This window comes from Pseudomonas sp. RC3H12 (assembly GCF_018596375.1).
Classification (GTDB): domain Bacteria; phylum Pseudomonadota; class Gammaproteobacteria; order Pseudomonadales; family Pseudomonadaceae; genus Aquipseudomonas.
In genome coordinates this window covers 4,877,041-4,991,061 of record NZ_CP075595.1, presented here as the reverse complement: position 1 = coordinate 4,991,061, position 114,021 = coordinate 4,877,041, and the positions used below count along the sequence as shown (strand labels likewise).

General features: G+C 63.4%; 104 protein-coding genes and 1 pseudogene (1 of these 105 only partly in view). 48 read left to right on the top strand and 57 right to left on the bottom strand.

All coding sequences use genetic code 11. The annotated features are described in order from the left end of the window. Positions 1-65: 65 nt before the first annotated feature. Together rpmG and rpmB are read right to left on the bottom strand one after the other, a co-directional pair. Positions 66-221 carry a 50S ribosomal protein L33 gene (gene rpmG / locus KHO27_RS22860; RefSeq protein ID WP_003253507.1) on the bottom strand — a complete coding sequence of 52 codons (156 nt, stop codon included), beginning with the start codon at positions 219-221 and terminating at the stop codon, positions 66-68. An 11-nt stretch (positions 222-232) separates the two neighbouring features. After that, positions 233-469: a 50S ribosomal protein L28 gene (gene rpmB / locus KHO27_RS22855; protein WP_023629974.1), complete on the bottom strand. Its 237-nt coding sequence runs from the start codon at positions 467-469 to the stop codon at positions 233-235. 372 nt (positions 470-841) lie between these two features. On the opposite strand from rpmB, the gene KHO27_RS22850 reads away from it, so the two are divergent. Continuing rightward, a complete protein-coding gene (locus KHO27_RS22850) occupies positions 842-2,431 on the top strand; it encodes an ABC transporter substrate-binding protein (protein WP_102684799.1) in 1,590 nt (529 codons plus the stop codon). 57 nt (positions 2,432-2,488) lie between these two features. Here the strand turns inward: KHO27_RS22850 and radC are convergent, their stop codons facing one another. Beyond that, positions 2,489-3,169: a RadC family protein gene (gene radC / locus KHO27_RS22845; protein ID WP_102684800.1), complete on the bottom strand. Its 681-nt coding sequence runs from the start codon at positions 3,167-3,169 to the stop codon at positions 2,489-2,491. 127 nt (positions 3,170-3,296) lie between these two features. On the opposite strand from radC, the gene coaBC reads away from it, so the two are divergent. The 8 genes and pseudogenes from coaBC (at position 3,297) to KHO27_RS22805 (ending at position 9,700) form a co-directional block, all read left to right on the top strand. Beyond that, entirely contained in the window at positions 3,297-4,508 is a 1,212-nt protein-coding gene (coaBC, locus tag KHO27_RS22840) for a bifunctional phosphopantothenoylcysteine decarboxylase/phosphopantothenate--cysteine ligase CoaBC (protein ID WP_110696767.1), read from the top strand. 5 nt (positions 4,509-4,513) lie between these two features. Further along, positions 4,514-4,969 (top strand): dUTP diphosphatase, encoded by a 456-nt coding sequence (gene dut, locus KHO27_RS22835; RefSeq protein WP_102684802.1) that lies wholly within the window; start codon positions 4,514-4,516, stop codon positions 4,967-4,969. A 135-nt stretch (positions 4,970-5,104) separates the two neighbouring features. Then, a pseudogene (locus tag KHO27_RS22830) lies at positions 5,105-6,478 on the top strand (phosphomannomutase/phosphoglucomutase); the annotation flags it as partial. Between the two features lie 30 nt (positions 6,479-6,508). After that, positions 6,509-7,414 (top strand): acetylglutamate kinase, encoded by a 906-nt coding sequence (gene argB / locus KHO27_RS22825; RefSeq protein WP_214500810.1) that lies wholly within the window; start codon positions 6,509-6,511, stop codon positions 7,412-7,414. A gap of 206 nt (positions 7,415-7,620) precedes the next feature. Then, on the top strand, positions 7,621-8,301 hold the full coding sequence (locus KHO27_RS22820) for a CsgG/HfaB family protein (RefSeq protein ID WP_214500809.1): 681 nt from the start codon (positions 7,621-7,623) through the stop codon (positions 8,299-8,301). A 30-nt stretch (positions 8,302-8,331) separates the two neighbouring features. Continuing rightward, positions 8,332-8,700, top strand: coding sequence for a DUF4810 domain-containing protein (locus tag KHO27_RS22815; protein ID WP_102684805.1), 369 nt, complete (start codon positions 8,332-8,334; stop codon positions 8,698-8,700). After that, positions 8,697-9,356 (top strand): DUF799 domain-containing protein, encoded by a 660-nt coding sequence (locus KHO27_RS22810; protein ID WP_028689941.1) that lies wholly within the window; start codon positions 8,697-8,699, stop codon positions 9,354-9,356. Before KHO27_RS22815 ends, KHO27_RS22810 begins: the two co-directional genes overlap by 4 nt. A gap of 137 nt (positions 9,357-9,493) precedes the next feature. Next, positions 9,494-9,700, top strand: a complete 207-nt coding sequence (locus KHO27_RS22805) for a hypothetical protein (RefSeq protein WP_110696773.1) — start codon at positions 9,494-9,496, stop codon at positions 9,698-9,700. Between the two features lie 56 nt (positions 9,701-9,756). Here the strand turns inward: KHO27_RS22805 and pyrE are convergent, their stop codons facing one another. Beyond that, positions 9,757-10,398 carry an orotate phosphoribosyltransferase gene (gene pyrE / locus KHO27_RS22800; RefSeq protein WP_102684575.1) on the bottom strand — a complete coding sequence of 214 codons (642 nt, stop codon included), beginning with the start codon at positions 10,396-10,398 and terminating at the stop codon, positions 9,757-9,759. 80 nt (positions 10,399-10,478) lie between these two features. Here pyrE and crc point away from each other — a divergent pair, with 80 nt between their 5' ends. Further along, positions 10,479-11,258 (top strand): catabolite repression control protein Crc, encoded by a 780-nt coding sequence (gene crc, locus KHO27_RS22795; RefSeq protein ID WP_023629898.1) that lies wholly within the window; start codon positions 10,479-10,481, stop codon positions 11,256-11,258. A 47-nt stretch (positions 11,259-11,305) separates the two neighbouring features. Here the strand turns inward: crc and KHO27_RS22790 are convergent, their stop codons facing one another. Together KHO27_RS22790 and rph are read right to left on the bottom strand one after the other, a co-directional pair. Further along, on the bottom strand, positions 11,306-11,674 hold the full coding sequence (locus tag KHO27_RS22790; protein WP_214500808.1) for a DUF4870 domain-containing protein: 369 nt from the start codon (positions 11,672-11,674) through the stop codon (positions 11,306-11,308). A 24-nt stretch (positions 11,675-11,698) separates the two neighbouring features. After that, positions 11,699-12,421, bottom strand: coding sequence for a ribonuclease PH (gene rph / locus KHO27_RS22785; RefSeq protein ID WP_046857587.1), 723 nt, complete (start codon positions 12,419-12,421; stop codon positions 11,699-11,701). 225 nt (positions 12,422-12,646) lie between these two features. Here rph and KHO27_RS22780 point away from each other — a divergent pair, with 225 nt between their 5' ends. Continuing rightward, positions 12,647-13,510 (top strand): YicC/YloC family endoribonuclease, encoded by an 864-nt coding sequence (locus tag KHO27_RS22780; RefSeq protein ID WP_110696777.1) that lies wholly within the window; start codon positions 12,647-12,649, stop codon positions 13,508-13,510. 13 nt (positions 13,511-13,523) lie between these two features. After that, positions 13,524-14,144 (top strand): guanylate kinase, encoded by a 621-nt coding sequence (gene gmk / locus KHO27_RS22775; RefSeq protein WP_102684578.1) that lies wholly within the window; start codon positions 13,524-13,526, stop codon positions 14,142-14,144. Between the two features lie 132 nt (positions 14,145-14,276). Here the strand turns inward: gmk and KHO27_RS22770 are convergent, their stop codons facing one another. From KHO27_RS22770 to KHO27_RS22760, 3 genes are all read right to left on the bottom strand, one after another. Next, positions 14,277-15,818, bottom strand: a complete 1,542-nt coding sequence (locus tag KHO27_RS22770) for an APC family permease (RefSeq protein WP_046857590.1) — start codon at positions 15,816-15,818, stop codon at positions 14,277-14,279. Between the two features lie 112 nt (positions 15,819-15,930). Then, on the bottom strand, positions 15,931-16,704 hold the full coding sequence (locus KHO27_RS22765; RefSeq protein WP_110696779.1) for a gamma-glutamyl-gamma-aminobutyrate hydrolase family protein: 774 nt from the start codon (positions 16,702-16,704) through the stop codon (positions 15,931-15,933). Between the two features lie 4 nt (positions 16,705-16,708). Continuing rightward, the gene (locus KHO27_RS22760; protein WP_102684581.1) at positions 16,709-18,091 is read right to left on the bottom strand and encodes a glutamine synthetase family protein; all 1,383 of its coding nucleotides are present in this window, start codon (positions 18,089-18,091) and stop codon (positions 16,709-16,711) included. A 207-nt stretch (positions 18,092-18,298) separates the two neighbouring features. Between KHO27_RS22760 and KHO27_RS22755 the strand changes: the two genes are divergently transcribed. The 5 genes from KHO27_RS22755 (at position 18,299) to KHO27_RS22735 (ending at position 23,024) form a co-directional block, all read left to right on the top strand. Next, positions 18,299-19,174 carry a LysR family transcriptional regulator gene (locus tag KHO27_RS22755; RefSeq protein WP_102684582.1) on the top strand — a complete coding sequence of 292 codons (876 nt, stop codon included), beginning with the start codon at positions 18,299-18,301 and terminating at the stop codon, positions 19,172-19,174. Positions 19,175-19,409: 235 nt separating this feature from the next. Beyond that, a complete protein-coding gene (rpoZ, locus tag KHO27_RS22750) occupies positions 19,410-19,673 on the top strand; it encodes a DNA-directed RNA polymerase subunit omega (protein ID WP_008091595.1) in 264 nt (87 codons plus the stop codon). A 59-nt stretch (positions 19,674-19,732) separates the two neighbouring features. Next, the gene (spoT, locus tag KHO27_RS22745; protein WP_102684583.1) at positions 19,733-21,841 is read left to right on the top strand and encodes a bifunctional GTP diphosphokinase/guanosine-3',5'-bis pyrophosphate 3'-pyrophosphohydrolase; all 2,109 of its coding nucleotides are present in this window, start codon (positions 19,733-19,735) and stop codon (positions 21,839-21,841) included. Positions 21,842-21,864: 23 nt separating this feature from the next. Continuing rightward, on the top strand, positions 21,865-22,245 hold the full coding sequence (gene ridA, locus KHO27_RS22740) for a deaminase RidA (RefSeq protein ID WP_028689951.1): 381 nt from the start codon (positions 21,865-21,867) through the stop codon (positions 22,243-22,245). A gap of 53 nt (positions 22,246-22,298) precedes the next feature. Further along, on the top strand, positions 22,299-23,024 hold the full coding sequence (locus KHO27_RS22735; protein ID WP_214500807.1) for a putative periplasmic lipoprotein: 726 nt from the start codon (positions 22,299-22,301) through the stop codon (positions 23,022-23,024). A 46-nt stretch (positions 23,025-23,070) separates the two neighbouring features. Here the strand turns inward: KHO27_RS22735 and KHO27_RS22730 are convergent, their stop codons facing one another. Then, a complete protein-coding gene (locus KHO27_RS22730; protein WP_110696785.1) occupies positions 23,071-23,928 on the bottom strand; it encodes an SDR family oxidoreductase in 858 nt (285 codons plus the stop codon). 191 nt (positions 23,929-24,119) lie between these two features. Between KHO27_RS22730 and exbB the strand changes: the two genes are divergently transcribed. The 6 genes from exbB (at position 24,120) to KHO27_RS22700 (ending at position 30,870) form a co-directional block, all read left to right on the top strand. Continuing rightward, positions 24,120-25,115, top strand: a complete 996-nt coding sequence (exbB, locus tag KHO27_RS22725) for a tonB-system energizer ExbB (protein ID WP_214500806.1) — start codon at positions 24,120-24,122, stop codon at positions 25,113-25,115. A gap of 3 nt (positions 25,116-25,118) precedes the next feature. Beyond that, positions 25,119-25,547, top strand: coding sequence for a TonB system transport protein ExbD (exbD, locus tag KHO27_RS22720; RefSeq protein WP_023632733.1), 429 nt, complete (start codon positions 25,119-25,121; stop codon positions 25,545-25,547). Then, positions 25,544-26,278, top strand: coding sequence for an energy transducer TonB (locus KHO27_RS22715; protein ID WP_046857596.1), 735 nt, complete (start codon positions 25,544-25,546; stop codon positions 26,276-26,278). The genes exbD and KHO27_RS22715 overlap by 4 nt, the downstream gene beginning before the upstream one ends. Positions 26,279-26,372: 94 nt before the next feature. Beyond that, complete coding sequence (locus KHO27_RS22710) at positions 26,373-27,299, top strand: hydrogen peroxide-inducible genes activator (protein WP_102684588.1); 927 nt, start codon at positions 26,373-26,375, stop codon at positions 27,297-27,299. 4 nt (positions 27,300-27,303) lie between these two features. Beyond that, positions 27,304-29,382 (top strand): ATP-dependent DNA helicase RecG, encoded by a 2,079-nt coding sequence (gene recG, locus KHO27_RS22705; RefSeq protein WP_214500805.1) that lies wholly within the window; start codon positions 27,304-27,306, stop codon positions 29,380-29,382. 78 nt (positions 29,383-29,460) lie between these two features. Further along, positions 29,461-30,870, top strand: coding sequence for an aminoacyl-tRNA deacylase and HDOD domain-containing protein (locus KHO27_RS22700; protein ID WP_214500804.1), 1,410 nt, complete (start codon positions 29,461-29,463; stop codon positions 30,868-30,870). An 88-nt stretch (positions 30,871-30,958) separates the two neighbouring features. Here KHO27_RS22700 and KHO27_RS22695 read toward each other — a convergent pair whose 3' ends face one another. The 4 genes from KHO27_RS22695 to KHO27_RS22680 all read right to left on the bottom strand — a co-directional run bounded on the left by KHO27_RS22695 (position 30,959) and on the right by KHO27_RS22680 (position 33,301). Further along, entirely contained in the window at positions 30,959-31,333 is a 375-nt protein-coding gene (locus KHO27_RS22695) for a helicase (protein ID WP_110696794.1), read from the bottom strand. Between the two features lie 133 nt (positions 31,334-31,466). Beyond that, positions 31,467-31,763, bottom strand: a complete 297-nt coding sequence (locus KHO27_RS22690) for an HU family DNA-binding protein (protein ID WP_110696796.1) — start codon at positions 31,761-31,763, stop codon at positions 31,467-31,469. A gap of 188 nt (positions 31,764-31,951) precedes the next feature. Beyond that, complete coding sequence (locus tag KHO27_RS22685) at positions 31,952-33,100, bottom strand: NAD(P)/FAD-dependent oxidoreductase (protein WP_110696799.1); 1,149 nt, start codon at positions 33,098-33,100, stop codon at positions 31,952-31,954. A 33-nt stretch (positions 33,101-33,133) separates the two neighbouring features. After that, the gene (locus tag KHO27_RS22680) at positions 33,134-33,301 is read right to left on the bottom strand and encodes a rubredoxin (protein WP_023532601.1); all 168 of its coding nucleotides are present in this window, start codon (positions 33,299-33,301) and stop codon (positions 33,134-33,136) included. A gap of 193 nt (positions 33,302-33,494) precedes the next feature. Here KHO27_RS22680 and KHO27_RS22675 point away from each other — a divergent pair, with 193 nt between their 5' ends. Both KHO27_RS22675 and ubiA read left to right on the top strand, forming a co-directional pair. After that, the gene (locus tag KHO27_RS22675) at positions 33,495-34,052 is read left to right on the top strand and encodes a chorismate--pyruvate lyase family protein (RefSeq protein WP_110697526.1); all 558 of its coding nucleotides are present in this window, start codon (positions 33,495-33,497) and stop codon (positions 34,050-34,052) included. Continuing rightward, positions 34,052-34,942, top strand: a complete 891-nt coding sequence (gene ubiA, locus KHO27_RS22670) for a 4-hydroxybenzoate octaprenyltransferase (RefSeq protein WP_046857602.1) — start codon at positions 34,052-34,054, stop codon at positions 34,940-34,942. Before KHO27_RS22675 ends, ubiA begins: the two co-directional genes overlap by 1 nt. 54 nt (positions 34,943-34,996) lie before the next feature. Here ubiA and KHO27_RS22665 read toward each other — a convergent pair whose 3' ends face one another. Further along, entirely contained in the window at positions 34,997-35,365 is a 369-nt protein-coding gene (locus tag KHO27_RS22665) for a COG4315 family predicted lipoprotein (RefSeq protein WP_110696802.1), read from the bottom strand. Positions 35,366-35,540: 175 nt separating this feature from the next. Here KHO27_RS22665 and phoB point away from each other — a divergent pair, with 175 nt between their 5' ends. From phoB to KHO27_RS22650, 3 genes are all read left to right on the top strand, one after another. After that, a complete protein-coding gene (gene phoB, locus KHO27_RS22660) occupies positions 35,541-36,230 on the top strand; it encodes a phosphate regulon transcriptional regulator PhoB (RefSeq protein WP_003253341.1) in 690 nt (229 codons plus the stop codon). A 72-nt stretch (positions 36,231-36,302) separates the two neighbouring features. Next, a complete protein-coding gene (gene phoR, locus KHO27_RS22655) occupies positions 36,303-37,574 on the top strand; it encodes a phosphate regulon sensor histidine kinase PhoR (RefSeq protein ID WP_250888473.1) in 1,272 nt (423 codons plus the stop codon). Positions 37,575-37,781: 207 nt separating this feature from the next. Continuing rightward, positions 37,782-39,122 (top strand): hemolysin family protein, encoded by a 1,341-nt coding sequence (locus KHO27_RS22650; protein WP_214500802.1) that lies wholly within the window; start codon positions 37,782-37,784, stop codon positions 39,120-39,122. 50 nt (positions 39,123-39,172) lie between these two features. Here KHO27_RS22650 and KHO27_RS22645 read toward each other — a convergent pair whose 3' ends face one another. The 8 genes from KHO27_RS22645 to KHO27_RS22610 all read right to left on the bottom strand — a co-directional run bounded on the left by KHO27_RS22645 (position 39,173) and on the right by KHO27_RS22610 (position 49,624). Continuing rightward, positions 39,173-40,072, bottom strand: coding sequence for a peptidoglycan DD-metalloendopeptidase family protein (locus tag KHO27_RS22645; RefSeq protein ID WP_023630538.1), 900 nt, complete (start codon positions 40,070-40,072; stop codon positions 39,173-39,175). Positions 40,073-40,223: 151 nt separating this feature from the next. Then, entirely contained in the window at positions 40,224-41,135 is a 912-nt protein-coding gene (locus tag KHO27_RS22640; protein ID WP_028689969.1) for a response regulator, read from the bottom strand. A 162-nt stretch (positions 41,136-41,297) separates the two neighbouring features. Then, positions 41,298-42,068 (bottom strand): phosphate signaling complex protein PhoU, encoded by a 771-nt coding sequence (gene phoU, locus KHO27_RS22635; protein ID WP_023630537.1) that lies wholly within the window; start codon positions 42,066-42,068, stop codon positions 41,298-41,300. Positions 42,069-42,141: 73 nt separating this feature from the next. Next, entirely contained in the window at positions 42,142-42,975 is an 834-nt protein-coding gene (pstB, locus tag KHO27_RS22630) for a phosphate ABC transporter ATP-binding protein PstB (protein WP_031315066.1), read from the bottom strand. A gap of 72 nt (positions 42,976-43,047) precedes the next feature. Next, positions 43,048-44,718 carry a phosphate ABC transporter permease PstA gene (gene pstA, locus KHO27_RS22625; RefSeq protein ID WP_214500801.1) on the bottom strand — a complete coding sequence of 557 codons (1,671 nt, stop codon included), beginning with the start codon at positions 44,716-44,718 and terminating at the stop codon, positions 43,048-43,050. Positions 44,719-44,735: 17 nt separating this feature from the next. Beyond that, the gene (locus KHO27_RS22620; protein ID WP_111531901.1) at positions 44,736-47,024 is read right to left on the bottom strand and encodes an ABC transporter permease subunit; all 2,289 of its coding nucleotides are present in this window, start codon (positions 47,022-47,024) and stop codon (positions 44,736-44,738) included. 143 nt (positions 47,025-47,167) lie between these two features. After that, positions 47,168-48,166 (bottom strand): phosphate ABC transporter substrate-binding protein PstS, encoded by a 999-nt coding sequence (locus KHO27_RS22615; RefSeq protein ID WP_102684600.1) that lies wholly within the window; start codon positions 48,164-48,166, stop codon positions 47,168-47,170. A 168-nt stretch (positions 48,167-48,334) separates the two neighbouring features. Next, positions 48,335-49,624, bottom strand: coding sequence for an MFS transporter (locus KHO27_RS22610; protein ID WP_102684601.1), 1,290 nt, complete (start codon positions 49,622-49,624; stop codon positions 48,335-48,337). 362 nt (positions 49,625-49,986) lie between these two features. Between KHO27_RS22610 and KHO27_RS22605 the strand changes: the two genes are divergently transcribed. Both KHO27_RS22605 and KHO27_RS22600 read left to right on the top strand, forming a co-directional pair. Then, positions 49,987-50,385 carry an acyl-CoA thioesterase gene (locus tag KHO27_RS22605; RefSeq protein WP_003253317.1) on the top strand — a complete coding sequence of 133 codons (399 nt, stop codon included), beginning with the start codon at positions 49,987-49,989 and terminating at the stop codon, positions 50,383-50,385. 73 nt (positions 50,386-50,458) lie between these two features. Next, a complete protein-coding gene (locus KHO27_RS22600; protein ID WP_214500800.1) occupies positions 50,459-51,355 on the top strand; it encodes a D-hexose-6-phosphate mutarotase in 897 nt (298 codons plus the stop codon). Between the two features lie 195 nt (positions 51,356-51,550). Here the strand turns inward: KHO27_RS22600 and KHO27_RS22595 are convergent, their stop codons facing one another. From KHO27_RS22595 to KHO27_RS22570, 6 genes are all read right to left on the bottom strand, one after another. Further along, positions 51,551-52,501 carry an IS110 family transposase gene (locus KHO27_RS22595; protein WP_111533460.1) on the bottom strand — a complete coding sequence of 317 codons (951 nt, stop codon included), beginning with the start codon at positions 52,499-52,501 and terminating at the stop codon, positions 51,551-51,553. A 252-nt stretch (positions 52,502-52,753) separates the two neighbouring features. Beyond that, entirely contained in the window at positions 52,754-53,287 is a 534-nt protein-coding gene (locus tag KHO27_RS22590; RefSeq protein ID WP_173862461.1) for a DUF3299 domain-containing protein, read from the bottom strand. Between the two features lie 49 nt (positions 53,288-53,336). Continuing rightward, entirely contained in the window at positions 53,337-53,582 is a 246-nt protein-coding gene (locus tag KHO27_RS22585; protein ID WP_023629866.1) for a GlsB/YeaQ/YmgE family stress response membrane protein, read from the bottom strand. Positions 53,583-53,678: 96 nt separating this feature from the next. Then, positions 53,679-54,761: a 5-(carboxyamino)imidazole ribonucleotide synthase gene (locus KHO27_RS22580; RefSeq protein WP_046857612.1), complete on the bottom strand. Its 1,083-nt coding sequence runs from the start codon at positions 54,759-54,761 to the stop codon at positions 53,679-53,681. 11 nt (positions 54,762-54,772) lie between these two features. Next, complete coding sequence (gene purE, locus KHO27_RS22575) at positions 54,773-55,264, bottom strand: 5-(carboxyamino)imidazole ribonucleotide mutase (RefSeq protein ID WP_031314848.1); 492 nt, start codon at positions 55,262-55,264, stop codon at positions 54,773-54,775. Between the two features lie 172 nt (positions 55,265-55,436). Further along, a complete protein-coding gene (locus tag KHO27_RS22570; RefSeq protein ID WP_023629864.1) occupies positions 55,437-56,366 on the bottom strand; it encodes a LysR substrate-binding domain-containing protein in 930 nt (309 codons plus the stop codon). A 181-nt stretch (positions 56,367-56,547) separates the two neighbouring features. Between KHO27_RS22570 and aspA the strand changes: the two genes are divergently transcribed. From aspA to KHO27_RS22550, 4 genes are all read left to right on the top strand, one after another. Further along, positions 56,548-57,972, top strand: a complete 1,425-nt coding sequence (gene aspA, locus KHO27_RS22565) for an aspartate ammonia-lyase (protein ID WP_031314847.1) — start codon at positions 56,548-56,550, stop codon at positions 57,970-57,972. Positions 57,973-58,139: 167 nt separating this feature from the next. Next, positions 58,140-59,132 (top strand): AraC family transcriptional regulator, encoded by a 993-nt coding sequence (locus tag KHO27_RS22560; protein ID WP_110696814.1) that lies wholly within the window; start codon positions 58,140-58,142, stop codon positions 59,130-59,132. Between the two features lie 159 nt (positions 59,133-59,291). Further along, positions 59,292-60,332, top strand: coding sequence for a histone deacetylase family protein (locus KHO27_RS22555; protein ID WP_111531903.1), 1,041 nt, complete (start codon positions 59,292-59,294; stop codon positions 60,330-60,332). A 2-nt stretch (positions 60,333-60,334) separates the two neighbouring features. Then, on the top strand, positions 60,335-61,438 hold the full coding sequence (locus KHO27_RS22550; RefSeq protein ID WP_102684605.1) for an extracellular solute-binding protein: 1,104 nt from the start codon (positions 60,335-60,337) through the stop codon (positions 61,436-61,438). Positions 61,439-61,548: 110 nt separating this feature from the next. Here KHO27_RS22550 and pdxR read toward each other — a convergent pair whose 3' ends face one another. After that, positions 61,549-63,078, bottom strand: a complete 1,530-nt coding sequence (gene pdxR, locus KHO27_RS22545) for a MocR-like pyridoxine biosynthesis transcription factor PdxR (RefSeq protein ID WP_214500799.1) — start codon at positions 63,076-63,078, stop codon at positions 61,549-61,551. Between the two features lie 90 nt (positions 63,079-63,168). On the opposite strand from pdxR, the gene KHO27_RS22540 reads away from it, so the two are divergent. From KHO27_RS22540 to KHO27_RS22530, 3 genes are read left to right on the top strand one after another with little or no spacing between them, the layout of a single operon-like run. Next, entirely contained in the window at positions 63,169-63,798 is a 630-nt protein-coding gene (locus KHO27_RS22540) for an FMN-binding negative transcriptional regulator (RefSeq protein ID WP_110696821.1), read from the top strand. A gap of 12 nt (positions 63,799-63,810) precedes the next feature. Further along, positions 63,811-64,257, top strand: coding sequence for a GNAT family N-acetyltransferase (locus tag KHO27_RS22535; RefSeq protein WP_110696823.1), 447 nt, complete (start codon positions 63,811-63,813; stop codon positions 64,255-64,257). A gap of 7 nt (positions 64,258-64,264) precedes the next feature. Beyond that, positions 64,265-64,936, top strand: a complete 672-nt coding sequence (locus KHO27_RS22530) for a GNAT family N-acetyltransferase (protein WP_111531906.1) — start codon at positions 64,265-64,267, stop codon at positions 64,934-64,936. Positions 64,937-65,004: 68 nt separating this feature from the next. On the opposite strand, the gene oadA is transcribed toward KHO27_RS22530, so the two are convergent. Both oadA and KHO27_RS22520 read right to left on the bottom strand, forming a co-directional pair. Beyond that, positions 65,005-66,813, bottom strand: coding sequence for a sodium-extruding oxaloacetate decarboxylase subunit alpha (oadA, locus tag KHO27_RS22525; protein ID WP_102685427.1), 1,809 nt, complete (start codon positions 66,811-66,813; stop codon positions 65,005-65,007). Positions 66,814-66,824: 11 nt separating this feature from the next. Further along, positions 66,825-68,240: an acetyl-CoA carboxylase biotin carboxylase subunit gene (locus KHO27_RS22520; RefSeq protein ID WP_023630199.1), complete on the bottom strand. Its 1,416-nt coding sequence runs from the start codon at positions 68,238-68,240 to the stop codon at positions 66,825-66,827. A gap of 189 nt (positions 68,241-68,429) precedes the next feature. Here KHO27_RS22520 and KHO27_RS22515 point away from each other — a divergent pair, with 189 nt between their 5' ends. Continuing rightward, positions 68,430-69,392, top strand: a complete 963-nt coding sequence (locus KHO27_RS22515; RefSeq protein WP_046857620.1) for a LysR family transcriptional regulator — start codon at positions 68,430-68,432, stop codon at positions 69,390-69,392. On the opposite strand, the gene KHO27_RS22510 is transcribed toward KHO27_RS22515, so the two are convergent. After that, positions 69,334-69,552 carry a PA3496 family putative envelope integrity protein gene (locus KHO27_RS22510; protein ID WP_110696827.1) on the bottom strand — a complete coding sequence of 73 codons (219 nt, stop codon included), beginning with the start codon at positions 69,550-69,552 and terminating at the stop codon, positions 69,334-69,336. The genes KHO27_RS22515 and KHO27_RS22510 overlap by 59 nt on opposite strands. A gap of 188 nt (positions 69,553-69,740) precedes the next feature. Next, positions 69,741-70,607, bottom strand: coding sequence for a transcriptional regulator HexR (hexR, locus tag KHO27_RS22505; RefSeq protein ID WP_023630201.1), 867 nt, complete (start codon positions 70,605-70,607; stop codon positions 69,741-69,743). Positions 70,608-70,710: 103 nt separating this feature from the next. On the opposite strand from hexR, the gene zwf reads away from it, so the two are divergent. Continuing rightward, positions 70,711-72,153 carry a glucose-6-phosphate dehydrogenase gene (gene zwf, locus KHO27_RS22500; protein ID WP_102683416.1) on the top strand — a complete coding sequence of 481 codons (1,443 nt, stop codon included), beginning with the start codon at positions 70,711-70,713 and terminating at the stop codon, positions 72,151-72,153. Here zwf and KHO27_RS22495 read toward each other — a convergent pair. Next, positions 72,150-75,008, bottom strand: coding sequence for an EAL domain-containing protein (locus KHO27_RS22495; protein WP_110697528.1), 2,859 nt, complete (start codon positions 75,006-75,008; stop codon positions 72,150-72,152). The two genes, zwf and KHO27_RS22495, sit on opposite strands and share 4 nt — an antisense overlap. A 253-nt stretch (positions 75,009-75,261) precedes the next feature. Between KHO27_RS22495 and uvrD the strand changes: the two genes are divergently transcribed. The 3 genes from uvrD to KHO27_RS22480 all read left to right on the top strand — a co-directional run bounded on the left by uvrD (position 75,262) and on the right by KHO27_RS22480 (position 78,976). Further along, positions 75,262-77,445 (top strand): DNA helicase II, encoded by a 2,184-nt coding sequence (gene uvrD / locus KHO27_RS22490; RefSeq protein ID WP_102683415.1) that lies wholly within the window; start codon positions 75,262-75,264, stop codon positions 77,443-77,445. A 161-nt stretch (positions 77,446-77,606) separates the two neighbouring features. After that, positions 77,607-78,455: a Tim44 domain-containing protein gene (locus KHO27_RS22485; protein WP_102683414.1), complete on the top strand. Its 849-nt coding sequence runs from the start codon at positions 77,607-77,609 to the stop codon at positions 78,453-78,455. Between the two features lie 113 nt (positions 78,456-78,568). Then, positions 78,569-78,976, top strand: a complete 408-nt coding sequence (locus tag KHO27_RS22480; RefSeq protein ID WP_023629684.1) for an SMI1/KNR4 family protein — start codon at positions 78,569-78,571, stop codon at positions 78,974-78,976. Between the two features lie 143 nt (positions 78,977-79,119). On the opposite strand, the gene KHO27_RS22475 is transcribed toward KHO27_RS22480, so the two are convergent. Next, positions 79,120-80,880, bottom strand: a complete 1,761-nt coding sequence (locus KHO27_RS22475) for a cation:proton antiporter (protein WP_102683413.1) — start codon at positions 80,878-80,880, stop codon at positions 79,120-79,122. 325 nt (positions 80,881-81,205) lie between these two features. On the opposite strand from KHO27_RS22475, the gene KHO27_RS22470 reads away from it, so the two are divergent. Continuing rightward, the gene (locus KHO27_RS22470; protein ID WP_102683412.1) at positions 81,206-81,691 is read left to right on the top strand and encodes an acyl-CoA thioesterase; all 486 of its coding nucleotides are present in this window, start codon (positions 81,206-81,208) and stop codon (positions 81,689-81,691) included. Here KHO27_RS22470 and pdxY read toward each other — a convergent pair. Beyond that, a complete protein-coding gene (gene pdxY, locus KHO27_RS22465; protein ID WP_214500798.1) occupies positions 81,688-82,560 on the bottom strand; it encodes a pyridoxal kinase PdxY in 873 nt (290 codons plus the stop codon). The genes KHO27_RS22470 and pdxY overlap by 4 nt on opposite strands. A 120-nt stretch (positions 82,561-82,680) precedes the next feature. Here pdxY and KHO27_RS22460 point away from each other — a divergent pair, with 120 nt between their 5' ends. Next, positions 82,681-83,073 (top strand): DUF3301 domain-containing protein, encoded by a 393-nt coding sequence (locus tag KHO27_RS22460; RefSeq protein WP_102683410.1) that lies wholly within the window; start codon positions 82,681-82,683, stop codon positions 83,071-83,073. Here KHO27_RS22460 and KHO27_RS22455 read toward each other — a convergent pair whose 3' ends face one another. From KHO27_RS22455 to zigA, 3 genes are read right to left on the bottom strand one after another with little or no spacing between them, the layout of a single operon-like run. Beyond that, complete coding sequence (locus tag KHO27_RS22455) at positions 83,074-84,048, bottom strand: CobW family GTP-binding protein (protein ID WP_214500797.1); 975 nt, start codon at positions 84,046-84,048, stop codon at positions 83,074-83,076. 52 nt (positions 84,049-84,100) lie between these two features. Then, complete coding sequence (locus KHO27_RS22450) at positions 84,101-84,718, bottom strand: DUF1826 domain-containing protein (protein ID WP_214500796.1); 618 nt, start codon at positions 84,716-84,718, stop codon at positions 84,101-84,103. Then, a complete protein-coding gene (gene zigA / locus KHO27_RS22445) occupies positions 84,715-85,923 on the bottom strand; it encodes a zinc metallochaperone GTPase ZigA (RefSeq protein WP_214500795.1) in 1,209 nt (402 codons plus the stop codon). The genes KHO27_RS22450 and zigA overlap by 4 nt, the downstream gene beginning before the upstream one ends. A gap of 109 nt (positions 85,924-86,032) precedes the next feature. Here zigA and KHO27_RS22440 point away from each other — a divergent pair, with 109 nt between their 5' ends. Next, complete coding sequence (locus KHO27_RS22440; protein ID WP_110696835.1) at positions 86,033-86,410, top strand: glutamine synthetase; 378 nt, start codon at positions 86,033-86,035, stop codon at positions 86,408-86,410. 25 nt (positions 86,411-86,435) lie between these two features. Further along, positions 86,436-87,317: a GTP cyclohydrolase FolE2 gene (gene folE2, locus KHO27_RS22435; protein ID WP_110696838.1), complete on the top strand. Its 882-nt coding sequence runs from the start codon at positions 86,436-86,438 to the stop codon at positions 87,315-87,317. Positions 87,318-87,325: 8 nt separating this feature from the next. Here folE2 and KHO27_RS22430 read toward each other — a convergent pair whose 3' ends face one another. Further along, positions 87,326-87,853, bottom strand: coding sequence for a DUF3617 domain-containing protein (locus KHO27_RS22430; protein WP_110696840.1), 528 nt, complete (start codon positions 87,851-87,853; stop codon positions 87,326-87,328). Between the two features lie 129 nt (positions 87,854-87,982). On the opposite strand from KHO27_RS22430, the gene cls reads away from it, so the two are divergent. Continuing rightward, on the top strand, positions 87,983-89,422 hold the full coding sequence (gene cls, locus KHO27_RS22425; RefSeq protein ID WP_214500794.1) for a cardiolipin synthase: 1,440 nt from the start codon (positions 87,983-87,985) through the stop codon (positions 89,420-89,422). 39 nt (positions 89,423-89,461) lie between these two features. On the opposite strand, the gene cfaB is transcribed toward cls, so the two are convergent. After that, positions 89,462-90,646 (bottom strand): C17 cyclopropane fatty acid synthase CfaB, encoded by a 1,185-nt coding sequence (cfaB, locus tag KHO27_RS22420; protein WP_102683403.1) that lies wholly within the window; start codon positions 90,644-90,646, stop codon positions 89,462-89,464. A gap of 215 nt (positions 90,647-90,861) precedes the next feature. On the opposite strand from cfaB, the gene lpdA reads away from it, so the two are divergent. Next, positions 90,862-92,262 (top strand): dihydrolipoyl dehydrogenase, encoded by a 1,401-nt coding sequence (gene lpdA / locus KHO27_RS22415; RefSeq protein WP_214500793.1) that lies wholly within the window; start codon positions 90,862-90,864, stop codon positions 92,260-92,262. An 85-nt stretch (positions 92,263-92,347) separates the two neighbouring features. On the opposite strand, the gene hcnC is transcribed toward lpdA, so the two are convergent. From hcnC to KHO27_RS22340, 15 genes are all read right to left on the bottom strand, one after another. Next, positions 92,348-93,598 carry a cyanide-forming glycine dehydrogenase subunit HcnC gene (gene hcnC / locus KHO27_RS22410; protein ID WP_110696848.1) on the bottom strand — a complete coding sequence of 417 codons (1,251 nt, stop codon included), beginning with the start codon at positions 93,596-93,598 and terminating at the stop codon, positions 92,348-92,350. Positions 93,599-93,600: 2 nt separating this feature from the next. Further along, the gene (gene hcnB / locus KHO27_RS22405; protein ID WP_214500792.1) at positions 93,601-94,995 is read right to left on the bottom strand and encodes a cyanide-forming glycine dehydrogenase subunit HcnB; all 1,395 of its coding nucleotides are present in this window, start codon (positions 94,993-94,995) and stop codon (positions 93,601-93,603) included. Continuing rightward, positions 94,992-95,300, bottom strand: a complete 309-nt coding sequence (gene hcnA, locus KHO27_RS22400; protein ID WP_110696852.1) for a cyanide-forming glycine dehydrogenase subunit HcnA — start codon at positions 95,298-95,300, stop codon at positions 94,992-94,994. Before hcnA ends, hcnB begins: the two co-directional genes overlap by 4 nt. A 172-nt stretch (positions 95,301-95,472) precedes the next feature. Beyond that, the gene (gene gntB, locus KHO27_RS22395) at positions 95,473-96,561 is read right to left on the bottom strand and encodes a guanitoxin biosynthesis L-arginine gamma (S) hydroxylase (protein ID WP_250888389.1); all 1,089 of its coding nucleotides are present in this window, start codon (positions 96,559-96,561) and stop codon (positions 95,473-95,475) included. A gap of 29 nt (positions 96,562-96,590) precedes the next feature. After that, a complete protein-coding gene (locus tag KHO27_RS22390) occupies positions 96,591-97,712 on the bottom strand; it encodes an aminotransferase class V-fold PLP-dependent enzyme (protein WP_214500791.1) in 1,122 nt (373 codons plus the stop codon). Further along, on the bottom strand, positions 97,699-98,922 hold the full coding sequence (locus tag KHO27_RS22385) for an MFS transporter (RefSeq protein ID WP_214500790.1): 1,224 nt from the start codon (positions 98,920-98,922) through the stop codon (positions 97,699-97,701). The genes KHO27_RS22390 and KHO27_RS22385 overlap by 14 nt, the downstream gene beginning before the upstream one ends. Beyond that, positions 98,919-100,223, bottom strand: a complete 1,305-nt coding sequence (locus KHO27_RS22380) for an ATP-grasp domain-containing protein (RefSeq protein WP_214500789.1) — start codon at positions 100,221-100,223, stop codon at positions 98,919-98,921. Before KHO27_RS22380 ends, KHO27_RS22385 begins: the two co-directional genes overlap by 4 nt. After that, positions 100,220-101,281, bottom strand: a complete 1,062-nt coding sequence (locus KHO27_RS22375) for a threonine aldolase family protein (RefSeq protein WP_111531915.1) — start codon at positions 101,279-101,281, stop codon at positions 100,220-100,222. The genes KHO27_RS22380 and KHO27_RS22375 overlap by 4 nt, the downstream gene beginning before the upstream one ends. 175 nt (positions 101,282-101,456) lie before the next feature. Continuing rightward, positions 101,457-102,419: a proline dehydrogenase family protein gene (locus KHO27_RS22370; protein WP_111531916.1), complete on the bottom strand. Its 963-nt coding sequence runs from the start codon at positions 102,417-102,419 to the stop codon at positions 101,457-101,459. Between the two features lie 757 nt (positions 102,420-103,176). Continuing rightward, entirely contained in the window at positions 103,177-106,158 is a 2,982-nt protein-coding gene (locus KHO27_RS22365) for an autotransporter domain-containing protein (protein ID WP_250888472.1), read from the bottom strand. 167 nt (positions 106,159-106,325) lie between these two features. Next, positions 106,326-109,325 carry an autotransporter serine peptidase EprS gene (gene eprS / locus KHO27_RS22360; RefSeq protein WP_214500787.1) on the bottom strand — a complete coding sequence of 1,000 codons (3,000 nt, stop codon included), beginning with the start codon at positions 109,323-109,325 and terminating at the stop codon, positions 106,326-106,328. A gap of 262 nt (positions 109,326-109,587) precedes the next feature. Next, entirely contained in the window at positions 109,588-111,423 is a 1,836-nt protein-coding gene (glmS, locus tag KHO27_RS22355; RefSeq protein ID WP_110696872.1) for a glutamine--fructose-6-phosphate transaminase (isomerizing), read from the bottom strand. A 12-nt stretch (positions 111,424-111,435) separates the two neighbouring features. Beyond that, positions 111,436-112,203 (bottom strand): DeoR/GlpR family DNA-binding transcription regulator, encoded by a 768-nt coding sequence (locus KHO27_RS22350; protein ID WP_111531919.1) that lies wholly within the window; start codon positions 112,201-112,203, stop codon positions 111,436-111,438. Between the two features lie 140 nt (positions 112,204-112,343). Next, positions 112,344-113,711: a bifunctional UDP-N-acetylglucosamine diphosphorylase/glucosamine-1-phosphate N-acetyltransferase GlmU gene (gene glmU / locus KHO27_RS22345; RefSeq protein ID WP_214500786.1), complete on the bottom strand. Its 1,368-nt coding sequence runs from the start codon at positions 113,709-113,711 to the stop codon at positions 112,344-112,346. Between the two features lie 121 nt (positions 113,712-113,832). Further along, positions 113,833-114,021: the final stretch of a F0F1 ATP synthase subunit epsilon gene (locus KHO27_RS22340; protein ID WP_011536500.1), read on the bottom strand. It continues 231 nt past the right edge of the window; only the last 189 of its 420 coding nucleotides appear in the window; the start codon falls outside the window, past its right edge; its stop codon occupies positions 113,833-113,835.

Genomic DNA, 114,021 nt, shown 5'->3' with positions numbered 1-114,021 from the left:
CTTTGCTGGAGACATAAAAAAACCCGCCACCTTGCGGTTGCGGGTTTTTTCAGGTTGCCGATCAATTACTTGATCTTGGCTTCCTTGTACACCACGTGCTTGCGGACGACCGGATCGTACTTCTTGATCTCGATCTTGTCCGGAGTGGTGCGCTTGTTCTTGTCGGTGGTGTAGAAGTGGCCGGTACCGGCACTCGAAACCAGACGGATCAATTCACGCATGATGTTCTCCTTTAAACCTTGGCGCCAGCGCGACGGATGTCGACCAGAACGGCATCGATGCCGCGCTTGTCGATGATACGCATGCCTTTGGCGGAAACGCGCAGACGCACGAAGCGCTTCTCGGATTCAACCCAGAAACGGTGGTGCTGCAGGTTCGGCAGGAAACGACGACGGGTTTTGTTGTTTGCGTGGGAAATATTGTTCCCAGTTACCGGACCCTTACCGGTAACTTGACAGACTCTCGACATGCCTCAGCCCTCTAAAACCACATGCCCAACCCGGCATGGGTTGGCCGCTTAATCTCTCAGTCAATGGCGCCAAGGCGCCGTGTTCCCGGGGGTCTTATCGGCCGGGTGCGCTTACGCGACAGACCGAGCCCCTAGAAAAGAGCGCTGCTTTATACCAGAAAGACTCCGCCACAACAACAGAATATGAGAGTTCCGGTCGGGCCGAGCGCGCCTGGGCAGCATAACGACTGGGGCGGCAAGCTGTCGACCGCCCGTCGCCGAATTAATGCGAAAGGGTGTGGTCATTTGCCCATGCCCGCACTAGGGTAGGACATTTCCTCAATTTTCCAGACTGCACCGGCAGATGGGCCACCGACCAGCCAAGGAGTCACCATGCGTGCCGCCGCCCTTTCCCTCCTGTTCACCACCCTGTGCGCTGCGGGCTTTGCCCAGGCCGCAGCGCTGTCGGTGTGCACCGAAGCCAGCCCCGAAGGCTTCGACGTGGTGCAGTACAACTCGCTGACCACCACCAACGCCTCGGCCGACGTGCTGATGAACCGCCTGGTCGAGTTCGACGCCGCCGAGGGCAAGGTGGTGCCGAGCCTGGCGCAAAGCTGGACGGTGTCGCCTGACGGCCTGGTCTACGACTTCAAGCTGCGCCCGGACGTGAAGTTTCACACCACCGCTTACTTCAAGCCGACCCGCGAACTGGACGCCGACGACGTGCTGTTCAGCTTCCAACGCATGCTCTACCCGGCCCACGCCTGGCACAAGACCGCCCCGGGCGGCTACCCGCATGCCCAATCTCTGCAACTGGGCAGCCTGATCAAGGCCATCGACGCACCCGAGCCGCACACCGTGCGCTTCACCCTGACCCACGCCGACGCCACTTTCCTGGCCACCCTGAGCATGGGCTTTGCCTCGATCTACTCCGCCGAGTATGCCGACAAGCTGCTCAAGGCCGGCACCCCCGAGAAACTCAACAACCAGCCAGTGGGCACCGGCCCGTTCGTCTTCCAGCGTTTCCAGAAAGACGCCGTGGTGCGCTACCGCGCCAATCCTGACTATTTCGCCGGCAAGCCGTCGATCGACCCGCTGATCTACGCCATCACCCCGGACGCCAACGTCCGCCTGCAAAAGATCAGGCGCGGCGAATGCCAGGTGGCCCTGTCGCCCAAGCCGCTGGACATCGCCGAGGCCGGCAAGGACGGCAACCTCAAGGTCGCCACCACCCCGGCATTCATGACCGCCTTCGTCGCCATCAACAGCCAGCACCCGCCACTGGACAAACCTGAAGTGCGCCAGGCCATCAACCTGGCCTTCGACAAGCCGGCCTACCTTAAGGCCGTGTTCGAAGATACCGCCACTGCCGCCAACGGTCCCTATCCGCCGAATACCTGGAGCTATGCCAAGGACTTGTCCGGCTACACGCTCGATCACAAGAAAGCCAAGGCACTGCTGGCCAAGGCCGGCCTGGCCAAGGGTTTCGAGACCACTATCTGGACCCGCCCGTCGGGCAGCCTGCTCAACCCCAACCCCAGCCTGGGCGCACAGATGCTGCAGGCCGACCTTGCGAAAATCGGCATCAAGGCCGAGATCCGCACCATCGAGTGGGGCGAGCTGATCCGCCGCGCCAAGGCCGGCGAGCACGACCTGCTGTTCATGGGCTGGGCGGGTGACAACGGCGATCCGGACAACTTCCTCAGCCCGCAGTTTGCCTGCGCCGCGGTCAAGTCCGGGACCAACTTCGCCCGGTTCTGCGACAACCGCCTGGACCAGCTGATCAACGCCGGACGCACCACCAACGACCAGAGCGTGCGCAGCCGGCTGTACCAGCAGGCTCAGACGCTGATTCAGCAGCAGGCGCTGTGGCTGCCGCTGGCGCATCCTACTGCGGCCGCGCTGCTGCGCCAGGACGTACAGGGTTACCAGGTGAGCCCGTTCGGGCGGCAGGATTTCAGCAAGGTCTCAGTCAACCGCTGACGCCCAATCGCGAGGCAAGCCCACAGTCATTGTGAACGCGAGCTTGCCCCGCGCAGCCTAACCGGCCAGCCATCCATGCTCGACCATCGACAACGGCTCGCCATCACCCACGATGACGTGGTCCAGCACCCGCACATCGATCAATGCCAGTGATCGTTTCAAAACAAGCGTCAGGTGCACATCATCCTGACTTGGCTCGCAATTGCCCGACGGATGGTTGTGACAGAGGATCAAGGCCGCAGCGTTGTGCAGCAAAGCCCGTCGCACCACTTCGCGCGGATAGATGCTCGCCCGGTCGATCGTGCCGCGGAACAGGATCTCGAACGCCAGCGGCCTGTGCTTGGTGTCCAGGAACAGACAACCGAACACCTCGCTGGCCTCATGCCGCAGCATCGCCTTCAGGTAACGCCGCACAGCCAGCGGGCTGTCCATGACCGACTCGCGTTCGATGGACGTCGCCAGGTTCCTGCGCCCGATTTCAAGCAAGGCCTGCAACTGGCTGTACCTCACTGGCCCCAGCCCCAGTTCGCCTAGAAACGCCTGTCGATCAGCCTCGAGCACCTGACGCAAGCCGCCGAATTTCAGCAAGAGCCCGCGCGCCAGCTCCAGCACGTTGCGCCCTTTCACGCCGGAGCCGAGAAATACTGCCAGCAGTTCTGCATCGGAAAGGCTGCCAGACCCGCGCTGCAACAACTTCTCCCTCGGCCGTTCTTCAGCCGGCCACTCCCTGATGTTCATTTCCCCTCCTCGCCTGCCACTACGGCCCCTTTGGGCGCTGTGTTAATCTAGTTCGCTTCGAAAATGCGACGATCTGCCGCAGGCAGCTGTCGTCGCCACCCGCTTTCACTGGAATAAGGCAAGGCCTATGCAGCGGTTGTATCGCAAGCGCATCGTTCTCGGCGTGGGTGGCGGCATCGCCGCCTACAAGAGCGCCGAGCTGATTCGCCGACTCCTGGAACACGGCGCGCAGGTGCGCGTGGTCATGACCCGTGGTGGCGCCGAGTTCATCACCCCGCTCACGCTGCAGGCGCTGTCCGGCCACCCGGTCCATCTGGACCTGCTCGACCCCGCGGCCGAAGCGGCCATGGGCCATATCGAGCTGGCCAAATGGGCCGACCTGGTGCTGATCGCCCCGGCCACTGCCGACCTGATGGCGCGCATGGCCCAGGGCATGGCCGACGACCTGCTGACCACCCTGGTACTGGCTACCGACGCCACCGTCGCCGTCGCCCCGGCGATGAACCAGGCCATGTGGCGCGACCCGGCGACCCAGGCCAACCTCGAGCTGCTGAAAAGCCGCAGCATCCAGGTATTCGGCCCGGCCTCCGGCAGCCAGGCCTGTGGCGACGTGGGCCTGGGCCGCATGCTCGAAGCCACCGACCTGGCCTGGTGCGCCGCCGAAAGCTTCAAGCGCCAGGCCCTGACCGGCAAGCACGTGCTGATCACCGCCGGCCCTACGCAAGAGAACATCGACCCGGTGCGTTACATCACCAACCATAGTTCAGGGAAGATGGGCTTCGCCCTGGCCGAGGCTGCCGCCGAAGCCGGGGCCCGGGTGACCCTCGTCACCGGACCTGTGCACCTGCAGACCCCCGACCGGGTCAGCCGTATCGACGTGGTGAGCGCGCGGGACATGCTCGCGGCCTGCGAAGCAGCCATGCCTTGCGACCTGTTCATCGCCTCGGCTGCGGTCGCGGACTACCGCCCTGAGGTCGTCGCCTCACAGAAGCTTAAGAAAGATCCCACTACCGGCGACGGCATGCTGCTGCAGATGGTGCGCAATCCCGATATCCTTGCGACCATTGCCGGCCGCGCCGATCGCCCGTTCAGCGTCGGTTTCGCCGCCGAGACCGAGCACCTGCTCGACTACGCCACGCGCAAGCTCAAGGACAAGAACCTCGACCTGATCGTCGCCAATGATGTGGCCAACCCCAGCATCGGCTTCAACAGCGAGGAAAACGCCCTGACCGTGATAGACCGGCAGCAGCATCAAACCCTCTTCGCGCAGACCAGCAAAGGCAAGATTGCCCGTCAGCTGGTCGCCTTCATCGCCGAACGGCTCAACCAGGTTCAATAAGTTACATGCACGCTCTTCAAGCCAAGATCCTCGACCCTCGCCTGGGCACCGAATTCCCCCTGCCGCAGTACGCCACTCCAGGCTCGGCAGGCCTCGACCTGCGCGCCCTGCTCAAAGAAGACACCGTCCTCGAGCCAGGCCAGACCCTGCTGATCCCCACCGGCCTGTCGGTGTACATCGGCGACCCGGGCCTGGCGGCCATGATCCTGCCGCGCTCGGGCCTGGGCCATAAGCATGGCATCGTACTGGGCAACCTGGTCGGCCTGATCGACTCCGACTACCAGGGCGAGCTGATGGTGTCCTGCTGGAACCGCGGCAGCACGCCGTTCACCATCACCGTCGGCGAGCGCATCGCGCAGCTGATCCTGGTGCCGGTGGTGCAGGCGCACTTCGATATCGTCGAGCAGTTCGACGAAACCCAGCGTGGCGCCGGCGGCTTCGGCCATTCGGGCACCCGCTGAGCCGACGACAGACCGTTCGGGCCATGGATGGCGAACTCTGCGGCGAAACCACCGTCCAAGCGTTCAGTTTGTGCCTGCCCAGAAGCCTTTGAATACTTGGAGTCCCCAGAGATGAACGACATGGCCCAGCTGGTCCCCGCACTGCCCGACAGTATCTTCCGCGCCTATGACATCCGTGGCGTGGTCGGCAAGACCCTGCATGCCGAGACCGCTTACTGGATCGGCCGCGCCATTGGCGCCCAGACCCTCGCCCAGGGCGAACCGCAGATCTCGGTCGGCCGCGACGGTCGCCTGTCCGGCCCGATGCTGGTCGAGCAATTGATCAAGGGCCTGGTCGAGGCCGGTTGCCAGGTCAGCGACGTCGGCCTGGTGCCGACCCCGGCGCTGTACTACGCCGCCAATGTGCTGGCCGGCAAGTCGGGCGTGATGCTCACCGGCAGCCACAACCCGTCGGACTACAACGGTTTCAAGATCGTCATCGCCGGCGACACCCTGGCCAATGAACAGATCCAGGCCCTGCTGACCCGCCTGAAGACCAATGACCTGACCCGTGGCGATGGCCGCGTGGAAAAGGTCGAGATCCTTGAGCGCTACTTCCAGCAGATCGTCGCCGATGTGAAACTGGCCAAGCGTCTGAAGGTGGTTGTCGACTGCGGCAACGGCGCGGCCGGCGTGGTCGCTCCGCAACTGATCGAAGCGTTGAACTGTGAGGTGATCCCACTGTTCTGCGAAGTCGACGGCAACTTCCCCAACCACCACCCGGATCCGGGCAAGCCCGAGAACTTGGAAGACCTGATCGCCAAGGTGAAAGAGACCGGCGCCGATATCGGCCTGGCCTTCGACGGCGACGGTGACCGCGTCGGTGTGGTGACCAACACCGGCAGCATCGTCTATCCCGACCGCCTGCTGATGCTGTTCGCCCAGGACGTGCTGTCGCGCAACCCGGGCGCCGAGATCATCTTCGACGTCAAATGCACGCGCCGCCTGACCCCGCTGATCGAGCAGCATGGTGGCCGCGCGCTGATGTGGAAGACCGGCCACTCGCTGATCAAGAAGAAGATGAAACAGACCGGCTCGCTGCTGGCCGGCGAGATGAGCGGGCACATCTTCATCAAGGAGCGCTGGTACGGTTTCGACGACGGCATCTACAGCGCCGCGCGCCTGCTGGAGATCCTTAGCAAGGCCGGGCAGGACGCCGAAAGCCTGTTCGCCGCGTTCCCCAATGATATTTCCACGCCGGAAATCAACATTGATGTGACCGACGAGGGTAAATTCAGCATCATTGATGCACTGCAACGCGACGCCGACTGGGGCGAAGCCAGCCTGACCACCATCGACGGTGTGCGGGTCGACTACCCCAATGGCTGGGGCCTGGTTCGCGCCTCCAACACCACGCCGGTGCTGGTGCTGCGCTTCGAGGCCGACAGCGCCGCAGAACTCGACCGAATCAAGGCTGTATTCCGCACGCAGCTGCTGCGGGTCCAACCAGGCCTGCAACTGCCGTTCTGACGACTATCCGTTCCTTACCTGGAGCCCTGCATGACCCTCGATCGCGATGCCGCTTCCCATGTAGCCGAGGTTTTGTCCGAAGCACTGCCTTACATCCGCCGCTTCGTCGGCAAGACCCTGGTGATCAAGTACGGCGGCAACGCGATGGAGAGCGAGGAGCTCAAGACCGGCTTCGCCCGTGACATCGTGCTGATGAAGGCCGTGGGCATCAACCCGGTGGTGGTGCACGGTGGCGGCCCGCAGATCGGCGACCTGCTCAAGCGCCTGTCGATCGACAGCCACTTCATCGATGGCATGCGCGTGACCGACGCGGCGACCATGGACGTGGTGGAGATGGTCCTGGGCGGCCAGGTGAACAAGGACATCGTCAACCTGATCAACCGCCACGGCGGCAGCGCCATCGGCCTGACCGGCAAGGATGCTGAGCTGATCCGCGCCAAGAAGCTCACCGTCACCCGCCAGACGCCGGAGATGACCACCCCGGAAATCATCGACATCGGCCATGTCGGCGAGGTCGTCAGCGTCAACACCGAATTGCTGAACATGCTGGTCAAGGGTGACTTCATCCCGGTGATCGCGCCGATCGGCGTGGGCGCCAACGGCGAGTCGTACAACATCAATGCCGACCTCGTGGCCGGCAAGGTGGCCGAGGCGTTGAAGGCCGAGAAGCTGATGCTGCTGACCAACATCGCCGGCCTGATGGACAAGCAGGGCGAGGTCCTCACGGGGCTGAGCACCGAGCAGGTCAACGAACTGATCGCCGATGGCACCATCTACGGCGGCATGCTGCCGAAGATCAAGTGCGCACTGGATGCCGTCCAGGGTGGCGTGAACAGCTCGCACATCATCGACGGTCGCGTGCCGAATGCCGTGCTGCTGGAGATCTTCACCGACAGCGGCGTGGGCACGCTGATCAGCAACCGCAAACCACGCTGATCCAGCTGTAATCCTATCGCGGGGCAGGCCCGCTCCCGGCTGGGAGCAGGCCTGCCCCGTGATGCATCCATCCCCGCCCACTCAAAAAGATGGCTTATAGCCATCACCCTTGATGTTTGACTATCAAGAATCCCGGTAGACTGCCGAAACAACGTGACAGCATGCTTGCTCGTTACGAATAGTTTCTATTTACCTGGAGAACACGCGTGAAATACGCATCACAAGGACTCGTGCTGGCAGCCGCCCTGGCTGTCGGGTCCATCGCCGGCTGTGCCACCGAAACCTCCACCGCTGTTGCCGTGCAACAGGTCGAAAGCGTCAGTCGTCCCTACAGCGGCGTGCGCACGCCGATCGCCGTGGGCAAGTTCGACAACCGCTCCAGCTACATGCGCGGCATCTTCTCCGACGGCGTCGACCGCCTCGGCGGCCAGGCCAAGACCATCCTGATCACCCACCTGCAGCAGACCAACCGTTTCAACGTGCTGGACCGCGACAACATGGGCGAGATCCAGCAGGAAGCGGCCATCAAGGGCCAGGCCCAGCGCCTGAAGGGCGCCGACTTCGTGGTGACCGGCGACGTCACCGAGTTCGGCCGCAAGGAAGTCGGCGATCACCAGCTGTTCGGCATCCTCGGCCGCGGCAAGACCCAGATCGCCTACGCCAAGGTCGCCCTGAACATCGTCAACATCAGCACATCCGAAGTGGTCTATTCGAGCCAAGGCGCCGGTGAATACGCCCTGTCCAACCGTGAAGTCATCGGCTTCGGCGGCACCGCCAGCTACGACTCGACCCTCAACGGCAAAGTGCTCGACCTGGCCATGCGCGAAGCTGTCAACAAGCTGGTGGGCGCAGTCGAAAGCGGCCAGTGGAAACCAAAGGCGCAATAACAAGCACAACACGACAAGGAAGACCGTTCGATGAGCATCACCTACCCGGCCTGGCGCACTGTCGCCGGGCTGCTGCTGGGCAGCGTCCTGCTGGCCGGCTGCAATTCGCCCAAGACCTTGTACCAGTGGGAAAGCTACCAGCCCCAGGTATACGGCTACCTCAAGGGTGACGCCAAGGAAGAACAGGTCACCGCCCTGGAGCGCGACCTGGAGAAGATCAAGGCCAAGAACGGCGCAGTGCCGCCGGGCTACCACGCGCAGCTGGGCCTGCTGTACTCCAGCCTGGGCAAGGATGACCAGATGATCCAGCAGTTCCGTACCGAAAAAGCGCTGTTCCCTGAGTCGGCGGCCTACATGGACTTCCTGATGAGCAACGCCAGCAAGGGAGCCCAGCAATGATCAAGCGCCTGACCCAACTGATCGTCGGCGCCTGCGTGCTGGCCCTGTTCGCCGGCTGCGCCGAGCGCAAGAGCATCGACTATTCGGCCTACAAGCAGAGCCGACCGAAGTCGATCCTGATCCTGCCGCCGCTGAACGAGTCACCCGACGTCAAGGCCACCTACAGCATGCTGTCCCAGGTCACCTATCCGCTGGCCGAGGCCGGCTACTACGTGATGCCGGTAGCGCTGGTGGACGAGACGTTCCGCCAGAACGGCCTGACCACGCCGGCCGATATCCACCAGTTGCCCACAGCCAAGCTGAACGAGATCTTCGGCGCCGACGCCGGCCTGTACGTGACCGTCAGCGACTACGGCACCCGCTACATGGTGCTGAGCAGCGCGACCATCGTCACCGCCAGCGCCAAACTGGTCGACCTGAAGACCGGTGCCACCTTGTGGACCGGCAGTGCCACGGCCTCCAGCGAGGAAGGCAAGCAGAACCAGGGTGGCCTGATCGGCATGCTGGTGGCGGCGGCCATCAACCAGATCATCAGCAGCGTGCAGGATGATGCCGGCTACCCGATCGCCGGGATGACCAGCGCACGCCTGCTGACGCCCTACCCGAATGGCGGGATCCTCTACGGGCCACGTTCGCCGAAGTACGGCACAGACTGACACGACGCGCAGGCGGCCCAAGGGCCGCCTTTCTGTTCCAGTTCGGAAAAATCCTACCGCCAGCACGGACAGGCACTACAACACGCATCTCTGCCAGCCGACTAGCATTCCAACTCCATCCCATCGGAGATACAGCGATGCAGAAAGAACTGGTCAAATATGGCAGCGATGTTTCCGCAGGCAGCTACGAATGCGCCGACTGCGGACGCAAGTACTCCAACCAGGGCAAGACCTCGATGCCTCCCTGCCCTGACTTCACCCCCGGCACCCACCCCAAGCGTGGCTGGAAGATCCTCACCGGCGTCGGTGACGCCGTGCAGGACCCTTACCCGAATCGCCGCTGAACCGCAGGCACGAAAAAGGCGACCCGAAGGTCGCCTTTTTCGTGCCTGCGGGCCGGTCAGATACCGTACTGCGCGCGGTAGGCCTCGACCGCCGGCAGGTGCTGCTTGAGCTGCGGATCGTCGGCCAGGAACTCCAGCACCTGGGTCAGCGAGACGATGCTGACCACCGGGATACCGAAGTCGCGTTCGACTTCCTGGATCGCCGACAGCGCGCCATTGCCGCGCTCTTCGCGGTTCAGTGCGATCAGCACACCGGCGGCCTTGGCCTGCTGGGCGTTGATGATCTGCATGACCTCGCGGATCGCGGTGCCGGCGGTGATCACGTCGTCGATGATCAGCACGTCACCGGCCAGCGGGGCGCCGACCAGGCTGCCGCCCTCGCCGTGGTCCTTGGCCTCTTTGCGGTTGAAGCACCACGGCACGTCGAGCTGGTGCTGCTCGGCCAGGGCCACGGCAGTGGCCGCCGCCAGGGGAATGCCCTTGTAGGCCGGGCCGAACAGCACGTCGAAGGGGATCTTGCTGTCGACGATGGCCGCCGCGTAGCAACGCCCCAGCTGCGCCAGGGCGGACCCGGTATTGAACAGGCCGGCATTGAAGAAGTACGGGCTGGTACGCCCCGATTTCAGGGTGAACTCACCGAAGCGCAGAACGCCGCGATCGATGGCAAAACGGATGAAGTCGCGCTGATACGGCTGCATGAAAGGTCCCGGACACCACGGATTTAGCTAAATGTGTTGAGCTCGGGTATCATACACGCACGAGATTTTTGGGGCCATTTATGCGGATCATCAGTGTGAACGTAAATGGCATTCAGGCTGCGGCCGAGCGTGGATTGCTCAGCTGGTTGCAAGCCCAGAATGCCGACGTCATCTGCCTTCAGGATACCCGCGCCTCGGCCTTTGAACTCGACGACCCAGCTTTCCAGCTCGATGGCTATTTCCTTTACGCCTGCGACGCGGAGGTGCCCACCCAAGGTGGCGTGGCACTTTACTCGCGCATGCAGCCCAAGGCAGTCATCACCGGCCTGGGCTTCGAGACAGCCGACCGCTACGGGCGTTATCTGCAAGCAGATTTCGACAAAGTCAGTATTGCCAGCCTGCTGCTGCCTTCGGGCATGAACGGGGACGAAGACTTGAACCAGAAGTTCAAGTTGATGGACGACTTCGCCAAGTACCTGGACAAGCAACGCCGCAAGCGTCGCGAGTACATCTACTGCGGCTCGTTCTACGTGGCGCAGCAGAAGCTCGACATCAAGAACTGGCGTGACAGCCAGCAGTCGCCGGGCTTCCTGCCGCCCGAACGCGCCTGGATGGACGCCATCGTCGGCGACATGGGTTATGTCGATGCCCTGCGCGAAGTCAGCCGTGAAGGCGACCAGTACAGCTGGTGGCCGGACAACGAGCAGGCCGAGATGCTCAACCTGGGTTACCGATTCGACTACCAGATCCTCACCCCAGGCCTGCGCCGCTTCGTGCGCAACGCTCGCCTGCCGCGCCAGCCGCGCTTCTCCCAGCACGCGCCGCTGATCGTGGACTATGACTGGACGCTGACCATCTGAGGATGGCACGCACAAAAAAGCCGACCATCAGGTCGGCTTTTTTGTGTCTATCTGATCGGCCGCCAGATGAAGGGATAGCGATACGGCTGCCCTTCATTGGCCTTGACCGCTGCCAGGATGATCAGGATCAGCACCGTCACCATCAGCACGGCGAACAGCAGGATGCCGATGAACACGAACATCAGCAGGAAGCAGACGAAGCCGGCGATGGTCACGCTGATTTGAAAGTTCAACGTCTCCTTGCCCTGGGCATCGATGAACGGATCCTGCTCGCGCTTGAGGTGCCACAGCACCAGCGGGCCCAGCAAATGCCCAAGGGGCAGCACCAGCCCCAGGAGCGCCGAGAGGTGGCAGAACATCGCCCATTGCCGGACATCGGCGCTGGGCGGGGTGATCGGTAGATCCAAATCGTTCATGTCCCGCACCTCCCTGGCGTCTGCTCAGTCGGCGAGCGCCGCTTTCTGCAGTTCGAAGATCTCGTCCATGCCCTTCTGCGCCAGCGCCAGCATGGCGTTGAAGTCGGCAGGCTGGAACGGCGCGCCCTCGGCGGTGCCCTGTACCTCGATGAAACCACCGGCGCTGGTCATGACCACGTTCAGGTCGGTCTCGGCGGCGGAGTCCTCGAGGTAGTCGAGGTCGAGCACGGCCTCGCCCTGGTACATGCCCACCGATACCGCGGCAATCATGTGCTTGAGCGGGTTGCCACCCTTGAGGCCACCACGTTTCTTGATCACCGCCAGGGCGTCGCACAGGGCAACCATGGCGCCGGTGATCGAGGCAGTGCGGGTGCCGCCGTCGGCCTGGATCACGTCGCAGTCGACGTACAGGGTGATGTCGCCGAGCTTGCTCATGTCCAGCGCAGCGCGTAGGGAGCGGCCGATAAGGCGCTGGATCTCTAGGGTGCGGCCGCCTTGCTTGCCACGGCTGGCCTCGCGCTGGTTACGCTCGCCGGTGGAGCGCGGCAGCATGCCGTACTCGGCGGTCAGCCAACCTTGGCCCTGGCCTTTGAGGAAGCGGGGAACACCGTTCTCGACGCTGACCGTGCAGATGACCTTGGTGTCACCGAACTCGACCAGAACCGATCCTTCGGCGTGCTTGGTGTAGTTGCGGGTAATGCGGATCGAGCGGAGCTGATCGGCGGCGCGACCACTTGGACGTTTCATCTGGGATACCTGTACGGGGACATTTGAATCTGCCGAGCATTATAGAGCCCGACGCCCGGCGAAGGCACGCCTGTCGTCGCGCTTGCGCAGCCTGTCGTGTTTTCCGACAGGTTTCGGGGCGACCGTTAGCATGGCTGGATTGGGCGACCACGCCGCACTGCGCTACAATCCTGCGCCTTGCAGCCGACAGGCTCTCCGTCCACCTGAATACGCGAGGTACTCCCCATGGTGCATAGCATGACCGCTTTTGCTCGTGTCGAGCGCGCTGGCAGCCAAGGCACCCTGGTCTGGGAGCTGCGCTCGGTCAACCACCGCTATCTCGAACCCCACCTGCGCCTGCCCGAGGCCCTGCGCGACCTCGAAGGCGCCGTTCGCGAAGGCCTGCGCCAAGGCCTCTCGCGCGGCAAGGTCGAGTGCACCCTGCGCCTGAGCGAGGACAGCACCGGCAAGCCACTGCAGGTCGATCGCGAACGTGCCGCGCAACTGGTCGCCGCCGCCGAAACCGTGGCCAGCCTGATCAAGCAACCGGCACCGCTCAACCCGCTGGAAGTGCTGGCCTGGCCGGGCGTGCTGGTGGCCGACGCCACCGATCCGCAAGCGCTCAACGCCGAGGCCATAGCGCTGTTCGACGAAGCCCTGACCGAACTCAAGGCCGGCCGCCAACGCGAAGGCGCCGAACTGGCCCGCCTGATCAACGAACGTCTGGACAGCATGGCCGGCGAGGTCGCCACCCTGCGCGCCCTGGTGCCGCAGATGCTCGCCGGGCAGCGGCAGAAGGTCCTCGACCGCTTCAGCGACATGCAGGCCGAGCTCGACCCGCAGCGCCTGGAACAGGAGATGGTCCTGCTGGCGCAAAAAAGCGACGTCGCCGAAGAACTGGACCGCCTCAGCACCCACGTCACCGAAGTGCGCCGGGTGCTCAAGTCGGGCGGCGCCGCCGGTCGGCGCCTGGACTTCCTGATGCAGGAGCTCAACCGCGAAGCCAACACCCTTGGCTCCAAGGCGTTCGACCCACGCAGCACGCAGGCGGCAGTCAACCTGAAGGTGTTGATCGAACAGATGCGTGAACAAGTACAGAACATCGAGTAAGGCCACCCCTACCATGAACCACAGCAGCGGCACCCTCTACATCGTCTCGGCCCCGTCCGGCGCCGGCAAGACCAGCCTGGTCACGGCCCTGATCAAGGACGACGAGCGCGTCCGCGTCTCGGTCTCCCACACCACCCGCGCCATGCGCCCGGGCGAGGAACACGGGGTCAACTATCACTTCGTCGTCCACGAAGAGTTCAAGGCACTGATCGCCCAGGGCGATTTCCTCGAGCACGCCGAAGTGTTCGGCAACTTCTACGGCACTTCGCGCAGCGCCCTGCAGGAAACCCTCGACCAGGGCTACGACCTGATCCTGGAGATCGACTGGCAAGGTGCCCAGCAGGTGCGCAAGCTGATGCCCGAGGCGCGTTCGATCTTCATCCTGCCGCCAAGCCAGGAGGCCCTGCGCCAACGCCTGGACGGCCGTGGCCAGGACAGCGAGGAAATCATCGCCGGACGCATGAAGGAAGCGGTCAGCGAGATGGTGCACTACGACGAATATGAGTACGTCATCATCAATGATGACTTCGATGTGGCGCTGGATGACCTGAAAGCGGTGTTCCGCTCGAACCGGCTACTGCTCAAGAAACAACAACAGCGCCATGAGGCGCTGCTGAAACAACTGGTCGGCTGAAGACAGCCGGGGCCTCTGCGAGGCCCATTCGCCGGCAAGCCGGCTCCCACATGGATCACGCCACCTCGAGTCAAGCATCGTACCTGTGGGAGCTGGCTTGCCAGCGAATGGGGCGCAAAGCGCCCCCAGCTGTTATTCCTGCAACTGGATAGTGGCCTGCTGACGCAGGGTAGCCCCCAGGAAGTACGCCGGCGCACGCAGCCGCGACAGCAGCATCAGCACGATGCCCAGCGCCGAGATGATCGCCGCGATCACGAATACCAGCCCCAGCCCCCCAACATGCGAGCCACTGCCGAAGTCCGGCGAGGCGCTGTCGATCGCCGTGCGCAGGAAGATCACCGACAGGATCAGACCACCCACCAGCGGGCACACACCGCGCATGAAGAAGTGGCGCACGCTGTCGAACAGGCTGCGGCGGAAGTACCACACGCAGGCGAAGGCGGTCAGCGAATAGTAGAAGCAGATCATCATGCCCAGGGCGGTGATGGTGTCGGCCAGCACGTTCTCGCTGAGGGTACGCATGGTCACGTAGAACAGGCCTGCGGCAATACCGGCACAGATGGTCGCGTAGCGCGGCGTCTGCGAACGCGGGCAAACAGTGGCGAAGCGTTGCGGCACTGCGCCGTAGTAACCCATGGCAAGCAGGGTGCGCGCCGGCGAGACGAAGGTCGATTGCAGCGAGGCGGCGGTGCTGGCCAGCACCGCGATCGACATCAGGATCGCCAGCGGTCCCATCACCGGCCCGGCCAGGTGGGCGAACACGTTCTCCTGGATGCGCGGATTGTTCAGGCCCAGGCCGTGCTCACTGATCCCGGCAAACTGCAGGGTGGCGATGGCGGTGAGCAGGTACAGGCCGAGAATCAGCAACACGGTCCAGGTTGCCGCCTTGCCCGGCACTTCATCGCTGCCGATCGACTCTTCGCTGACGGTCAGGCACACGTCCCAGCCCCAGAAAATGAAAATCGACAACGACAGGCCGGCGGCAAAGGCCGAGAACGACTCGACACCGAACGGGTTGAACCAGGCCAGGTCGAACGCCAGCGGCGGCGGCGCGGTGGTCTCGCCGAACGCTGCGAAGGCGAAGCCAATCAGCACCAGCAACTGCAAGGCCACCAAGCCGTACTGCACCGTCATGGTGGTGGCCATGCCGCGACAGCAGATCCACACCGCCAGGGCGATGAACACGCAACAGGTGGTGACGTTGATCAACAGGTTGTCCGCCAACGCGGCCAGCTCCTGGTTGCCGGTGATCTGGGCCAGGAACAGGTAGAAGAAGTCCACCGCCACGCCTGCCAGGTTGGACAGCACGATGGTGGTGGCGACCACCAGCCCCCAGCCGCCGATCCAGCCGATCATCGGGCCGAAGGCCCGGGCCGACCAGGTGAAGGACGTGCCGCTGTCGGGCTCCGCCGAGTTCAGCTCGCGGTAGCCCAGGGCGACCAGCAGCATCGGCAGAAAGCCGACGATGAACACCGCCGGCAGGTGGGCGCCAACTTCACGCACGGTCGGGCCGAGCGCGCCAGTCAGGGTGTAGACCGGCGCAATGGTGGAAATGCCCAGCACGACGCTGGCCAGCAGACCGAGGCGGCCCTTGGCCAGGCCCTTGCTGCGCTGGGTGTTGCCCGAGTCGGCCGCCACGTCGGGGGGGCGGCCGGCTTCTGTGTAATCGCTCATGAGTATTTGCCGTAACTATTGGAATTGTTTTCACAGGCCCGCCGTAGCGGGCCCGCTTCCACTCATTGAAAGCTCACTGCCGGGGTGGGTCATCCGAGACTACCGGGTGACGTCAGAGGATCTTCTGGCGCACACCCTCCCGCGCAGCATGGGCAATGCAGGCCTCGCGGAACGCCTCGAACAGGCGCAGCGAAACCGGGTTTTCGGCGAAACGCCATTCAGGGTGCCACTGCACGCCGAGTACAAAGCCCGGCGCATCAGGCATCGACACCGCTTCGATCAGGCCATCCGGGGCCCGTGCCTCGACGCGCAGGCCTGGGGCCAGGCGGTCGATGCCCTGGCTGTGCAGCGAGTTGACCTCGAACCGCGCAGCCAGGCCCAGGCGCTCGAGCACCCCACCCGGCTGTATGCCGACGGAGTGACGAGGGCCGTATTGCACCTCCAGGGGTGCGTCCTCAGGTTCGCGGTGGTCCAGGTAGCCGGGCAATTCCTGCACCCGTTGGTGCAGGCTGCCACCGAGGGCCACGTTCAGTTCCTGGAAGCCACGGCAGATGCAGAACACCGGCACACCCGCGGCAATGGCCGCCTGCAGCAGCGGCAAGGTCAGGCGGTCACGTGCAAGATCGTGCCGGGTGCCTTCCGCGCTGGGCGCGCCATTGTAATGATGCGGCTCGACATTTGAAGGCGAACCGGTAAAAAGAATGCCATCGAGCCTGGCCAGCAGCGTCTGCGTGTCGCTGCCGCCGTCACGGGCCGGCAGGATCAGCGGCAGCCCGGCAAAGCCCGCGGCCTCGACATACTTGTCGCCCACCGTGTGCGACGAGTTCTTCCCCACCTGCTGGCGGCAGGCGCTGACACCGATCAAGGGGACCGCAATTGCGCTCATGGGCTTACACCGTGTGCAGGTACCAGTTGTACTCGAGGTCGGAGATCGACACTTCGAACTCGGCCAGCTCGCTTTCCTTGCAGGCCACGAAGATGTCGATGTAGTCCGGGCTGATGTATTGGTTGAGGACTTCGCTGTCATCCAGCGCGCGCAGGGCATCACGCAGGTTGTTCGGCAGGCTCTGCTCCAGCTGCTCGTACGAGTTGCCCTCGATCGGCGCGTCCGGCTCGACCTTGTTGGTCAGGCCGTGGTGGATGCCGGCGAGGATCGCCGCGAGCATCAGGTACGGGTTGGCATCGGCGCCGGCCACGCGGTGCTCGATGCGCACGTTCTCGCTGCTGTCGGTCGGCACGCGGACAGCCACCGTGCGGTTGTCCAGGCCCCAGCTCGGCGCGTTGGGCACATAGAACTGTGCACCGAAGCGACGGTACGAGTTGATGTTCGGGCAGAGGAATGCCATCGATGCCGGCATGGTTTCCAGCACGCCACCAATGGCGTGGCGCAGGGCGTCGCTTTGCAGCGGGTCGGCATTGGCGAAGATGTTCTTGCCGGTTTTCTTGTCCAGCAACGAAATGTGTACGTGCAGGCCATTGCCCGCCTGGCCCGGATAGGGCTTGGCCATGAAGGTGGAGTCCATCTCATGGTCGTAGGCGACGTTCTTGATCAGGCGCTTGAGCAGGATCGCGTAGTCACAGGCCTTCAGCGGGTCGGCGACGTGGTGCAGGTTCACCTCGAACTGCGCCGGGGCGCTTTCCTTGACGATGGCGTCGGCCGGCAAGCCCTGCTCCTTGGCAGCTTCGAGCATGTCCTGCAGGCAGTCGGCGTATTCGTCGAGATCGTCGATCAGGTACACCTGGGTCGACTGCGGGCGCTTGCCTGAAATCGGCGAGCGCGGCGGCTGCGGGCGACCGTTGAGGTTGTCCTGGTCGATCAGGTAGAACTCCAGCTCGAACGCGGCGCAGATATCCAGGCCCAGGTCGTCGAACTTGCTCACCACCTGGCGCAGCACTTCCCGCGGGTCGGCGAAAAACGGCGCGCCGTCCAGCTCATGCATGGTCATCAGCAACTGGGCGGTCGGGCGTTTCTGCCAGGGTTCGTCGCACAGCGTGCCGGCAATCGGGAAACAGATGCGGTCGGCGTCACCGATGTCCAGGCCCAGCCCGGTGCTTTCGACGGTCGAGCCGTTGATATCCAGGGCAAACAGCGACGCCGGCAGGTTGATGCCCTTCTCGTACACCTTGTGCAGGCTGGCACGCTCGATGCGCTTGCCGCGCACCACGCCGTTCATGTCGGAGATCAGCAGGTCGACGTACTGGGTATCCGGATGGGCATCCAGGAATTCATTCATCTCGCGGGAAGAACTGGCGCACGGGGAGACCGACGTCATGGCTGTACATCCTTTGATTCGGAGCGGCGATGTGGGAACTGCGGATGACGCCTTGTAGGGCGACGATGGTGCTGCTGTTGTTCTTTTCACTGGCCCATCGTTGGGGGCTGGTTGCCGACCGGCTGCATTGATTCCCGGGGGCCGTTCCACTATAAAATGGCCAAAACGCAACAGACATTGGCATTTAGGCAAGCAGAGCGTGCACCGATGCAATATCAGATCAACCATGCGGACCTTTCCCTGGTCCTGGCACTGGAGCGCGGCCGCTCGCTGGCCAAGGCAGCCGAACTGCTCAAGGTCGACGTTTCGACGGTGTTCCGCTCGATCCGCCGGCTGGAGTCGGCGCTGGGCACCGCCCTGTTCGTCAAGAGCCGTAAAGGCTACCTGCCCACCGACACCGCCCAGGCCCTGGCCGAGCAGGCCGAGCGCGCCGAACAGGCACTGGATGCGGCGCGCATCGCCCTGACCAGCGGCGAACAGGTGGTCAGCGGCACCGTGCGCCTGACCTGCACCGAGGCCGTGCTGCACAGCCTGCTGCTGCCGGCGCTGGCCGAGTTCATGCCCAACTATCCGGCGTTGTCGCTGGAGATGGGCACCTCCAACACCTTCGCCAACCTCAGCCGTCGCGATGCCGACATCGCCCTGCGCCTGACCAACACGCCGCCGGAGCATCTTGTCGGGCGCTGCCTGGGCTCGACCTCCTACGTGGTCTGCGGCCAGCCGGCGCTGCGCGAGCGGCTGCAGGAGGCGCCCCTGAGTGTGCCCTGGATCGCCCCCGACGATTCCATGCAGGACCACGCCACCGTGGTCTGGCGCAACCAGCAGCATCCCGGCCTGATCCCGCGCTACCAGTGCAGCGGCATGTCGACCATCGCCCAACTGGTGACCACCGGCCTGGGCGTGGCGGCGCTGCCCGACTACATGGTCCACGACCTGCCCGGCGTCGAGGCGCTGAGCGGCCCGCTGCCCGGCTGCGACACCCAGTTGTGGCTGCTGACACGGCCCGATTGCCGTGCCCTGCGTTCGGTGCAGACGCTGTTCGAGGAGCTGACCCCGCGCCTGCGTGACGCAATGTTGCGTTAACGCGCCAAGGACGGTTGTTTTCGGGCAACAAGAACCGTTATCGTCCGAATCAGGACATGGGCTGCTTCGCGGGCAAGTCCGCTTCCACAGGGCCCGCAAAGCGATTCCAACAGCATCGGAGGAAGGCCACCCGATAAAACAGTCCTTCCCTATTGGCTGGTGATTTTTTAAACTATCGAGTCCGCCTGCCCATTCTGGGCTGCACGCCTAACCGCATTTGCTACTGAGGAAGACCATGGCCCGCGTAACTGTTGAAGACTGCCTGGAACACGTGGATAACCGCTTTGAGCTGGTCATGCTCTCGACCAAGCGCGCCCGCCAGCTGGCTACCGGCGGCAAAGAGCCACGCGTTGCGTGGGAAAACGACAAGCCTACCGTCGTCGCCCTGCGTGAAATCGCCGAAGGCATCGTCACGCCAGAGTTCATCGCCGCCGAAGAGATCGTCACCGAGGATCCGGTATTCGCCGCGTTCGAGGACGAGAACAACGAGGCCGTCTGATTGATGCCCAGTCGACACCGTGCGGCGCAAGGCCCTCTTCTACTGCAAGAGGTGAAACCATGCCGGGTATAGAAGCCCTCGCCGAACGGCTGTCGACCTATCTGGGCCCCGAACAGGTCAACCTGGTTCGTCGGGCCTACTTCTACGCCGAACAGGCCCACGATGGCCAGCGCCGTCGCAGCGGCGAGCCCTACGTGACCCATCCGCTGGCGGTCGCCAGCATCCTCGCCGACATGCACATGGACCATCAGAGCCTGATGGCGGCCATGCTGCACGACGTGATCGAAGACACCGGCATCGCCAAGGAAGCCTTGAGCCAGCAATTCGGCGAGACCGTCGCCGAACTGGTCGACGGGGTCAGCAAGCTGACCCAGATGAACTTCGAGACCAAGGCCGAGGCGCAGGCCGAGAACTTCCAGAAGATGGCCATGGCCATGGCCCGCGATATCCGCGTGATCCTGGTCAAGCTGGCCGACCGCCTGCACAACATGCGCACCCTGGAAGTGCTCTCCGGCGAGAAACGCCGGCGCATCGCCAAGGAAACCCTCGAAATCTACGCCCCCATCGCCAACCGGCTGGGGATGCACACCGTGCGCGTGGAATTCGAGGACCTCGGTTTCAAGGCCATGCACCCGATGCGCTCGTCGCTGATCCACCGGGCGGTGAAGGCCGCGCGCGGCAACCGCAAGGAAATCGTCGCCAAGATCGAGACCTCGCTGGCCAACTGCCTGGCCGCCGACGGTATCGAAGGCGAGGTCAGCGGCCGGCAGAAACACCTCTATGGCATCTACAAGAAGATGCGCGGCAAGCGCCGCGCCTTCACCGAGATCATGGACGTGTACGCCTTCCGCATCATCGTCGACAAGGTCGACACCTGCTACCGCGTGCTCGGCGCCGTGCACAACCTGTACAAGCCACTGCCGGGTCGCTTCAAGGACTACATCGCGATCCCCAAGGCCAACGGCTACCAGTCGTTGCACACCACGCTGTTCGGCATGCACGGCGTGCCCATCGAAATCCAGATCCGCACCCGCGAAATGGAAGAGATGGCCAACAATGGCATCGCCGCGCATTGGCTGTACAAGTCCAACGAGGAAGAGCAGCCAAAAGGCAGCCATGCCCGCGCCCGCCAATGGGTCAAAGGCATCCTCGAGCTGCAGCAGCGCGCCGGCAACTCGCTGGAATTTATCGAGAGCGTGAAGATCGACCTGTTCCCGGACGAGGTCTACGTCTTCACCCCCAAAGGCCGGATCATGGAGCTGCCCAAAGGCTCCACCGCGGTCGACTTCGCCTACGCGGTGCACACCGACGTCGGCAACAGCTGCATCGCCTGCCGCATCAATCGCCGCCTGGCGCCGCTGTCCGAGCCGCTGCAGAGCGGCTCCACCGTCGAGATCGTCAGCGCACCGGGCGCCCGGCCGAATCCGGCCTGGCTCAACTTCGTGGTCACCGGCAAGGCGCGCACGCACATCCGCCACGCTCTCAAACAGCAGCGCCGCTCCGAGTCCATCAGCCTTGGCGAGCGCCTGCTGAACAAGGTACTGACCGGCTTCGACAGCAGCCTGGAAAAGATTCCCCAGGAGCGTATCCAGTCGATCCTCACCGAGTATCGCCTGGAGCTGGTCGAGGACCTGCTCGAAGACATCGGCCTGGGCAACCGCATGGCCTACGTGGTCGCCCGCCGCCTGTTGTCCGCCGAAGGCGAGCAGCTTCCGGCCCCGGAAGGCCCGCTGGCGATCCGCGGTACCGAGGGCCTGGTGCTCAGCTACGCCAAATGCTGCACGCCGATCCCGGGCGACCCGATCGTCGGCCACCTGTCGGCGGGCAAGGGCATGGTCGTGCACCTGGAAGACTGCCGCAACATCAGTGAAGTCCGCCATAACCCGGAGAAGTGCCTGCAGCTCTCCTGGGCCAAGGACATCACCGGCGAGTTCAACGTCGAGCTGCGCGTCGAGCTGGAACACCAGCGCGGCCTGATCGCCCTGCTGGCCAGCAGCGTCAATGCCGCCGACGGCAACATCGAGAAAATCAGCATGGACGAACGCGACGGCCGTATCAGCGTGGTCCAACTGGTGGTCAGCGTGCACGACCGCGTGCACCTGGCCCGTGTGATCAAGAAGCTGCGCACCTTGACCGGCGTGGTCCGCATCACCCGGATGCGTGCGTAGTCCGCCAACCGCAAGGAGTCATCATGAGCAAGACCGTCATCACCAGCGATAAAGCCCCTGCCGCCATCGGCACCTACTCGCAAGCGATCAAGGCTGGCAACACCGTGTACATGTCGGGTCAGATCCCGCTCGACCCGAAGACCATGGAGCTGGTCGAGGGCTTCGAAGCCCAGACCGTCCAGGTGTTCGAGAACCTGAAGTCAGTGGCCGAAGCCGCTGGCGGTTCGTTCAAGGACATCGTCAAGCTGAACATCTTCCTCACCGACCTGAGCCACTTCGCCAAGGTCAACGAGATCATGGGCCGTTACTTCGAACAGCCTTACCCGGCCCGCGCCGCCATCGGCGTGGCCGCGCTGCCGAAGGGTGCCCAGGTCGAGATGGACGCCATCCTGGTCCTCGAGTAATACCCCGGTGACGGGCCAAGGCCCGTCCCCCCTCCTGCCTCAAGGTTTTCACCATGCGCCACGCATTGCCTCTCACGCTGGCAGCCCTGTTCCTGGGCGGCTGCGCCAGCCACAAGCCTGAAGATTTCAACGGCACCTGGATCAACCAGGCCGCCATCGATGCCGCCAGCAAAGGCACCAGCCTGCGCCAGGCCCTGGATGCCAAGGGCCCGGTGTTCGAGTGGAAGATCGACGTCAAGAACCAGCAGGCCAGCTTCAGCAATGGCTTCGAGGCCGCCGACGGGCGCCTGAGCGCCAACGAGAAGGACTGGCAGGTCACCTTCGAAGGCGACCTGACCGAACAGCTCAAGCTCGATGGCGACGAACTCGTGGCGATCGACCCCTCCGGCCATGAGCAGACCTTCGTGCGCAGCAAGGCGTCAGAAGGCGCTGCACTGGGCGCCAGCTTCGAGAAGGCGCTGTACCAGCAATACCTGGGCGGCGACTGGAAGATCGTCGAGGGCCAGGGCAAGGGCGCGGTGGTGCGCTTCAGCGATACCGGCAACGTCACTGGCCTGCCCGGCCCGGACCGTTTTGCCCTGTGCCTGGCGGGTGACTGCGCGACCATGGGCGATGGCAACGACAGCCTGTGGCTGGAGCGCAACCAGCGTGGCGCCCCGTGGATCTTCAAGCGCGATGGCGACACCCTGGAGATCTTCCAGGCAGTCAACCGCGCCCAGCCGGATGAGATGCCGCAACTGACTGCCGGCGCCCGGCAGTGGGTACTGGAAAAGGATTAGCCATCAGCGCGGCGACCCGACTGGCCCCGCGATGGGGCCGGCTCTCTCAACCACGCCCTTGGAGAATGGCCGCATAGCCTTCTTTATAGCTCGGATACTGCGGCACCCATCCTAGCGACCGCGCCCGCGCATTGCTGCAACGCTTGCTGCCGGTACGCCGCACCCGCTGCTGGTCCGACCACTCGGTGACCCCCAGGTACTCGCGCAGCCAGCCCACCACGTCAGCCAGCGCTGCCGGGTCGTCATCGACACCGATATAGCAGTCGTCCAGCACCACGCCCCGGGCATCGGCCTGCAGCAGGTGCGCCAGCAAACCAGCGGCATCCTCGGCGTGAATCCGGTTGCCGTACAATGGCGGCTCCTCGGCCACTCGGTAGCCTTGGCGTACCTGACTCAGCAACCACTCACGTCCCGGCCCATAGATGCCGGTCAGGCGCACGATGCTGGCGGGGATGCCACTGCCCAGCGCCAGGCGCTCCGCCGCGAGCATCACCTTGCCCGAATACCCCTCGGGCGCGGTGGCTGCGGTCTCGTCGATCCATTCGCCATCCTGTTGTGCATAGACACTGCTGCTGGAAACGAACAGCAGGCGACGCGGCCGCTGACCCTTGCTCTCAAGCCAGCCAAGCACATGGCGCAAACCGTCGACATAGGCGGCCTGGTAGCCCGCTTCGTCATGCTGGCTGGCCGCCACGCAGTACACCAGGTAGTCCGGCGCGCGCGCGGGCCACGCTTCTGGCAGGCGCGGGTTCGCCAGATCGGCGGCAACGGGCCGCACCCCTTCGGGCAGGTCCCGCACCGACCGGCGCAGGCCATCGACCTGCCACCCATGGGCGAGCAACTGGCGGGCCAGACGGCCTCCCACATCGCCGCAGCCGACGATCAACGCACTCAGGTCCGACATCATGAAACTCCAAATCCAAAGGTTCACGCTAACCGGATTTAGCGATCAGCGGCTAGACAAAGGTTAAAAAAAGCGCTCTCCATTCTTTTGTTAACAAGAATTACTTGCAATAATGGCGGCCCTGTCTGTTCTCGGCCTGCTTCGAGGCCTTGAAGAACTCAACCCATTTCTCTTCATCAGGTCCGGCCAGCATGACACGTACTCAACCTTCCGCTTCGCCAACCCCGTCGCGCGCCTGGCGCGCCATTGCCGCGCTGATGTTCAGCCTGGTACTGGCCCCTGTGGCCATGGCCGATGAGCCCACCGCCACCGCCGCTCCAGCCGCCGCCGCCGCCGCCGCCGCCGCCCCGGCCGCGCCAGCCGCCGAAGGCCAGGCACCTGTAGCTGCGCCAAACGAAGCGCCGGTCGATGCCAATGCGCCAATCGATGGCCAGGCACCTACCGACGAGAACGTGCAGGCGATGGTCGAAGACACCTCGCTGGGCATGGCCCACGACCTGTCCCCATGGGGCATGTACAAGAACGCCGACGTGGTGGTGAAGGCCGTGATGATCGGCCTGGCCATCGCCTCGATCATCACCTGGACCATCTGGATCGCCAAAGGCTTCGAGCTGATGGGCGCCAAACGCCGCCTGCGTGGCGAGATCGCCGCCCTGAAACGCTCGGTGAGCCTGAAAGAAGCCAGCGAGGTGTCGAACAAGGAAGGCACCCTGGCCCACACCCTGGTGCATGACGCCCTCGAAGAAATGCGCCTGTCGGCCAACGCCCGCGAGAAGGAAGGCATCAAGGAGCGCGTGAGCTTCCGCCTGGAGCGCCTGGTGGCCGCCAGCGGCCGCACCATGAGCAGCGGCACCGGCGTGCTGGCCACCATCGGTTCCACCGCCCCGTTCGTCGGTCTGTTCGGCACCGTGTGGGGCATCATGAACAGCTTCATCGGCATCGCCAAGACCCAGACCACCAACCTCGCCGTGGTCGCCCCAGGCATCGCCGAAGCCCTGCTGGCCACCGCGCTGGGCCTGGTCGCCGCGATCCCGGCCGTGGTCATCTACAACGTCTTCGCCCGCTCCATCGCCGGCTACAAGGCACAGGTGTCCGACGCCTCCGCCCAGGTCCTGCTGCTGGTCAGCCGCGATCTGGACCACCAGGGTGGCGAACGCGCCGCCCCGCACATGGTGAAAGTGGGGTAAGCCATGGGCCTGCATCTCAACGAAGGTGGCGACGACCTCGCCGAGAACCACGAAATCAATGTCACGCCGTTCATCGACGTGATGCTGGTGCTGCTGATCATCTTCATGGTTGCCGCGCCCCTGGCCACGGTCGATATCAAGGTCGACCTGCCCGCCTCGACCGCCAAGCCGGCGCCGCGGCCCGAGAAGCCGGTGTTCGTCAGCGTCAAGGCCGACAAGAAGCTCTACCTGGGCGACGACGAGGTGGCCCAGCGCGACCAGCTTGGCGCGATGCTCGACGCCAAGACCAAGGGCGACAAGGAAACCACCATCTTCTTCCAGGCTGACAAGGGCGTCGATTACGGCGACCTGATGGAAGTGATGAACACCATGCGTGCCGCTGGCTACCTCAAGGTCGGCCTGGTCGGACTCGAGACGGCAGCCAAGAAATGACGAAAACGCGCTCAAACATGGCGCGCTACGGTGGCAGCCTGGCGATCGTGCTGGGTGTGCACGCGGTCGCTGTGCTGCTGACGCTCAACTGGTCGGTGCCCCAGGCCCTCGAGTTGCCGCCGGCAGCGATGATGGTCGAGCTGGCACCGCTGCCAGAGCCTGCGCCACCGCCACCGCCCAAGGCCGCCCCGAAACCGCCGACGCCGATCGAGGAGCCGCCGCTGCCCAAGCTGGCAGAGGCGCCGAAGCCGAAGATCGCCATCCCCAAGCCGCCCAAGCCCAAGGCCAAGCCACAGCCGCCCAAGCCCGAGAAAAAGCTTGAGCCGCCGAAAGACGAGCCACCGGCCAAGGACGACGTCGCGGACACGCCGCCGAGCAACACGCCACCGCAGAAGTCGGCGGCGCCGCAGCCCAGCATCGCGTCCAACAGTAATGCCCTGCCGAGCTGGCAGAGCGACCTGCTGCGCCACCTGGCCAAGTACAAGAAGTACCCCGAGGACGCTCGCCGCCGTGGATTGCAGGGCATCAACCGCCTGCGTTTCGTGGTCGACGCCGAAGGCAAGGTGGTGTCGTACACGCTGGCCGGTGGTTCGGGCAGCGCGGCGCTGGACCGCGCCACGCTGGAGATGATCCGCCGTGCCGGCACGGTACCCAAGCCTCCGGCGGAGTTGCTGAACAATGGCACGATCGAAGTGGTTGCGCCGTTCGTGTACTCGCTGGACCGACGCTGACGTTTTTGTTTCTGTCACAAAACGGCAAGTCTGATAACGTGCGTCTATCGATTGCAGCCGCTATGCTGGGGCCGCAACTTCATGGACGCACGTTATGACCCTCACCGAACTTCGCTACATCGTTACCCTCGCGCAGGAGCAGCACTTCGGCCACGCGGCCGAGCGTTGCCACGTCAGCCAGCCGACCCTGTCGGTGGGCGTGAAGAAGCTCGAGGACGAACTCGGCGTGCTGATCTTCGAGCGCAGCAAGAGCGCGGTGCGCCTCACGCCGGTCGGCGAGAGCATCGTCGCCCAGGCGCAGAAGGTACTGGAGCAGGCTCAGGGCATCCGCGAGCTCGCCCAGGCCGGCAAGAACCAGCTGACCGCCCCGCTCAAGGTCGGCGCCATCTACACCGTCGGCCCCTATCTCTTCCCGCACCTGATCCCGCAACTGCACCGCGTGGCGCCGCAGATGCCGTTGTACATCGAAGAGAACTTCACCCATGTGCTGCGCGAAAAGCTGCGCAACGGCGAACTGGACGCGGTGATCATCGCCCTGCCGTTCAACGAGGCCGACGTGCTGACCCTGCCGCTGTACGACGAACCGTTCTGTGCGCTGATGCCGGCCGACCATCCCTGGACCGCCAAGGACACCATCGACACCGCCATGCTCAACGACAAGAGCCTGCTGCTGCTGGGCGAGGGGCATTGTTTCCGCGACCAGGTGCTCGAAGCCTGCCCGACACTGAACAAGGGCGGCGAAGCCTCCAAGCACACCACGGTCGAGTCCAGCTCACTGGAAACCATCCGCCACATGGTCGCCTCCGGCCTGGGCGTCTCGATCCTGCCGCTGTCGGCCGTACACAGCCATCACTATGCACCGGGCGTCATCGAAGTTCGCCCGCTGACCGCGCCCGCACCGTTCCGCACCGTGGCCATCGCCTGGCGCGCCAGCTTCCCGCGGCCGAAGGCCATCGAGATCCTCGCCGACTCGATCCGCCTCTGCTCGGTGGCCAAGCCGCCCGTGGAACAACCGGCCTGAACCCATGACCGAGCTGTCGAACGTCCCCGTCACCACGCTCAAGGGTGTTGGTGAAGCCATGGCAGAGAAACTCGCCAAGGTCGGTCTGGAGAACCTGCAGGACCTGCTGTTCCACCTGCCGTTGCGCTATCAGGACCGAACCCGTGTAGTCCCCATCGGCCAACTGCGTCCCGGCCAGGACGCGGTGATCGAGGGCGTGGTCAGCGGGGCTGACGTGACCATGGGCAAGCGCCGCAGTCTGGTGGTGCGCCTGGGCGATGGCAGCGGCACGCTGAGCCTGCGCTTCTACCATTTCAGCAATGCGCAGAAGGAGGGCCTCAAGCGTGGCACCCACCTGCGTTGCTATGGCGAAGCACGTCCGGGCGCCTCGGGCCTGGAAATCTACCACCCCGAATACCGTGCGCTGAACGGCGAAGAAGCACCACCGCCGGTCGAACAGACGCTGACGCCGATCTACCCGACCACCGAAGGCCTCACCCAACAACGCCTGCGTCTGCTCTGCCAGCAGAGCCTGGGCCTGCTCGGCCCGCGCAGCCTGCCCGACTGGCTGCCCGACCAACTGGCCCGCGACTACCAATTGGCGCCGTTGAGCGATGCCATCCGCTACCTGCACAACCCGCCTGCCGACGCCGACCTCGACGAACTTGCCGAGGGCCATCACTGGGCCCAGCACCGCCTGGCCTTCGAGGAACTGCTGACCCACCAGCTCTCGCAGCAGCGCCTGCGCGAGAGCCTGCGCAGCCTGCGGGCACCGGTACTGCCCAAGGCCACCCGCCTGCCGGCCCAGTACCTGGCCAACCTCGGCTTCAACCCAACTGGTGCCCAGCAGCGCGTCGGCAACGAGATCGCCTACGACCTCAGCCAACCCGAACCGATGATGCGCCTGGTACAGGGTGACGTGGGCGCCGGCAAGACCGTGGTCGCCGCCCTCGCGGCGCTGCAGGCCCTGGAGGCCGGTTACCAGGTGGCGCTGATGGCCCCCACCGAGATCCTCGCCGAGCAGCATTTCATCACCTTCAAACGCTGGCTCGAGCCGCTGGGCATAGAAGTCGCCTGGCTGGCCGGCAAGCTCAAGGGCAAGGCCCGCGCCAACGCCCTGGAGCAGATCGCCAATGGCGCGCCGATGGTGGTCGGTACCCACGCGCTGTTCCAGGACGAGGTGCAGTTCAAGCACCTGGCCCTGGCGATCATCGACGAACAACACCGTTTCGGCGTGCAGCAGCGCCTGGCCCTGCGCAAGAAGGGCGTCATGGGCCAGCTGTGCCCGCACCAGCTGATCATGACCGCCACGCCGATCCCCCGCACCCTGGCCATGAGCGCCTATGCCGACCTGGACACCTCGATCCTCGACGAGCTGCCGCCCGGGCGCACCCCGGTGAACACCGTGCTGGTCGCCGACAGCCGTCGTTTCGAGGTGGTCGAGCGGGTCCGCGCCGCCTGTGCCGAAGGGCGCCAGGCCTACTGGGTGTGCACCTTGATCGAAGAATCCGAGGAACTGACCTGCCAGGCTGCCGAAAGTACCTTCGAGGAGTTGGGCAGCGCTCTGGGCGAACTGCGCGTGGGCCTGATCCATGGGCGCATGAAGCCTGCGGAAAAAGCGGCGGTGATGGCCGAGTTCAAGGCCGGCAAGCTGCAACTGCTGGTCGCCACCACGGTGATCGAGGTCGGCGTCGACGTGCCCAATGCCAGCCTGATGATCATCGAGAACCCCGAGCGCCTGGGCCTGGCCCAGCTGCACCAGCTGCGCGGCCGGGTCGGCCGGGGCAGCGCGGCAAGCCACTGCGTGCTGCTCTACCACCCGCCACTGTCGCAGATCGGCCGCGAACGCCTGGGTATCATGCGCGAAACCAACGATGGTTTCGTCATAGCAGAGAAGGATCTGGAGCTGCGTGGCCCCGGCGAGATGCTCGGGACCCGCCAGACCGGCCTGCTACAGTTCAAGGTCGCCGACCTGATGCGCGACGCCGACCTGTTGCCGGCCGTACGCGACGCCGCCCAGGCCCTGCTGGCACGCTGGCCCGACCACGTCAGCCCGCTACTCGACCGCTGGTTGCGCCACGGCCAACAATATGGCCAGGTGTGACGCCCGTCCCATAATGGATCCAGCTTGGCGGTCAGGCTGGTTATACTTCGCGTTTACAGAAATGATTGGATACAGGCCATGACTGAAGTTGCCCTGGATACCGCAACCCTACACGCACCGTCTGTTATCCGGCAGTTGCTCGAAAAGCTCGACGTCAGCTTCCGCGAGGTGCCCGAGCACCCGGGGCTGCCGGCCAACTCGCGCGTTCAGGCCGTACTGCTCGATGACGCGATCGGTGCCTTGATGGTGCTGTTCCCGCAAAGCCAGTTGCTGGACCTCAAGCGCCTCGAGGAACTGACCGGACGCAAGCTCGAGGCCGTGCCGCTGGAGCGCTTGAAGCAGATGCTCGACAAGCATCACCTCAAGGCCCTGCCCGCCATTCCCGCGCTGACCAGCTCGCCGTGCCAGTACGAAAAGAGCCTGCTCGACAACGAAACCCTGCTGATCCAGTCCGGTGAAGCCGGGCTGCTCCTGGAAATCGGCCGGACGGCTTTCAAGAAGATGCTGGTCAAGGCCAGCGCCAGCACCTTCGGCCAGCCAATCAGCGATATTCGCCTCAGTTTCGATCAGTTGGACGGCCCTCCCAAGGAAGTCATCCGCGCAGTCCAGGCCTTCACCGCCCGGCGCATCCAGCAACGCCTGGAGCAGACCATCGAGATTCCGCCGCTGGCCGACACCGCGCAGAAGATCATCAAGCTGCGTGTCGACCCCAATGCCAGCATCGACGACATCACCGGCGTGGTCGAAACCGACCCGGCCCTGGCTGCGCAGGTCGTCAGCTGGGCGGCATCGCCCTACTACGCGTCACCCGGCAAGATCCGCTCGGTGGAAGACGCCATCGTGCGGGTACTGGGCTTCGACCTGGTGATCAACCTGGCGTTGGGCCTGGCCCTGGGCAAGACCCTGAGCCTGCCCAAGGACCACCCGCAACAGGCCACGCCCTATTGGCAGCAGTCGATCTATACCGCTGCCGTGATCGAGGGTCTGACCCGTGCCATGCCGCGCGCCGAACGCCCGGAAGCAGGCCTGACCTACCTGGCCGGGCTGCTGCACAACTTCGGCTACCTGCTGCTGGCCCACGTCTTCCCCCCGCATTTCTCGCTGATCTGCCGTCATCTGGAGGTCAACCCGCACCTGTGTCACAGCTATGTGGAGCAGCACTTGCTGGGGATCAGCCGTGAACAGATCGGTGCCTGGCTGATGAAGCTGTGGGACATGCCCGATGAACTGTCCACAGCCCTGCGCTTCCAGCACGATCCGGCGTACGACGGCGATTATGCGGCGTTCCCCAACCTGGTATGCCTGGCGACGCGCCTGCTGCGCGCCCGGGGGATCGGCTCGGGGCCGAAGGACGAGATCCCGGATGCCCTGCTAGAGCGCCTGGGGCTGACCCGAGACAAGGCCGAAGAGGTGGTGAACAAGGTGCTGGAGGCCGAGGCGTTGCTGCGCGAGCTGGCGTCGCAGTTCCATGCGCCGCATTCGCATTAAGGCCGCCCCGTAGGAGCGGCTTCAGCCGCGATCACCCGCGAAGCGGGTGCCAGAAACCGCGGTGCCTGCATCGCGGCTAAAGCCGCTCCTACACTTTCTTCTTCGGTTTCAGGTACTTCATCAAGCCCTGGAACCAGATCACCAGCGCCGGATTGCCCTTGATCTGGATGTTCTTCTCCTGAATCCCCTGCATGAACGCCAGCTGCTTGTTACCGGCCTGCAGCGTGGCAAAGCCGTACGCGGCATCCTTGAAGGCAATGGCGAACGCCGGCTGCGGGTGCAGGCCGCCCTTGCTGCTGATGCGCAGGTCCTTGACGATGAAGTGCCGGGCAATCTTGCCGTCGAGCGTCTGCATCTGGAAGACCAGGTCCTTGTCCTGCAGCTGCTGCTGGAACGCCGGGTTGTTGCGGCTGGCCTTGGCCATCAGCAAGCCCATGGCCCAGAGAAGAAAACGAAACTTCATCAACGCGCCTCGAGTGAAAAATGACTGAGTCGCGCAGTTTATCCGTTTATCGCCCTGTTTATGCAAGTTCGCTGCATTTGCTTACCAGAAACACAACGGGCGCCTTAAGGCGCCCGTCTCGATGGCTTGTCGATCACTTTTTCTTGGCAGGCTTGGCCGGTGCGTTGACGCTTTCCTTCAAGTTCTTGCCCGGCTTGAAGGCGACGGTGTTGCTAGCCTTGATCTTGACCGGCTCGCCGGTCTGCGGGTTCTTGCCGGTGCGAGCGCCGCGGTGGCGTTTTTCGAAGGTGCCGAAGCCGACCAGGGTGACGGTGTCCTTGTCGAGTGCGCCGGTGATGCTGTCGAGAATCGCGTTCAGGACAATATTGGCCTTTTCCTTGGTCAGATCGGCCTTTTCGGCGATGACGGCGGCGAGTTCTGGTTTACGCATAGTGAAGCCTCTTTGACGGGATTTCTTGTTGTTATGCCGTGCTGCCGAAGGGAGCAGCGTTCAAGGCACCGCAGGCTCTAGGCTGCGGCAGACGCCAGTGAGGATGGCACGCCGACCGGGGCCGCGCCAGTATCTGGGCGGCCATTGTGGTGGCAAGAACAGGATAATTCCGACAGAACGCCCGCTATTTACGCCATCAAGGGTGGCAACTGGCGATTCAACGCCAGTTTCTCCATGACCGCGCCGCCGGTCAGGGCGTAGCCCAGCAGCTGGCCATCGGCGCCATGGCAGAGCACTTTCAGATCACCACCGCTACCTTCCACCACCCAGGTGCCCTCGTGGCCTGCCGGCACGGGAGATACCACCAACGGGCAGGCCGGCGTCTTCACGGTGACCGGCATCGGGCCATAGGCCACTGCAGTCGGGTTGCCGGCCAGGGTCTGGGCCAGGGCACGAGCACAAGTCATCAATGGCATGACGTACAGGAGGTTGATGCCATCAACCTCGGCGCAGTCGCCCAGGGCGAAGATGTTGGCGTGAGAAGTGCGCAGCTGGCGATCCACCACCACCCCGCGGTTGACCTGCAGGCCCGCTGCCGCCGCCAGGTCGGTACGCGGCCGCAGGCCGATCGCAGACACCACCAGGTCGCAAGGGATGACGCTGCCGTCGGACAGGTGCGCCTCCACAGCCGCCCCCGAACGTTGCAGGCGGGTCAGCACCGGGCCGAGATGGAAACGCACCCCCAACCCTTCCAGGCCTGCCTGCACGGCAGCGGCCGCCGCCGGGTGCAGTAAGGTCGGCATTACCTGTTCGCACGGCGCCACGACCTCGCACTGCAGGCCGCCCAAGGTGAGGTCGTTGGCGAACTCGCAGCCGATCAGGCCGGCGCCGAGGATCAGCACCCGTTGCTTGCCTGCGGCAGCGACACGAAAACGTGCGTAGTCCTCAAGGTCGTTGATCGGGAAGACCAACTCACCCGCATCGCCTTCCACGGGCACCTGCACAGTCTGCGCGCCCCAGGCCAGTACCAGGTCGCGGTACTCCACCGCTTCCTCACCGATCCACAGGCGCTTGTGGCCGGGGTCGATACCGCTGATGCGGGTGTGGGTGCGGATCTCGGCCTTGAGCTGCTCGGCCATGGCGCCGGGTTCGGCCATGCACAGGCCGTCGGCGTCCTTCTGCTTGGCAAAGCCGGTGGACAGCATCGGCTTGGAATAGGAGCGGCCGTCGTCGGCGGTGATCAGCAGCAGCGGCGTGTCGCCGTCCAGCTTGCGAAACTCTCGCGCCAGGTTATAACCGGCAAGGCCGGTACCAATGATCACCACGGGGGACGTCATGTCGTGCGTTCCTTGTTCAAGCCAGGGTTGCGATCAGCCAATGGCGATCATTTCGAAGTCACTCTTGCCTACGCCGCAATCAGGGCACAGCCAGTCTTCCGGCACGTCTTCCCAGCGGGTGCCGGGGGCGATGCCGTCGTCCGGCCAGCCGTCGGCTTCGTCGTAGATCAGGCCACAGACAATACATTGCCACTTCTTCATCGGGTGCTGTTCCTCGGTCAGGCTTATTGGTGCGTTGCAGCTGGTGGCCGGGTCGCGGGGTACGCCCGCGCCTGCAAGTGACCACCGTGCAATCTCTGGTCGGCTTTTGTACTGGGCCTGCTGGCAGTATGCAAGCCAGGACGGCAATCATGCTAAGCTCGCCGCCTCTCTGGCCTGTATCAAGCATACCGACGTGCCGTACGAAACCCCGCAAGCAGCCGCTGTCGCGTGGCTGGCGTATCCGCAACTGGCGCCCCTGCCCGACCAGCCGACCCTGGACTGGCTGTTCGACGAAGGCTCCCTGACCCGTCGCCTGACCGGTCTTTCCCATGACCACTTCAGCGTCACCCCTTTGTGCGAGGGCTGGCAGCCACTGCGTGACGATGAATGCGCCGCGTTGGGCCTGCGGCCTGGCGCGCAGGGCTGGGTGCGCGAGGTCTACCTGCGCGGCCATGGCCAGCCGTGGGTATTCGCCCGCAGCGTCGCCAGCCGCACAGCGCTGGAGCGCGGGGGGCTCGACCTGGAGACCCTGGGCAGCCGCTCGCTGGGCGAGCTACTGTTCTGCGACCAGGCGTTCGTCCGCCACCCTATCGAAGTGTGCAGTTATCCACAGGACTGGCTGCCCGCCGAGGTCGCCAGCCCCGGGCTGTGGGGACGGCGCTCGCGCTTCGAACGCGCCGGCCTCGACCTGCTGGTGGCCGAGGTGTTCCTGCCCGCCCTGTGGCACGCGGCCAAGGAGGAAAACCGCTGATGTACCTGCAACTGCTCAAGTCGCTCAACCGCCTGCACCCGCGCGCCTGGGACTTTGTCCAACTGAGCCGCATGGACCGCCCCATCGGCATCTACCTGCTGCTGTGGCCGACGCTGTCGGCGGTGTGGATTGCCGGCAACGGCTCGCCGACCCTGGCCAACGTGCTGATCTTCGGCCTCGGCGTGGTGCTGATGCGTGCCGCCGGCTGCTGCATCAACGATTTCGCCGACCGCAAGGTGGACGGCCACGTCAAGCGCACCGCCGACCGGCCACTGGCCAGCGGCCGGGTGAAGCCCCGCGAAGCGCTGGTGCTGTTCGCCCTGCTGGTGGGGGTGAGCTTCCTGCTGGTGCTGTGCACCAACGCCACCACGGTGTGGCTGTCGTTCGGCGCGGTCGCCCTGGCCTTCTGCTACCCGTTCATGAAGCGCTACACCTACTACCCGCAGGTGGTGCTGGGCGCGGCGTATTCCTGGGGTATCCCGATGGCCTTCACCGCCGCGGGTGGCGAGCTGCCGGCCAGCGCCTGGCTGCTGTACATCGCCAACCTGCTGTGGACGGTGGGGTATGACACCTACTACGCCATGGTCGACCGTGACGACGACCTGAAGATCGGCGTGAAATCCACCGCCATCCTGTTCGGCGAGGCCGACCGGGTGATCATCCTGAGCCTGCAGCTGCTGTCGCTGGGCTGCCTGCTCCTGGCGGGCAACCGCTTCGAGCTGGGCGGCTGGTTCCACCTGGGGCTGCTGGCGGCGGCGGTATGCTTCGCCTGGGAATTTTGGTCGACGCGCAAGCTGGACCGCGAGTCGTGCTTCAAGGCGTTCCTGCACAACCACTGGGCGGGGCTGTTGATCTTCATTGGTGTGGTGCTGGACTACGCGCTGCGCTGAGATTGTGCAGGCCAATGGTGGGAGCGGCGGTGCGGCGCTCCCACGCCTGGTGCATCAAGGCTTGGCGATGTGCCAGACATCCTTCATGCCATCACCGGTGGTCTCTCCGGCCTTCTTGTCCTTGACGAAGGTGTACAGCGGCTTGCCGTCATAGGCCCACTGCATCGAACCGTCGTCACGCTTGATCTGCGTCCACTTGCCTTCGGCCTTCTCACCTGCCGTGACCTTCAAAGGTGGCCAGTTGGTCGCGCAATCACCATTGCACATGGACTTGCCACCTGCGTCCTTGTCGAAGGTGTACAGGGTCATGCCGTTGTGGTCGACCCACATGCCGTCTTTCTCCATGGCGTGATGAGCCGACGCCACCCCCGGCACTGCCAGCGCAGCGCAAAGGGCCATCCAGCTCAGCGTATGTCGTGTCATTGGAATCACCATCGTTTCGGGGTGTGGAAGGGTTCTGATAGCCGCCGCAGCGGCCCTCTGAAGCCTAGTCCAGTCACGCAATGTCGCCAGAACCGCCCACGCCCTGTCACACAGCTGCAATAATTCCGTTATCTAATGCGGGCCAAGACATCGTTCCTGGGAGAGGTAATTGAGCATGGTTGGCAGAAACATTCTGATCGTCGACGACGAAGCGCCTATCCGCGAGATGATCGCCGTTGCATTGGAAATGGCCGGCTATGACTGCCTCGAGGCCGAGAACTCGCAGCAGGCCCACGCCATCATCGTCGACCGCAAGCCGGACCTGATCCTGCTCGACTGGATGCTGCCGGGCACCTCCGGCATCGAGCTGGCCCGCCGCCTCAAGCGCGACGAGCTGACCGGCGACATCCCGATCATAATGCTCACCGCCAAAGGTGAAGAGGACAACAAGATCCAGGGCCTGGAAGTCGGCGCCGACGACTACATCACCAAGCCGTTCTCGCCCCGTGAACTGGTGGCGCGCCTCAAGGCCGTGCTGCGCCGCACCGGCCCAAGCGACAGCGAAGCGCCGATCGAAGTCGGTGGCCTGCTGCTCGACCCGATCAGCCACCGCGTGACCATCGACGGCAAGCCGGCCGAGATGGGCCCCACCGAGTACCGCCTGCTGCAGTTCTTCATGACTCACCAGGAGCGTGCCTACACCCGCGGCCAGTTGCTCGACCAGGTCTGGGGTGGCAACGTCTATGTCGAGGAGCGCACCGTCGACGTGCACATCCGCCGCCTGCGCAAGGCACTGGGTGAAGCCTACGAAAATCTGGTACAAACCGTCCGCGGCACTGGCTATCGCTTCTCGACCAAAAGCTGATCGAAGCCCCAGCGCCCGCTGTACAAGGACTGTCAATTGAACCAGAACTGGCACGCGACCCTGATTCGCCACATGCTCCTGCTGATCACCGTCTGCCTGATCGGCGGGCTGGTCAGCGGGTACTATGGCTGGAGCCTGGCCATCGGCCTGGCCTTCTACCTGGGCTGGACACTGAAGCAGTTGCTGCGCCTGCACGACTGGCTGCGCAATCATCAACCCGATGAAGCGCCACCCGATGGCTACGGCCTGTGGGGCGAAGTGTTCGACAGCATCTATCACCTGCAGCGCCGCGACCAACGCGTGCGTGGCCGCCTGCAGGCGGTGATCGACCGGGTCCAGGAGTCCACCGCCGCGCTGCGCGATGCGGTGATCATGCTCGACAGCGACGGCAACCTGGAATGGTGGAACCGCGCCGCCGAGACCCTGCTGGGCTTCAAGACCCCGCAGGACGGCGGCCAGCCGGTGACCAACCTGGTGCGCCACCCGCGCTTCAAGGAGTACTTCGAGTCGGAGAACTACGCCGAACCGCTGGAGATCCCGTCGCCGATCAACGACCGCCTGCGCGTGCAACTGCACCTCACCCGCTACGGCAACAACGAGCATCTGATGCTGGTGCGCGACGTGACCCGCATTCACCAGCTGGAACAGATGCGCAAGGACTTCGTCGCCAACGTCTCCCACGAGCTGCGCACGCCGCTGACGGTGATCACCGGCTACCTGGAGACGCTGCTGGACAACGTCGAGGACGTGAACCCACGCTGGAGCCGCGCCCTGCAACAGATGAGCGCGCAAGGCTCACGCATGCAGACGCTGCTCAACGACCTGTTGCTGTTGGCCAAGCTCGAAGCCACCGACTATCCCTCGGACAACCAGCCGGTGCTGGTCGACACCCTGCTCACCGCCATCAAGAACGACGCCCAGGCCCTGTCCGGCCCGCGCAACCAGCGGATCAGCCTGGAAGCAACGCCTGGCATACGCCTCAAGGGCAGCGAGTCGGAGCTGCGCAGCGCGTTCTCCAACCTGGTGTTCAACGCGGTCAAGTACACCCAGGATGAGGGCAATATCCGCATTCGCTGGTGGGCCGACGACCAGGGCGCGCACCTCAGCGTGCAGGACTCGGGGGTCGGTATCGAGGCCAAGCACCTGCCACGCCTGACCGAACGCTTCTACCGCGTCGACTCCAGCCGCGCCTCCAACACCGGCGGCACCGGGCTGGGCCTGGCGATCGTCAAGCACGTGCTGATGCGCCATCGCGCACGCCTGGAAATCAGCAGCGTGCCGGGGCATGGCAGCACCTTTACCTGCCACTTTGCGCCGGCGCAGTTGGTCGTGAACAAGGGCTGAGATCCGAGGGCCGCTTCGCGCCCCATCGCCGGCAAGCCGGCTCCCACAGGAAAGATGCAGCCCTTGTGGGAGCCGGCTTGCCGGCGATGGGGCGCGAAGCGGCCCTTTGCTTTTGCAGCCTCAGCCGCTACATTGGATCCCCTGTGCCAGCAAACGCTGGCACTTTTTTTCTTACTTTTCAGCAGACGGACCCCGTAAAACTCCATCATGGACCCTTCCCCTGGTATCAGCCTCACCTCGTTGTTCGCCGATTTCGGCATGATTCTCTTTGCCTTGTTCCTGGTGCTGCTCAACGGCTTCTTCGTGGCCGCCGAGTTCGCCATGGTCAAGCTGCGCTCCACCCGCGTCGAATCCATCGCCGAGCTGCATGGCTGGCGTGGCAGCATCCTGCGCAAGGTGCACAACCAACTCGACGCCTACCTCTCGGCCTGCCAGCTGGGCATCACCCTCGCCTCCCTGGGCCTGGGCTGGGTCGGCGAGCCGGCGTTCGCCCACCTGCTCGAGCCGCTGCTGGCCTATGTCGGCGTGGACAGCCCGGAGCTGATCAAGGCGATCTCGTTCTTCGTCGCCTTCTTCGTGATTTCCTACCTGCACATCGTGGTCGGCGAGCTGGCACCCAAGTCGTGGGCGATCCGCAAGCCCGAGCTGCTGTCGCTGTGGACCGCCGTGCCGCTGTACCTGTTCTACTGGGCGATGTACCCGGCGATCTACCTGCTCAACGCCAGCGCCAACACCATCCTGCGCATCGCCGGCCAAGGCGAGCCAGGGCCGCATCACGAGCATCACTATAGCCGCGAGGAGCTCAAGCTGATCCTGCACTCCAGCCGTGGCCAGGATCCAAGCGACCAGGGCATGCGCGTGCTGGCCTCGGCAGTGGAGATGGGCGAGCTGGAGGTGGTCGACTGGGCCAACTCCCGCGAGGACATGGTCAGCATCGATGCCCATGCGCCGCTGAAGGAAATCCTCGCCCTGCTGCGTCGTCACAAGTTCAGCCGCTACCCGGTGTATGACGCCGAGCGCGAGGAATTCACCGGCCTGCTGCACATCAAGGACCTGCTGCTGGAGCTCGCAGAGCTCGACCACTTGCCGCAAACCATCGACCTTGCAGACCTCGCCCGCCCGCTGGAACGGGTGTCCCGGCACATGCCGCTGGCCCAGCTGCTTGAGCAGTTCCGCAAGGGTGGCGCGCACTTCGTGCTGGTCGAGGAAGCCGATGGCAAGGTGATCGGCTACCTGACCATGGAAGACGTGCTGGAAGTGCTGGTAGGCGATATCCAGGACGAACACCGCAAGACCGAGCGCGGCATCCTCGCCTACCAGCCGGGCAAGTTGCTGGTGCGCGGTGATACACCGCTGTTCAAGGTCGAGCGCTTGCTGGGTATCGACCTGGACCACATCGAGGCGGAAACCCTCGCCGGGCTGATCTACGAGACCCTCAAGCGCGTCCCCGAGGAAGAGGAAGTGCTGGAGGTCGAAGGCCTGCGCATCATCATCAAGAAGATGAAAGGGCCGAAGATCGTGCTGGCCAAGGTGCTCAAGCTCGATTGACCCGAGAGCCCGCGCCTACATCCGTGGGTGCGGGCTTGCCCCGCAATGCGTCATGGATTCCCTGCGGTAAAGTCCGGCAACCCACCGATTGGCCGGTCGAACTGATACGGGATCGACTCCAGCGCCAGCCCCACATTGCGCTGCACCACGAAATGCAGGTGCGGCCCGCTGCTGTTGCCGGTGTTGCCCGATTTGGCCAATGGCTGCCCCTGTGCAACCCGCTGCCCCTCGCCCACCACCACCGAACCGCGCATCAGGTGCAGGTAAACGCCCATGGTACCGTCCGGGTGCAGGATCCTGACAAAATTGCCCGCCGGATTGTTGCCCCGCCCGCTCTGGTTGTTCTCGATCTTCACCACCACCCCACCGCGTGCCGCGATGATCGGCGTGCCTTCGGGCATGGCGATATCCATGGCGTAGCGGCCCTTGGGCCCGAAGTGGCTGAAACGGCCGTTGGGGCCCTGGCTCAGGCGGAACGGCCCACCCTTCCAGGGGAACGGATAACGGTAGCCCTGCGGGCGCTGGCCCGGGTCGCCCATGGCGTAGCGGAACTTGGTGTCGTACTTGAGGCGAGCCCCTTGGCGAGCCTGCACCACGCTGAGGATCAGGTTCGAGCGCGGCGGCACCAGGCGCCGGACGATGCGCGGGGCGTTACCGCCCTGGGCATTGGCCAGGCGCTCCACACGCAGTTCAACTTCCATCGGCACGAACAGCTCGTTGCGCGCGACAAAACGCACGCCACCGGCGAAATCCTCGGTCTTCAGCCGCACCTGGCCGTCCAGGCGCTCGACCATGGGTTCGCGGAACACGAAAACCTTGGCGCCCACACTGGGACGGTCGGAATAGGAAACCACGCCATAGGTATCGGTGGTCTTGTAGATGGTCATGCCCAGGCTCGACGCCGAGGCCGTGAGCAAGGCACAGAACAGCAGCAGTCGGGAGGGCGGCATGATGGTGGCTTTTTGACAGTTACGTTCTGTCGAAGCCTAGCAGCCGGATTTGAGAGGGATATGACAGTTGGTCGGGATGCTGGAGGTGTAACGTGGGAGCGGGCAAGCCCGCTCCCAAAACATCCGCTCCGACGCGGTGCTCAAGCGGCCATCAGGCGCCAGGCGTGAAATGCTTCTGCGCCGTGCCGCGGGCGATCAGCCGCGACAGGTAGTCGAGTTTCTGCGCATCCTGGTCGACAAACTTGAAGGTCAGCTGCAGCCAGTCGCTCTCAGGCTTGGGCTCCAGCGCCGCAATGGCGTGCAGGTAGCCGTTCAGGCGCGCCGTTTCGGCATTCTCGCCTTGCTCCAGGTCCAGCACCGCGCCTTCGAGCACCTGTGGCAGGTTGGTACCGCGGCGCACCACCAGCAGGGCTTCCTTGAGGCTCAGGGCCTTGATCATGCACGGCTGGGTTCCGCTGGACAGGCGCAGTTGGCCCTGGCCACGACCAGCCTGGGCCGCTGCAGCGGCAGTCTTCGGCGTGGGGGCGTTGATCAGAGGCTTGGCCGCTGCTGCCACGGGCGCAGCGGCGGGCGCGGTTACCTTGGCCGCGTCCGGGCGACCGCCCGTCAGGGCACTGAGCGAGTCGTTGGCGAACGCAGAGTTGACCCGCGCCGGCGCGCTGGACATCAGGCTGTCGAGCTTGCCGATCTTGGTCAGCGACTTCTTCACCTTGGTCAGCAGCTGCTCGTTGGTGAAGGGCTTGCCGACGAAGTCGGAAACGCCGGCCTGGATGGCCTGGATCACGTTTTCCTTATCACCACGGCTGGTCACCATGATGAACTGCATGGTCTTCATCTCTTCCTGCTGACGGCACCAGGTCAGCAGTTCGAGGCCGGACATCTCCGGCATTTCCCAGTCGCACAGGACCAGGTCGAAACGTTCCTTGCTCAGCATGGCCATGGCCTTGCGACCGTTGACCGCGTCCTCGATCACCATGCCGGGGAAGGCATTGCGCAGGCACTTCCTTACCAGGTCACGGATGAACGGGGCATCATCCACGACCAGCACATTCACTTTACTCATCGATACTCCTCTTGATCCCGGCTAGCATACCGCCGACTGATGGCCATTTGCCAAACCACTGGTCACGCCGGGACTTCTCACACGGTTCGCGGGTGCCTGCTGGTGCTCGACCGCAAACGAAAACGCCCGGCGGTTGCCGGGCGTTCATGCTCGGGAGCAATCTTATTTATCGTCCGGTTCAGCCGGAACATTAGCGATTTCGCCCTCATCGAACGCTTCGCCCTGCACCTCGGCCTTCATGCGCTTGAGGCCCATGTGGCGCACGTCGGTACCACGTACCAGGTAGATCACCAACTCGGAGATGTTGCGTGCGTGGTCGCCGATGCGCTCCAGCGAACGCAGGGCCCAGATCACGCTCAACACGCGGGAGATCGAGCGCGGATCTTCCATCATGTAGGTGACCAGCTCGCGCAGCGCCGTCTTGTACTCGCGGTCGATGGTCTTGTCGTACTGGGCCACCGACAGCGCCAGGTCGGCATCGAAGCGGGCGAAGGCGTCCAGCGCGTCGCGGACCATGTTGCGCACCTGGTCGCCGATGTGGCGCACCTCGACGTAGCCACGCGGCGACTCGCCTTCCTCGCACAGCTGGATGGCACGGCGGGCGATCTTGGTGGACTCGTCACCAATGCGCTCCAGGTCGATCACCGACTTGGAGATGCTGATGATCAGGCGCAGGTCGGAGGCCGCCGGCTGGCGACGAGCGAGAATGCGCACGCACTCCTCGTCGATGTTGCGCTCCATCTGGTTGATCTGTTCGTCGACCTCGCGCACCTGCTGCGCCAGGCCCGAGTCGGCCTCGATCAGCGCGGTGACGGCATCGTTCACCTGTTTCTCCACCAGCCCGCCCATGGCCAGCAGGTGGCTGCGCACCTCCTCGAGCTCGGCGTTGAACTGCTGGGAGATGTGGTGGGTAAGGCTTTCTTTGTTGATCATCGTTTCGCTCCGCGAAGCAGCTGCAGGCTTCAAGTCGTTCGTGTCGTTCCCTGGCGTTCCTACCTTGCCGGTCTTAGCCGTAGCGACCGGTGATGTAGTCTTCGGTCTGCTTCTTCGCCGGGTTGGTGAACAGGGTGTCGGTATCACCGAATTCGACCAGTTTGCCCATGTACATGAAGGCGGTGTAGTCCGAAACACGGGCCGCCTGCTGCATGTTGTGGGTCACGATGACGATGGTGTACTTGGATTTCAGTTCGTAGATCAGCTCTTCGACCTTCAGCGTCGAGATCGGGTCCAGTGCCGAGCAGGGTTCATCGAGCAACAGCACTTCCGGCTCAACGGCAATGGTACGGGCGATCACCAGACGCTGCTGCTGGCCACCGGACAGGCCCAGCGCCGACTCGTGCAGGCGGTCCTTGACCTCATCCCACAGGGCCGCGCCCTTCAGCGCCCACTCGACGGCCTCGTCGAGCACGCGCTTCTTGTTGATGCCCTGGATACGCAGGCCGTAGACCACGTTCTCGTAGATGGTCTTGGGGAACGGGTTGGGCTTCTGGAACACCATGCCCACGCGGCGACGCAGCTCGGCCACGTCCTCGCCCTTGCGGTAGATGTTGTTGCCGTACAGGTTGATGGCGCCTTCGACACGGCAGCCGTCGACCAGGTCGTTCATGCGGTTGAAGGTGCGCAGCAGCGTGGACTTACCGCAGCCGGACGGGCCGATGAAGGCGGTCACGCGCTGCTTGGGGATGTTCATACTGACGTCGAACAGTGCTTGCTTGTCGCCGTAGAACAGGGACAGGCCGGGTACTTCGATGGCCACGGTCTCTTCAGCCAGGCGCAGGCTCTGCTTGTCGCGGCCCAGGGCCGACATGTCGATGCCGTGGGCGTGGGATTCATGCTGCATGGTCAACTCCATACGCTATCAATTCGTTTCAAAGGGCCGCCCGGCATCCGGGCAGCACGCTTGCAATCAGGATCAGTGGTCCAGGGCCTTGTACTTCTCGCGCAGGTGGTTACGGATCCACACCGCCGAGAGGTTGAGGGTGGCGATCACCAGCACCAGCAGCAGCGCGGTGGCGTACACCAGCGGCCGCGCGGCCTCGACGTTGGGGCTCTGGAAGCCGACGTCGTAGATGTGGAAGCCCAGGTGCATGATCTTCTGGTCCAGGTGCAGGTACGGGTAGTTGGCGTCCACCGGCAGCGATGGCGCCAGCTTCACCACACCCACCAGCATCAGCGGGGCCACTTCGCCGGCGGCGCGGGCCACGGCGAGGATCATGCCGGTCATCATGGCCGGGCTGGCCATCGGCAGGACGATCTTCCACAGCGTCTCGGCCTTGGTCGCGCCCAGGGCCAGCGAGCCTTCGCGAACAGTGCGCGGAATACGCGCCAGGCCTTCCTCGGTGGCCACGATCACCACCGGCACGGCCAGCAGCGCCAGGGTCAGCGAAGCCCACAGCAGGCCCGGCGTACCCAGCGTAGGTGCCGGCAGCGACTCGGGGAAGAACAGCCGGTCGATGGAGCCGCCCAGCACGTAGACGAAGAAGCCCAGGCCGAACACGCCATAGACGATCGCCGGTACGCCGGCGAGGTTGTTCACGGCGATGCGGATCAGCCGGGTCACCGGGCCCTGCCTGGCGTATTCACGCAGGTAGACGGCAGCCAGCACGCCGAACGGGGTGACGATCACCGCCATGATCAGGGTCATCATCACGGTGCCGAAGATGGCCGGGAAGATACCGCCTTCGGTGTTGGCCTCACGCGGGTCGTCGCTGAGGAACTCCCACACCTTGGCGAAGTAGGCACCCATCTTGGTAAAACCGGACATGGCGTTCGGCTGGATGGCGTGGACCACCTTGCTCAGGTTGATCTCCACTTCGCGGCCATTGCCGTCCCGGGCTACCAGGCTGTCGCGGGCGAACTCCTGGTGCAGGCCGTTGAGGCGCTCTTCGATGGCCTTGTAGCGGTTGTTCAGTTCGGCGCGCTCGGCGTCCATGTCGGCCTGTGCAGCGGCGTCGAGCTTGCCGTCCAGCTCCAGCTTGCGGCTGTGCAGGCGCAGGCGCTCCAGGCCGTGGTTGATGGCACCGATGTCCTTCTTCTCGAGCTTCACAAGCTGGTCGTTGAGCTGGCTGGCGCGCTTGAGGCGGGCCTGCAACTCGTTCCAGGCTTCCGGCCCCTGGGCGACCACGCGGCCTTCTTCCTTGACGCTGACCAGGTAGCCGTAGAAGTTGCCCCATTCGCGGCGCTCCAGGGCAATCAGGTCGGCAGGTTTCTGCTGGTCGACCAGCCACTCGCCGACCACCCAGGTGAAGTCGCTGCCGTTGAGGTCGCGGTTGCCCACCTTGATCAGCTCGCGGGTCATGAACTCCGGGCCTTGGTCGGGCACCGGCAGGCCGGCACCCTTGAGGCGTTCCCGGGGCACTTCTTCCTTCTGCACCACTTCACCGATGACGATGTGGTCAGCCTGGCCCGGCACCTTGTAGGTGGCCTGGACCAGGTCGGCCGGCCAGAAGTGGCCCAGGCCGCGCACGGCGATCACGGCCAGCAGGCCGACGGTCATGATGACCGCCATGGCCACCGCGCCGCCACTGATCCAGACGCCGGGGGCGCCGCTCTTGAACCAGCCTTTGAGGGAATCCTTTTTCACGGATCTCTACCTTTCTATCAAAGCGACGAGTATTTCTTGCGCAGGCGCTGGCGAATCAGCTCGGCCAGGGTGTTCATCACAAAGGTGAACAACAGCAGCACGAGGGCGGCGAGGAACAGCACACGATAGTGGCTGCCGCCGACTTCCGATTCGGGCATTTCCACGGCCACGTTGGCGGCCAGGGTGCGCATGCCCTCGAACAGGTTCAGCTCCATCACCGGGGTATTGCCGGTGGCCATCAGCACGATCATGGTCTCACCCACCGCACGGCCCATGCCGATCATCAGCGCCGAGAAGATGCCCGGGCTGGCGGTGAGGATGACCACGCGGGTCAGGGTCTGCCATGGCGTCGCGCCCAGCGCCAGCGAGCCCAGGGTCAGGCTGCGCGGCACGCTGAACACGGCGTCCTCGGCGATGGAGTAGATGTTCGGGATGACCGCGAAGCCCATGGCGATACCCACTACCAGGGCGTTGCGCTGGTCGTAGGTGATGCCGAGGTCGTTGCTGATCCACAGGCGCATGTCGCCCTTGAAGAACCAGCTCTCGAGGAACGGACTCATGTACAGGGCAAACCAACCGATCACCAGGATCACCGGGATCAGGATCGCCGCTTCCCAGCCATCAGGGATGCGCAGGCGGATCGACTCCGGCAGGCGGCTCCAGCTGTAGCCGGCAAGCAGGATACCGATCGGCATGATCAGGAACAGGCTGAACACGCCCGGCAGGTGGCCTTCGAGGTACGGCGCGAGGAACAGGCCGGCGAAGAAGCCGAGGATCACCGTCGGCATCGCTTCCATCAACTCGATCACCGGCTTGACCTTGCGGCGCATGCCTGGGGCCATGAAGTAGGCGGTGTAGATGGCGGCGGCGATGGCCAGCGGGGCAGCCAGGATCATCGCGTAGAACGCGGCCTTGAGCGTACCGAAGGTCAGCGGCGACAGGCTCAGCTTGGGTTCGAAGTCGGTGTTCGAGGCGGTCGACTGCCAGACGTACTTGGGCTCGTCGTAGTTCTCGTACCAGACTTTGCCCCACAGCGCGCTGAAGGAGACTTCCGGGTGCGGGTTCTTCAGGCTCAGCGGCAGCAGCTTGTTGCCTTGCTCGATGATGATGCGGTTGGCGCGCGGCGACAGGGCGAGGATGCCCGCGCCTTCGGCGACCGGCTCGACCAGCAGGGTGCGGTGCGCGGTGCTGTGGAACACGCCGAGCTTGCCGTCGCTGTCCAGGGCGATGAAGCCCTTGCGGCGCTCCTCGGCGTCGATCTGCACCACCGGGGCCTTGCCCAGCTGGAAGCTGCGGATCAACTTGAAGCGCGACTCGCCATCGGGGTCGCGGGCCATGAACCACTGGCTCAGGCCACCCTTGGAGTCACCGAAGATCAGCGAGATGCCGCCAACCAGCTGGGCGGTCGCGGTGATTTCGGCGTTGCCGTCCTCGAGCAGCTTGTAGCGGCCGTTGAGGCTCTTGTCGCGCAGGCTGAACACGTCGGCGGTGGCGCGGCCGTTGACCACGTACAGCCACTGCTGGCGCGGGTCGATGAAGATGTTCTTCACCACCTCGGTCATCTGCGGCAGTTCGATACGGTTTTGCTCGACAGTGACCTCGTCAGTCATCATGTTCTCGGTGCGCGACAGTTCGATCACCTGCAGGTGCGCACCGGTGGAACCGGCCAGCAACAAGGTGTCGCCGTTGACGTTGACGCTCACATGCTCCAGCGCGCGGCCTTGTTCATCCAGGGTGAACAGGTCCTGACCATAGGGGAAGTCGATGCCCGCCTCGATGGTCTTCTTGTTGTCCGGATAGGTGATCTTGTAGGTGTGGTGGAACACCAGCGCCTGGCCGTTGGACAGGCCCACCACCACCAGCGGGCTGCCCGGCTGGTCGGTGCTGATCGAGCTGACCTGGGCGCCGGCCGGCAGCGGCAGGTCGACGCGCTTCAGTTCGTTGCCGGTCTTGGTGTCGAAGAACAGGGCCTGGCCCTTGTCGGATACACGCATACCCACGAGGTTCTGTTCCTCGAGGGCGATCAACAGCGGTTTACCGGCGTCCTGCTGCAGCCAGGTCGGCTCCAGCGCCTTCTTGCTGGAAAGCGTGGCGCCCTGGAACAGCGGCAGCACCACATAGGCCAGGTAGAAGAAGATCAGCGTAATCGCCGCCAGCACGGCAAGCCCGCCCACCAGGACGTACCAGCGGGTCAGGCGATCCTTGAGGGCGCGCAGGCGGCGCTTGCGTTGCAACTCGGGCGTATTGAAGTCAATGCGCACGGGAGGAGAATTTTGGGTCATTGTGGAGTTGGCCAGATCATTCATGCGCACACCCTAGCGGTCCCGTATGACAAAAACATGACAGTGCAGTGACGCAAAAAAGCCCGCCGCGCAGGAGCCCTGGCTTCGGACTAAGGAATTCGTGGAAGAGGCCGGTATTATTAGTCACCGGCCTCAACCTCAATTACTTACTTCTTTGCAACGTTACCCGCGTGGGACAGGCCCAGGTCGGCCAGGGTCTTGTCGACCACTTTGGCTGGCAGCGGGATGTAGCCGTCCTTCACGACAACTTGCTGGCCGGCCTGCGACAGCACCAGCTTGACGAACTCGGCTTCCAGCGGGGCCAGAGGCTTGTTCGGCGCCTTGTTGACATAGACGTAGAGGAAACGCGACAGCGGGTAGGTGCCGTTCAGGGCGTTGGCTTCGTTGTCTTCGACGAACGCGCCGCCTTCTTTCTTGGCCAAGGCAACGGTCTTGACGCTGGCGGTCTTGTAGCCGATGCCCGAGTAGCCGATGCCGTTCAGCGACGAGCTGATCGACTGCACTACCGAGGCCGAGCCAGGCTGTTCGTTGACGTTAGGCTTGAAGTCGCCTTTGCACAGGGCTTCTTCCTTGAAGTAGCCGTAGGTGCCCGATACCGAGTTGCGGCCGAACAGCTGGATTGGCTTGTTGGCCAGGTCGCCGGTCACACCGATGTCGCCCCAGGTCTTGACGTCAGCCTTGCCGCCGCACAGGCGAGTGGAGGAGAAGATAGCGTCAACCTGAGCCATGGTCAGGCCCTTGATCGGGTTGTCCTTGTGCACGAACACGGCCAGGGCGTCCACGGCAACCGGGATGGCGGTCGGCTTGTAGCCGTACTTCTGCTCGAAGGCCTGCAGCTCGACGTCCTTCATCTTGCGGCTCATCGGGCCCAGGTTGGCGGTGCCTTCGGTCAGCGCGGGTGGCGCGGTCGAGGAACCGGCGGCCTGGATCTGGATGTTTACGTTCGGATATTCCTTCTTGTAGGCCTCGGCCCACAGGGTCATCAGGTTCGCGAGGGTGTCGGAACCGACGCTGGAGAGGTTGCCCGAAACACCGGTGGTCTTGGTGTAGGTCGGGATTGCAGGATCGACAGCGGCGACCGCATTGGCGGCAGCGACGCCAGCGGCGGCAAAGGTCAGGGCCGCCATCAAACGCTTCAGTTTCATGCCTTGCTCCTAGCAGGAATATCGTGGGTTGTGAGATGGAACGGGCCCAAGTATCTGCAGGCCGCATGAACACTCTATGACTCGAATATGACAATTGGATGAAAGGCCATCACCGGTAACCGGGATGGCCTTTACAGGATGTTGCAGAGGGGGAAATTAGAGCGGGTTTCAGCGTTTGCGTGCGAGCAGATAGATGCCCACCAACAGACCAACGGCGCAAAGGCACGCCACGTAATAGGCGGGTGCCATCGGACTGAACTTCAGCAGTGCGGTCACCACCATCGGCGTGAGGCCACCGAAGATCGCGTAGGCCAGGTTGTAGGAGAACGACAGACCGCTGAACCGAACCACCGGCGGGAACGCCTTGACCATCACGTAAGGCACGGCGCCGACGATACCCACGCACAGGCCAGTCAGCGCATAGAGCGGGAACAGCAGGTCCGGGCGGGTCGGCAGACTGTGGTAGAAAGCCCAGGACGACGCCAGCAGCGCCAGGCTGCCGACGATGAACACGCGCCCGGCGCCGAAACGGTCGGCCAGGCTGCCAGCGCCGACGCAGCCCAGGCTGAGCAGCACGATGGCCAGGCTATTGGCCTTGAGCGAGTCGGTGGGGCTGACGTGGTAGAGGCTCTGCAGCAACGCCGGGGTCATGAGGATGATCACCACGATGCCGGCCGACAGCAGCCAGGTGAGCAGCATCGACAGGATGATCGCGCCGCGGTGATCACGCAGCACCGCGCGCAGCGGCAGCTCTTCGGCCAGGGCCTTGCGCGCCTGCATTTCGGCGAAAACGGGGGTCTCATGCAACCAACGGCGCAGGTAGACCGCGAAGAAGCCGAACACCCCACCGAGCAGGAACGGGATACGCCAGGCGTAGTCCGCCACTTCCTCGGGGGTGTAGAGCGTATTGATCAGCGTTGCCACCAGCGAGCCAAGCAGGATGCCCGAGGTCAGGCCGGCGGTCAGCGTGCCGCAGGCATAGCCGGTGTTGCGCGCCGGCACGTGCTCGGAGACGAACACCCAGGCTCCTGGCACCTCGCCACCGATGGCCGCGCCCTGAATCACCCGCATCAGCAGCAGCAGGATCGGTGCCCACAGGCCAATCTGCGCATAGGTGGGCAACAGCCCCATCACCAGGGTCGGCACGGCCATCATGAAAATGCTCAGGGTGAACATCTTCTTGCGTCCGAGCAGGTCGCCGAAGTGGGCCATGACGATACCGCCCAATGGCCGGGCCAGATAGCCGGCGGCGAAGATGCCGAAGGTCTGCATCAGGCGCAGCCATTCGGGCATGTCGGCGGGGAAGAACAACTTGCCCACCACCGTGGCGAAGAACACGAAGATGATGAAGTCGTAAAACTCCAGTGCACCGCCCAGCGCGGACAGCGAGAGGGTCTTGTAGTCACTGCGGGACAACGGCCGGGACGGCTGCTCGATACTGCTCTGCACGGAGGTCATCGCTGTTCTTTCTCTTGTAGGTCTGCGGACCGCTTGGCATGCGGCTTCTGGATTGAGTAGTCGGCGAAGATAGCAAATTGCCGAGCCGCGCTCATAGCGGTACAAAATCCATACAGATATTCATGAATGTGCGGTCGTCGCTGGCTGTGCAGGTATATATACTGCCCGCTCGTAGGAAAAGGTTGCTTATCCTGAGGGATGCTGTGCGAAAACGTCGGTCATTGTTGTCAGACTGTTTCGCAGAGTTTCCCTGAGGCCGCCCCCTGAAGCGAAATCAGCGTAGTATGCGTGTTGCTGAATCGTTTTTACGGCGTCCGTTATTGCGCCACCAACGAAGCGTCACGGGTCAGAGGCCCCACGGCATGATTGAGCTCGAACAAGAAGATCCTATCCCGCAAGGCGACCTGGCCTTGCAGATCACCGCGCTGCCGCGTGAGACCAATGGTTTCGGCGATATCTTCGGCGGCTGGCTGGTCGCCCAGATGGACCTGGCCGGCACCGCCATGGCCAGCCGCGTCGCCGGAGGCCGAGTGGCCACGGTAGCCATCGATCGCATGGCGTTCCTGGTCCCGGTGGCCGTGGGCGCGCAGCTGTCCTTCTATACCCAGACCCTGGAAATCGGCCGCAGCTCGATCCAGATGATGGTCGAAGTGTGGAGCGACGACCCGCTGTCCAGCGAATGGCGCAAGGTCACCGAGGCAGTGTTCGTGTTCGTCGCCATCGATGGCAGTGGTCGCACCCGCTCCGTACCTCGTCGCTGAGCCTGGCGAGCGGTAAACTCATTGCACGTCACCGGGTCCAACGGCCTGACAGACAATCAATGAGACGAACGCAATGGCTAACTTCACGGTCGAGACCGAGCTGCACGGCGAGCTCAACTGCTGGCGCATCACCAGCGATCATGCCGAACTACTGATTGCCCAACAGGGCGCCCAGGTCCTGAGCTATCAGCGCCTGGGCGAGCCACCGCTGCTGTGGCTGAGCGACCAGGCCACCTTCGGCCAGGGCAAGTCGGTGCGTGCCGGCGCACCCGTGTGCTGGCCGTGGTTCGGTATCTTCGAGCGCAATCCCGATTCGGTCAAAGCCATGTTCAAGGGCGAGCAGCCGCCCGCCCACGGCCTAGTGCGTGGCCGTGACTGGCAGTTGTTGCGCGCCGAGGAACACGGCGACCACCTGCAGTTCGAGTTCGAATTGCCCGAAGCCCAGGGTAAGCTGCCGGGTTGGCCTCATGACGTCCAACTCAAGCTCCTGGTAGAACTGGACGACCAGCTGAAGCTCACCCTCACCAGCTACAACCTCGGCAATACCGATGTCACCCTGAGCCAGGCGCTGCACAGCTACTTCGCCGTGAGCGATGTGCGCCAGGTGCAAGTGGAAGGCGTTGACGGGTTGGCCTACATCGAAACACTGGCCAACTGGGAACAGCGCAAACAACAGGGCAACCTGGGTTTCGCCGGCGAGACTGATCGCATCTACCTGAACGCGCCTGAGCGACTGGCGATTGTCGATCCGCACTGGAACCGGCGCATCACCCTTACCGCTGGCGGCTCCCGCACCGCGGTAATCTGGAATCCCTGGACCGACCGCGCCCGCGACCTGCCGGACATGGCCGACGATGGCTGGCAGCGCATGCTGTGCATCGAGACGGCGAATGTGATGGATGACGTGGTGGTGCTCAAGCCAGGGGCGACTCATGCGATGAGCGTGGCGATCGGTAGCGAAGCGCTCTGACCCGATAGTTTCAGCCGCCTGTACTGGCCCTATCGCCGGCAAGCCGGCTCCCACAGGATTGCGCGGTCGCCTGTGGGAGCAACTGTCTTGAGGGGATTTTTTTAGAAAGATCCTTTCAGACATAGCTTCGCCAGCGACTCCCTCCAGATGGAGTCGCTGGCGAAGCCCGCTATCAGTAACTACCTCTGAGAAATGTCAGGCTGCGGGCGCCTGGGTTTTATGGTCCTTCCATGGCGTACCGTCCCTCAGCATGGCATTCAGCCGCACCAGCAACACGCGCATGCAAGCCACCACGGCTACTTTGGGGCGCTTACCACGCGCTACCAGTGCGTCATACCGGGTCTTGAACTCAGGGACGTGCCTGATCATCACCCAAGCCGCCATGTAGATAACGCCACGAACTTTGTAGCGCCCGCCCTCGATCTTGCGTGGGCCGCTCTTGCTCCCACTGTCCTTGTTGTAGGGCGCCAGCCCCACCAGGGCGGTGATCTTCCGTCCGCTCAGCGTGCCCAGCTCGGGCAAGTAGGCCATCAGCTTGGCAGTCGTAATCAGGCCTACGCCTTTGACTGATGCCAAGTGCTTGGCTTTCTCGCTGTTCAGCGCCTTTGAGGCCTGCGCAAGGTGTTTGTCCAATGCCTTGATCTGAGCGTTGAGAGACGCAATGTGCTCAGTGAAGAAGGTGATTGCTACAGGGGAAGTCGCTTGCTTGATTCGACGTCTGTCATCGTCGCGATGCTCAACGATCTGATCCCGTAGCTTGACCAGCTCGCTCAGCTCATCACGTGCCTGACTGGGCTCGATCTTTGATGGGGATGCAAGATGCTGAGCAAACTTGGCCAGCATCAAGGCATCGATCCTGTCGGTTTTGGCCAGTTGACCTATTGCTTGGGCATAGTCATGAGAGCGTTTGGGGTTGACGCGGACCACATCCAAATCAGCGATGCGTAACGCCTTGAAAACCGCTTTCTCATAGCCCCCCGTAGCCTCGAGCACGATCCGCTCGACCTCAAGCTCGTTCAAGCAGGCAATCAGCTGGGCAATCCCCTCAGGGTCATTCCTCAGCTGGAATGGCTTGGAAAGTTCAGGCCAGAACCCCACGTCCAGGGTCGCTTTCGAAACATCGATACCAACGAAACAGGAAATCATGGCCAAGCCCTCTTACACTGGGAAGTGAGAGCGCTCTGACCTATCCCACGCTTGTGATTTCGAGCTCGCACCTCATCCAACTGTTCGGGCTTCAGGTCAGAGTGAGGGGTGGATGGCGACTATGCTCCCACACGTGCTCTAGGGCACCGCCGACTTGCAGTCTGCCATCCACCGCTCTCACCCCTTCAGTCTAAGAGCCTTTCAAGACACAAGCCGGCTTGCCGGCGATAGGGCCTCGACAGGAAAAATACCTTACAGATCCGCGTCTTCCACCACCCTCACCTTCCCCGCCTCCAACGCATACGCCGCATCCGCCAGGTCATTGCTGACTTTCTCCACCTTCAAGGTGCCGGTCACCCACAGCGGCGTGTAAATGTCGTCGATCTTCAACCCTTTCGGATACCGCACCAGCACCAGCTGGTTCGGTGGCGGCGGCGGTACATGGATGCACGCCCCTGGGTACGGCACCAGGAAAAACAGCGTGCTGTTGCCTTTGGCATCGCTCTCCAGCGGCACCGGATAACCACCCAGGCGGATCTGCCTGCCGTTCATGGCGGCCACGGTCTTGGTCGAGTACATCACCGCCGGCAGGCCTTTGCTCTGCTTCAACCCACCCTTGGCGGTGAAAGTGCCCAGGGCTTCCGGGGAGTTGTGGTCGATCTCGGGCATCTGCTCGAGCGCCTTCTGGTCCGACTTGGGCATCAGCTCCAGCCAGTCGGTCTCGGGCAGTTCGGCATGGGCCAGGGCGCTGGCCAGCAACAGGGGAATGAGGAATAACGCACGCATGAAGATGCTCGGCAACTCTGGATGAATTGCCGGGCATTCTAACGGGAATTCAGCGTTTCTTGATGAAGCCGTAGATCACCAGCAGGATGATCGCGCCGACCAGGGCTCCGAAGAAGCCCGCGGCCTGCCCGGCCTGGTAGATGCCCAGGGCTTGTCCGCCGTAGGTGGCGGCCAGGGAACCGGCGATGCCGAGGAGGATGGTCATGATCCAGCCCATGCTGTCGTCACCCGGTTTCAGGAAACGCGCCAGCAGGCCGACGATCAGGCCGATGAAGATGGTTCCAATGATGCCCATGGCAATCCCTCTGTGATGAACATGAAACATGCCAAAGCCTAGTCAGCGCTTTGGCATGCTGCCATCTCAGAGCGGCATTGCCCGGCAGAAGTTCGATCAGCCGGCGATCAACGCCTCTACTTCGGCAATCTTGGCCTTGAGGGTGGCCATGTCCTGGCAGCGCAGAGTGGCGTGGCCGACCTTGCGCCCGACCTTGAATGCCTTGCCGTAGTGGTGCAGGTGGCAGTCATCGATAGCGACCACCTTGTCCACCGCCGGCACTTCGCCGATGAAGTTGAGCATGGCGCTTTCGCCGACCTTCGCGGTCGAGCCCAGCGGCAGGCCGGCCACGGCGCGCAGGTGGTTCTCAAACTGGCTGCACTCGCTGCCTTCGATGGTCCAGTGCCCGGAGTTGTGCACACGCGGGGCGATTTCGTTGGCCTTCAGGCCACCGTCGACTTCGAAGAACTCGAAGGCCATTACACCGACGTAGTCGAGCTTCTGCAGCACGCGGCCAACGTAGTCTTCGGCCAAGGCCTGCAACGGGTGCGCCTCGCTGGCCACCGACAGGCGCAGGATGCCGCTGTCATGGGTGTTGTGCACCAGCGGGTAGAAGCGGGTTTCGCCGTCGCGGGCGCGCACGGCCACCAGCGACACTTCGCCGGTAAACGGCACGAAGCCTTCCAGCAGGCACGGCACGCTGCCCAGTTCGGCAAAAGTGTCGACCACGTCTTCGGGCTTGCGCAGGACCTTCTGGCCCTTGCCGTCGTAACCCAGGGTGCGGGTCTTGAGCACGGCCGGCAGGCCGATGCTGGCCACGGCGGCATCGAGGTCCGCTTGCGAGAGGATGTCGGCGAAGGCCGGGGTGGGAATACCCAGGTCGCGGAACATGCTCTTCTCGAACAGGCGGTCACGGGCGATGCGCAGGGCCTCGGCGCTCGGATAGACCGGGACGAACTGCGAGAGGAAGGCGACGGTCTCGGCCGGCACGCTTTCGAACTCAAAGGTCACCAGGTCGACTTCGTCGGCCAGCTGGCGCAGATGGTCCTGGTCACCGTAGTCGGCACGCAGGTGCTCGCCCAGCGGCGCGGCGCAGGCGTCCGGTGCCGGGTCGAGGAAGGCGAAGTTCATGCCCAGCGGAGTGCCCGCCAAGGCCAGCATGCGGCCCAGCTGGCCACCACCGATTACACCGATCTTCATGTGTTTCAGCCTCAAGCCTGACGCGGGTCTGGATTGTCCAGCACGGTGTCGGTCTGCTCGGTGCGGAACTGCTTGAGCGCCGCGTGGAACTGCGGGTGCTTGGCCCCGAGGATGCTCGCCGACAGCAAGGCTGCATTGATCGCGCCGGCCTTGCCGATGGCCAGGGTGGCGACCGGAACGCCAGCAGGCATCTGCACGATCGACAGCAGCGAATCGACACCCGACAGCATCGACGACTGCACCGGCACACCGAGCACCGGCAGGTGGGTCTTGGCGGCGCACATGCCCGGCAGATGGGCGGCGCCACCGGCACCGGCGATGATCACTTCGATGCCGCGGCCTTCGGCCTCATCGGCGTACTGGAACAGCAGGTCCGGGGTGCGGTGGGCGGAAACCACCTTCACTTCGTAGGGAATGCCGAGTTTTTCCAGCATATCGGCGGTGTGGCTAAGGGTGGACCAATCGGACTTGGAGCCCATGATCACGCCAACCAGTGCACTCATCGTCGAGCCTCTTCGCTTGTGCGCCCGCAGGCGCGTCAAAAAACAACAAGCCACGCGGGACGACCGGCGTGGCTTGTTTGCTGATCATGACCAGAATCTATCCGGTCGAGGGGCCGCGCAGTATAGCGTAACGCGAGGCAATCACGGCACCCCCGGCGACCAACTGTCGGCCTTATTTTTCGGGGGTTTGGCTGACTTTCGGGTCAACTGAACCGCCCTCCAGCTTGCGCCACAGCAAGCGCACGTTGGCCTTGCGCACCAAGGCACAGCGATACAGGCGGATTTCCAGTGGCACATGCCACTGGCTGCCACCGCAGATCGCCAGCTCGCCACGCTCCAGTTCACCGCGCATCGACAGTTTCGGGACCCAGGCGATGCCCATGCCTTCGAGCGCCATGCTCTTGAGACTGTCGGCCATGGCCGTTTCATAGACAGTGGTATAGCGCAGGTTGCGCTGGCGCAGCAGCAAGTTGACCGACCGGCCGAGGAAAGCGCCGGCGCTGTAGGCCAGCAACGGCACGCTGGCCTCCCCCTCCAGGTCGAACAGCGGCTTGCCGTCCGGGCCCACGGCACACACCGGGAGCATTTCGGTATTGCCCATATGCAGCGACGGGAAGATCTCGGCGTCCATCTGCAACGCCGCGTCCGGGTCGTAGAAGGCCAGCATCAGGTCGCAGCCGCCTTCGCGTAATGCATGCACCGCATCACCGACGTTGGTGGCGACCAGGCGCGTGGCGATGTTCAAGCCATCGTTGCGCAATTGCGCCACCCAGCGCGGGAAAAAGCCCGATGCCAAGGAGTGCGCGGCCGAGACCTGGATCACCTCGCCCTGGCCGCCTTCCAGATGATGTAAATGGCGAAGAACTTCGCTCAACTGGTCGACAACAGTGCGCGCAGTGACGAGAAACAGCTGCCCCGCCTCGGTCAGCTCGATGGGCGTGCGGGAACGATTCACCAAGGTCAGCCCAAGCGCCGCTTCCAGGCTGCGTATGCGTCGGCTGAACGCCGGCTGGGTAACGAACCGGCGCTCGGCCGCTTGCGAGAAACTGCGGGTCGAGGCCAGGGCACTGAAGTCCTCCAGCCATTTGCTTTCGAGGTTCATCGACTACTCCGCACCGCGTGCACCAAAATGGAACACGCTCGATTGTCAATCGGCGTCACATCAAACCGTATGCCGTTTGCGCATAGGTTAGCGTGCAACAGCATTGGCCGCAAAATCTGGGCAGCCCTAGCATTGGCGCCATTCCGGCAGGTGCCGGGTCAAAATCGAGATGATATCCATCATGTCCTCCGCTGCATCGTTCCGCGTCGAAAAAGATCTGCTTGGTACCCTTGAAGTCCCTGCCGATGCCTACTACGGCATCCAGACTCTGCGCGCTGCCAACAACTTCCACCTCTCCGGTGTTCCGCTGTCGCACTACCCGAAACTGGTAGTCGGCCTGGCGATGGTCAAGCAGGCAGCTGCTGACGCCAACCGTGAGCTGGGGCACCTGAGCGATGCCAAGCACGCCGCGATCAGCGCAGCCTGCGCACGACTGATCAAAGGCGACTACCACGAGCAGTTCGTGGTGGACATGATTCAAGGCGGTGCTGGTACTTCCACCAACATGAACGCCAACGAAGTCATCGCTAACATCGCGCTGGAGGCCATGGGTCACCAGAAGGGTGAGTACCAGTACCTGCACCCGAACAACGATGTGAACATGGCGCAGTCGACCAACGACGCCTACCCGACCGCGATCCGTCTGGGTCTGCTGCTGGGCCACGACGCCCTGCTGGCCAGCCTCGACAGCCTGATCCAGGCCTTCGCTGCTAAAGGTAAAGAGTTCGACCACGTACTGAAGATGGGCCGTACCCAGCTGCAGGACGCCGTGCCGATGACCCTGGGCCAGGAATTCCGCGCCTTCGCCACTACCATGACCGAAGACCTGCAGCGCCTGCGCTCGCTGGCTCCGGAACTGCTGACCGAAATCAACCTGGGCGGCACCGCCATCGGTACCGGCATCAACGCCGACCCGGGCTACCAGATGCTGGCCGTCCAGCGCCTGGCGATCATCAGCGGCCAGCCGCTGGTGCCGGCTGCCGACCTGATCGAAGCCACCTCCGACATGGGCGCCTTCGTGCTGTTCTCCGGCATGCTCAAGCGCACCGCGGTCAAGCTGTCGAAGATCTGCAACGACCTGCGCCTGCTGTCCAGCGGCCCACGCACCGGCATCAACGAGATCAACCTGCCGGCGCGCCAGCCAGGCAGCTCGATCATGCCAGGCAAGGTCAACCCGGTTATCCCTGAGGCCGTCAACCAAGTCGCCTTCGCCATCATGGGCAACGACCTGGCCCTGACCGTCGCCGCCGAAGGTGGCCAGCTGCAGCTGAACGTGATGGAACCGCTGATCGCCTACAAGATCTTCGACTCGATCCGCCTGCTGCAACGCGCCATGGACATGCTGCGCGAGCACTGCATCGTCGGCATCACCGCCAACGAACAGCGCTGCCGTGAACTGGTCGAGCACTCGATCGGCCTGGTCACCGCCCTGAACCCGTACATCGGCTACGAAAACGCCACCCGTATCGCCCGCGTTGCCTTGGAAACCGGCCGCGGCGTGCTGGAACTGGTGCGCGAAGAGAAGCTGCTGGACGAAGAGATGCTCAACGACATCCTGCGTCCGGAAAACATGATCGCTCCCCGTCTGGTTCCGCTGAAGGCGTAACCCAGGCCGCTGCAAACAGTCTCACCAGGTCGAGGGACTAGACACCTCTCAACCTTTCAAGGGCCCGAGCGCATGCTACGGGCCCTTTTTTTATGCACGGAACAGGCACCTGCTGAACGGCACACAACTTGCTCGGTAATGCTCCCCAGCTCAACGGGATGCCGAGCATGCTGCACAGCCACCTCACCACCCTCAACGCCGTTTCGCTGATCCTCCAGGTGTTCCAGGAAGACGGCGTGGACGCGCAGCACATGCTCGCCGGCAGCGGCATAGGCCCCGCAGACCTGGGCCACGCCGATGCGCGCATCACCACCCAGCAGGAACTGCAGGTCTGCGCCAACGCCGTGTCCAGGCGCCAGGACATCGGCCTGGAACTCGGCCGGCGCATGCACGTGTCGTGCTACGGCATGCTCGGTTACGCCCTGCTCTCCAGTGCCACTTTGGGTGACGCCCTGCGCCTGGCGCTAACCTTTCCGGCACTGCTGGGAACAGTTTTCCAGCTGCGCCTGGTGGACGATGGCCAGCGAGTGTGGCTCAGCGCCAGCGACCATTACGACGCGCCTGGGCTGGCCGCCTTCAATGCCGAATTCTGCCTGCTGTCGCTGAAAGTGATCTGCGACGACCTGCTCGGCCGCCAGCTACCGTTGCTGGCGGCCCGTTTCGAACACCCGCGCCCGAGCTATCACGCGCTCTATGACCCTGCATTCCAGTGCCCGCTCGGCTTCGACGCCAGCGACAATGCCTTCGCCTTCGAACGACGCTGGCTGGACATGCCCCTGCCCCTGGCCGACCCGATCACCCACAAGGCCATGGGCGAACGCTGCCGGCGTCTCAACCTGGAGTTCACTGGCCGCCAGGCTTGGCTTGGACGCATCCGCCAGCTGCTGCTGCGGCAACTGGATGCCGCGCCTGGGCTGGAAGGTTTGGCACGGCAGATGAACTGCTCGTCGCGCACACTGCGCCGGCATTTGCAGGCGCTGGGCAGCAGTTATCAACAGCTCCTCGACGAGCTGCGCTTCGAGCGGGCCAAGCAGTTGCTGGCCGAGGACCAGATGCCGATCTACCGCATTGCCGAAACATTGGGGTTCAGCGAGACCGCGAGCTTCCGGCATGCCTTCCAGCGCTGGAGCGGCGTGGCGCCCAGCCATTTTCGCGGTTGACCGCACCTACGCCGATTCGTGGGAGCGGGCTTGCCCCGCGATAGAGTCGGCACAGGTGATGGCCACATCTATCCCCTTTTGGCCATTCATGCCGTTCTCCCTTCATCAGGCCACCCAGCACAATCGGCCCACGCCAGTAATGATCCGGAGAACAACAACGTGCTGACGATCTATTCCGATGACCACCGCCTGCACCATGGCCGCTGCGAGCTCATCGACGGCAAGCTGATGCCCTGTTTCGAAATGCCGTCGCGCGCCGACCACGTCCTGGAGCGCGTCAAGCAGCGCAACCTCGGGCCCGTGCAGGGCCCCGTCGACTTCGGCCGCGCACCGCTGCAGCGCATCCACAGTGCCGACTACCTGGATTTCTTCGAAGGTGCCTGGGACCGTTGGGCCGCGCTTGGCCAGGAAGGTGACCTGCTGCCGTTCACCTGGCCAGCGCGCACCCTGCGCCAGGTCAAACCCAGCGGCCTGCACGGCGAGCTCGGTTACTACAGCTTCGACGCCGGCGCTCCGATCACCGCCGGCACCTGGCAGGCCGCCTACAGCGCCGCCCAGGTCGCCCTGACCGCCCAGGCCGCGATCCAGCAAGGCGCCCATGCCGCCTTCGCCCTGTGCCGGCCGCCAGGGCACCACGCCGCAGGCGAAGTGATGGGGGGTTACTGCTACCTCAACAACGCAGCCATTGCCGCCCAGGCCTTCATCGACCAAGGCCGGCGCAAGGTAGCCATCCTCGACGTCGACTATCACCACGGCAACGGTACGCAGGACATTTTCTACACCCGCAACGACGTGTTCTTCGCCTCGATCCACGGCGACCCGCAGGACGAGTTCCCGTTCTTCCTCGGCTACGCCGACGAGACCGGCGAAGGTGCCGGCGAGGGCTGCAACATCAACTACCCGCTGCCTGCCGGCAGCGACTGGGCAGCCTGGAGCGCAGCCCTGGAAGACGCCTGCCAGCGTATCGCCGCCTTCAATGCCGATGTGCTGGTGATCTCCCTTGGCGTGGATACCTTCAAGGACGACCCCATTTCCCAGTTCAAGCTCGACAGTCCCGACTACCTGGCGATGGGCAAGCGCATCGCCCAGCTGGGCAAGCCGACCTTGTTCGTGATGGAGGGCGGCTACGCTGTGGAGGAAATCGGCATCAACGCGGTCAATGTGCTGGAAGGCTTCCAGCAGGCCCAGCCAGGAGCGTGAACATGACCCGACTCAAATGTCTGCTCGCCCCGCTCATCGCCACCGGCCTGTTCGCCGGCGCACTCCAGGCACACGCCGAACAGAGCACCCTGCGGGTGTACAACTGGTTCGACTACATCACCCCGCAAACCCTGGTCGACTTCCAGAAGGACAGCGGGGTCAAGCTGATCTACGACATCTTCGACACCAACGAAGCACTGGAAGCCAAGCTGCTAACCGGCAACTCCGGCTATGACGTGGTGGTGCCGTCCAACGTGTTCCTCGCCAAGCAGATCGAGGCTGGGGTTTTCCAGCCCCTTGACCGCGGCAAGCTGCCCAACTGGCAGCATCTGGACCCGGCACTGATGAAACTGATCGAAGCCAACGACCCCGGCAACAAGTTTGCCGTGCCTTACATGTACGGCACGGTGCTGATCGGCTTCAACCCAGACAAAGTCAAGGCCGTGCTCGGCGACGACGCACCGGTGGACAGCTGGGACCTGATCTTCAAGGAAGAGAACATCGCCAAGCTCAAGCAATGCGGCGTGGCCCTACTTGATTCGCCGTCGGAGATCCTGCCGCTGGCGCTGTCGTACCTGGGGCTGGACCCCAACAGCGGCAAGCCGGCCGACTATCAAAAAGCCCAGGATCTGCTGCTGAAGATCCGCCCGCATGTAACCTACTTCCACTCGTCCAAGTACATGGCCGACATCGCCAATGGTGATATCTGTGTGGCGGTGGGCTACTCGGGCAGCTTCTCCCAGGCCGCGAATCGGGCTCGCGAAGCGAAGAACGGCGTGGTGGTGGACATGCGCCTGCCCAAGGAAGGCGCACCGATCTGGTTCGACATGCTGGCGATCCCCAAGAACGCGGCCAACCCTGAAGATGCCCACACATTCATCAACTACCTGTTGCGACCAGAAGTGATCGCGCCGATCAGCGACTTCGTCGGCTACCCGAACCCGAACAAGGATGCGACCGACAAGGTCAGCCCGGCGATCCGCAACAATCCAAACCTGTACCCGACGGCGGAGGCAATGGCCAAGTTGTACACGCTCAAGCCGTTGCCACGGGATGCCGAGCGGGCACGGACGCGTGCCTGGACCAAGATCAAGTCCGGCACCTGATGTTTTTGGGGCTGCTCTGCAGCCCATCGCCGGCAAGCCGGCTCCCACAAAGACATGTGCAATTCCTGTGGTAGCCGGCTTGCCGGCGATGGGTCGCAGAGCGGCCCCATTCAATCTCGCCAGGCCTTGCGCAGGCGCATCAAAGCCTGCGCAATCTCCCCTTCTGGCACTGCCGCGAATCCCAGTACTAGCCCTGCCCTCGTATCCGCAGGCTCCGCGCTGTCCTCCAGCCAGTAGCTGCTCAGCGGAGTGACCTCCACCCCCACCGCCTCCGCCCGCGCAACCAGCTCCTGCTCCCGCGCCAAGTTATCCACAGCTACCTTCACATGCAGCCCTGCTGCGACGTCCGGCATTGCCCCCAGCCCCGGTACCTCCACCGGCCAACCGGCCTTCAGCACATTCCTGCGGGCCAACGCCGCCCGGCGCATACGGCGGATATGTCGCTGGAAATGCCCTTGGGCCATGAACTGCGCCATGACACATTGCGTGCCGACTTCCGAGTGACGCACCGACAGCGCCTTGGCCTGGCTGAATGCCCGCACCAGGCGCCTGGGCAGCACCAGGTAACCCAGCCGCAAAGCCGGAAAGGCGATCTTGCCGAACGTTCCCACGTACAGCACCCGACCCTGCCGATCCAGTGCCGCCAGCGGCGCCAAAGGCGCACCGCTGTAGCGGTACTCGCCATCGTAATCGTCCTCGACGACCCAACCGTCCTGGCGCTCGGCCCAGGCCAGCAACGCCAGGCGCCTGGCCAGGCTCATGGTCACACCGGTAGGGTACTGGTGAGCCGGGGTCACGTAAGCCAGCCGGCAATCCGGCAGCTCGGCCAGGCGCGCACAGTCCATGCCCTCTTCATCTACCGGCACGCCCCTGACCCTTGCCCCCGCCAGTGCGAAGGCGTGCCCGGCAGCGCGGTAGCCCGGGTTTTCCACAGCCACCCCGTCACCAGGCTGCAACAGCAACTGTGCACAAAGGCTGATCGCCTGCTGCGCACCACTGGTGATCACAATTTGTTCAGCACTGCAGGAAAGCCCTCGCGACCGACGCAGATAGGTGGCGATCAATTCACGCAACGGCAGCTCCCCTGCCGGATCGCCATAACCGAGCTGCGCCGGATCGGGATTTCGCCAGAAACCCGCTTGCAGCTTGGCCCAGACCTCGAAAGGAAACAGGTCGAACGCTGGCAGACCAACCCTGAAAGCCCTCGGCGCGTCGCCTTTTGGCGGCGGCAAATGGTGCTTTTTCAGACGCAACAACGGCTCGCTGCACAGTGCAAAACTGGATAAATCCTCAGTATCAGACGCTTCAAATGTGGATAAGTCTGTTGATAACCCCAGGGATAACCCTGTGGACAGTTGTGTGGATAGTTTTCCTAGGCGGCTTACATAAGTGCCATCGCCTACCCGGCTTTCGATAAAGCCCTCGGCATACAACTGGTCATAGGCACGCACCACGCTGTTGCGCGACAACGCCAGCACCGCAGCAAGGTCACGGGTGGCCGGCAGCCGAGTGCCGCCTTCCAGGCGCCCATCCAGCACGCGCGCGCGCAAGGCCTGGTAGAGCTGCTGGCTGAGCCCGCGACGGCGATCCAGGACGATCCCTGCCGGATCGAAAGGCAACGCGTGGGTACGTTCGCTCATGGTATTGGACCTATCAAAACAGTCACGAATGGCTCTTACACAGAGCCAATAGCCTGCCTAGGATGAAGCCACAGCACAAGGAACACCGGCATGTACAACAGCAAACCGCATCAGGAACATGACCTTGCCCGCCTGCACCAGCACATGCAGCACACCCGCCTGGCAACGCTGATCAGCCACGGTGAGCACGGGCTGCTGGCCACCCATCTGCCCGTGCTGGTCGCCACCGGCGAGGGCGAATTCGGCACGGTCTACGGCCACCTCGCCCGGGCCAACCAGCAATGGCAGGATCTGGCACAAGGCGCTGAAGCCTTGCTGGTATTCCCCGGCGCCGACGCCTATGTCAGCCCCGGCTACTACCCGAGCAAGGCCGACAACCCCAAGGTGGTGCCCACCTGGAACTATATGGCGGTGCATGCCTGGGGCCCGGTGGAGGTGATCCACGAGCCGACACAATTGCTGGACATCGTCAGCCGCCTGACCGACCGCCATGAGCAAGGCCGCGCAGCACCGTGGAACGTCGCCGATGCTCCGGCTGACTACCTTGACGGCATGCTCCGCGCCATCGTCGGTATCCGCCTGCCGATCGCCCGCCTGCAGGGCGCACGCAAGCTCAGTCAGAACCGTTCGGCGCAAGATATCGCCGGGGTCCGCGAAGGCCTGGCCGCCAGCGCCGACCCTGTGGATAACCAACTCGCCGCGCACATGCGCGACCTCTGAAGGAAAAACCCCATGACAGCCATCACTCTGCGCCCGGTTCGCGCCGAAGACCATGCCGCCTGGCTGCCCTTGTGGCAGGCCTATCTGCGCTTCTACCAGACCGAACTGCCCGGCGCCGTCAACTCCAGCACCTGGCAACGCCTGCTCGATGCAGACGAGCCGACCCACTCGACGTTGGCCTGGGTCGACGGCAAGGCAGTGGGGATGGTCAACTTCATCTACCATCGTTCCAACTGGAGCATCGAGAACTCCTGCTACTTGCAGGACCTCTACGTGGACAGTGAAGTACGTGGCCTAGGCATCGGCCGGCAGCTCATCGAGCATGTCTACGCCACGGCCAAGGCCGCCGGCTGCATCAAGGTGCACTGGCTGACCCACGAGACCAACGCCACCGCCATCAGCTTGTACGAGCAGGTCGCCGAGCGCCCGGGCTTCATCCAATTCCGCAAAGCACTGTAGGCCGCACATGAACGACGCATTGAACTGGAAACCCGCCGGTACGCCCAAGGCCGAGCCCATCGAAGGCCGTTTCATCCGCCTGGAGAAGCTTGACCCGGCGCGCCATGGCAACGACCTTTGGGATGTACTGCAAGGTCCAGGTTCGGACCCGGTACTGTGGGACTACCTGCCCTACGGCCCATTCGCCGAACGCGCCAGCTTCGACCGCTGGCTGGAAGGCAACGCCGCCAGCCGCGACCCGCTGTTCTACAGTGTGATCGACCGCGCCAACGGTCAGGTTCAGGGCATCCTCAGCTACATGTCGATCGTCCCGGAACAGGGCCGCTTCGAGATCGGCCACATCGCCTTCGGCGCCGCCATGCAACGCACACCCAAGGGCACCGAGGCGGTTTACCTTTTGAGCAAGTTGGGCTTCGAGCTGGGCAATCGCCGGCTGGAATGGAAGTGCAACGACGCCAATGCCCGCTCCAAGCGCGCGGCCGAGCGCTTCGGTTTTGTGTTCGAGGGCGTGTTCCGCAACCACATGGTGGTCAAGGACCGTAATCGCGATACAACGTGGTATTCGATTACCGATACCGAATGGCCTACCGTGGCGGCGGGGTTCGAGCGTTGGTTGAGTGAGGAAAACCAGCAGCCTGAGGGACAAGTCCGCACGCTGGAAGCGTGCCGCGCGGGCTGATTTATCCAGGCAAAAAAAGGGGAGCATCCGCTCCCCAGAGGTTAACCGCTTGTAGATGAAGGCTTCTGTCAGCCTTCGATCTCGATCAGGATTTCGCCCGGGGTCACCCGGTCGCCCTTGGCCACGTGGATGGCCACGACCTTGCCGGCGATCGCCGCCTGCACTTCGGTCTCCATCTTCATCGCCTCGGTGATCAGCACCGCCTGGCCAGCCTTGACCACGTCGCCCTCCTTGACCAGCACATCGACGATGTTGCCCGGCATGCTGGTGCTGACGTGGCCCGGCGCGCTGGCCTGCTTGCGCTTGCTGCCGCCACCGCCGACGAATTCGTTGAGCGGCTCGAACACCACTTCTTCCGGCATGCCGTCGATGGACAGGTAGAAGTGGCGCTTGCCTTCGGCCTTCACGCCCACGCCGGTGATATCGACGCGGTAGGTTTCACCGTGGACATCGATGACGAACTCGGTCGGCACGCCTTCACCGCCCACCGCCCCCACCGCGCCGGCTTCCGGAATCGGCAGCAAGGCTTCTGGCTTGAGGGTCCCGGCTTCACGCTCCTCGAGGAACTTGCGGCCGATGTCGGGGAACATGGCGAAGGTCAGCACGTCCTCCTCGGAGTGCGCGAGGCTGCCGATGTCGGCGCGCAGCTTGGCCATCTCCGGCTTGAGCAGGTCGGCCGGGCGCACATCGATCACGTCCTCGCTGCCGATCGCCTGACGGCGCAGTTGCTCGTTGACCACACCGGGGGCTTTGCCGTAGCCGCCTTGCAGGTACAGCTTCACTTCGTTGGTGATGGTCTTGTAGCGCTCGCCGGCCAGCACGTTGAAGAACGCCTGGGTGCCGACGATCTGCGAGGTCGGGGTCACCAGCGGCGGGAAGCCGAGGTCTTCGCGCACCCGCGGAATCTCCGCCAGCACCTCGTTCATGCGGTTGAGCGCGCCCTGCTCCTTGAGCTGGTTGGCCAGGTTGGAAATCATCCCGCCCGGTACCTGGTTGACCTGCACGCGGGTGTCCACGGCGGTGAACTCGCTTTCGAACTGGTGGTACTTCTTGCGCACGGCGTAGAAGTACAAGCCGATCTCCTGCAGCAGCTCGAGGTCGAGGCCGGTGTCGAACTCGCTGCCCTTGAGCGCGGCGACCATCGATTCGGTACCTGGGTGGCTGGTGCCCCAGGCGAAGCTGGAGATCGCGGTGTCGATGTGGTCGACGCCGTTCTCGACGGCCTTGAGCTGGCACATCGCGGCCAGGCCGGCGGTGTCGTGGGAGTGGATGAACACCGGCAATGACTGCTCGGCTTTAAGTGCCTTGACCAACTCGCCGGTGGCGAACGGGGTCAACAGGCCAGCCATGTCCTTGATCGCCACCGAGTCGCAACCCATGGCTTCCATCTGCTTGGCCTGCTGCACGAAGGCATCGACGGTATGCACCGGGCTGGTGGTGTAGGCGATGGTGCCCTGCGCGTGCTTGCCAGCGGCTTTCACCGCCTCGATGGCCACGCGCAAGTTACGCACGTCATTCATGGCGTCGAAGATGCGGAACACGTCGATGCCATTGACCGCAGCCTTGGCCACGAAGGCCTTGACCACGTCGTCGCTGTAATGGCGGTAGCCCAGCAGGTTCTGCCCACGCAGGAGCATCTGCAGGCGGGTGTTGGGCAGCGCGGCACGCAGCTTGCGCAGGCGCTCCCACGGGTCTTCCTTGAGGAAGCGCACGCAGGCGTCGAAGGTGGCGCCGCCCCAGACTTCCAGCGACCAGTAGCCGACCTTGTCGAGCTTGTCGCAGATCGGCAGCATGTCTTCGGTGCGCATGCGGGTGGCCAGCAGGGACTGGTGGGCGTCACGCAGGATCGTGTCGGTAACAAAGATTTTCTTGGACATTATTCGGTTCCTCACAGGCCTGCGTGGGCGGCGATGGCGGCGGCGATGGCCAGGGCCAGCTCTTCGGGTTTGCGCTTGATCGAGTAGTTGGTCAGTTCAGGGTGGCTTTCGACGAAGCTGGTGTTGAACTGGCCGCTACGGAATTCGGGGTTGCGCAGGATTTCCTGGTAGTACGCGGCAGTGGTCTTGACCCCCTGCAGGCGCATGTCGTCCAGGGCCCGCAGGCCGCGATCCATGGCTTCTTCCCAGGTCAACGCCCAGACCACCAGTTTCAGGCACATGGAGTCGTAGAACGGGGGAATGGTGTAGCCGGTGTAGATCGCCGTGTCGGTACGCACACCCGGGCCGCCCGGGGCGTAATAGCGGGTGATCTTGCCGAAGCTGGGCAGGAAGTTGTTCTTCGGGTCCTCGGCGTTGATGCGAAACTGCAAGGCAAAGCCGCGGTGCTGGATATCTTCCTGCTTGATCGACAGCGGCAGGCCGGAGGCGATGCGGATCTGCTCGCGAACGATGTCGATGCCGGTGATTTCCTCGGTGATGGTGTGTTCGACCTGCACCCGGGTGTTCATCTCCATGAAGTACACCTCGCCATCAGCGAGCAGGAACTCCACGGTACCGGCGTTCTCGTAGTCCACCGCCTTGGCCGCGCGCACGGCCAGGTCGCCGATGTAGGCACGCTGCTCAGGGGTCAGCTGCGGGCTCGGGGCGATCTCGATGAGTTTCTGGTTGCGGCGCTGGATCGAGCAGTCGCGCTCGAACAGGTGCACCACGTTGCCGAAGCTGTCACCGAGAATCTGCGCCTCGATGTGCTTGGGATTGACGATGCACTTTTCCAGGAACACTTCCGCCGAGCCGAAGGCCTTGGTGGCCTCGGAAATTACCCGGGGGAAGTTCTGTTCCAGTTCCTCGCGGCTGTTGCAGCGGCGAATCCCGCGCCCGCCGCCACCGGAGGTGGCCTTGAGCATCACCGGGTAACCGATGCGATCGCCTTCCTGCAAGGCTTCATGAATATCGGCGACGTTGCCTTCGGTGCCGGGGGTGACCGGCACGCCGGCCGCGATCATGGTGCGGCGCGCTTCGGTCTTGTCACCCATGCGGCGAATGACATCGGCGGCCGGGCCGATGAACTTGATCCCGCGTTCGGCGCAGATCTCCGCCAGTTCGGCGTTTTCCGACAGGAAACCGTAGCCGGGATGCAAGGCATCGCAGCCGGTCTCGACAGCAAGGTTCACCAGCTTGCGCGGGTTCAGGTAGCCGGCCAGGGGCTCGGCACCGATGCTGTAGGCCTCGTCGGCGCGCTTGACGTGCAAGGCATGGCGGTCGGCGTCGGAGTAGATCGCCACGGAGCGAATGCCCATCTCGGCGCAGGCACGCACGATCCGTACTGCAATCTCACCCCGGTTGGCGATCAGGATTTTTGTTATCACTGGAGTCTTCCCAAAGCCGTAGGAACAGACGATCCGGTTCTACCGGTCGGCGCGTGACCAGACGTCGCTGGCCAGTCGCATATTCACCCTAGCGCTGAAGGTCGATAAACAAAAATCAATATTTGTTAGAGGCAGCATAAGCAAAAGCTTATAGTTGGGTAACAAGGTTTTGCCGGAGCACCGCAAAAAATGCGCAAGTCATTGATGCGTATGACTTTACGTCAATTGCAGATCTTCAACGAAGTGTGTGATTTGCGCTCCTACAGCCGGGCGGCCGAGGAGATGGCGCTGACGCAACCCGCCGTTAGTCTACAGATCCGCCAGCTCGAAGAGCTGGTTGGCCAGCCGCTGTTCGAGTATGTCGGCAAGAAGCTTTACCTGACCGAGGCCGCCGAAGCGCTGCAACGCGCCAGCCGGGATATCTTCGGGCGCCTGGAGAACCTCGACATGCAGCTGTCGGATATGCAGGGCTCACTGCAGGGGCAACTGAAACTGGCGATCGAATCCAGCGCCAAGTACTTCGTGCCACACCTGTTCGCCGCCTTCAAGCAGCGCCACCCGGAGGTCAATCTCACCCTGACGGTGGTCAACCGTGCCCAGGCGATCAGGCGCCTGTCGGACAACCGCGACGACCTGGTCATCATGTCCATGGTGCCCCAGGACATGGGCCTCGAGTTCCTGCCGTTCCTGAACAACCCGATCGTCGCCGTGGCACCGCCGCAACACCCGTTGTGCAAGCCGGACAGCCTGCGCCTGCAGGATCTCGAGCCGCACACCTTGCTGGTCCGTGAACAGGGTTCGGGCACCCGCAAGGCCTGCGAGGAGTTTTTCAAGGACAAGCGCGTGCATTTCACCCAGACCCTCGAGGTGGCCTCCACCGATGCCCAGCGCGAATGTGTGGTGGCCGGGCTGGGCATTGCCCTGCTGACCCGCCATGCGGTCAACATGGAACTGGCCACCGGCATGCTCAGGGAGTTACCTGTGGAAGAGCTGCCGTTGTACCGCAGCTGGTGCCTGGTGCAATCCCGGAGCAAGCGGCAATCGCCGGTGGCCCTGGCGTTCCAAGCATTCATTCGCAGCGAACGCGCAATGATCAGCGGGCTTGTTGAGCGTTTCTCGGGAAAGTTGCCGCCGATACCTGCCACACCGTGAGGTCCTGCAGGTCAGGGTAGTCGGCCAGTTCGCGCAGCAACTGGCGCTGGTCGCAATAGCATTCGATCGCGCGGCGGTACTCCATGCGGCGCTGATCCTTTTCCTGCTGCTTGCGAGCCTTGGCGTTGGGTTGGTACACACCGTCGTGATCACGTGCCATTGCCTGTCTCCCAGAAAGGATGCGGGGAGTTTCAGGGTGGGCCTTGGGGTTTACGGTTTAGTGGTGAAAGGGTGACAAAACCGTGAAGCTTGACGATAAGGCAACGTGGGAGCGGGCTTGCCCCCCGATGAGGCTATCGCGGGGCAAGCCCGCTCCCACGCCAGTCGCATGTCCGAACAGCGTGCAGGTCAGTCGTCAGTCGCCTTGATCGACTTGGGCGACAGGCGCAGGCTGCGCAAGCTGCGTTTCACGCTCTTCAGGTGGTTGACCAGGCTCGGCCCGCGGGCCATGGCCACGCCCATGGCCAGCACGTCGATCACCACCAGGTGGGCGATGCGCGAGGTCAGCGGCGTGTAGATCTCGGTGTCCTCGTGCACGTCGATGGCCAGGTTGACCGTCGACAGCTCGGCCAGCGGTGTCTGGCTCGGGCACAGGGTGATCAGGTTGGCACCGCTCTCGCGCACCAGGTTGGCGGTGATCAGCAGGTCCTTCGAGCGCCCCGACTGGGAAATGCACACCGCCACATCGCCCGGCTTGAGCGTGACAGCCGACATTGCCTGCATGTGCGGATCGGAGTAGGCCGCCGCGCTGAGCAGCAGGCGAAAGAACTTGTGCTGCGCATCCGCCGCGACCGCGCCCGAGGCACCAAAACCGTAGAACTCCACTCGCTGGGCCTGGGCCATGGCCGTCACCGCCTGCTGCAAGGCTTGCGGATCGAGGTGCTCGCGCACTTCCATCAAGGTATGCAGGGTGGTGTCGAAGATCTTCAGGCTGTAGTCGGCGACCGAGTCGTCTTCATGGATGGCGAACTGACCGAAGCTGGCACCGGCAGCCAGGCTTTGCGCCAGCTTGAGCTTGAGATCCTGGAAGCCCGAGCAACCGATCGCCCGGCAGAAGCGCACGATGGTCGGTTCGCTGATCCCCACGCTGTGCGCCAGGTCGGCCATCGAGCTGTGCATGACGGCAGCCGGATCGAGCAGCACATGGTCGGCCACTTTGAGTTCCGATTTGCGCAGCAGGTGCCGCGATTGGTCGATATGTTGCAACAGATTCACGGGCTGGACTCGGTTATGATCGGCGTGCCGGGATGTAGCTTTCTTGTAGTTATACTACATGCTTGCCAACCCGCCCAGCTAATCGAACGTGGAGAGTGGTGGTTTGACGATTCCTTGCGACATCCTGGTCTTCGGCGGCACGGGCGACCTGGCCCTGCACAAACTGCTCCCGGCGCTCTACCACCTGTATCGCGAAGCCCGCCTGCACACGGCCGTGCGGATTATCGCCCTGGCCCGACGCAACCTGCCGCGCACCGACTACGTCAAGCTCGCCGAGCGCCATTGCCGGGCGCAGGTCGCCCGCCAGGACTTCGACGAAGACGTCTGGCAGCGCTTTTCGGCGCGGCTCGACTACTTCCCCATGGACGCGGCGCAGAGCGCCGACTTCGGCCGCCTGGCCCGCTACCTGGGGGAGCCCGGCGGCCTGACGCGGATCTTCTACCTGGCCACCGCGCCCAAGCTGTTCGTGCCGATTGCCACTCACCTGCGCATCGCCGGCCTGGCCGACAGCGAAGCGCGCATCGTGCTGGAAAAGCCCATCGGCCACTCGCTGGAGTCGGCCACCGCGATCAACGAAGCGATCGGCGCGGTGTTCGACGAATCCCAGGTCTTTCGCATCGACCACTACCTGGGCAAGGAAACCGTGCAGAACCTCATGGCCCTGCGCTTTGCCAACGCCTTGCTCGAGCCGGTATGGCGCAACGGCCAGGTCGACCATGTGCAGATCAGCGTCTGTGAAACCCTCGGTGTGGAAAACCGTGGCGCCTACTACGACCGTGCCGGCGCCACCCGCGACATGCTGCAGAACCACCTGCTGCAACTGCTCTGCCTGGTGGCCATGGAGCCCCCCTCGGAGTTCGAGGCCGAGGCGGTACGCGACGAGAAGGTGAAGATCCTCCGCGCCCTCAAGCCCATCACCGGCCAGGACGTACAGGACAAGACCGTGCGCGGCCAGTACGGCGCCGGCAAGATCGGCGGCCAGGAAGTGCCGGCCTACTATTTCGAGAAGGACGTGGACAACGACAGCGACACCGAAACCTTCGTCGCGGTCCAGGCGCACATCGACAACTGGCGCTGGGCCGGCGTGCCGTTCTACCTGCGTACCGGCAAGCGCATGGCGCGGCGCTCCTCGCAGATCGTCATCCAGTTCAAACCCGTTCCGCACGAGCTGTTCAGCGGCGGCCAGGTCAACCAGCTGCTGATCCAGCTACAACCGGACGAGCACATCAGCCTGCGCATGATGACCAAGAGCCCAGGCAAGGGCATGCGCCTGGCGCCGGTCGAGCTGGACCTCAACCTGGCCCAGGCCTTCGCCCAGACCCGCCGCTGGGAGGCCTACGAACGGCTGTTGCTGGATGTACTCGAAGGCGATTCGACGTTGTTCATGCGCCGCGACGAGGTCGAAGCCGCCTGGGCCTGGATCGACCCGATCCTGCAGGGGTGGGAGGAGCATTTCCAGGCGCCGCGCCCTTACCCCGCCGGCAGCAATGGCCCGGAACAGGCCAACAGCCTGCTGGCGCGCCTGGGCCAGGCCTGGCACGCCTAGCCCAGGTCGGCGGTCGAACGCCCCAGCAGCGCCTTGAACGACGCGGCATCGACCGGCCGGCTGATCAGGTAGCCCTGCACCTCGTCACAGCCGTGCTCGCGCAGGAACTGCAGCTGCTCACGGGTTTCCACCCCTTCGGCCACCACCTTCAATTGCAGGCTCTGGGCCATGGCAATGATCGCCCGGGTGATGGCCGCGTCCTGCGTGCCTTCGAGCAGGCCGCGGATAAACGCCTGGTCGATCTTCACGTAATCGACCGGGAAACGCTTGAGGTAGCTCAGTGACGAATAACCGGTACCAAAATCGTCGATGGCCAGCTTCACCCCCAGCGCATGTAGCTGCTCGAAGGTGGCGATGATGTGCTCGACACTGTCCAGCAACTGGCTTTCGGTCAGTTCCAGCTCCAGTAGGTGCGGCGCCAGGCCGGATTCCTGCAGTACCTGACGCACCAGGCTGACCAGCTTGCCCTGGCGCAACTGGTACACCGACAGGTTGACCGAAACACGCACTTCCAGGCCCTGGCGCAGCCACTCGCAGGCTTGCCAGCAGGCCTGGCGCAGCACGAACTCGCCCATGGGCGCGATCAACCCAGTTTCCTCCGCCAGACCGATGAACTCGCTGGGTGGCACCATACCCCATTGCGGGTGCTGCCAGCGTACCAGGGCCTCGGCGGCGTGCAGCTGGCCGGTGCGCAGGCACAGCTTGGGCTGGTAGTAGACCAGCAGTTGGCCTTCGTCGATGGCCTTGCGCAACTGGTTCTCCAGTTGCAGGCGCTCCAAGGTGCTGGCACGCAGGCTCTCGGTATAGAACTGGAAGCTGTCGCCGCCCAGATGCTTGGCATGCTGCTTGGCCATGTCGGCTTGGCTGACCAGGGCATTGAGATCCAGGCTGGCGTCGGACAGCAAGCTGATGCCCACCGAGGCGCTGATCACCACCTCGTGCCCGCCCACACGCTGGGGCACGCGCAGTTTGTCCAGCAGCCGGGTGGTGACACGCACCAGGCTGGATAAGTTGGTATAGCCGTCAAACAGCACCGCGAACTCGTCGCCAGACAGGCGCGCCACGGTGTCGGCCTCGGGCACCGCGTTGGCCAGGCGCTGGGCCATCTTCTTGAGCAACTGGTCGGCCAGTTCATGGCCCAGGCTCTCGTTGAGCAGCTTGAAGCGGTCCAGGTCGACGTGCAGCAGCGCCAGGCTGCGGCCATTCAGGCGCATGCGCTGCGCCGCCTCGTGCAGGCGCAGGCGGAACAACGCACGGTTGGCCAGGCCGGTGAGGTCGTCGTAGTGCGCCAGATAGCGCAGGCGCTCCTCGGATTCGCGGCGCGCCGACAGGTCGGTGAAGAAGCCGACGATATTGACGATGCGCCCCCGCACATCGCTCACGCTGTTGAGCTGCAACCATTGGGGGTAGAGTTCGCCGCTCTTGCGCGCCTCGACCAACTCGCCCTGCCAACGGCCCTGCTGGTCCAGCGCCTGATCAATGGCCTGGCTGTGGCGCCGGGCGTCACGGCTGCAGGGCAGCTCCAGGGCGTTGCGGCCTATCAGCTCGGCGCGGCCGTAGCCGGTGACATCGCAGAAGGCCTGGTTGACCGCCAGCAGCTGGAAGTCGGCATCGAGAATGGCGATGCCCTCGCTGGCTGCCTCAAAAACCGTCGCGGCCAGACGTTGCTGCTCCTCCTGCTCCTTCTGTACGGTGATATCACGACGGGTGCCCAGCATGCGCAGGACCTTGCCCTGGGCATCGGATTCCACCGCCCGCCCACGGTCCTCGATCCAGCACCAGTGGCCCTGGGCATGGCGCACCCGGTACTCGACCCGGTAGTCCTCGGTACGCCCCTTGAGGTGTTCGACCAGCGTGCGCCGCAGCAGCGGCAGGTCATCGGGGTGCAGCCGCGGCTTGAGGTCGGCGCGCACCGAACGGACCTGCTCGGCGTCGAGGCCGAACAGGGCATGCAGTTGCGTGTGATGGACCTCGTCAGTCTCCAGGTTCCAATCCCACAGCCCCAGCTCGCTGGCCTGCAGGGCCAGGGCCAGGCGCTGCTCGCTCTTGCTCAGGGCCTGGTTGGCCAGGTCCAGTTCATGGCTGCGCTCGGCCACGCGCTGTTCAAGGCCGGCATGGGCCTGGCGCAGGTCGTCCTCGGCCTGGCGGCGCTGGGCGATTTCGGCGCTGAGCTTGCGGTTCAGCCCCTCGCTGTGGCGCTGGGCGCACTGCAGATGTTCGATCAGGGCCTGGTTCTGGAAGCGACGCAGCAAGCCACGCTCAATCAGGCGATTGACCTGCCAGGCCACCACCATCAGCGCCACCAGCAGGATCAGCCCCAGCCACCCCCAGCCACGCTGGTGCCCGGCGTCATAGACGAAGAGAAACGCGATGGGCGGCAGCAGGCACGGCACCGCGAAGCTGAGGAACGCCGGCAGGCTGACCGCGTAGGCGACACTGGCCGACAACGCCGCCGCCCCGAGCAAGCCGAACACCCAGGCCTGCTGCACGAAGTTGTCCGCCGGCGCCAGGGCTATCACCGCACTGGCCAAGGTCAGGCCGCTGAACGCAGAACCGAGCAGGAACATCCGCCGCCAGACTGGTTTGGCCTGACGAACCGGTGTCGCCGATTCGAAGGCCGCCACCTGGATCACCCTCAGCACCACCAGTGCCAGCAGCCAGGCCATCCACACGCCAACCAGCAGATAGCGCCCAGGGCCCCACAGCAGCCAGGCGCTGAGCAGGCCGTTGAGCAGCATGAACAACGTGGGCAGCAGAGAGCCCTGGTAAAGCAGGCGAGTACGCTCGATCGACAGTTGGGTGGCGAATTGCCTGCGAACGCTCCGTGTCGTCTCCGGCGATGCTCCGATCGCCATGCAATCCTGGGTCATATGGCTGGATTCTTTTGAGTTCTTGTTATGGCTGACCACAAATGTGCAGGGAGAATACACAAGCGTCGCGTCAGACCAAACTGCTCTACGTCATGATTTGGAAAATGTCTTGTCCGTCCAGGTCTGACCGCTCAACCACGGGGCGCTGCCAGCAGCGCCGATGAACGGTAGATGGCCTGTGCGGTGATTTGCAGCGCGGGCGTTTGCCCCTGCCTGCGCGCGGCCATAGAATGCCCGCATGCATAATGACGACCTCTCCCTCCTGCTGAACTCCCTCAACGACGCCCAGCGCCAGGCCGTGGCGGCCTCCGTCGGGCGCCAACTGGTGCTGGCCGGCGCCGGCTCGGGCAAGACCCGCGTGCTGGTGCACCGTATCGCCTGGCTGATCCAGGTCGAACAGGCTTCGCCGCACTCGATCCTGTCGGTGACGTTCACCAACAAGGCCGCGGCGGAAATGCGCCAGCGTATCGAGCAACTGCTGGGCATCAATCCGGCCGGCATGTGGGTCGGCACGTTCCACGGCCTGGCCCACCGGCTGTTGCGGGCGCACTGGCAGGAGGCAGGGCTGGCGCAGAACTTCCAGATCCTCGACAGCGACGACCAGCAGCGCCTGGTCAAGCGGGTGATCCGCGAAATGGGCCTGGACGAGCAGAAATGGCCCGCGCGCCAGGTGCAGTGGTTCATCAACGGCCAGAAGGACGAGGGCCTGCGCCCGCGGCATATCCAGGCCAGCGGCGACCTGTTCCTGGCCACCATGCGCGACATCTATGTCGCCTATGAACAGGCTTGCGACCGCGCCGGGGTCATCGATTTCTCCGAACTGCTGCTGCGCGCCCTCGACCTGTGGCGCGACCAACCGGACCTGCTCAAGCATTACCAGCGCCGCTTCCGCCACCTGCTGGTGGACGAGTTCCAGGACACCAACGCCGTGCAGTACGCCTGGCTGCGCCTGCTGGCCTCCGGTGGCGACAGCCTGATGGCGGTGGGTGACGACGACCAGTCGATCTACGGCTGGCGTGGCGCCAAGATCGAGAACATCCACCAGTACACCGCCGACTTCCCCGACGCCGAGTTGATCCGCCTGGAGCAGAACTACCGTTCCACCGGCGGCATCCTCAAGGCGGCCAACGCCCTGATCGCCAACAATAGCGGACGCCTGGGCAAGGAACTGTGGACCGACATGGGCGAGGGCGAACCCCTAACGCTCTACGCTGCGTACAACGAGCACGACGAAGCGCGCTACGTGGTAGAGACCATCGAAAGTCTCATCAAGCAGGGCAACGCTCGCGACGAGATCGCCATCCTCTACCGTTCCAACGCCCAGTCGCGGGTGCTGGAAGAGGCCCTGCTGCGCGAACGCATCCCCTACCGCATCTATGGCGGCCAGCGCTTCTTCGAACGCGCCGAGATCAAGAACGCCATGGCCTACCTGCGTCTGCTCGAGGGCCGCGGCAACGACGCGGCGCTGGAGCGGGTGATCAACGTGCCGCCACGCGGCATCGGCGAGAAGACCGTCGAGGCCATCCGCGAACACGCCCGCCACAGCCAGCTGTCGATGTGGGACGCCATGTGCCAGCTGCTGGCTGCCAAGGCCCTCAAGGGCCGCGCCGCCAGTGCGCTGGGTGCCTTCATCGAGCTGCTCGAGAACCTCGCCGCCAAGGTGCTGGACATGCCACTGCACCTGATGACCCAGACCGTCATCGAACAGTCCGGCCTGATCATCTACCACCAGGAAGAAAAGGGCGAGAAAGGCCAGGCCCGGGTGGAAAACCTTGAGGAACTGGTCAGCGCGGCGCGCAACTTCGAGACCAGCGACGACGACGCCGACCTGTCGCCACTGTCGGCGTTCCTCGGTCATGCCTCGCTGGAGGCCGGGGACACCCAGGCCGACGAGCACGAGGACAGCATCCAGCTGATGACCCTGCACAGCGCCAAAGGCCTGGAGTTCCCCTACGTGTTCCTGGTGGGCATGGAGGAAGGCCTGTTCCCGCACAAGATGAGCCTCGAAGAACCCGGCCGCCTCGAAGAAGAACGGCGCCTGGCCTATGTGGGCATCACCCGGGCCATGCGCCAGCTGTTCATGACCTACGCCGAAACCCGTCGCCTGTACGGCAGCGAAACCTACAACAAGGTGTCGCGTTTCGTCCGGGAGATTCCGGCCGGGCTGGTGCAGGAAGTGCGCCTGTCGAATACCGTCAGCCGCCCGTTCGGCGGCGCCAAGACGCCCGCGAGCAGCCTGTTCGCCAACGCCAGCATCCCGCAGACCGCCTTCAGCCTTGGCCAGCGGGTGCAGCATGCGGTGTTCGGCGAAGGCGTGATCCTCAACTTCGAGGGCTCCGGTGCCCAGGCGCGGGTGCAGGTGAACTTCTCCGAAGGCAGCAAATGGCTGATGCTTGGATACGCCAAGCTGGAAGCCATCTGAGCCCAATCGCGGGGCGTGCCCCGCGATGACCTTTCAGACAACGCCCGTCCGCATTCCCGACTATCAGGCAAAAGCTCGAAACATGTTGTCGCTGGCTATGTCTGCCGGTTCATGTGCACCATGACGCGCGTGCAATCCACACAAACGGGAATCCCCAACTTATGCAACGTTTTCTTAGCATCGCTCTGGCGCTCTGCGTCGGCCTGACGCTGAGCCTCGACGCCAACGCCAAGCGCTTCGGTGGCGGCAAGAGCTCGGGCTCCGCGCCTATCCACCAGACCCGCCAGGCAACCCCGACCACCCCTGCCGCCGCCCCAACCGCGCCAGGCCGCGCACCCGCTGCCGCCAGCGGCGCCTCGCGCTGGCTCGGTCCACTGGCCGGCCTCGCCGCCGGTGGCCTGCTGGCCTCCATGTTCATGGGCGACGGCTTCGATGGCATGCAGATCCTCGACTTCCTGATCATGGGCCTGATCGCCTTCCTGGTCTTCCGCTTCATCGCCGCGCGACGCCGCCAGCAGCAGCCGCAACACGCTGCCGCCGGCCATGCCCCGTACCAGCGTGAAGCCCAGCCGCAGGCCGCCCCGCAGTCGATCTTCGGCGGTGCCGCCGCACCGGTTGCCGCGCCTGCAATCAACGCCCCGGCCTGGTTCAACGAAGCCAGCTTCCTGGCCGCCGCCCGTTCGCACTTCCAGTCGCTGCAGCAGCACTGGGACGCCAACGAGATGGACAAGATCGCCGAGTTCGTCACCCCGCAGATGCTCGAGTTCCTCAAGCGTGAGCGCGCGGAACAAGGTGAAGGCTTCCAGTCCACCTACATCGACGACCTCGATGTGCAACTGGACGGCGTAGACGACCGCGCCGACCAGACCGACGCCACCCTTACCTTCCGTGGCGTGTCGAAGACTTCGCGCTTCGACCAGGGCGAAGCGTTCAGCGAAAGCTGGCACATGGTTCGCGCCCAGGGCGAAAACCAGCCTTGGCTGCTGGCCGGTATCCGCCAAAACGGTTAACCGTCGCACGTTGCAGAAAAAACCCCGGGCCTGTCCCGGGGTTTTTGCTTTTGCCAGACCGGCCTACTAGGGTATAACGCGCAGCGTTGTCATAAGGTCAGAGGATGTGAACCGTGGAAGAAGTGATCGAACAACTCCGTGAAGCCAACGAGCCGGTACCGGTGCCGCTGGAACTGCCGGACGAGGATCAGCTGGTCGAAATCGAGGAAGAGCTGTTCATCAATATCCCCTTCGTGTTCAAGGAATACCTGCTGACCGTCAGTGACGTGGTGTACGGCAGCCTCGAGCCGGTGACCGTGACCGACCCGCAATCCCACACCTACCTGCCGGAGGTGGCGGCCAATGCCTGGGACGCCGGCGTGCCCCGCGACCTCATCCCGATCTGCCAGGACGGAGACGATTTCTACTGCGTTGAAGAGGACGGCACCGTGGTGCTGTGGTCCGGTGAAGAGGAAATCGTCACCGAGGAAAGCTGGGAATCGGTCTGGCACTGGGCGCGGGATGTCTGGCTGGAAAGCTGAATGAGAAATACCCGCACAAAGTGATGGCTTATAGCTACCAATCACTCGTAGAATCGCCAGGCTCTCTGCGCCTGGCGACACTGCTACCGCTCCATCCCCTCGGACGACGGTGAAATCTTGCGCAGAAAGCGTTAACCGCTCCCTCAGTGCGAATGATCGCGGCTGTTCTCCAACGTCTCCAGCAACGCCACCTGCATTCGCGTATGCACACGTATCAGCCAGCGCCACAGCAGCGCCACCACCACCGCCGCCACTACCGCGATGATCAGCAGCAGTTCGCTGGTCGGCAGAATGCTCGCCGACAAGGCTGACAGCAGCAGGAAGATCACCAGCAGTGACAACAACGGTATCACCTCGGCAATTACCCGCCGTACACGCTGGGTATGCCGCCCCGCCATCTCGGGTTTGACCCCCATCTCCGCCAGCAGCATCGACAGCGCCTTGAGCTTGCGATAGGCGGCGATCAGGAACGGCAGCGACAGCAGCAACGCCGCGCCCCAGATCAGTGCCTTCTGCTGACCGGCATCCGAGACCCATTCGCTCAACCAGGCGCCGATACGCCCGGCAAAGTAGCCGCCACTGAAGAAGATCGCGATCACCAGCGCCAGGTTAACCCCCACCTGCAACAAGATGCGCCGGATCATCGCCGCCAGCATGGCCCCCTCGCCTTGGGGCTGGATACTGCGCAACCACTCGCCGTACAGTGAAAGCACCCGTGCCAGACGGCTTGGTACTACCTTGCCCAGCTTGATCGACAACGGGTCGGCAGCGCGAATTAGGTAGGGTGTGAGCAAGGTGGTGATGGCCGAGACGGCCACCGCGACCGGGTAGAGGAAGTCGCTGGTGACCTGCAGGGTCATGCCCAGGGCGGCGATGATGAAGGAGAATTCACCGATCTGCGAAAGCCCCATCCCCACACGCAGTGAAGTGCGCCCATCATTGCCGGCAATGAACGCCCCCATGCCGCAGGAGAGCATCTTGCCCAGCACCACCGCCAGGGTGATGACCACGATCGGCCAGGCGTACTCGAGCAGGATCGACGGGTCGATCATCAAGCCGATGGCCACGAAGAAGATGGCACTGAACAAGTCGCGCACCGGCTCGATCAGGCGCTCGATCTTCAGCAGCTCACGGGACTCGGCCATGATCGCGCCGATCAGGAAGGCACCCAGCACCATGCTGTACTCGAGCTTGACCACCAGCAGGCAGAAGCCGAAACACAGGCCCAGCACGGTAATCAGCAGCATCTCGTTGCTTTCGAACTTCGCCACGTAGGCCAACAACCGCGGCACCAGCAGGATGCCGATGACCAGCGCGACGATCATGAACAGCGACAACTTGCCCACGGTCGAGAACACCTCGCCAGAGCTCACCGTGCCACTGACGGCTATGCCCGACAGCAGCGCGATGATACCGATGCCGAGAATGTCCTCGACGATCAGCACGCCGAAGATCAGTTGGGCAAAGCGCTCGTTCTTCATTTTCAGGTCGTTGAGCGCCTTGACGATGATGGTGGTCGAGGAAATCGCCAGGATCGCCCCGAGGAACAGCGAATCCATGGTGTTCCAGCCAAACCAGCGACCTATCTCGAAACCGATCCAGATCATCAGGACGATTTCCAGGAAGGCGGCGATGAACGCCGTGGCGCCGACCTTGAACAGCTTGCGCAGGCTGAACTCCAGGCCCAGGCAGAACATCAGGAAGATCACCCCCAGTTCGGCCAGGGTCTTGATCGTGTCTTCGTCGTGGATCAGCCCGAACGGCGGCGTGTGTGGACCGATGATGAAGCCGGCGACGATGTAGCCCAGCACCACAGGCTGCTTGAAGCGATGAAAGAGAATGGTGACCACCCCGGCAACCAGCATGATCACCGCCAGATCCTGGATGAAGCTGATGGCATGCATGGCGTGTTACTCCTTGTTTTCGATGCTGGGGCGAACCGCTCCTCTACCGATAAGACCCTGGGCGCGGAGCGGGCACATACTGTTGTGATTGACGCAAAAGCCCACGTTGCATGGGCGTCGTCAGGTTAACATCGCGCCTTGCCACAAATTGCCAATGCAATATGCAGAAACAGATCGGCAGATCCGACACCGCCGATGGCAATATTGGCGTGACGATGGAGCGTCAGCCGACGTCCCGTACCAGGATGGGAAACCTCAAAGAGGGGAAACAGAAGTGTCTGCAGATACCCGCCCCGATACCGTGCAAATTCACCGTGAGCTCTCTATGGAACCTGGAAACGCCCAGCTGACCATGACCGTCCTGATGACACCGGACATGGCCAATTTCTCTGGCAACGTACACGGCGGCACCCTGCTCAAGTACCTCGACGAAGTCGCCTATGCCTGCGCCAGCCGCTATGCCGGCACCTATGTGGTGACCCTGTCGGTGGACCAGGTGATCTTCCGCGAGCCGGTGCACGTCGGCGAGCTGGTGACCTTCCTGGCCTCGGTCAACTACACCGGCAACACCTCGATGGAGGTGGGCATCAAGGTTGTCACCGAGAATATCCGCGAGCGCTCGGTGCGCCACTCCAACAGTTGCTTCTTCACCATGGTCGCGGTGGACGACGACCGTCGTCCGGTGAAGGTGCCACCGCGCCAGCCGCAGAGCAGCGAGGAGAAGCGCCGCTTCCTGCAAGGCCAGCAGCGCCGCCAGATCCGCCAGGAGCTGGAGCAGCGCTACCAGAACCTCAAGACCGACGCCATCTAGTACATCAAGCGCTGCGCCTCGAAGCGCACCCGTGGATGGGCGATGCGATCCTGGGCCCGCACCAGTTGCAGTTCGTAGCTGGCGCAGGCCTGGGTTTCCAGCAGCACCTCATGCACGGCGGCGGCGGTGAACTCGAAGGCGTGCAGCCAGTTGTCGCCAAGCAGCACCCGGGCCAGGAACAAACCTGACGTCAGGTCGCCCACCCCTACCGGCTGACGCGGGAACGCCAGCAACGGCCGACGCAGGTGCCAGCTGGCTTCACGGGTTACCAGGAGCATCTCGAAGGCATCGTCCGCGCGCAGTGGATAATTCAGGTGCTTGACCAGCACAACCTGCGGCCCACGCTCCAGCAACCCGCGCGCCATGCCCACGCAATCCTCCAGCGACTGCGCGCGACGGCCACAGAAACTGTCCAGCTCGAGCTGGTTGGGGCACAGGATATCGGCCTTGGCCACGGCCTGCTCGAGCAGGAACTCACTGACCTCGGCCGGCACGATGCAACCTTTCTCGGCATGGCCCATGACCGGGTCGCACAGGTACAAGGCCCTGGGATTGACCGCCTTGATCCGCTCGACGCCAGCCAGGATCGCCCGCCCCTGCTCGGCACTGCCCAGGTAACCCGACAGCACCGCGTCGCAGTGGCCCAGTTCGCCAATATTGGAAATGCCTTCCACCAACGCAGGAATTTGCGCTGGCGCAAGCACTTCCCCCGCCCACTGGCCATACTGAGTGTGGTTGGAGAACTGCACCGTGTTGAGTGGCCAGACGTTGACCCCGACCCGCTGCATGGGAAACACCGCGGCGCTGTTGCCGGCGTGTCCAAAGACCACGTGGGACTGAATGGCGAGCAGGTGCGGTGTACGTTTCATGCAGGGCGCTTCCGAAACTGTGTGAAGAAATGTGCGGCCCGCAGTATGAACCCGATTGCCATCTGTACGACAGGCCAGAGACGCAGTTAAGCTGGATCGACCTGTCTGGAGCTTACGCAAATGCTGACCCTGGAAAACCTTTTCGTCCTGATGCTGGTGGCGACCGCAGGCGCCTGGCTGTGGCACAACCACGGGCTACGCGAGAAGGCCCTGGCGCGGGTCAAGCAGCATTGCGCCAAGCTCGACCTGGAACTGCTCGACGACGCCGTGGCACTCAAGCGCATCGCCTTCGTGCGCGACGCCAATGGCCGAAAGCGCCTGGCGCGCATCTACAACTTCGAGTTCACCGTTACCGGCGAACAACGCCACCCCGGCACCGTCACCCAGTTCGGTGCCCACACCATGCAGATCGAACTCGCCCCCTACCCGTTCGAGATAAATACCCCACCACGTACCGACAACGTCATCGAAATGCAGCAGTGGCGCCAGGAACATAACCGCTGGCGCAATTGATCACTCCGCCAGGTAACACTTGCCGATGGCCGCCTGGAGCATCTGCAAGGGTTGTGGCTGATCGAATATCAGCTCGATGCGCGAGTCCCTGCGCCATTCGCTGGGCCGCCATTCCAGCGCCCCACGTTCCAGGCCATTGAACGACTGCCACCCCGCCGCGCTGTGGATAACCCCCTTCGCCCGGCGCCAAGGCCATTGCTCAAGAACGCCACATAGCGCCATTTCATCCACGACCTGCCCCGGATGCCAGCGCCAACCTACGCTCCAGCCCTCCTCGGCCAACCGGAACTGACAGATCGGTTGCCGCGGATCCACCCACAAGGAGGGCCGTGGGACGGGGCTGTTATCCACAGGCAGGCTGGAAAGGTCGAGTGAACCCGCTGGCGCCGCGGACGATACAGGCAAACCGGCGAGCGCTAGCGCGCCATGATCCGTCCACAACGCCGGGACTTCAGGCAATGATGCAGTTATCAACAGGCGGGTGGCAGCATCCACGGCACTCGCCTTGTTGAACAGCAGCAACCCCGCCTTCGCCAATGCCATGCTCTGTGCCTCGGGCAAGTCAGCGCCCCGGGAAAGGGCGGCGGCATCCAGCACCATCAACAGTGGCTGGACCGACAGTACACCGGTCCAAGGCGCCCGCCCCAGTTGCTCCAGCAATTGGAGGGGGTGACCGAGGCCGGACGGTTCGATGAACAGGCGATCCGGGCGCGCCTTGCGCAGCAGGCGGCCGAGCCCCACCTGGAACGGTGCGCCATTGACGCAGCACAGACAGCCTCCCGCCACCTCTCCGATGGCGATGCCCACCTCATCACGGCTGAGCAAGGCGGCATCCAGGCCGATCTGGCCAAATTCGTTGACCAGCACGGCCCAACGCTCACCAGCTGGTCGTTGCTCCAGCAAGTGACGGATCAGGCTGGTCTTGCCGGCACCTAGCGGGCCGGCGATCACATGGGTGGGGATGTTCTGCAACATGGCTCGGTATCGCAAGGGCTTGATGGCAGTCTATACCGGGGCGTCCGGCAATTCATGCCAACCAGTCCAGGCTCAACAGCAAGCGACGTTCCCCGGCGGGGGTCTGCGGGGACCGGTGGACCAAGCCCGCACCCTCGTTGCCCAGCCACTTCTCGCCCTTGAGCAGGGCTACCTCTCCCGCCACCAATCGCCGGACGTTATCCACAGGCGGCGGCGCCAGCTGCAACCGGGCACGGTCGATGGCACCCTCTGGCAGCCATTCGCTACCTGCGCCAGCGTAGGTACTGAGCAGGCGCAATGGCACATGGTCCACATGCATGCGCGGGCACATCGCCCCCTCAAGCACCCGCAGCCGCACCCCCAGGCGCCGAGCACCCAGCAAGCAGGTATAGGCCGCCACCAGCCAGGCCACATCGGCGACGAAACCATCGTAGCCATGTAGATCGGCGGTTTCTCTGAGCAGCCCGGGCAACGCTGGCGGCTGGCGTTCATCCACCTCGATCACGCGCTCATCGGCCAATGGCTGGCCCAGGCTCAGCACCAGGTTGGCGAAGTCTTCGACCTGGGCCGGCAGGCGGCGCTGCCAGACCGCGAGGTTGACCCCATCCTGGAGAATCTCCGTCATCACCTGGGGTGACTCACCGAAGACCTGGCGGATATCCACAGTCATGCCGCAGCGTCCTCATGCCACTCACCAAACGGGTCCGGCAGGCGCAGCCAGCCCATCGGCCCCAACTCCATTTCCTGGTCATCGAGCAGGCAGGCTTCCAGCTCTGTGGATAACCGAGCAAAGTCGATGTTCTGCCCGATGAACACCAGTTCCTGGCGGCAGTCGCCCGCTTGCGCGGACCACTGCTTGAGGATCGCCGCAGTGTTCTCTTCATCCTGCGGCCATTGCTCGCGCGGCACGAAACGCCACCAACGACCAGCCAGGCCATGGCGCATCATGCCCCCGGCCTGCGACCAGCTACCGGCCTCCTGGAACTTGCTGGCCAGCCAGAAGAACCCTTTGGAGCGCAGCAAGCGGCCGTTGCTCCAGGGCTTGTGGATAAAGTCGAAGAAACGCTGCGGATGGAATGGCCGGCGCGCCTGCCAGGTGGTCGCGGCAATACCGTACTCCTCGGTTTCCGGCACATGTTCGCCACGCAGCTCCTGCAGCCAGCCCGGCGCCTGCGCGGCCTGGTCGAAATCGAACAGGCCGGTATCGAGGATGCGCGCCAAAGGCACCTGGCCCATCACCATTGGCACGATCTGCGCCCGCGCATTGAGGCTGCGCAGGATGGCGGTCAATTCTTCGCGCTCATGCTGGCTGATCAGGTCGATCTTGCTCAGCAGCAACACGTCGGCGAATTCGACCTGCTCGATCAGCAAGTCACTGATCGAACGTTCGTCACCTTCGCCCAAGGTCTCGCCCCGACTGGCCAGGCTGTCGGCTGCCTGATAATCGCGAAGGAAGTTCAGCCCATCGACAACAGTGACCATGGTGTCGAGGCGCGCCATGTCGGAGAGACTGCGGCCCTGCTCATCGCGAAAGGTGAACGTCTCGGCGACCGGCAGCGGCTCGGAAATACCCGTGGACTCGATCAGCAGGTAATCGAAGCGACCCTCGCCCGCCAACCGGGCCACCTCCTCCAGCAGGTCTTCACGCAGTGTGCAGCAGATGCAGCCGTTGCTCATCTCAACCAGCTTTTCCTCAGCGCGGTTGAGGCTGACATTGCGTTGCACCTCACTGGCATCGATGTTGATTTCACTCATGTCGTTGACGATCACGGCCACGCGCAAGTTGTCACGGTTGCGCAGGACATGGTTGAGCAACGTGCTCTTGCCGGCACCCAGGAAGCCGGACAGCACGGTGACAGGAAGACGGTTGGGCATGACGAACCTCATCGGGCAGGCGCATTCGAAACGATGCATTGCATAATGTTATATTATAACAATACAATTTCGCCAAGCCGTATCGCCGAACGGTTGTCTGGAGAGCGTCATGAAACTACCTGGCGTCATCGCCCTGCTGCTGCTCGTCCATCCAGAGCAGCTCTTTGCCATGCCCACTACCGACCTTGCACGGTGCACCCGCAGCGCAACCTTGCTGGCCTGCCAGGACAGCAAGGGCAACTACTACAGCGTGCGAACCGAAGGCAGCACCTTTTACCTGCGTGGGTATGAAGTTGCGAGCAAGCGGCTGTGGGCACAGACCAACAGCCGCCATGGCGCATTGACGTTTTTCACCGGCCTGGCCAGCGACGGCGAGGCTTGGGTGGGTTACAGCCGGCGTATTGGATGGACCACGCAGAATCGTGTTTCCAGCTCCAGCGGCCAACGCTTCAACCTGCATTGCAGCCTCATCGGCGGTTGCCGGTGACTATCAACCGTTCAGGATTTCTTCCATGACCAGCCTCTCCCTTCCCGATGTCGCCGCCCAGAGCAACCAACAGGCACTGCCGCTGGACTGGGTGGGCATGAGTGGCATCGCCGTCGCGCTGCAACTCGACGGGCGCACCGTAACCGCTTTCGCCGATGCCGGAGTGAGCCTCGACGATGGAGGCTCACGCGGCATCCACATGTCCCGGCTGTACCTGGCATTGGAGGCGCTGGAGCAACAACCCCTGTCACCCCCGCTTCTACGCCAGATACTGCGGGCATTTCTGCTTAGCCACACCGGCCTGTCCAACAATGCTTATCTGCGCCTGACCTTTGATCATCTGCTCAAACGGTCGGCACTGATCAGCCCGTTGGCTGGCTGGAAGCGCTACCCGGTCACCGTGGATGCCAAGCTGGAATATGAAATGTTCCACGTGGAACTATCAGTGAATGTGCCCTACTCGTCGACGTGCCCATGCTCGGCAGCACTTGCAAGGCAACTGATCCAGGAGCAGTTCGACAGGGACTTTGCCCATCGGCCATTGGATAGGCGCGGCATTCGCCAATGGCTGGGCAGCAGTGACGGGATCGTCGCGACGCCCCATAGCCAACGGAGCCTGGCCAGGCTTCAGGTACGCCTTGCAGGGGAAGCGCTGAACCTGACAGGGCTGATCGACGCGGCGGAAGCTGCGCTGGGCACTGCAGTGCAGACCGCCGTGAAGCGCGCAGACGAACAGGCATTTGCCCTGGCCAATGGTCAGAACCTGATGTTCTGCGAAGATGCTGCCCGGCGCCTGCACCTGGCATTGGCGCAGATAGAGGAGGTGGCGGGGTTCAGCGTGCGCGTGGAACACGCAGAGAGCCTGCATGCCCACGACGCGGTCGCGGTTACTCAACATCGGTGGTGAGCGCTACTTCAACTGCGTGGCTTCACTGTTCCACACTCGTTACCCAGCCAGACCGCCCGGGTATCCATGCTGCCCTGTTGCTGAACGCCGGACGCATTGAATGTGCCGTTGACCTTGGTAACAAACTCACGGTCGCTGAGGAAGGTGGCTTGGCCGTTGCCCTGGGCTTTCGGGCAGCTGAACTGGAACTTCCAGACATTGCCATTGCGCTCGGTGATCTTCTGCGTACAGCCCGATTGCGGGTCCTGCAGCGGAATGTCGTTGGTCTTGACCTGCTCGGGTGTCAGGCACGAACGCACACCCTTGCCGCCCACGGTGATGCCCTGCTTGGCCAGGGCACCTTCCATCATCGCCCGTTGCTCGGGCGGCAGGTTCTTCAACTGGCCGAGCATGAACTCCATGTCTGGCAACGGCTTGCCATCGACCTGCATGTTGCTGGTGGTCAACTCCCACAAGCCGGGTTGCAACATCTGCGCGTGAACCAGCGGGCTGCCCAACCCCAGTACCAGGGCGAGCAGTGGCAGACGAATCTTCATGGATGAAAGCTCCTCGAAATACCGGCTCTGGCCGGACTGAGCCTTTAGACGCCGAATTCGCCTGCGGGTTGCAGTGGCCCCCTCGAACGTGGTCTGTTAGCAGCAGTGCTCTCGGCAAGCAGGATGCGTATGGATTACCACAGCCCCTACTTTTTCGGTTACGTGCTCGGTCTGATTCACCTGCTCGGCCTGGCCGCCGCGCTCCATGCGGTGTTCACCGTACGCACCGCCCAAGGTGCGATTGCCTGGGCCATGTCGCTGCTGTTCATCCCCTACCTCACCCTCATCCCCTACCTGGTATTCGGCGCCCGCTCCTTCTATGCGTATATCCAGGCGCGGCGTCAGGCCAACCAGGAAATGCATGTGGCCATGGCCAACCTGAACTGGCGCCCATGGGTGGAGGAAGCACTGACCGCCCGGGAGTCGGGCGGCTATGCCGCCCTGCGCGCCATGCCCAGGCTCGGGCGCATGCCATGCCTGGCCAACAACGAAGTGAAACTGCTGATCGATGGCTCGGCCACGTTCGAGGCGATCTTTTCCGCCATCCGCATGGCGCGGGACACCGTGCTGGTGCAGTTCTTCATCATCCACGACGATGCCCTGGGCAAGGAGCTGCAGCAGCTATTGCTGCGCAAGGCCGCCGAAGGTGTACGGGTGTTCGTGCTCTACGACCGCGTCGGCAGTCACGCGCTGCCGGGCAGCTACAGCCAGGTGCTGCGTGACGGTGGCGTGCAGATCGAAGCGTTCGCCACACGGCGCGGCTGGTTCAACCGTTTCCAGGTCAACTTTCGCAACCATCGCAAGATCGTGGTGGTCGATGGCCTGCAAGGTTTTCTCGGCGGCCACAACGTGGGCGACGAATACCTCGGGGCACACCCCAAGCTCTCGCCGTGGCGCGATACCCACGTGCAGATAAGCGGCCCGGTGCTGGCCTGCCTGCAGGAGTCCTTCGCCGAGGACTGGTACTGGGCCACGCGCCAGCTCCCGCCGCTGATCCTGCCTGATGCCTACCCCGAGGATGGCGTGCTGTGCCAGGCACTGGCCAGCGGACCGGCCGACCCCCAGGAAACCTGCGCGCTGTTCTTCCTAGAGGCGATTCACTCGGCAAGCAGCCGGGTATGGATCACCAGCCCCTACTTCATTCCCGACGAAGCCATCTTCGCCGCCCTGCGCCTGGCGGTACTGAGGGGCGTCGACGTACGTATCCTGATTCCCTCACGTCCCGATCACCGGATCGTCTACGCCGCCTCCAGCCTGTTCGCCTTCGAAGCGGTTCGCGCCGGGGTGCGCATGTTCCGCTATCAACCGGGCTTCCTGCACCAGAAGGTGGTGCTGGTGGACGATGAGGTCAGTGCCATCGGTAGCGCCAACCTCGACAACCGGTCGTTCCGGCTGAATTTCGAGATCACCTTGCTCACGGTGGATCGCGCCTTTGCCGATCAGGTCGAGCACATGCTGGTGAATGATTTCGAGCAGGCCAGGGAGATCACCGCTGAAGACAGCCGCGACACCCATCGTCTGCAGCAGTTGGGGATGCGCATCGCACGCCTGATTTCACCGATCCTGTAGCGCGCAGCGGCGTGCCGGACAAGCACGCCGCTGTACAGGTCAGCGATACAGGTCCTCACGGGTCCATGGCAGGTCGTGGTGACCGTCGGCGTAAGGCTTCACTGCGAGAATCTGATGGAGGTTGATCCAGCCCTTTGTGAAGGCATAGGCACAACCGGCCAGGTACAGGCGCCAGATACGCAAGGTCTTCTCCGGCACCAGCGCGGCGGCGCGATGCAGCTGGTTCTCGAGGTTCTCGCTCCAGTGGTTGAGGGTCTTGGCGTAGTGCAGCCGCAGGCTCTCGATGTCGACCACCTCCAGACCCGCTTCGCAAATCCGTGCAGTGATCATCGAGATGTGCGGCAGCTCGCCATGGGGGAACACATAACGATCAATGAAGTCGCCCGCGCCGCGACCGACGGGGCGGCCATCGACATGCTTGGCCGTGATGCCATGGTTCATCACCAGGCCACCTTCGCGCACCGCACCGAACAGCCGCTTGCAGTACAGCTCGAGATTGGCGTGGCCGACATGCTCGAACATGCCGACGCTGACCACCTTGTCGAAGCGGCCATCCTGGGGCAGGTCGCGGTAGTCGAGGATCTGCAGGTCGACCTTGTCAGCCAGGCCCTCCTCCTTCACCCGCTGGCGGCCCAGCTTCAGCTGCTCCTTGCTCAGGGTGATGCCGAACACCTTGGCGCCGTACTCGCGAGCGGCGAATCGCGCCAGCCCGCCCCAGCCACAACCGACATCCAGCAGGTAATCGCCAGCCTGCAGGCGCAGCTTGCGGCACAAGTGGTCGAACTTGTCCTGCTGAGCCGGGGCCAGGGCATTGTCCGGCTCCTTGAAATAGGCACAGGAATAGACCATGTCCGGATCGAGCCACAATTGGTAGAACTCGTTGGACAGGTCGTAGTGATAGGAAATCGCTTCGGCATCGGTGGCCTTGTCATGAGCAGTGCGTGCCGGCACGGCCTCATCTTCATCCTGAAGCAAGGCATCGCTGAGTTCGTCGCAAACCCGGATGACTTCGCCTATATCGCCTTCCAGCTCCAGCTTGCCCTCGACGAAGGCCGATCCCAGCTCATTGAGGTTGGGATGGGTGAGCTGGGTAATGAGCTGGGGTTCCTTGACCACGATGGTGACTTGCGGGCTCGGCCCCAGATCGAACTGGTTGCCGTCCCACAGCTTGACGCGCAAAGGTAAGTGCAAGCTCTGCAACGCAGGTGGAAGTTGCGCAAGCATTCATGACCCTCCCTTTCGTTGATACGGGACGCCACGCCTTAATGTGTCGGACGCCACCGCATCAGGGTAGTTCATTCGTACGAAGTTTCCGGTAATCACGACCATAGTCTAGAACTATCTGGCGCAGCCTATTCAGCAGATTGTATACAATCATGCCTGCTCAGATTAACCTTGTGCCCTCTTCGCTTCCTCACACTCTCGGAGTAACGAAACCCATGAAATCCTATGACGTGGTGATCATCGGCGGCGGCCCCGGCGGCTACAACGCAGCGATCCGCGCGGGCCAGCTGGGCCTGAGCGTGGCCTGTGTCGAGGGTCGCTCGACCTTGGGCGGCACCTGCCTGAACGTCGGTTGCATGCCTTCCAAGGCATTGCTGCACGCTTCCGAGTTGTATGAGGCAGCCAGTGGCGCTGAGTTCGCCCATCTGGGGATCGAGGTCAAGCCGACCCTCAACCTGGGCCAGATGATGAAGCAGAAAGATGAAAGCGTGACGGGCCTGACCAAGGGCATCGAATACCTGTTCCGCAAGAACAAGGTTGACTGGATCAAGGGCTGGGGCCGCCTGGACGGGGTTGGCAAGGTGATCGTCAAGGCCGAGGACGGCAGCGAAACCACCCTGCAGGCCAAGGACATCGTCATCGCCACCGGCTCGGAACCCACGCCGCTGCCTGGCGTGACCATCGACAACCAGCGCATCATCGACTCCACCGGCGCCCTGTCGCTGCCCCAGGTGCCCAAGCACCTGATCGTCATCGGCGCCGGGGTGATCGGCCTGGAGCTGGGTTCGGTATGGCGTCGCCTGGGCGCCGAAGTGACGGTGATCGAATACCTGGACCGCATCTGCCCTGGCACCGACGAAGAAACCGCCAAGACCCTGCAGAAAGCCTTGGCCAAGCAAGGCATGGCCTTCAAGCTGGGCAGCAAGGTGACCCAGGCCACTGCCGCGGCCGACGGCGTCACACTGACCCTGGAACCCGCTGCCGGTGGTACCGCCGAAACCCTGCAGGCCGACTACGTGCTGGTAGCTATCGGCCGCCGTCCTTATACCCAAGGCCTGAACCTGGAAAGCGCCGGGCTGGAAACCGACAAGCGCGGCATGCTCGCCAACGACCATCACCGCAGCGCGGTGCCTGGCATCTGGGTGATCGGCGACGTCACCTCCGGACCGATGCTGGCACACAAGGCCGAGGACGAAGCGGTGTCGTGCATCGAGCGCATCGCTGGCAAGGCCCATGAGGTCAACTACAACCTCATCCCGGGCGTCATCTACACCCGCCCGGAACTGGCTAGCGTCGGCAAGACCGAAGAGCAGCTCAAAGCCGAAGGGCGGGCCTACAAGGTCGGCAAGTTCCCCTTCACCGCCAACAGCCGCGCCAAGATCAACCATGAGACCGAGGGCTTCGCCAAAGTCATCGCCGATGCCGAGACCGATGAGGTGCTGGGCGTGCACCTGGTCGGCCCAAGCGTGAGCGAGATGATCGGCGAGTTCTGCGTGGCTATGGAGTTCTCGGCCTCGGCCGAGGACATCGCCCTCACCTGCCACCCGCACCCGACCCGCTCCGAGGCCCTGCGCCAGGCGGCGATGAATGTGCAAGGGATGGCGATGCAGATCTGACCGGACCTTTCAGCACCGCCCGTGGGAGCGGGCTTGCCCCGCGATTGCGTCATGCCTGCCAACGCGATCGCGGGGCAAAGCCCACTTAGCCATGGGCCCGCTGTTTATCCCCAGCGCTGTGGAAGCGCGACGCCAGGAATGGCGTGATATCCAGCGGCAGCGCCTCATTGTGGACAACCTTGTCCAGCAGCACGCCAGTAATCGCCGAGGTCAGAATCCCGGTACGGAAATGTCCACAGGCGTTGAAATACCCTTGGACATTATCCACAGGCCCGAGAATCGGCAGCTCGTCCGGTGACCCAGGCCGCAGGCCGGCCCAAGTGCGCTTGAGGTTCACCTGCGCCAGCTGTGGCACGCAGCGGATCGCCCCCTGCACCAAGCCGTTGATCTCCGGGAAGGTATTGGTGACATCAAAGCCCTTCTCCTCGGTGGTACTGCCGATCAGGATCTCGCCGTTGTCCTTCTGTGCCATGTAGCAATCGCTGGTGGTGATGCAGCCATCGAGCAGCTTGGGCAGACGCTCGGTCAGCACGATCTGGCCTTTCACCGGCTTGACCGGAATGCTCTCCCCGGTGGCCCACTCGCTCAATTCCGCCGCCCAGGCGCCAGCGGCATTGATCAATGTGCCGCAATGGAACTCACCAGCCTCGGCGGTGCGCACGCCCTTGATCCGGGTGCCTTCATGCAGCACGCCGGTGATGTTCACGTTCGGGTACAGGTCGACGCCGTTCTGCCGCGCCGCCTCCATGAACGCATCGCCCAGGCGGAACGGGCTGACCTGGTGATCGCAGAGAAACTCCAGCGCGCCATTGGCCTTGAGCGTCACCGCCGGCTCCGAAGCGCGCAGCGCGTCGCGGTCGAGCCAGCGCACCTGGTCGGCCAGGTGCGGGATCTGCTTGACGATATGTTCGGCGTACAGCTGGTCTTCTTCATCCTGGATGATGTACTTGAGCCCTGTGCGCTCGAACTTGAAGTCCATGCCGTGGCGTTCGATCAGTTCCTGGTGCAGCTGTGGATAAATCGCGTTGGACTGCAAGGCGAAGTCGAAGAAGCATTCCGGCAGGATATGCGGTGTGCTCGAATCGACCACCACCGCCGCGCCGTTGGCCTCGCGCTTGCTGCGCGAGGACATCATGCGAAAAAAGATCACCCCGCAGCCCAGCCCCACCGATTCACCGATGGCCCACAGGCCGCCGGCCGAAGCGCGGGTAGCGTTGCCCGGGCGCTTGCAGTCGATCAAGGCGATCTTCAGGTTCTTGCGCTTGGACAGCTGGTAGGCGCAGGACGCGCCGATCACCCCGCCACCGGCGATGATGATGTCGTAGTGCTTGTTCATGCTCAGGCCTCCGTGCCGAGTTGTTCGAATGCGGAAAACGGGATCGGGTCCACCGGGAAGCGCGGGCGCAACCAACCCACGTCCTTGCGTCCGGTGGCGCTGCGCAGGCGGTCGCTGCAGTAACCGACGCACATGCGCCCCTGGCAGTCGCCCATGCTCACTCGTGTGCGCATCTTCAGGCTGGCCATGTCTTGCACGCCCTGCTCCAGGGCCAGATCGATCTGCTCGCGAGTCACGTGTTCGCAACGGCAGATCACCGTATCGGCCTGGGGCAGTTCGACTTGCGCTGCGCCGCGGGCGGTGTAGCGCTCCACCCCGGAACGGAAGCGCTTGATCGCCGCCAGCTTGCCCAGGTAGCGCTCACGGCACTCGATCGCCTGCTCGGCGTCGAGCTTGCCCATCTGCTGGAGCATCGAAACCGCGGCGATGCGCCCGGTCAACATGGCCGCCTCGCCGCCGCGGATCCCGGCCATGTCGCCCGCCAGGTGAATGTTCGGCTGGCTGCTTTGCTGCCACACGTTGCATTCGGCGCGCAGGTAGCCGTCCTCGCTGAAGCCATGGGCCAGGCCCAGTTGCTGGCTGAGCTGGGTACGTGGGATGAAGCCATAGCCCACAGCCAGGGTGCGCACCTGCTCGCGCTGGACACGGCTCATGTCCGGTTGCCAGTCCTGGGTATAGGGTGCGACCTCGACTTCCTGCAGTTCGCCCTCCCCGGTGGCGCCCACCACGCCCCAGCCATAGTGCATGGGGATGCCGTTGAGCTTCATGTAGGCGAGCATGCTCAAGCCGTCGAGGAACAGCTGTGGCTTGTTCATCAGCGCCAGGCTTTCCTTGGCGATGCGGTTGAACGAGCAGGCCTCGTACACCCCCGCCACCTTGGCACCGGCGGCGTGCAGCTGGCAGGCGACCAGTGGCAGCAAAGGCCCGGTACCAGCAATCAGGGTACTGCCCAGTGGCTTGACCACACCGCTCTTGATCTGCAATTGCAAGCCACCGAGCAGGATCACGCCCGGCAAGGTCCAGCCGGGGAACGGCACGTTGCGCTCAAGGCAACCGGCGGCCAGCAGCAGGTGGGAATAGTCGATCTCGTGCAGGCGCTCGTCGCCATCGAGGACCATCAGCCGCTGCTCGTCCCCTCCCACCACGCGATGGTTCAGGCGCAGGTCGATGCGCTCGGCGCAGGCGGCAAAATCTTCGTGCAGGCGGGTCAGGGCCTTGGTGTAGCGCGGGCCCAGGTAGCCCAGGTCGACGCCAGCGCGCAACGGGCCACGATAGACCACGCCACCGGGGCGCGAGGCCTCATCGAACAGCAGGCAATCCACGCCATGTTCGGCCAGCTCGATGGCCGCGCCCATGCCGGCCGAGCCGCCACCGACGATCACAGGACGAAGGCTCATGGGTGAACCTCCGCTTGTACTCGGTTGACCTCGGTCTCGATGCTCATGCCGGGCTTGACCACGGTCTGACAGGCCCGACGCTTGGGGCGACCATCTATCTGCACCAGGCAGCAGTGGCAGACCCCCATGCCGCAATAGGCACCGCTGAGCTGGCCATGATCGTTGCGCGCCACCTGGCGCAGCCCGACGGCATTCAAGACGCTCAGTACGGTTTCACCTGGAGCGGCAAGCACCGGGGCACCGTTGAGATGAATCGTCAGGTCGGCGCCCGACAGTGGCTGAATATCGAGTTTCCTTTCCAGCATCAGCGTTTACCTCGTCGTCCTTGTTTAGGCAGGATCGTGAAGGTAAGGCAGATTCCGTCCGGAAAAGATGACCTATGCCATGACAACCACACAGCCAGGCACACACTCGATGAAAGGCGAATCAAGCAAGTGGCCGATACGTTCCAGATTGGAACGTATCGGCCCTGCCGGGTCACTCGGCGGTCATTACCGCGCTGATCTTACCGCTTCTATAGGCATCGAAGATCTGGGCAAGGCTGGATCTGGCTTCGCCTTTGGCGGTGAAGATTCCGCCACAACCACGGTTCGCCTCTGCGTAGCTGGGATCGTCCATCAGTACCAGGTGCGCCTTCTTGAGGTTCCAGAAGGGCACGCCGGCAAAAAGGTGGTGCGTAAGGTGATAGTTGTCGCCATGCATGCCAATGAACACGCGCTCGATGAGGCTGGGGAAGCGATTGCGGGTCAGCTTCACTTCATCCTTGTATACCCCGAACATACCGAAGTGCTCGGATATCTCGGAAAGCCAGCCGATCACCTGAAACGCGGTGAAGTACGGCACCAGCCAGAACAGCAGGTAGCCCCAGGGCCCCACCGAGTACCAGAACAGCGCCAGGATCACCAGGTGCACGGCCAGCAGTTTGAGGCCCTGCATCGGCTTGGCCACGACATCGCCAGCGCGGTTTTTCACCAGGTAGACGAAGTAATGCGAGGTGTTGGTCAGCGTGATGCTCTTGAGCAGGTGACGCAGGAGAAAGTCGAGCCGATCACTTGCGGCATACAGACCGGAATCAATGTAGTACCTGTGGTCGGGATCGGCGTGCTGGTCCCCCAGGTGATGATGATGCAGTTGCACGTGGGAGCGGCGATACGCTTCGTAGTTCTGGAAGATCGGGTAGGCAAGCAAGTATTCGCCGATCAGCCGGCAGAGCACTTTGTGGCTCATCAAGGTCATGTGCGCCGCTTCGTGCAACAACGAAGCGAGCGCGCGCTGACGTGAGCCGATCATCAGCACGGTCAGCGGATAGAAATACGGGCTTTGCAGGCTCAGGTACACCGCGAGCGCGATGACGGCCACATCCAGAGCAAGGGCAAGCGCCCAGTGCCAGTTGTCCTTCTCGTATAAAGGACGCAAGCGCTCCTTGATTTCAGCGGACGGTTTGAATCGGTTCACATCGTTCATCGAAAGTCCCTGTTCGTTAAGTCGAGGCGATGGAAGGCCCCTTGCTCCTGGCGCCAGCCGATGCCGAGGCGCAGATAGGGCCCAGTTGCAGGTGACAGCCATCGAGGGCGGTGTCACTCACGCCACAGTCGTTACTGGTGAATGTTTCGCAGCAAGTGCACGAACTGTTCGGCCTGTGAAACGGTGCTGGCGGATCCCAGCGAAACACGCACAAAACGCGGGCCCCCACGGTCACTCATGAAGTACGGCGTGTGAGCGGCATAACCTGCCCAACAGTTGATGCCATTGAAGCGAAGCCTGCTGACCACCTCAGGTGCAGGAACCCCTGCATGGAAAAACGACACGATCCCTCGCTGACGCGCCCCAGGAGCGATCAGGCGCAGCTGCGCATTGCCCTCGAGCGCCTGCACAAGGAACCGGTAAGCCGCGCAATCATCGACATAGCCCCCCGCCAGCCGCTCCTGCACTGCGATATTCAGCCCTACCAGCGCGGCGCTGTTTCGTTCTGCATACTCAAAGCAGCGGGCATCCTGCTGATCCAGGCTGACGCCATTGGCAACACTGAAGGTCGCCCTGTGCAGATCGGTGAATCTCGGCCTCGCTACAGTGCGAAACGTCTCGGACAAGTAGGCAAACCCGGTACCTCGGGGGCCACAGAGAAACTTGCGCCCGGCAGCCGTTAGCACATCGCAGCCGATGGCCTGGACATCGATCGGCAACATCCCCAGCGACTGGCAGGCGTCGACGAAAAAGACGCAAGGGTGGCCCCGCAGCAGCCTCCCGACCGCCTCCACATCATTGACGATGCCGCAGCAAGACGGCACGTGGACGATCGAGACGAGCTTGACGTCATCGCGCAGATGCTCGGCCAGCCAGGCCAGATCGAGGTCGCCGTTTTCCAGCAAGGGGATGACATCGACCGCCACCCCATGGCGCTGGCGCAAGTGCTCGAGAGCGATGAGATTGCCCGCATACTCGTAGGGCGTTACCAGGACACGGTCACCGACGTGCCAATCCAGTGCGTCGAGCGCCGTTACCCAGGCCTTCGTCGCGCTGTCGAACAGCGCGATGTCGCCGGGCTGCGCCCCGATGAGGCGGGCGATGTTGTGATAGAGCTCATTGTCCAACACTTGCGCGCTGGCCAGCTCGGCCTCGTAACCACCTTGATCCCGTTCGCGTTGCAGAAACCCCTGCATTGCCTCCAACGCGTGCGCCGACAATAGCCCCGCGCCGGCGGTATTAAAGTGAATCATGCGCACCCTCCTTGGCCTTGCAACCCATGTAGTAGAAACCCGTCGCCAGTACCACACACAGGCACAGCACATAGAACATGACCTGTGGCTGGTACAGCGAAAGCGCCAGCCCGCAGAGCACCGGCCCCAGCGCAGCCCCCAGGTTCGACAGGTTTTGCGCGCCGTAGTAGATGCCGCGCAGATGCGCAGGAGCGATGTAGTCGATGAACAGGTATTCGGTGGGGATGATGATGATTTCGCCAACCGTGAACACGATCATCGCGATCACCCACACCGGCACTTGCTCGGCGACGCTGAAGCCGACCAATCCCACCAGGAAAAACAGCATTCCCAGGCACAGCATGCGAAACAGATTGCCCTGGTTGATCCGCGAGCCCACCAGGTACTGCAAGCCAATGACCACGCAGGCATTGGTGGTGACCAGGTAGTTGATGACCTGATAGGTGTGCTCCGGGCTGCTGGTGACCAGCAGGTATTGGGACAGGTAGGCGGAGAACTGGCCGAACACGATCACGCTGAGCAGGCCACCCACGGTGAAGCACACCAGGCGATAGTCTTTGAAGAGATACCCGAGCACCTTGAAGAACCCCTGCTCGGCCGGGGCGCTGGCAACGGGTGTGGATAACTTTTCGCCCAGCAAGGCATACGCCAGCACGAACACCGCTCCCACCAGTCCGGCAGCCGCGAAAGGTACCCCAGGGCTTACCTTGGCAAGCATGACCCCAAGGAATGGCCCGGCGGCAAAGCCGATATTGGTGAGTGTGTACTTGACCGAGAACACCGCGCCTCTTCGCTGCGCGACCACCAGTGTGCCGATGCAGGCTTTGACAGCGATATCGATGACTGCATAGGCGAGGTTCACCACCACGATCGCCAGGAAGAACACGCCGAGCATGGCGGTATGAAAGGCAGCGCCAAACGCCAGGGCGAACAGACTTCCGGCCACCAGGAGAATCCGATAACTGGAAAACCGGTCGACCAGGAAACCACCGTACAGGCTGAGAAGGGAGCTCGCCATCAACGCCCCCCCCAGCGCCAACCCGACATCAGCCACCCCCAGGCCGAAGCGCTCCGCGCAATAGACCACCAGATAAGGCAGGGTCATTGCCCGCGCCAGGGTGAGGATGAAGGTGGCCGACAGCAGCAGCATCACCGGCGGGGTGTACAGCCTGCCCTCGGCCAGCGTCAGCTCGGCAGCGCCCTGCTTCATGCCAGCATGCCCTGATAGATGGCCGGTTCGGCCTCTCGCAACAGCTGGATGCTGTCCTGAATCGAAGAGCGGTCCTTGTCCAGGATGAATACATGCCCTGGAGAGTTCTCCAGCGAATTCGTCTCGCTGAGCATGCCCTCATGCTGGATCTTGATGCTGTGCAACCCAGGGATGTGCTTCCACACCGAAATATCTGGGCGCTGCCTGATGGTTCCGCTGGCACGGGCAATGAGGAAGACACAGCTGGAGTGGAAGTAAAGTTTCTTCCTGGGTTGGGCCCGGTACTCCAGGAAGCCTTGTGGATTGATCAGCGACTCCACCCAGAGATTGAGCTGGTTGTGCCCCAGGGCCCGGGTATAGGCCGACAGGTCGATCCCTCCTGGCATGCGGGCGGCAGTCTCGAGCAAAACCGGCTCGTCGTTGACGATCATCAGCTCGCTGTGCCCGACCCCTTGCTTGATGCCCAAGGCATCCAGCACCGAGAAGACATACTCGGACAAGCGGCGGTACACGTCCTGGTTGTCGACCGGGCACATCAGCTGGTTGTAGTCATGCACGGGCGCGGCACCGATGCGGGTGCGGTACACGCGAATGATCTCACTGACGAAATGCTGGCCGTCCACGCTGACCGTGTTGACGCAGTATTCGATATCGACGTCCCTACCCTTGTCCGACTTCAGTTCGGAGAAGAAATCGGAGTTGTCCAGATACTGCTGCACCAGAACCTGTTCGTTCTGCGCCAGGAAAATGTTGCGGCTGGACTTGATGGTCGCAAAGGCGTGGGCCACCTCGTCGGCATTGGTACAAATATGGATATTGTCGGAACCCGCACTGTTGATGGGCTTCAATACAACCGGGAAGAGATCCTGCTGTTCGATCCATGCCTGGATCTCGGCCAGCTCCGCCGAACGGAAATGCTTGATGGAGCGCACCCCCGCGCCCTTGAGGGCTTCGTGCATTTCATACTTGTTCCTCCAGCGAATCGCGTGCGCCGGATCGTTGTGGCGTGCGACATTGAAATGCGCCGCCAGGTGAGCCGCCAGCTCGACCCCGAACTCGCATCCCGCCAGGACGAACTGTACGCTGTACTGACTCAGCGCTTCATCGAGCGCTGCGTCGGACTGGTAATGCAGATCGGCGATGAAGTCCGTTGCCCGGAACCACGACTCGTAGAACGCATTGACGTTGTCGGTCGAACGCACATGAATGCACTCGTAGCCGCGTGAAATGAATGCCGGAGCAATCAGGCTACCGATGGAATAGGCATCCACCACCAGCACCACGTTCTTCTTGTAGATCATTTCACGGCCTCCTTGGCATGGGCGAGTTCACCTACCTGTGCTTTGATCAGCTCTGCAGCCTTGATGATCTGGGCACGGTCGATATTGATGTGGGGGACGAGGCGGATTTCCTTGTCGTTGTAGGGGAGCGCCCCCACGCCACGCTCCTTGAGCAGCTCGGCAAAGCGCATCGGCGTAACCCCAAGGCGCGAAATGTCGAGGGTGACCATGTTGGTCCCTTTGTAGCCCGAGCGCGCTTCGTCCACGTCGGTGAACTGGGCATGCAACAGTGCCGCGTGCTCGTGGTCCTCGGCCAGGCGCTCGATATTGTTGCGCATGGCGTACAGACCCGCCGCGGCCATCATTCCACTCTGGTGTTGGTCGCCGCCGAACCACTTGCGGTACTTCTTGGCCTGCTGGATAAGCTCGCGCGACCCCATCATGATCGAACCGACCGGAGCACCGAGGCCCTTGGAAAGGCACATGGACAAGAGGTCGGCATTGTCGGTGTACGACGTCACATCGATACCGGTAGCAATTGACGCATGCAGGATGCGCGCGCCATCCAGGTAGCGGTACGCGCCGATACGCTGGGCATAGGCAAACACCTGGTTCATCTGCTCGAGCGGAAAGATGCCGCCGCCTTTGCAACCCAGGGTGTTTTCCACCACAACGACACGAGGCGTCGCATAGTTCTGGCTCCAACGGCATTTGGAGGCATGGAGTCGCTCCAGGTCCGCTACATCGAACAAGCCATCGTCATGCTGGGTCAGGGAAAAGTTCACCCCGGAGAAGGCCGAAGTCGAAGCGGATTCATAGAAGTTAATGTGATAGGACGCATCCAGGAAGATCTCGTCGCCCGGCCGCGTCATGGCCTTGATCGCCAATTGATTGCTCAACGTGCCACCGGTGGTAAACAGCGCGGCTTCCTTCTGGAAGTAGTCCGCACAATACCTTTCCAGCGCGCTGACACTGGGGTCCTCCCCAAAGCAATCATCACCGACCTCGGCCTCGTAGATTGCCTTGCGCATACCCTCCGTGGGCTTTGTTACAGTATCGCTTCTGAGGTCAATGAACATGTCTACTCCCTGATATTGTCATGTGAAAGGCATGCCTTTTAGTTCACACGGAACACCGTGTGAAACTTTCACGTTTATTGTCAAAACATTGCCGTTCAAGCGCGAAGCAACGAAGGGGAAACCAACGTCAGCTGAAACTTAGGCAGGTCAACGGATATAGGAACCGCAGGGCGGTCTAGTAATCGGCGCCAAATACAACGCGAGAAGGGTCGCTGAAATCGGCCAGCGCCCCCAGGATCTCGATTGGCGACTCCGCCAAACGGTGCAAGAAGTGCAGGTACCAACTACCGCCGTACACCGCATAGATACGGCAAGGCACTCCGGCCTCCCTGGCCCGGCGCAACACTGCCGGTTGCACACCATGCAGCATCTCCAGTTCCAGGTTCGCGGCATGCCGTGGCTCAGCCAGAATCCGCGGAATCAGCGCCGGATCCTGGGTGGCGCAGCTGACGGATACGCCCGCGTCCAGCACTTTGCGCAACAAGTTCAGGTAGCGTTCATCCAGCGCGTCGCCGCGTGGCAGTGCCACTTCCAATGGTTCGTTGTACACGCCCTTGACCAACCTGACCTTGCGCCCGTAACCAAGGACCTTCGGCAAGTCGTCGAGGGTGCGGTGCAAGTAGGCTTGGAGGGTCACGCCAACGTTTGCGTGGGCAGGCGCCAATTCGCCGTATACCTCGAGGATGCTATCCACCGCCGAGGCGTGTTCCATGCTGATCATGACCGGCAGATCATGTTCCGCCGCAGCGGCAATGATGGTGGAGGCATTCTTGTAGGCCATCTCCTGGGAGACCGCCAGGCCAACGGCACTGAGGTCGAAGCTCAGTTGGGGCCTGAGCCCCGCTTCGGCGAATGGCTGGATCGAAGCAAGGTATTCATCGACGAAACGCTGCACCACCGCCGGGTCGGCGTTCTCCTCGCCCACGTACTCGACGCTCAGCGCATAGCCCTTGCCGTTGAGCAGTTGCAATTTGGGCAGCAGGGCTTCCCGGTTCGCCGCAAGAAAATAGCGTTGCGCGGCAGGCTCGAACAACTTGAAGAACAAGGCGTCCTCACTGAACGCCTCCCTGCACGCTTTGTTCATGGCCAGTTTCTTCAGGGCGGCGGCAGCCAGGGTAGACGTTTCCTGGGAAACCATCAGTCTCTCTCCTTGAGCAGGGCAACGGCGTACGTCTCTTGTACGGCCACTCGACAATAGGCAACAACGGCTGAATCGATCAGCTGCAAAATCCTAAGCAGGCACTGTTTACATTGTCCAGCATCGAAGCCGGGGGCAGTCGCCAGGTAGACCGTACAAACAGATGTTTACCGTTTTGCTACGGCGCACTGACCGACTATCAAATAACGACATCAGCCTGTGGCCAACTGAATGTGCATAAGGGAGAGCGTTCTGGAAAAGGCCATCACATCGCCACCTACTAAAAATAAATAAAAACTCAACAGATCAGTTAGTTGAACAAAAACTTGCGTGCGGTAGCAGCGCTACTACTTCGTTCGGCAGGGGGCACCACAACGATAAATTTATCGAATGGAGGGTCGTTTTATAAGTGGTATTGATAACACCCAGTTGATGAGGGTGATGGATAACCATTCAAATGAGGGGTAGTTAACTGCTGGGTTTTGTCCAGAACGCCTTGTATTTTATCGCGAGTGGCGATAAGACATCAAAGCAAAAAAGACCACTTAGAAAAACTGAATCCAGTGTTATCAGGTTAATCGAGCTGTTTGGTCCAATTGTAAAGGCCATGACGCAGCGCTTTTTGCTTCAGGTCACAAGGATTCTATTCAATAAAAAGCCCCTGCACATTAACGTCGCAGGGGCTGAGCAGCGTTGAACAGAGCATTTAACCTGTCGCGTTTCGCGCTCTGCAGTCTCTCCCAGGGTAAACGGGGCGTCAGAACGCCCAATCCAGGGTCAGGCCGACCCCGTGGCTCTTGTCGCGACTACCCAGCAGTCCGTTGTAGTCCAGGTTGACCCGGGCCTGGCGACTCAGGGCAATCCCTACCCGTGCACCGACCACTGCCGCATCACGATCCAGTGACAGCGCCTGAACCTTGTAGGTATCGCCCTGGCCCGCGAACGCCAGGTGCTGGTTGGCCCCGGTAGAACTCAGGTTGTGCTGCCAGCCCAGAGTGGCGGCAAGCTCAACCGCCTGGCCGCTGGGCAACTGCAATTGCTTGCCGGCCCGCATGCCCAAGGTCGAGAGCCAGGCATCGCGGTTATCCTGCCCACCCTTCAGCGCGGCAGCGCCGCCATGCTCCCTGAAGCTGTCGCTGGCGATATGCACGTAGGCCAGATTGGCGAACGGCTCCAGCGCCACGCTCGGCAGTTCGACCTTCCAGGCCGCCTCGCCGAACACCTGGGTGCTCTGGGCATCACGCTTGCTCTTCTGGCGATCGCTGACCTCGTTGTACTGCAGTTCGCGCTTGGTCTCGATACGGTGCCAGCTGTGGCTGGCGCCCACGCTCAGGCGCAGCTGCTCCAGTTCCTTGCCGGCATAGGCACCCAGGTGGTAGCTGTCGACGCTGGCCGAGGAATGACGGCCATCGCCCATGCTCAGCGAGCTGTCGCTGTAGCCGGTGAAGACGCCGACACGGGTGTCCTCGCTCATCTGCCCGTCGATCCCCAGCAGCATGCCGCCAATCGAACTGCTATAGCGCGCATGTCCGGAATCACCGTCGGCCTTGCCCCAGGCGCCCAGGGCCTTGACCCACAGGCCGTTGTCCTGGCCTTCCACACCCTGTAGCCGGGTACGCTCGCCCACGGCGTCGCGCAACTGGCGGCTGTCGTTGAGCAACAGGTTACCCACCGCCGGGTGGATTTCCCCGGACAGTTGATCGAACGCCTGCTGGGCACTGCCGGCATCGCCCGACAACAGCAGGCTCTCGTAGACCGGGTTGCCCGCGCCGAGCCGATCGGCCGCCGCGGCCACCGAACGCTGGTTGGCGGTCAGGCCGACACTGGCGAACGACGTGGCATTACGCTCTACCGCCAGCCGCACCCCAGTGCCGGTATACGCCAAGCCCCCACCGAGGAACAACGCGTTGGACTGCACCTGGGCGAAACTGCCTTGCACGCCGCCTGCGGCATCGAGGATGTCGAACTGCCGCCCCACCAGGCTGGTGGCCTGCTGGGACTGCAGCGAAACGCCAGGGTTCTGCAGGTCCAGGGCCAGGTTCGCGCCACCCACAGCTATCTGGCCATCGCTGGCCAGGCGGTCGCTGCCGGTGCTGTCCACCTCCACCGCATAGGTCGAGCCCGGCTGGAAGGTCACGTCGGAAGCCACGCGCAAGGTGCCGATGGAGTTACCGGGCGCCACCACGCCGCCGCGGTTGACCACCAGCGCACCGATCCTGCCATTGCCGCCCAGCACGCCGCCGTCGTTGACCGTCACGGTCGACTGCAGCGAACCATTGACCGCCAGCCGTCCCTGGTTGACCAGCGTCGGCCCGGCGTAGGTGTTGTTACCGCTGAGCACCAGGGTGCCGATGCCCTGCTTGGTCAGGCCGCCATGCCCGGAGATGTCGTTGCTCCACAGGTCCAGCACGCAACTCAGGTCGGTGCAGCGCCTTTCAGTAGGCCTGCCGGCATCCACCAGGGCGCCGACACCCGGCAGGTCAGCGACGAACTGGGTTGGGCCGTAGCCGCCAGCGATACGCAACTCCTCGGGAATGTCCTGCTCGGTAACCAGCATGCCGGGGCCGCGGATCCCCTTGTCCAGGTTGATCATGCCCCAGCCGTACAGGGCATCGATACCGGGCGCGCCCATGTCGGTTGCGGTGGTGCGCAGCACGCTGGCGATCTGCGCGCCGCTCATATAGGGGAAACGCTCCATCAGTACCGCCGCTGCGCCAGCAGCATGGGGCGCGGCCATGGAGGTACCGTTCTTGTTGGCGTAACCCTGGGTCAGGTCCGCCAGGCTGGTGCCGCCAATCACCGCGCTGTAGATCCGGGTACCGGGGGCCGATACGCAGAAGCTTGCGGTATAGCCGCAGCGCGAAGAGAACGTGCTGATCAGGTACGGGTTGGCGCTGCTGGTGTCGGGGTTCTGCTGCAACGCCGCCACGGTCAGCCAATTGGGAGCGATCTCGGGGACGAAATAGCCCAACCCGGCAATCGCATCGGGGTTGTTCAGGTTGTAGTCGTTGCCGGCGGCGAAGATGGTCAGCACGCCGCTACGGGCGGCGGCGATGGCGCCGTCATAGGCGCCGCCAGGCAAGGTGCCCAGCAGCGGCTGGATCTGCGCGAACTGCGCCCGGGCATCATCCACCGTGAAATGCGGGAAGTCCGGATTACGCCCGCCCTTGGCGAAGCGATCGGTGATGCCGATGCCCCAGCTGTTGTTGATGATCCGCGCGCCGCTGGCCACCAGGCTGTCCCAGCCGGCCTTGTACACCGCGCCATCGTTGCCCAGGACAATGCCATCCTCGGGGCCGGGGTCGCCGTTGTCGGCGCTGATGATCTGCGCATTGAAGGCCACGCCATGCATCTCCACGCCATCACGGTTGCCGGCGGCGATCCCGCCGACGTGGGTGCCATGGGAGCCGAGCTTGCCATCCGAACCTACCGACGGGCTGCCGTCGTAGCGGAAGGCATCACCGGCCTTTACCGGGATGTAGGGGTCGGTGTACTGGCGGATGCCGCTGGTGACCAGGGTCACGATCTTGTCCTTGCCGGCGAACTCGGGGTGCGGGGCATACACCGGCTGGTCGAAGATTCCCAGCTTCACCCCCTTGCCGCTGTAGCCGGCGGCATAGGCGCTGTCGGCATGGATCGCCCCCAGCCCCCAGTCGGCCTTGAATTCGCTGCTGCGCCAGCTGCTGGCGTCGCCCAGCCGGCCACTCTCAACATAGGGCGCGGCCTGGGCCGTGCCCATCAATGCCGCCCAGCCCACCAATACCCGCCCCAGTGGTGCCAGGGCCCAGCCCTGCCCAAGTGCGCTGTCATCCTGTCTGACTCGCTTCACTACGACCTTCCTTAGTTGTATGGATTGAATACCGCGTTGGTCGAACTCCGTATTGCAACAACTGGCGCCACGACGCCTCAGAAACGCCATTGCAGGTTGAGCCCCGCGCCATGCTGTTGTTCACGACTGGCCAGGCGCCCCTGGTAGTCCAGGCTCAGGTCCAGGTCGCGGGTCAGTCCCACCCGTGCCTGGAGCCCGACCAGCGCGGCATCGCGCAAGGCCGGCGACGTCTCCACCCGGAACGGCAGGTCACTGCCGGCAAAGGCCAGGTGCTCGCGGTCCTGGGTTCCACTCAGCCGGTGCTGCCAGCCCAGGCTCGCCGCCAGCTGCAGGTCCTGCTGCGGGCCCACTTGCCATTGCTGGCGCCCACGCAGGCCCAAGGTGCTTAACCAGGCATCACGCTGCTCGTCGCCCGCCTGCAACGCTGCGGCATCGCCTTTCTCATGGAAGCCATCACGGTCCAGGTGCTGGTAGGTCAGGTTGGCGAACGGCTCCAGCTGCACCGCCGGCATCGCCAGGCGATAGGCCGCCTCGGCAAACAGCTGCTGGCTGCGGGCATCGATCCGCGCGCGCTGGCGGCCGGACACCTCGGCATAGGCCAGGTCGCGACGAACTTCGGCGCGGTGCCAGCTGTAGCTGCCGCCCAGGCTCAAGCGCAGCTGGTCGACGTCGTGGCGGACATAGGCGCCCAAGTGGTAGCTGTCGACCGTGGCCCGGGAGTGACTGCCGCCCATGCCCAGGGAGCTGTCGCTGTAGCCGGCAGCCAGGCCGGCGCGGGTCTGCTCGTCGAAGTCCCGGTCCAGGCCCAGCAGCATGCCGCCCAGGGAGCTGGTATAGGACTCGCTGCCCTGCACGCCCTCGATGCGCCCCCAACTGCCCAGGCCTTTGAGCCAGAGCTGGGTCGAGCCTGTCTCGGGCGCCGTCGTGCCAGGCGCATTGGCAGGCAGTGCGGCGCCTTGCACACGCTCGCCCAAGGCATCACGCAACACCGAGCCCTGGCTGAGCAGCATCGAGTCCAGCGCCGGGTAGATCTCTCCGACGAGCTGGCGCAGGCCGTCTCGGGCCTGGTCCGCCGAGGTCGAGAGCAGCAGGCTTTCATACACCGGATTGCCCGGCCCCAGGCGCTCCACGGCGGCGCCGCTGGCGAGCTGGTTGGGCGTGGCCGCGACGCTGTCGAACGTCGCGGCGCTGCGCGTCACGTCCAACTGCACACCGTTGGCCGAATAGTCGAGCAAGGTCCCAAGGAACAGGTAGCCGGGCTGGACCTGGGCAAAGCGCCCATCGACGCCGCCTGCCGCCTGCAGGATGTCGAACTGGCGCCCCACCAGGCTGGTGACCGGGCCACCGGCCAGCAGGTTCGGCCGAGCCTGGGGCACCAGGCTGAGATTGGCGCCAGCGACGCTGGCCTGGCCATCCACCACGAGTCGATCACTGGCCGCAGGCGACAGCTCCACCTGATAGGTCGAACCCGGCTGCAAGTCCAGGTTGTCGGCGACATTCAAGGTACCGATGGAGTTACCCGGGGCCACCACGCCCCCAGCGTTGCCAATCAGGGCACCGACCCGGCCATTGCCGCCCACTGTACCGCCAGCATTGACCGTCACCGCTGATTGCAGGCTGCCGTTAACCGCCAGCAACCCGCCATCGACGCGGGTCGGGCCGCGGTAGCTGCTGTCACCCGTGAGCACCAACCAGCCGGCCCCGGACTTGACCAGGCTGCCCTGGTAAACCCGCTGCGCAGCCGCTGCGTCACGGGCCATGCCCAGGGCATAGTCACTGCGGTCCTGCTGGCTGGCGCCCGCAGCCAGGCCATGCTCCCATCCACGATCCTTGAGGGTCTGCTGCCAGGCCTGGCGTTCCGCGACATCCTCGGCCTGCCGCTGCACCAGCGCCTGGTCGGAGATGCCATTGCTCCAGCTATCGCCCTGCCCACGCTCCAGGTTGACATTGAACTCCCCCAACAACTGCCCAGGGCCGTGCAAGGCCCGGCCCAGGTCCGGGACGCCCCAGCCCACCCGCTCGCTGGGCACTTGGGTCGGCGAGCCATCGAGCTGGCGCGAAGTGGTCAGCAGCACTTGCAGGGCCTGCTGGTTGTTCAGATAGGGATAACGCTCCATGACCACAGCCAAAGCCCCGGTAGCATGGGGCGCGGCCATCGAAGTACCGTTGTAGGTGGCATACCCGCCACCGGGCACCGTACTGGTGATTGCCGCCCCGGGGATCGCCAGGCACCAGTATTTGGCGATGCCGCACTGGTTGTATTTCTGCTGGTTGTTCTTGTCCAGGCCCGATACCGCCAGCCAGTGGCCTTCGAGTTCCGGCTGGAAGTACGGCAGCGCCGAGCGCACGCTGGCATTGGCATAACCGCTGTTGCCGGCGCTGAACACATTGATCACACCCCGACGCGCCACATCACCAGCGGCATCGAGCCAGGTAGCCTGCTGGAAATGCTGGGCGTAGGCCGCGCGCAGGTCGCCAAGGGTCTGGTAGCTGACATCCTTGGGCTGGCTGCCCCAGCTGTTGTTGATCGCCCGCGCCCCGGCATCCACCAAGGCGTCGTAGACCGCCTTGAAATACCGCGGATCGGGATCGGTGCCGAACAGGAACTTGTCATTCTTGTTGGTGTTGCCCACGTATACCTGGGCATTGAAGGCCACGCCATGCATGCCCACGCCATCACGGGCCGCGCCCATGGTGCCGGTGACATGGGTACCATGGCTGTCGTTGGCGCCATTGAGCACCCCGGACACACTGAACGGGGTACCGTCCAGGTACTGGCCGGTGGCGGTGACCGCGTGGAAACGCCCGGGGCTGGCTTCGGGATGGGTGGGATCGAATCCCGAGTCCAGGGCGCCGATGCTGACCCCGGCACCGGTGAACCCGGCGGCATAGGCCTGGCTCGCCTGCATGCGCTCCAGGCCCCAGTCCTGCAGGTATTCGACCGAGCGCCAGCTGGCAGGGTCGCCCAGGCGGCCAGTATCCTGATAGGCCGCCGCAGCCGACAGCGGCAGGCCGCTGGCAAATGCCAGGCACAGCGTGCCCGTCAGCGTCTTGAGCTGATCACATCTCACATCCATGTCGATGACTTCTCTTGTTCTTGTTGTCGGATCGCCCATCCTGGGTCGACCAGTGTGTTACTGCATCGCTAGGCCGCAAGGCACGGCTTCATCGAGCAGCAGAAGGATATGACGTTTCTCGATTACGCGATGCGCCAGCACTGCATATCTAATATGCGTTTTTACCTGCTCGAACAGGTTGCCGAGGAGACTTTGAGAGGAAGGAAGACAGCATAAAGGGAGGGCGCCTGTGCGGCGCCCTCCCTTTGCAACAGCAGTAGCGTTACTCCACCGTCACCGATTTGGCCAAGTTGCGCGGCTGGTCGACGTCGGTGCCCTTGAGCACGGCGACGTAGTAGGACAGCAGTTGCAGCGGGATGGTGTAGAGGATCGGCGCCAGCGCATCGTTGATGTGCGGCACGTTGATCACGTGGGTGCCTTCGCCATTGCTCATGCCAGCATTCTCGTCGGCGAACACCACCAGCTCGCCACCACGGGCGCGGACTTCCTGCAGGTTCGACTTGAGCTTTTCCAGCAGCTCGTTGTTAGGAGCCACGGTCACCACGGGCATATCGTTGTCCACCAACGCCAGAGGACCATGCTTGAGCTCACCAGCCGGATAGGCTTCGGCGTGGATATAGGAGATTTCCTTGAGCTTGAGCGCACCTTCCATGGCCACCGGGTACTGGGCACCGCGGCCAAGGAACAGGGTGTGGTGCTTGTCGGCGAACAGCTCGGCGATCTTCTCGACCACGCCATCCATCGCCAGCGCTTCGCTCAGGCGCGCCGGCAGGCGGCGCAGCTCATCCACCAACTCGGCTTCGACACCGGCCTCGAGGGTACCGCGCACCTGGCCGAGGGCCAGGGTCAGCAGCATCAGCGAGACCAGCTGGGTGGTGAAGGCCTTGGTCGAGGCAACGCCGATCTCCGGCCCGGCCAGGGTCAGCAGTGTCAGGTCGGATTCACGCACCAGCGAGCTGATGCCCTTGTTGCAAATGGCCAGGCTGCCGAGGAAACCCAGCTCCTTGGCATAGCGCAAGGCAGCCAAAGTGTCGGCGGTCTCGCCGGATTGCGAGATGGAGACAAACAGCGTGTCCGGCTGCACCACTACCTTGCGATAGCGGAACTCACTGGCAACTTCCACCTGGCAAGGGATGCCGGCCAGGCTTTCGAGCCAGTAACGGGCGACCATGCCGGCGTGGTAGCTGGTACCGCACGCGACGATCTGCACATTGCGCACTTTGCCGAACAGCTCGGCGGCCTGTGGACCGAAGGCCTGCACCATCACATGGTCATTGCCCAGGCGACCTTCCAGCGTGCGCTGCACCACGCCGGGCTGCTCGTGAATCTCCTTGAGCATGAAATGGCGATAGTTGCCCTTCTCGGCGGCTTCCGCGCCTTCGTGGTACTGCACCGTCTCACGCTGGACCGGCTGACCGGCCAGGTCCCAGATTTGCACCTGATTGCGGCGAATCTCGGCGATATCGCCCTCTTCAAGGTACATGAAGCGGTCGGTGACCTGGCGCAGGGCCAGTTGATCCGAGGCCAGGAAGTTTTCACCGAGGCCCAGGCCGATCACCAGGGGGCTACCGCTGCGGGCAGCCACCAGACGGTCGGGCTGGCTGGCGCTGATCACAGCCAGGCCATAGGCGCCATGCAGGCGTTTTACCGCTGCCTTGAGCGCATCGGTGAGGTCGGGGATAGTCTTGAGCAGGTGGTGGATGAGGTGCACGATCACCTCGGTGTCGGTCTGCGAGACAAAGGTGTAGCCCAGGCCCTTGAGCTCTTCACGCAGTTCCTCGTGATTTTCGATGATGCCGTTGTGCACCACCGCCACTTCATGGCCAGAGAAGTGCGGGTGGGCATTGTGCTCGGTCGGCGCGCCATGTGTGGCCCAACGGGTATGGGCGATGCCCAGCTGGCCGGCCAGCGGGTCGGCGGCAACCGCGCCTTCCAGTTCGCTGACCTTGCCGATGCGGCGGCGACGCTCGAGCGCGCCTTGCTGGGTCAGGACGGCCAGGCCGGCGCTGTCGTAACCACGGTACTCAAGACGCTTGAGGCCTTCGATGAGGATGGCTGTGATATTGCGCTCAGCAACGGCACCGACGATTCCACACATAAGATGTTGCTCCTAGCTGATAGCGGCGCAGATAAGGGTGATGCCGCGGGCTTGAATCCGGTCGCGTGCCTCGGTGGGCAGGCGATCATCAGTAATCAGGGTGTTCACGCTGCCCCAGGGCAGCTCGAGGTTGGGGATCTTGCGACCGACCTTATCCGACTCGACCATGACGATGACCTCGCGGGCCACTTCGGCCATGACCCGGCTCAATCCCAGCAGTTCGTTGAAGGTGGTTGTGCCACGTTCCAGGTCGATGCCGTCGGCACCGATGAACAGCTGGTCGAAGTCGTATGAGCGTAGTACCTGCTCGGCCACCTGGCCCTGGAAGGACTCCGAGTGCGGGTCCCAGGTACCACCAGTCATCAGCAGCACAGGTTCATGCTCTTGTTCGCTGATAGCCCGGGCCACATTGAGCGAGTTGGTCATCACCACCAGGCCTGGCTGGCGCCCGAGCTGCGGGATCATCGCCGCCGTGGTACTGCCGCTGTCGATGATGATGCGCGCATGTTCACGGATGCGTTCCACCGCCGCACGGGCGATGGCCTGCTTGTAGAGGGACACTGGCTGGACCGTGTCGCCCAGCAGCTCCTGGGGCATCGTCACCGCGCCGCCATAGCGGCGCAGCAGCAGGCCGTTGGCCTCCAGGGCGTGCAGATCCTTGCGGATGGTCACTTCGGAGGTTTCGAAACGCTTGGCCAAGGCGTCGACACTGACCTCGCCCTGCTCGTTGAGCAAGGCCAGGATGTTGTGGCGACGTTGGGGAGTATTTCGTTTCGACATTTCGGTTAAGTTTCGATTCGAAAGATAAGTGTTGCAATCAAAACCTAAGTCAAACGATTCGTCAAGTCAGCAGGAACCGGAAAATAAAAAGGCCGACTTATTCACATAAGTCGGCCTGTGCAAAACGCGCTGTGGATAACTCAGCTCTTCCTGATTTTCTCCGGCCGCTTCCAGCCTTCGATATTGCGCTGGCGTGCACGTGCCACGCCCAACTGTCCGGCTTCAACCGTCTGGGTGATGGTCGAGCCCGCTGCGGTAGTGGCCCCGGCCTGGATTTCCACAGGGGCCACCAGCGAGTTGTTGGAGCCGATGAACACGTCCTCACCCATCACCGTGCGGAACTTGTTGGCACCGTCATAGTTGCAGGTGATGGTGCCAGCGCCGATGTTGGTGCGGGCGCCGATCTCGGCGTCGCCCAGGTAGGTCAGGTGGCCGGCCTTGGCGCCCTCGCCCAGGTGCGCATTCTTCAGCTCGACGAAGTTACCCACATGTGCCTTGGCCTCCAGCACGCTGCCTGGGCGCAAGCGGGCGAACGGGCCGGCATCGCTGCCCTCGCCCATCACCGCGCCTTCGATATGACTGTTGGCCTTGATGATCACGCCTTTGCGCAGTGTGCTGTCCTTGATCACGCAGTTCGGGCCGATCTGCACGTCGTCCTCGATGACTACCTTGCCTTCGAGAATGACGTTGATATCGATAAGTACATCCCGGCCGACGGTCACCTCACCGCGCACATCGAAGCGCGCCGGATCGCGCAGGGTGACGCCCTGGGCCATCAGGCGACGGCCTTCGCGCAGCTGGTAGTGACGCTCGAGTTCCGAAAGCTGGCGGCGGTCGTTGGCGCCTTGCACTTCCATCGGGTCGTGGGGCTGCTCGGTGGCGACCACCAAGCCATCGTCCACGGCCATGGCAATCACGTCGGTGAGGTAGTACTCGCCCTGGGCATTGTTGTTGGACAGGCGTCCCATCCAGTCGGCCAAGCGCGCGGCCGGCATGGCGAGGATACCGGTGTTGCCTTCCTTGATCGCCTTCTGCGCTTCGCTGGCGTCCTTGTGCTCGACGATCGCCGCCACCTTGCCCGCGGCGTCACGCACAATGCGGCCATAGCCGGTCGGGTCCTGCAGGGTCACCGTGAGCAGCCCGAGCTGTTGCTCGCTGACTTTGGCCAGCAGGCGCTGCAAGGTTTCCACCTCGATCAGCGGCACATCGCCGTAGAGCACCAGCACGGTGTCGGCAGTGATCGCCGGCAGCGCCTGGGCCACCGCATGGCCGGTGCCCAATTGCTTGTCCTGCAGGACGAAATTCAGATCGTCCGCTGCAAGGCGTTCGCGCACCAACTCCGCGCCATGGCCGATAACCACGTGAATACCCTTGGGCTGCAACTGGCGTGCGCTGTGGATAACGTGGCCGAGCATGGAGTTGCCGGCGACCGGGTGCAGTACCTTGGGCAGCGCGGAGCGCATGCGGGTGCCTTGGCCTGCGGCGAGAATGACGATATCGAGGGACATTGACTGGCTACCAATCCTGGGCGGTCAGGGACGTGACCAAAGGGGAAATTCAGAAAAGAAAAAGGGTAGCCGAGGCTACCCTTTAACTCAATCGCATTGGAAGTGACCGGCCAAGGCCAGGTTACTTGCCCTTGCGCAATTGCTGGACAGTACGCAGCTGAGCTGCAGCTTCGGCCAGACGTGCGGCAGCAGCACCGTAGTCGAAGTCCGAGCTTTTCGCGTTCAGCGCGTTCTCAGCAGCCTTGAGGGCTTCCTGAGCCTGAGCTTCGTCCAGGTCGGCAGCGCGCTGCACGGTGTCGGCAAGAACCTT

Excerpts from the sequence above, each read along its gene's own strand:
- rpmG (WP_003253507.1), bottom strand. The coding sequence starts at position 221 with ATGCGTGAATTGATCCGTCTGGTTTCGAGTGCCGGTACCGGCCACTTC.
- rpmB (WP_023629974.1), bottom strand. The coding sequence starts at position 469 with ATGTCGAGAGTCTGTCAAGTTACCGGTAAGGGTCCGGTAACTGGGAAC.
- KHO27_RS22850 (WP_102684799.1), top strand. The coding sequence starts at position 842 with ATGCGTGCCGCCGCCCTTTCCCTCCTGTTCACCACCCTGTGCGCTGCG.
- radC (WP_102684800.1), bottom strand. The coding sequence starts at position 3,169 with ATGAACATCAGGGAGTGGCCGGCTGAAGAACGGCCGAGGGAGAAGTTG.
- coaBC (WP_110696767.1), top strand. The coding sequence starts at position 3,297 with ATGCAGCGGTTGTATCGCAAGCGCATCGTTCTCGGCGTGGGTGGCGGC.
- dut (WP_102684802.1), top strand. The coding sequence starts at position 4,514 with ATGCACGCTCTTCAAGCCAAGATCCTCGACCCTCGCCTGGGCACCGAA.
- argB (WP_214500810.1), top strand. The coding sequence starts at position 6,509 with ATGACCCTCGATCGCGATGCCGCTTCCCATGTAGCCGAGGTTTTGTCC.
- KHO27_RS22815 (WP_102684805.1), top strand. The coding sequence starts at position 8,332 with ATGAGCATCACCTACCCGGCCTGGCGCACTGTCGCCGGGCTGCTGCTG.
- KHO27_RS22810 (WP_028689941.1), top strand. The coding sequence starts at position 8,697 with ATGATCAAGCGCCTGACCCAACTGATCGTCGGCGCCTGCGTGCTGGCC.
- KHO27_RS22805 (WP_110696773.1), top strand. The coding sequence starts at position 9,494 with ATGCAGAAAGAACTGGTCAAATATGGCAGCGATGTTTCCGCAGGCAGC.
- pyrE (WP_102684575.1), bottom strand. The coding sequence starts at position 10,398 with ATGCAGCCGTATCAGCGCGACTTCATCCGTTTTGCCATCGATCGCGGC.
- crc (WP_023629898.1), top strand. The coding sequence starts at position 10,479 with ATGCGGATCATCAGTGTGAACGTAAATGGCATTCAGGCTGCGGCCGAG.
- KHO27_RS22790 (WP_214500808.1), bottom strand. The coding sequence starts at position 11,674 with ATGAACGATTTGGATCTACCGATCACCCCGCCCAGCGCCGATGTCCGG.
- rph (WP_046857587.1), bottom strand. The coding sequence starts at position 12,421 with ATGAAACGTCCAAGTGGTCGCGCCGCCGATCAGCTCCGCTCGATCCGC.
- KHO27_RS22780 (WP_110696777.1), top strand. The coding sequence starts at position 12,647 with ATGGTGCATAGCATGACCGCTTTTGCTCGTGTCGAGCGCGCTGGCAGC.
- gmk (WP_102684578.1), top strand. The coding sequence starts at position 13,524 with ATGAACCACAGCAGCGGCACCCTCTACATCGTCTCGGCCCCGTCCGGC.
- KHO27_RS22770 (WP_046857590.1), bottom strand. The coding sequence starts at position 15,818 with ATGAGCGATTACACAGAAGCCGGCCGCCCCCCCGACGTGGCGGCCGAC.
- KHO27_RS22765 (WP_110696779.1), bottom strand. The coding sequence starts at position 16,704 with ATGAGCGCAATTGCGGTCCCCTTGATCGGTGTCAGCGCCTGCCGCCAG.
- KHO27_RS22760 (WP_102684581.1), bottom strand. The coding sequence starts at position 18,091 with ATGACGTCGGTCTCCCCGTGCGCCAGTTCTTCCCGCGAGATGAATGAA.
- KHO27_RS22755 (WP_102684582.1), top strand. The coding sequence starts at position 18,299 with ATGCAATATCAGATCAACCATGCGGACCTTTCCCTGGTCCTGGCACTG.
- rpoZ (WP_008091595.1), top strand. The coding sequence starts at position 19,410 with ATGGCCCGCGTAACTGTTGAAGACTGCCTGGAACACGTGGATAACCGC.
- spoT (WP_102684583.1), top strand. The coding sequence starts at position 19,733 with ATGCCGGGTATAGAAGCCCTCGCCGAACGGCTGTCGACCTATCTGGGC.
- ridA (WP_028689951.1), top strand. The coding sequence starts at position 21,865 with ATGAGCAAGACCGTCATCACCAGCGATAAAGCCCCTGCCGCCATCGGC.
- KHO27_RS22735 (WP_214500807.1), top strand. The coding sequence starts at position 22,299 with ATGCGCCACGCATTGCCTCTCACGCTGGCAGCCCTGTTCCTGGGCGGC.
- KHO27_RS22730 (WP_110696785.1), bottom strand. The coding sequence starts at position 23,928 with ATGTCGGACCTGAGTGCGTTGATCGTCGGCTGCGGCGATGTGGGAGGC.
- exbB (WP_214500806.1), top strand. The coding sequence starts at position 24,120 with ATGACACGTACTCAACCTTCCGCTTCGCCAACCCCGTCGCGCGCCTGG.
- exbD (WP_023632733.1), top strand. The coding sequence starts at position 25,119 with ATGGGCCTGCATCTCAACGAAGGTGGCGACGACCTCGCCGAGAACCAC.
- KHO27_RS22715 (WP_046857596.1), top strand. The coding sequence starts at position 25,544 with ATGACGAAAACGCGCTCAAACATGGCGCGCTACGGTGGCAGCCTGGCG.
- KHO27_RS22710 (WP_102684588.1), top strand. The coding sequence starts at position 26,373 with ATGACCCTCACCGAACTTCGCTACATCGTTACCCTCGCGCAGGAGCAG.
- recG (WP_214500805.1), top strand. The coding sequence starts at position 27,304 with ATGACCGAGCTGTCGAACGTCCCCGTCACCACGCTCAAGGGTGTTGGT.
- KHO27_RS22700 (WP_214500804.1), top strand. The coding sequence starts at position 29,461 with ATGACTGAAGTTGCCCTGGATACCGCAACCCTACACGCACCGTCTGTT.
- KHO27_RS22695 (WP_110696794.1), bottom strand. The coding sequence starts at position 31,333 with ATGAAGTTTCGTTTTCTTCTCTGGGCCATGGGCTTGCTGATGGCCAAG.
- KHO27_RS22690 (WP_110696796.1), bottom strand. The coding sequence starts at position 31,763 with ATGCGTAAACCAGAACTCGCCGCCGTCATCGCCGAAAAGGCCGATCTG.
- KHO27_RS22685 (WP_110696799.1), bottom strand. The coding sequence starts at position 33,100 with ATGACGTCCCCCGTGGTGATCATTGGTACCGGCCTTGCCGGTTATAAC.
- KHO27_RS22680 (WP_023532601.1), bottom strand. The coding sequence starts at position 33,301 with ATGAAGAAGTGGCAATGTATTGTCTGTGGCCTGATCTACGACGAAGCC.
- ubiA (WP_046857602.1), top strand. The coding sequence starts at position 34,052 with ATGTACCTGCAACTGCTCAAGTCGCTCAACCGCCTGCACCCGCGCGCC.
- KHO27_RS22665 (WP_110696802.1), bottom strand. The coding sequence starts at position 35,365 with ATGACACGACATACGCTGAGCTGGATGGCCCTTTGCGCTGCGCTGGCA.
- phoB (WP_003253341.1), top strand. The coding sequence starts at position 35,541 with ATGGTTGGCAGAAACATTCTGATCGTCGACGACGAAGCGCCTATCCGC.
- phoR (WP_250888473.1), top strand. The coding sequence starts at position 36,303 with ATGCTCCTGCTGATCACCGTCTGCCTGATCGGCGGGCTGGTCAGCGGG.
- KHO27_RS22650 (WP_214500802.1), top strand. The coding sequence starts at position 37,782 with ATGGACCCTTCCCCTGGTATCAGCCTCACCTCGTTGTTCGCCGATTTC.
- KHO27_RS22645 (WP_023630538.1), bottom strand. The coding sequence starts at position 40,072 with ATGCCGCCCTCCCGACTGCTGCTGTTCTGTGCCTTGCTCACGGCCTCG.
- KHO27_RS22640 (WP_028689969.1), bottom strand. The coding sequence starts at position 41,135 with ATGAGTAAAGTGAATGTGCTGGTCGTGGATGATGCCCCGTTCATCCGT.
- phoU (WP_023630537.1), bottom strand. The coding sequence starts at position 42,068 with ATGATCAACAAAGAAAGCCTTACCCACCACATCTCCCAGCAGTTCAAC.
- pstB (WP_031315066.1), bottom strand. The coding sequence starts at position 42,975 with ATGCAGCATGAATCCCACGCCCACGGCATCGACATGTCGGCCCTGGGC.
- KHO27_RS22620 (WP_111531901.1), bottom strand. The coding sequence starts at position 47,024 with ATGAATGATCTGGCCAACTCCACAATGACCCAAAATTCTCCTCCCGTG.
- KHO27_RS22615 (WP_102684600.1), bottom strand. The coding sequence starts at position 48,166 with ATGAAACTGAAGCGTTTGATGGCGGCCCTGACCTTTGCCGCCGCTGGC.
- KHO27_RS22610 (WP_102684601.1), bottom strand. The coding sequence starts at position 49,624 with ATGACCTCCGTGCAGAGCAGTATCGAGCAGCCGTCCCGGCCGTTGTCC.
- KHO27_RS22605 (WP_003253317.1), top strand. The coding sequence starts at position 49,987 with ATGATTGAGCTCGAACAAGAAGATCCTATCCCGCAAGGCGACCTGGCC.
- KHO27_RS22600 (WP_214500800.1), top strand. The coding sequence starts at position 50,459 with ATGGCTAACTTCACGGTCGAGACCGAGCTGCACGGCGAGCTCAACTGC.
- KHO27_RS22595 (WP_111533460.1), bottom strand. The coding sequence starts at position 52,501 with ATGATTTCCTGTTTCGTTGGTATCGATGTTTCGAAAGCGACCCTGGAC.
- KHO27_RS22590 (WP_173862461.1), bottom strand. The coding sequence starts at position 53,287 with ATGCGTGCGTTATTCCTCATTCCCCTGTTGCTGGCCAGCGCCCTGGCC.
- KHO27_RS22585 (WP_023629866.1), bottom strand. The coding sequence starts at position 53,582 with ATGGGCATCATTGGAACCATCTTCATCGGCCTGATCGTCGGCCTGCTG.
- KHO27_RS22580 (WP_046857612.1), bottom strand. The coding sequence starts at position 54,761 with ATGAAGATCGGTGTAATCGGTGGTGGCCAGCTGGGCCGCATGCTGGCC.
- purE (WP_031314848.1), bottom strand. The coding sequence starts at position 55,264 with ATGAGTGCACTGGTTGGCGTGATCATGGGCTCCAAGTCCGATTGGTCC.
- KHO27_RS22570 (WP_023629864.1), bottom strand. The coding sequence starts at position 56,366 with ATGAACCTCGAAAGCAAATGGCTGGAGGACTTCAGTGCCCTGGCCTCG.
- aspA (WP_031314847.1), top strand. The coding sequence starts at position 56,548 with ATGTCCTCCGCTGCATCGTTCCGCGTCGAAAAAGATCTGCTTGGTACC.
- KHO27_RS22560 (WP_110696814.1), top strand. The coding sequence starts at position 58,140 with ATGCTGCACAGCCACCTCACCACCCTCAACGCCGTTTCGCTGATCCTC.
- KHO27_RS22550 (WP_102684605.1), top strand. The coding sequence starts at position 60,335 with ATGACCCGACTCAAATGTCTGCTCGCCCCGCTCATCGCCACCGGCCTG.
- pdxR (WP_214500799.1), bottom strand. The coding sequence starts at position 63,078 with ATGAGCGAACGTACCCACGCGTTGCCTTTCGATCCGGCAGGGATCGTC.
- KHO27_RS22540 (WP_110696821.1), top strand. The coding sequence starts at position 63,169 with ATGTACAACAGCAAACCGCATCAGGAACATGACCTTGCCCGCCTGCAC.
- KHO27_RS22535 (WP_110696823.1), top strand. The coding sequence starts at position 63,811 with ATGACAGCCATCACTCTGCGCCCGGTTCGCGCCGAAGACCATGCCGCC.
- KHO27_RS22530 (WP_111531906.1), top strand. The coding sequence starts at position 64,265 with ATGAACGACGCATTGAACTGGAAACCCGCCGGTACGCCCAAGGCCGAG.
- oadA (WP_102685427.1), bottom strand. The coding sequence starts at position 66,813 with ATGTCCAAGAAAATCTTTGTTACCGACACGATCCTGCGTGACGCCCAC.
- KHO27_RS22515 (WP_046857620.1), top strand. The coding sequence starts at position 68,430 with ATGCGCAAGTCATTGATGCGTATGACTTTACGTCAATTGCAGATCTTC.
- KHO27_RS22510 (WP_110696827.1), bottom strand. The coding sequence starts at position 69,552 with ATGGCACGTGATCACGACGGTGTGTACCAACCCAACGCCAAGGCTCGC.
- KHO27_RS22495 (WP_110697528.1), bottom strand. The coding sequence starts at position 75,008 with ATGGCGATCGGAGCATCGCCGGAGACGACACGGAGCGTTCGCAGGCAA.
- uvrD (WP_102683415.1), top strand. The coding sequence starts at position 75,262 with ATGCATAATGACGACCTCTCCCTCCTGCTGAACTCCCTCAACGACGCC.
- KHO27_RS22485 (WP_102683414.1), top strand. The coding sequence starts at position 77,607 with ATGCAACGTTTTCTTAGCATCGCTCTGGCGCTCTGCGTCGGCCTGACG.
- KHO27_RS22475 (WP_102683413.1), bottom strand. The coding sequence starts at position 80,880 with ATGCATGCCATCAGCTTCATCCAGGATCTGGCGGTGATCATGCTGGTT.
- KHO27_RS22470 (WP_102683412.1), top strand. The coding sequence starts at position 81,206 with ATGGAACCTGGAAACGCCCAGCTGACCATGACCGTCCTGATGACACCG.
- pdxY (WP_214500798.1), bottom strand. The coding sequence starts at position 82,560 with ATGAAACGTACACCGCACCTGCTCGCCATTCAGTCCCACGTGGTCTTT.
- KHO27_RS22460 (WP_102683410.1), top strand. The coding sequence starts at position 82,681 with ATGCTGACCCTGGAAAACCTTTTCGTCCTGATGCTGGTGGCGACCGCA.
- KHO27_RS22455 (WP_214500797.1), bottom strand. The coding sequence starts at position 84,048 with ATGTTGCAGAACATCCCCACCCATGTGATCGCCGGCCCGCTAGGTGCC.
- KHO27_RS22450 (WP_214500796.1), bottom strand. The coding sequence starts at position 84,718 with ATGACTGTGGATATCCGCCAGGTCTTCGGTGAGTCACCCCAGGTGATG.
- zigA (WP_214500795.1), bottom strand. The coding sequence starts at position 85,923 with ATGCCCAACCGTCTTCCTGTCACCGTGCTGTCCGGCTTCCTGGGTGCC.
- KHO27_RS22440 (WP_110696835.1), top strand. The coding sequence starts at position 86,033 with ATGAAACTACCTGGCGTCATCGCCCTGCTGCTGCTCGTCCATCCAGAG.
- folE2 (WP_110696838.1), top strand. The coding sequence starts at position 86,436 with ATGACCAGCCTCTCCCTTCCCGATGTCGCCGCCCAGAGCAACCAACAG.
- KHO27_RS22430 (WP_110696840.1), bottom strand. The coding sequence starts at position 87,853 with ATGAAGATTCGTCTGCCACTGCTCGCCCTGGTACTGGGGTTGGGCAGC.
- cls (WP_214500794.1), top strand. The coding sequence starts at position 87,983 with ATGGATTACCACAGCCCCTACTTTTTCGGTTACGTGCTCGGTCTGATT.
- cfaB (WP_102683403.1), bottom strand. The coding sequence starts at position 90,646 with ATGCTTGCGCAACTTCCACCTGCGTTGCAGAGCTTGCACTTACCTTTG.
- lpdA (WP_214500793.1), top strand. The coding sequence starts at position 90,862 with ATGAAATCCTATGACGTGGTGATCATCGGCGGCGGCCCCGGCGGCTAC.
- hcnC (WP_110696848.1), bottom strand. The coding sequence starts at position 93,598 with ATGAACAAGCACTACGACATCATCATCGCCGGTGGCGGGGTGATCGGC.
- hcnB (WP_214500792.1), bottom strand. The coding sequence starts at position 94,995 with ATGAGCCTTCGTCCTGTGATCGTCGGTGGCGGCTCGGCCGGCATGGGC.
- hcnA (WP_110696852.1), bottom strand. The coding sequence starts at position 95,300 with ATGCTGGAAAGGAAACTCGATATTCAGCCACTGTCGGGCGCCGACCTG.
- gntB (WP_250888389.1), bottom strand. The coding sequence starts at position 96,561 with ATGGCTGTCACCTGCAACTGGGCCCTATCTGCGCCTCGGCATCGGCTG.
- KHO27_RS22390 (WP_214500791.1), bottom strand. The coding sequence starts at position 97,712 with ATGATTCACTTTAATACCGCCGGCGCGGGGCTATTGTCGGCGCACGCG.
- KHO27_RS22385 (WP_214500790.1), bottom strand. The coding sequence starts at position 98,922 with ATGAAGCAGGGCGCTGCCGAGCTGACGCTGGCCGAGGGCAGGCTGTAC.
- KHO27_RS22380 (WP_214500789.1), bottom strand. The coding sequence starts at position 100,223 with ATGATCTACAAGAAGAACGTGGTGCTGGTGGTGGATGCCTATTCCATC.
- KHO27_RS22375 (WP_111531915.1), bottom strand. The coding sequence starts at position 101,281 with ATGTTCATTGACCTCAGAAGCGATACTGTAACAAAGCCCACGGAGGGT.
- KHO27_RS22370 (WP_111531916.1), bottom strand. The coding sequence starts at position 102,419 with ATGGTTTCCCAGGAAACGTCTACCCTGGCTGCCGCCGCCCTGAAGAAA.
- KHO27_RS22365 (WP_250888472.1), bottom strand. The coding sequence starts at position 106,158 with ATGGGCACGGCCCAGGCCGCGCCCTATGTTGAGAGTGGCCGGCTGGGC.
- eprS (WP_214500787.1), bottom strand. The coding sequence starts at position 109,325 with ATGGATGTGAGATGTGATCAGCTCAAGACGCTGACGGGCACGCTGTGC.
- glmS (WP_110696872.1), bottom strand. The coding sequence starts at position 111,423 with ATGTGTGGAATCGTCGGTGCCGTTGCTGAGCGCAATATCACAGCCATC.
- KHO27_RS22350 (WP_111531919.1), bottom strand. The coding sequence starts at position 112,203 with ATGTCGAAACGAAATACTCCCCAACGTCGCCACAACATCCTGGCCTTG.
- glmU (WP_214500786.1), bottom strand. The coding sequence starts at position 113,711 with ATGTCCCTCGATATCGTCATTCTCGCCGCAGGCCAAGGCACCCGCATG.